110 protein-coding genes and 1 other annotated feature (2 of these 111 running past the window's edge) are annotated in these 115,343 nt (G+C 42.9%); of the genes, 87 read left to right on the top strand and 23 right to left on the bottom strand.

Annotated features, from left to right (window positions below; translation table 11 throughout):
* Positions 1-1,881: the 5' portion of an accessory Sec system translocase SecA2 gene (secA2, locus tag ACR65F_RS02015; protein WP_440503016.1), read on the bottom strand. 498 nt of this gene lie to the left of the window's left edge; 1,881 of the gene's 2,379 nt are visible here — the first part of the coding sequence; it begins with the start codon at positions 1,879-1,881; its stop codon lies beyond the left edge, outside the window.
* Between the two features lie 249 nt (positions 1,882-2,130).
* Here secA2 and ACR65F_RS02010 point away from each other — a divergent pair, with 249 nt between their 5' ends.
* On the top strand, positions 2,131-3,174 hold the full coding sequence (locus tag ACR65F_RS02010; RefSeq protein ID WP_440503014.1) for a glycosyltransferase family 4 protein: 1,044 nt from the start codon (positions 2,131-2,133) through the stop codon (positions 3,172-3,174).
* A gap of 108 nt (positions 3,175-3,282) precedes the next feature.
* On the opposite strand, the gene ACR65F_RS02005 is transcribed toward ACR65F_RS02010, so the two are convergent.
* On the bottom strand, positions 3,283-4,362 hold the full coding sequence (locus tag ACR65F_RS02005) for an LCP family protein (RefSeq protein WP_440503013.1): 1,080 nt from the start codon (positions 4,360-4,362) through the stop codon (positions 3,283-3,285).
* Between the two features lie 164 nt (positions 4,363-4,526).
* Complete coding sequence (locus ACR65F_RS02000) at positions 4,527-5,159, bottom strand: YigZ family protein (RefSeq protein WP_440503011.1); 633 nt, start codon at positions 5,157-5,159, stop codon at positions 4,527-4,529.
* 147 nt (positions 5,160-5,306) lie between these two features.
* On the opposite strand from ACR65F_RS02000, the gene ACR65F_RS01995 reads away from it, so the two are divergent.
* The 4 genes from ACR65F_RS01995 (at position 5,307) to ACR65F_RS01980 (ending at position 8,309) form a co-directional block, all read left to right on the top strand.
* Positions 5,307-6,464, top strand: a complete 1,158-nt coding sequence (locus tag ACR65F_RS01995) for a sensor histidine kinase (protein ID WP_039042159.1) — start codon at positions 5,307-5,309, stop codon at positions 6,462-6,464.
* A 20-nt stretch (positions 6,465-6,484) separates the two neighbouring features.
* Positions 6,485-7,159 (top strand): response regulator, encoded by a 675-nt coding sequence (locus ACR65F_RS01990; protein WP_039042158.1) that lies wholly within the window; start codon positions 6,485-6,487, stop codon positions 7,157-7,159.
* Positions 7,160-7,220: 61 nt separating this feature from the next.
* Positions 7,221-7,817: a Cif family virulence factor gene (locus ACR65F_RS01985; protein ID WP_440503009.1), complete on the top strand. Its 597-nt coding sequence runs from the start codon at positions 7,221-7,223 to the stop codon at positions 7,815-7,817.
* A gap of 132 nt (positions 7,818-7,949) precedes the next feature.
* Positions 7,950-8,309, top strand: coding sequence for a YhjD family protein (locus ACR65F_RS01980; RefSeq protein ID WP_440503007.1), 360 nt, complete (start codon positions 7,950-7,952; stop codon positions 8,307-8,309).
* Here ACR65F_RS01980 and ACR65F_RS01975 read toward each other — a convergent pair.
* The 3 genes from ACR65F_RS01975 to ACR65F_RS01965 form a co-directional block, all read right to left on the bottom strand.
* Positions 8,278-8,826, bottom strand: coding sequence for a competence protein ComK (locus tag ACR65F_RS01975; RefSeq protein WP_440503006.1), 549 nt, complete (start codon positions 8,824-8,826; stop codon positions 8,278-8,280). The two genes, ACR65F_RS01980 and ACR65F_RS01975, sit on opposite strands and share 32 nt — an antisense overlap.
* A 178-nt stretch (positions 8,827-9,004) precedes the next feature.
* Entirely contained in the window at positions 9,005-10,168 is a 1,164-nt protein-coding gene (locus ACR65F_RS01970) for a M20 metallopeptidase family protein (RefSeq protein ID WP_440503005.1), read from the bottom strand.
* A 105-nt stretch (positions 10,169-10,273) separates the two neighbouring features.
* Positions 10,274-10,795: an antibiotic biosynthesis monooxygenase family protein gene (locus ACR65F_RS01965; RefSeq protein WP_440503004.1), complete on the bottom strand. Its 522-nt coding sequence runs from the start codon at positions 10,793-10,795 to the stop codon at positions 10,274-10,276.
* Between the two features lie 232 nt (positions 10,796-11,027).
* Here ACR65F_RS01965 and hemE point away from each other — a divergent pair, with 232 nt between their 5' ends.
* Genes hemE through hemY form a run of 3 tightly spaced genes read left to right on the top strand, consistent with a single transcriptional unit; the run spans position 11,028 to position 14,470 of the window.
* Positions 11,028-12,077: a uroporphyrinogen decarboxylase gene (gene hemE, locus ACR65F_RS01960; RefSeq protein WP_039042153.1), complete on the top strand. Its 1,050-nt coding sequence runs from the start codon at positions 11,028-11,030 to the stop codon at positions 12,075-12,077.
* 16 nt (positions 12,078-12,093) lie between these two features.
* On the top strand, positions 12,094-13,023 hold the full coding sequence (gene hemH / locus ACR65F_RS01955; RefSeq protein WP_440503003.1) for a ferrochelatase: 930 nt from the start codon (positions 12,094-12,096) through the stop codon (positions 13,021-13,023).
* Between the two features lie 25 nt (positions 13,024-13,048).
* Positions 13,049-14,470, top strand: coding sequence for a protoporphyrinogen oxidase (gene hemY / locus ACR65F_RS01950; protein WP_440503002.1), 1,422 nt, complete (start codon positions 13,049-13,051; stop codon positions 14,468-14,470).
* 578 nt (positions 14,471-15,048) lie between these two features.
* Here the strand turns inward: hemY and yhfH are convergent.
* Positions 15,049-15,171, bottom strand: a complete 123-nt coding sequence (gene yhfH, locus ACR65F_RS01945) for a protein YhfH (RefSeq protein WP_082003300.1) — start codon at positions 15,169-15,171, stop codon at positions 15,049-15,051.
* Between the two features lie 306 nt (positions 15,172-15,477).
* Here yhfH and lplA point away from each other — a divergent pair, with 306 nt between their 5' ends.
* The 8 genes from lplA (at position 15,478) to ACR65F_RS01905 (ending at position 27,032) form a co-directional block, all read left to right on the top strand.
* Positions 15,478-16,470, top strand: a complete 993-nt coding sequence (gene lplA, locus ACR65F_RS01940; protein WP_125103528.1) for a lipoate--protein ligase — start codon at positions 15,478-15,480, stop codon at positions 16,468-16,470.
* A 120-nt stretch (positions 16,471-16,590) separates the two neighbouring features.
* The gene (locus ACR65F_RS01935; RefSeq protein ID WP_440503000.1) at positions 16,591-17,295 is read left to right on the top strand and encodes a response regulator transcription factor; all 705 of its coding nucleotides are present in this window, start codon (positions 16,591-16,593) and stop codon (positions 17,293-17,295) included.
* The gene (locus ACR65F_RS01930) at positions 17,292-18,338 is read left to right on the top strand and encodes a sensor histidine kinase (protein WP_440502998.1); all 1,047 of its coding nucleotides are present in this window, start codon (positions 17,292-17,294) and stop codon (positions 18,336-18,338) included. Before ACR65F_RS01935 ends, ACR65F_RS01930 begins: the two co-directional genes overlap by 4 nt.
* Entirely contained in the window at positions 18,292-19,071 is a 780-nt protein-coding gene (locus tag ACR65F_RS01925; protein WP_039042147.1) for an ABC transporter ATP-binding protein, read from the top strand. Before ACR65F_RS01930 ends, ACR65F_RS01925 begins: the two co-directional genes overlap by 47 nt.
* Positions 19,043-20,977: an FtsX-like permease family protein gene (locus tag ACR65F_RS01920; RefSeq protein WP_440502996.1), complete on the top strand. Its 1,935-nt coding sequence runs from the start codon at positions 19,043-19,045 to the stop codon at positions 20,975-20,977. Before ACR65F_RS01925 ends, ACR65F_RS01920 begins: the two co-directional genes overlap by 29 nt.
* A gap of 147 nt (positions 20,978-21,124) precedes the next feature.
* Positions 21,125-22,678 (top strand): fatty acid--CoA ligase family protein, encoded by a 1,554-nt coding sequence (locus ACR65F_RS01915; protein ID WP_440502995.1) that lies wholly within the window; start codon positions 21,125-21,127, stop codon positions 22,676-22,678.
* A gap of 369 nt (positions 22,679-23,047) precedes the next feature.
* Positions 23,048-24,757: a methyl-accepting chemotaxis protein gene (locus ACR65F_RS01910; protein WP_440502993.1), complete on the top strand. Its 1,710-nt coding sequence runs from the start codon at positions 23,048-23,050 to the stop codon at positions 24,755-24,757.
* A 295-nt stretch (positions 24,758-25,052) separates the two neighbouring features.
* The gene (locus ACR65F_RS01905) at positions 25,053-27,032 is read left to right on the top strand and encodes a S9 family peptidase (RefSeq protein ID WP_440502992.1); all 1,980 of its coding nucleotides are present in this window, start codon (positions 25,053-25,055) and stop codon (positions 27,030-27,032) included.
* A 61-nt stretch (positions 27,033-27,093) separates the two neighbouring features.
* Here the strand turns inward: ACR65F_RS01905 and ACR65F_RS01900 are convergent, their stop codons facing one another.
* Positions 27,094-27,435, bottom strand: coding sequence for an alpha-helical endospore appendage domain-containing protein (locus tag ACR65F_RS01900; protein ID WP_039042143.1), 342 nt, complete (start codon positions 27,433-27,435; stop codon positions 27,094-27,096).
* Between the two features lie 591 nt (positions 27,436-28,026).
* Between ACR65F_RS01900 and ACR65F_RS01895 the strand changes: the two genes are divergently transcribed.
* Complete coding sequence (locus ACR65F_RS01895) at positions 28,027-28,335, top strand: late competence development ComFB family protein (protein ID WP_440502990.1); 309 nt, start codon at positions 28,027-28,029, stop codon at positions 28,333-28,335.
* Positions 28,336-28,559: 224 nt separating this feature from the next.
* Here the strand turns inward: ACR65F_RS01895 and ACR65F_RS01890 are convergent, their stop codons facing one another.
* Positions 28,560-29,369: a flagellin gene (locus ACR65F_RS01890; protein WP_440502989.1), complete on the bottom strand. Its 810-nt coding sequence runs from the start codon at positions 29,367-29,369 to the stop codon at positions 28,560-28,562.
* Positions 29,370-29,478: 109 nt separating this feature from the next.
* Between ACR65F_RS01890 and ACR65F_RS01885 the strand changes: the two genes are divergently transcribed.
* Both ACR65F_RS01885 and ACR65F_RS01880 read left to right on the top strand, forming a co-directional pair.
* The gene (locus ACR65F_RS01885) at positions 29,479-29,865 is read left to right on the top strand and encodes a flagellar protein FliS (RefSeq protein WP_440502988.1); all 387 of its coding nucleotides are present in this window, start codon (positions 29,479-29,481) and stop codon (positions 29,863-29,865) included.
* A 39-nt stretch (positions 29,866-29,904) separates the two neighbouring features.
* Positions 29,905-30,066 (top strand): hypothetical protein, encoded by a 162-nt coding sequence (locus ACR65F_RS01880; protein WP_440502987.1) that lies wholly within the window; start codon positions 29,905-29,907, stop codon positions 30,064-30,066.
* 24 nt (positions 30,067-30,090) lie between these two features.
* Here the strand turns inward: ACR65F_RS01880 and ACR65F_RS01875 are convergent, their stop codons facing one another.
* Positions 30,091-30,867, bottom strand: coding sequence for an enoyl-CoA hydratase-related protein (locus ACR65F_RS01875; protein WP_440502986.1), 777 nt, complete (start codon positions 30,865-30,867; stop codon positions 30,091-30,093).
* Positions 30,868-31,022: 155 nt separating this feature from the next.
* Here ACR65F_RS01875 and ACR65F_RS01870 point away from each other — a divergent pair, with 155 nt between their 5' ends.
* From ACR65F_RS01870 to ACR65F_RS01810, 13 genes are all read left to right on the top strand, one after another.
* Positions 31,023-32,255, top strand: coding sequence for an EAL and HDOD domain-containing protein (locus tag ACR65F_RS01870; RefSeq protein ID WP_440502985.1), 1,233 nt, complete (start codon positions 31,023-31,025; stop codon positions 32,253-32,255).
* A 77-nt stretch (positions 32,256-32,332) separates the two neighbouring features.
* On the top strand, positions 32,333-33,187 hold the full coding sequence (locus tag ACR65F_RS01865; protein ID WP_440502984.1) for a DegV family protein: 855 nt from the start codon (positions 32,333-32,335) through the stop codon (positions 33,185-33,187).
* A gap of 18 nt (positions 33,188-33,205) precedes the next feature.
* Positions 33,206-34,591 carry an ATP-dependent helicase ComFA gene (locus ACR65F_RS01860; RefSeq protein ID WP_440502983.1) on the top strand — a complete coding sequence of 462 codons (1,386 nt, stop codon included), beginning with the start codon at positions 33,206-33,208 and terminating at the stop codon, positions 34,589-34,591.
* Positions 34,588-35,199, top strand: coding sequence for a ComF family protein (locus ACR65F_RS01855; RefSeq protein ID WP_440502981.1), 612 nt, complete (start codon positions 34,588-34,590; stop codon positions 35,197-35,199). The genes ACR65F_RS01860 and ACR65F_RS01855 overlap by 4 nt, the downstream gene beginning before the upstream one ends.
* A gap of 18 nt (positions 35,200-35,217) precedes the next feature.
* A complete protein-coding gene (locus ACR65F_RS01850) occupies positions 35,218-35,631 on the top strand; it encodes a TIGR03826 family flagellar region protein (protein ID WP_440502979.1) in 414 nt (137 codons plus the stop codon).
* Between the two features lie 425 nt (positions 35,632-36,056).
* On the top strand, positions 36,057-36,326 hold the full coding sequence (flgM, locus tag ACR65F_RS01845; RefSeq protein ID WP_440502977.1) for a flagellar biosynthesis anti-sigma factor FlgM: 270 nt from the start codon (positions 36,057-36,059) through the stop codon (positions 36,324-36,326).
* 39 nt (positions 36,327-36,365) lie between these two features.
* Positions 36,366-36,872, top strand: a complete 507-nt coding sequence (locus ACR65F_RS01840) for a flagellar protein FlgN (protein WP_440502975.1) — start codon at positions 36,366-36,368, stop codon at positions 36,870-36,872.
* Between the two features lie 13 nt (positions 36,873-36,885).
* Positions 36,886-38,373: a flagellar hook-associated protein FlgK gene (flgK, locus tag ACR65F_RS01835; RefSeq protein ID WP_440502973.1), complete on the top strand. Its 1,488-nt coding sequence runs from the start codon at positions 36,886-36,888 to the stop codon at positions 38,371-38,373.
* Between the two features lie 18 nt (positions 38,374-38,391).
* Positions 38,392-39,255 carry a flagellar hook-associated protein FlgL gene (flgL, locus tag ACR65F_RS01830; protein ID WP_440502971.1) on the top strand — a complete coding sequence of 288 codons (864 nt, stop codon included), beginning with the start codon at positions 38,392-38,394 and terminating at the stop codon, positions 39,253-39,255.
* 71 nt (positions 39,256-39,326) lie between these two features.
* Positions 39,327-39,881: a DUF6470 family protein gene (locus ACR65F_RS01825; protein WP_440502969.1), complete on the top strand. Its 555-nt coding sequence runs from the start codon at positions 39,327-39,329 to the stop codon at positions 39,879-39,881.
* 20 nt (positions 39,882-39,901) lie between these two features.
* Complete coding sequence (gene fliW, locus ACR65F_RS01820) at positions 39,902-40,345, top strand: flagellar assembly protein FliW (protein WP_440502968.1); 444 nt, start codon at positions 39,902-39,904, stop codon at positions 40,343-40,345.
* Between the two features lies 1 nt (position 40,346).
* Positions 40,347-40,574 carry a carbon storage regulator CsrA gene (gene csrA / locus ACR65F_RS01815; protein WP_440502966.1) on the top strand — a complete coding sequence of 76 codons (228 nt, stop codon included), beginning with the start codon at positions 40,347-40,349 and terminating at the stop codon, positions 40,572-40,574.
* A gap of 216 nt (positions 40,575-40,790) precedes the next feature.
* On the top strand, positions 40,791-41,603 hold the full coding sequence (locus ACR65F_RS01810) for a flagellin N-terminal helical domain-containing protein (RefSeq protein ID WP_440502965.1): 813 nt from the start codon (positions 40,791-40,793) through the stop codon (positions 41,601-41,603).
* Positions 41,604-41,642: 39 nt separating this feature from the next.
* Here the strand turns inward: ACR65F_RS01810 and ACR65F_RS01805 are convergent, their stop codons facing one another.
* Entirely contained in the window at positions 41,643-42,902 is a 1,260-nt protein-coding gene (locus ACR65F_RS01805) for a motility associated factor glycosyltransferase family protein (protein ID WP_440502964.1), read from the bottom strand.
* 127 nt (positions 42,903-43,029) lie between these two features.
* Here ACR65F_RS01805 and ACR65F_RS01800 point away from each other — a divergent pair, with 127 nt between their 5' ends.
* From ACR65F_RS01800 to ACR65F_RS01740, 13 genes are all read left to right on the top strand, one after another.
* Entirely contained in the window at positions 43,030-43,632 is a 603-nt protein-coding gene (locus ACR65F_RS01800) for a DUF8042 domain-containing protein (RefSeq protein ID WP_440502963.1), read from the top strand.
* A complete protein-coding gene (locus ACR65F_RS01795; RefSeq protein ID WP_440502961.1) occupies positions 43,619-45,493 on the top strand; it encodes a motility associated factor glycosyltransferase family protein in 1,875 nt (624 codons plus the stop codon). The genes ACR65F_RS01800 and ACR65F_RS01795 overlap by 14 nt, the downstream gene beginning before the upstream one ends.
* Entirely contained in the window at positions 45,486-46,493 is a 1,008-nt protein-coding gene (locus ACR65F_RS01790; RefSeq protein WP_440502960.1) for an NAD-dependent 4,6-dehydratase LegB, read from the top strand. The genes ACR65F_RS01795 and ACR65F_RS01790 overlap by 8 nt, the downstream gene beginning before the upstream one ends.
* Complete coding sequence (locus tag ACR65F_RS01785; protein WP_440502958.1) at positions 46,490-47,635, top strand: LegC family aminotransferase; 1,146 nt, start codon at positions 46,490-46,492, stop codon at positions 47,633-47,635. The genes ACR65F_RS01790 and ACR65F_RS01785 overlap by 4 nt, the downstream gene beginning before the upstream one ends.
* A gap of 14 nt (positions 47,636-47,649) precedes the next feature.
* A complete protein-coding gene (gene neuC, locus ACR65F_RS01780; RefSeq protein WP_440502957.1) occupies positions 47,650-48,780 on the top strand; it encodes a UDP-N-acetylglucosamine 2-epimerase in 1,131 nt (376 codons plus the stop codon).
* Positions 48,777-49,856, top strand: coding sequence for an N-acetylneuraminate synthase (neuB, locus tag ACR65F_RS01775; RefSeq protein ID WP_440502956.1), 1,080 nt, complete (start codon positions 48,777-48,779; stop codon positions 49,854-49,856). Before neuC ends, neuB begins: the two co-directional genes overlap by 4 nt.
* A complete protein-coding gene (locus ACR65F_RS01770; protein ID WP_440502954.1) occupies positions 49,849-50,472 on the top strand; it encodes an acetyltransferase in 624 nt (207 codons plus the stop codon). Before neuB ends, ACR65F_RS01770 begins: the two co-directional genes overlap by 8 nt.
* Positions 50,473-50,475: 3 nt before the next feature.
* On the top strand, positions 50,476-51,546 hold the full coding sequence (locus tag ACR65F_RS01765) for a nucleotidyltransferase family protein (RefSeq protein WP_440502953.1): 1,071 nt from the start codon (positions 50,476-50,478) through the stop codon (positions 51,544-51,546).
* On the top strand, positions 51,536-52,459 hold the full coding sequence (locus tag ACR65F_RS01760) for a Gfo/Idh/MocA family protein (protein ID WP_440502951.1): 924 nt from the start codon (positions 51,536-51,538) through the stop codon (positions 52,457-52,459). Before ACR65F_RS01765 ends, ACR65F_RS01760 begins: the two co-directional genes overlap by 11 nt.
* Positions 52,452-53,159 carry an acylneuraminate cytidylyltransferase family protein gene (locus ACR65F_RS01755; protein ID WP_440502950.1) on the top strand — a complete coding sequence of 236 codons (708 nt, stop codon included), beginning with the start codon at positions 52,452-52,454 and terminating at the stop codon, positions 53,157-53,159. The genes ACR65F_RS01760 and ACR65F_RS01755 overlap by 8 nt, the downstream gene beginning before the upstream one ends.
* On the top strand, positions 53,156-53,980 hold the full coding sequence (locus tag ACR65F_RS01750) for an SDR family oxidoreductase (protein WP_440502949.1): 825 nt from the start codon (positions 53,156-53,158) through the stop codon (positions 53,978-53,980). The genes ACR65F_RS01755 and ACR65F_RS01750 overlap by 4 nt, the downstream gene beginning before the upstream one ends.
* Positions 53,970-54,515 carry an acyltransferase gene (locus tag ACR65F_RS01745; protein WP_440502947.1) on the top strand — a complete coding sequence of 182 codons (546 nt, stop codon included), beginning with the start codon at positions 53,970-53,972 and terminating at the stop codon, positions 54,513-54,515. Before ACR65F_RS01750 ends, ACR65F_RS01745 begins: the two co-directional genes overlap by 11 nt.
* 533 nt (positions 54,516-55,048) lie before the next feature.
* The gene (locus ACR65F_RS01740) at positions 55,049-55,753 is read left to right on the top strand and encodes a gamma-glutamyl-gamma-aminobutyrate hydrolase family protein (protein WP_440502946.1); all 705 of its coding nucleotides are present in this window, start codon (positions 55,049-55,051) and stop codon (positions 55,751-55,753) included.
* Positions 55,754-55,807: 54 nt separating this feature from the next.
* Here the strand turns inward: ACR65F_RS01740 and ACR65F_RS01735 are convergent, their stop codons facing one another.
* The gene (locus ACR65F_RS01735; RefSeq protein WP_440502945.1) at positions 55,808-57,790 is read right to left on the bottom strand and encodes a methyl-accepting chemotaxis protein; all 1,983 of its coding nucleotides are present in this window, start codon (positions 57,788-57,790) and stop codon (positions 55,808-55,810) included.
* Between the two features lie 226 nt (positions 57,791-58,016).
* Positions 58,017-59,996, bottom strand: coding sequence for a methyl-accepting chemotaxis protein (locus tag ACR65F_RS01730; protein ID WP_440502943.1), 1,980 nt, complete (start codon positions 59,994-59,996; stop codon positions 58,017-58,019).
* Between the two features lie 226 nt (positions 59,997-60,222).
* On the opposite strand from ACR65F_RS01730, the gene flaG reads away from it, so the two are divergent.
* The 19 genes from flaG to ACR65F_RS01635 all read left to right on the top strand — a co-directional run bounded on the left by flaG (position 60,223) and on the right by ACR65F_RS01635 (position 79,059).
* Entirely contained in the window at positions 60,223-60,585 is a 363-nt protein-coding gene (gene flaG / locus ACR65F_RS01725; RefSeq protein ID WP_440502941.1) for a flagellar protein FlaG, read from the top strand.
* A gap of 13 nt (positions 60,586-60,598) precedes the next feature.
* On the top strand, positions 60,599-62,038 hold the full coding sequence (locus tag ACR65F_RS01720) for a flagellar hook-associated protein 2 (protein ID WP_440502939.1): 1,440 nt from the start codon (positions 60,599-60,601) through the stop codon (positions 62,036-62,038).
* A gap of 34 nt (positions 62,039-62,072) precedes the next feature.
* The gene (gene fliS, locus ACR65F_RS01715) at positions 62,073-62,474 is read left to right on the top strand and encodes a flagellar export chaperone FliS (RefSeq protein WP_440502938.1); all 402 of its coding nucleotides are present in this window, start codon (positions 62,073-62,075) and stop codon (positions 62,472-62,474) included.
* The gene (gene fliT / locus ACR65F_RS01710; RefSeq protein WP_440502937.1) at positions 62,471-62,824 is read left to right on the top strand and encodes a flagellar protein FliT; all 354 of its coding nucleotides are present in this window, start codon (positions 62,471-62,473) and stop codon (positions 62,822-62,824) included. Before fliS ends, fliT begins: the two co-directional genes overlap by 4 nt.
* 127 nt (positions 62,825-62,951) lie before the next feature.
* Positions 62,952-64,424 (top strand): methyl-accepting chemotaxis protein, encoded by a 1,473-nt coding sequence (locus tag ACR65F_RS01705; protein WP_440502935.1) that lies wholly within the window; start codon positions 62,952-62,954, stop codon positions 64,422-64,424.
* Positions 64,425-64,653: 229 nt separating this feature from the next.
* A complete protein-coding gene (locus ACR65F_RS01700) occupies positions 64,654-65,016 on the top strand; it encodes a PilZ domain-containing protein (RefSeq protein ID WP_440502934.1) in 363 nt (120 codons plus the stop codon).
* A 122-nt stretch (positions 65,017-65,138) separates the two neighbouring features.
* A complete protein-coding gene (gene hpf, locus ACR65F_RS01695; RefSeq protein ID WP_039042114.1) occupies positions 65,139-65,711 on the top strand; it encodes a ribosome hibernation-promoting factor, HPF/YfiA family in 573 nt (190 codons plus the stop codon).
* 559 nt (positions 65,712-66,270) lie between these two features.
* Positions 66,271-68,778, top strand: a complete 2,508-nt coding sequence (gene secA, locus ACR65F_RS01690; RefSeq protein WP_440502932.1) for a preprotein translocase subunit SecA — start codon at positions 66,271-66,273, stop codon at positions 68,776-68,778.
* 39 nt (positions 68,779-68,817) lie between these two features.
* Positions 68,818-69,919, top strand: a protein-coding gene (gene prfB, locus ACR65F_RS01685) for a peptide chain release factor 2 (RefSeq protein ID WP_440503208.1) whose coding sequence is annotated in 2 segments (ribosomal slippage) — positions 68,818-68,889 and positions 68,891-69,919 — 1,101 coding nt in all. Because the reading frame shifts where the segments join, the coding sequence is not laid out codon by codon here.
* Positions 69,920-70,057: 138 nt separating this feature from the next.
* Positions 70,058-70,501, top strand: a complete 444-nt coding sequence (locus ACR65F_RS01680; protein ID WP_440502930.1) for a hypothetical protein — start codon at positions 70,058-70,060, stop codon at positions 70,499-70,501.
* A gap of 315 nt (positions 70,502-70,816) precedes the next feature.
* The gene (gene cccB, locus ACR65F_RS01675) at positions 70,817-71,149 is read left to right on the top strand and encodes a cytochrome c551 (RefSeq protein WP_369795188.1); all 333 of its coding nucleotides are present in this window, start codon (positions 70,817-70,819) and stop codon (positions 71,147-71,149) included.
* Positions 71,150-71,421: 272 nt separating this feature from the next.
* Entirely contained in the window at positions 71,422-72,108 is a 687-nt protein-coding gene (gene ftsE / locus ACR65F_RS01670) for a cell division ATP-binding protein FtsE (RefSeq protein ID WP_039042110.1), read from the top strand.
* Positions 72,098-72,982 carry a permease-like cell division protein FtsX gene (gene ftsX, locus ACR65F_RS01665; protein WP_440502928.1) on the top strand — a complete coding sequence of 295 codons (885 nt, stop codon included), beginning with the start codon at positions 72,098-72,100 and terminating at the stop codon, positions 72,980-72,982. The genes ftsE and ftsX overlap by 11 nt, the downstream gene beginning before the upstream one ends.
* Before the next feature lie 33 nt (positions 72,983-73,015).
* Positions 73,016-74,359, top strand: a complete 1,344-nt coding sequence (locus tag ACR65F_RS01660; RefSeq protein ID WP_440502927.1) for a murein hydrolase activator EnvC family protein — start codon at positions 73,016-73,018, stop codon at positions 74,357-74,359.
* 189 nt (positions 74,360-74,548) lie between these two features.
* Positions 74,549-75,199, top strand: a complete 651-nt coding sequence (locus tag ACR65F_RS01655) for a hypothetical protein (protein ID WP_440502925.1) — start codon at positions 74,549-74,551, stop codon at positions 75,197-75,199.
* Complete coding sequence (locus tag ACR65F_RS01650; protein WP_440502924.1) at positions 75,196-75,768, top strand: peroxiredoxin family protein; 573 nt, start codon at positions 75,196-75,198, stop codon at positions 75,766-75,768. The genes ACR65F_RS01655 and ACR65F_RS01650 overlap by 4 nt, the downstream gene beginning before the upstream one ends.
* Positions 75,769-76,057: 289 nt before the next feature.
* Positions 76,058-77,497 (top strand): S41 family peptidase, encoded by a 1,440-nt coding sequence (locus tag ACR65F_RS01645; RefSeq protein ID WP_440502922.1) that lies wholly within the window; start codon positions 76,058-76,060, stop codon positions 77,495-77,497.
* Positions 77,498-77,604: 107 nt separating this feature from the next.
* Positions 77,605-78,774, top strand: a complete 1,170-nt coding sequence (locus tag ACR65F_RS01640; RefSeq protein WP_440502920.1) for a PDZ domain-containing protein — start codon at positions 77,605-77,607, stop codon at positions 78,772-78,774.
* A 24-nt stretch (positions 78,775-78,798) separates the two neighbouring features.
* Positions 78,799-79,059: a CsbA family protein gene (locus ACR65F_RS01635; RefSeq protein WP_440502918.1), complete on the top strand. Its 261-nt coding sequence runs from the start codon at positions 78,799-78,801 to the stop codon at positions 79,057-79,059.
* A 94-nt stretch (positions 79,060-79,153) separates the two neighbouring features.
* Here ACR65F_RS01635 and ACR65F_RS01630 read toward each other — a convergent pair whose 3' ends face one another.
* Both ACR65F_RS01630 and ACR65F_RS01625 read right to left on the bottom strand, forming a co-directional pair.
* Positions 79,154-79,462, bottom strand: coding sequence for an AzlD domain-containing protein (locus tag ACR65F_RS01630; RefSeq protein WP_025786040.1), 309 nt, complete (start codon positions 79,460-79,462; stop codon positions 79,154-79,156).
* Positions 79,462-80,184, bottom strand: coding sequence for an AzlC family ABC transporter permease (locus tag ACR65F_RS01625; protein WP_440502915.1), 723 nt, complete (start codon positions 80,182-80,184; stop codon positions 79,462-79,464). The genes ACR65F_RS01630 and ACR65F_RS01625 overlap by 1 nt, the downstream gene beginning before the upstream one ends.
* Before the next feature lie 120 nt (positions 80,185-80,304).
* Between ACR65F_RS01625 and ACR65F_RS01620 the strand changes: the two genes are divergently transcribed.
* The 7 genes from ACR65F_RS01620 to ACR65F_RS01590 all read left to right on the top strand — a co-directional run bounded on the left by ACR65F_RS01620 (position 80,305) and on the right by ACR65F_RS01590 (position 93,139).
* A complete protein-coding gene (locus ACR65F_RS01620; RefSeq protein ID WP_039042102.1) occupies positions 80,305-80,931 on the top strand; it encodes a TVP38/TMEM64 family protein in 627 nt (208 codons plus the stop codon).
* Positions 80,932-81,472: 541 nt separating this feature from the next.
* On the top strand, positions 81,473-84,973 hold the full coding sequence (gene addB, locus ACR65F_RS01615; protein WP_440502914.1) for a helicase-exonuclease AddAB subunit AddB: 3,501 nt from the start codon (positions 81,473-81,475) through the stop codon (positions 84,971-84,973).
* Positions 84,948-88,658, top strand: a complete 3,711-nt coding sequence (addA, locus tag ACR65F_RS01610) for a helicase-exonuclease AddAB subunit AddA (RefSeq protein WP_440502912.1) — start codon at positions 84,948-84,950, stop codon at positions 88,656-88,658. The genes addB and addA overlap by 26 nt, the downstream gene beginning before the upstream one ends.
* Positions 88,655-89,851, top strand: coding sequence for a DUF418 domain-containing protein (locus ACR65F_RS01605; RefSeq protein ID WP_440502910.1), 1,197 nt, complete (start codon positions 88,655-88,657; stop codon positions 89,849-89,851). The genes addA and ACR65F_RS01605 overlap by 4 nt, the downstream gene beginning before the upstream one ends.
* A 43-nt stretch (positions 89,852-89,894) precedes the next feature.
* Positions 89,895-90,794: a fumarylacetoacetate hydrolase family protein gene (locus ACR65F_RS01600; protein ID WP_440502908.1), complete on the top strand. Its 900-nt coding sequence runs from the start codon at positions 89,895-89,897 to the stop codon at positions 90,792-90,794.
* 79 nt (positions 90,795-90,873) lie between these two features.
* Positions 90,874-91,248: a YisL family protein gene (locus ACR65F_RS01595; RefSeq protein WP_440502907.1), complete on the top strand. Its 375-nt coding sequence runs from the start codon at positions 90,874-90,876 to the stop codon at positions 91,246-91,248.
* 439 nt (positions 91,249-91,687) lie between these two features.
* Positions 91,688-93,139 (top strand): alpha-amylase family protein, encoded by a 1,452-nt coding sequence (locus tag ACR65F_RS01590; protein WP_440502906.1) that lies wholly within the window; start codon positions 91,688-91,690, stop codon positions 93,137-93,139.
* A gap of 130 nt (positions 93,140-93,269) precedes the next feature.
* On the opposite strand, the gene ACR65F_RS01585 is transcribed toward ACR65F_RS01590, so the two are convergent.
* Positions 93,270-94,118: a DegV family protein gene (locus ACR65F_RS01585; RefSeq protein ID WP_025786049.1), complete on the bottom strand. Its 849-nt coding sequence runs from the start codon at positions 94,116-94,118 to the stop codon at positions 93,270-93,272.
* 18 nt (positions 94,119-94,136) lie between these two features.
* Positions 94,137-94,952 carry a Cof-type HAD-IIB family hydrolase gene (locus ACR65F_RS01580; RefSeq protein ID WP_039042096.1) on the bottom strand — a complete coding sequence of 272 codons (816 nt, stop codon included), beginning with the start codon at positions 94,950-94,952 and terminating at the stop codon, positions 94,137-94,139.
* Positions 94,953-95,089: 137 nt separating this feature from the next.
* Here ACR65F_RS01580 and ACR65F_RS01575 point away from each other — a divergent pair, with 137 nt between their 5' ends.
* The 4 genes from ACR65F_RS01575 to ACR65F_RS01560 all read left to right on the top strand — a co-directional run bounded on the left by ACR65F_RS01575 (position 95,090) and on the right by ACR65F_RS01560 (position 98,999).
* Positions 95,090-95,860, top strand: coding sequence for a prolyl oligopeptidase family serine peptidase (locus tag ACR65F_RS01575; RefSeq protein ID WP_440502904.1), 771 nt, complete (start codon positions 95,090-95,092; stop codon positions 95,858-95,860).
* Between the two features lie 52 nt (positions 95,861-95,912).
* Positions 95,913-96,221, top strand: a complete 309-nt coding sequence (locus ACR65F_RS01570) for a metal-sulfur cluster assembly factor (protein WP_039042094.1) — start codon at positions 95,913-95,915, stop codon at positions 96,219-96,221.
* Between the two features lie 196 nt (positions 96,222-96,417).
* Positions 96,418-98,559: an ATP-dependent Clp protease ATP-binding subunit gene (locus tag ACR65F_RS01565; RefSeq protein ID WP_440502902.1), complete on the top strand. Its 2,142-nt coding sequence runs from the start codon at positions 96,418-96,420 to the stop codon at positions 98,557-98,559.
* A 254-nt stretch (positions 98,560-98,813) separates the two neighbouring features.
* Complete coding sequence (locus ACR65F_RS01560; protein WP_440502900.1) at positions 98,814-98,999, top strand: hypothetical protein; 186 nt, start codon at positions 98,814-98,816, stop codon at positions 98,997-98,999.
* A gap of 98 nt (positions 99,000-99,097) precedes the next feature.
* Here the strand turns inward: ACR65F_RS01560 and ACR65F_RS01555 are convergent, their stop codons facing one another.
* Positions 99,098-99,283 carry a DUF2929 family protein gene (locus ACR65F_RS01555; protein WP_440502899.1) on the bottom strand — a complete coding sequence of 62 codons (186 nt, stop codon included), beginning with the start codon at positions 99,281-99,283 and terminating at the stop codon, positions 99,098-99,100.
* A gap of 187 nt (positions 99,284-99,470) precedes the next feature.
* On the opposite strand from ACR65F_RS01555, the gene ACR65F_RS01550 reads away from it, so the two are divergent.
* The 3 genes from ACR65F_RS01550 to ACR65F_RS01540 all read left to right on the top strand — a co-directional run bounded on the left by ACR65F_RS01550 (position 99,471) and on the right by ACR65F_RS01540 (position 102,066).
* Positions 99,471-100,403, top strand: coding sequence for a beta-ketoacyl-ACP synthase III (locus tag ACR65F_RS01550; protein ID WP_440502898.1), 933 nt, complete (start codon positions 99,471-99,473; stop codon positions 100,401-100,403).
* Positions 100,404-100,482: 79 nt separating this feature from the next.
* Positions 100,483-101,721, top strand: coding sequence for a beta-ketoacyl-ACP synthase II (gene fabF / locus ACR65F_RS01545; protein ID WP_039042090.1), 1,239 nt, complete (start codon positions 100,483-100,485; stop codon positions 101,719-101,721).
* A gap of 126 nt (positions 101,722-101,847) precedes the next feature.
* Positions 101,848-102,066: a YuzI family membrane protein gene (locus ACR65F_RS01540; protein ID WP_490723204.1), complete on the top strand. Its 219-nt coding sequence runs from the start codon at positions 101,848-101,850 to the stop codon at positions 102,064-102,066.
* Here ACR65F_RS01540 and trpS read toward each other — a convergent pair.
* Positions 102,023-103,009, bottom strand: a complete 987-nt coding sequence (trpS, locus tag ACR65F_RS01535) for a tryptophan--tRNA ligase (RefSeq protein ID WP_440502897.1) — start codon at positions 103,007-103,009, stop codon at positions 102,023-102,025. The two genes, ACR65F_RS01540 and trpS, sit on opposite strands and share 44 nt — an antisense overlap.
* 54 nt (positions 103,010-103,063) lie before the next feature.
* Positions 103,064-103,283: a binding site (T-box leader), on the bottom strand.
* 439 nt (positions 103,284-103,722) lie between these two features.
* Between trpS and spxA the strand changes: the two genes are divergently transcribed.
* From spxA to pepF, 4 genes are all read left to right on the top strand, one after another.
* The gene (gene spxA / locus ACR65F_RS01530; protein ID WP_025786060.1) at positions 103,723-104,121 is read left to right on the top strand and encodes a transcriptional regulator SpxA; all 399 of its coding nucleotides are present in this window, start codon (positions 103,723-103,725) and stop codon (positions 104,119-104,121) included.
* 280 nt (positions 104,122-104,401) lie between these two features.
* Complete coding sequence (mecA, locus tag ACR65F_RS01525) at positions 104,402-105,064, top strand: adaptor protein MecA (RefSeq protein WP_039042088.1); 663 nt, start codon at positions 104,402-104,404, stop codon at positions 105,062-105,064.
* 159 nt (positions 105,065-105,223) lie between these two features.
* Entirely contained in the window at positions 105,224-106,390 is a 1,167-nt protein-coding gene (locus ACR65F_RS01520; protein WP_440502895.1) for a competence protein CoiA, read from the top strand.
* A gap of 53 nt (positions 106,391-106,443) precedes the next feature.
* Entirely contained in the window at positions 106,444-108,252 is a 1,809-nt protein-coding gene (pepF, locus tag ACR65F_RS01515) for an oligoendopeptidase F (protein WP_440502894.1), read from the top strand.
* Positions 108,253-109,043: 791 nt separating this feature from the next.
* On the opposite strand, the gene ACR65F_RS01510 is transcribed toward pepF, so the two are convergent.
* The 3 genes from ACR65F_RS01510 to ACR65F_RS01500 all read right to left on the bottom strand — a co-directional run bounded on the left by ACR65F_RS01510 (position 109,044) and on the right by ACR65F_RS01500 (position 111,077).
* On the bottom strand, positions 109,044-109,856 hold the full coding sequence (locus ACR65F_RS01510; RefSeq protein WP_440502892.1) for a DsbA family protein: 813 nt from the start codon (positions 109,854-109,856) through the stop codon (positions 109,044-109,046).
* Positions 109,853-110,245: a globin domain-containing protein gene (locus ACR65F_RS01505; protein WP_025786079.1), complete on the bottom strand. Its 393-nt coding sequence runs from the start codon at positions 110,243-110,245 to the stop codon at positions 109,853-109,855. Before ACR65F_RS01505 ends, ACR65F_RS01510 begins: the two co-directional genes overlap by 4 nt.
* Before the next feature lie 94 nt (positions 110,246-110,339).
* Entirely contained in the window at positions 110,340-111,077 is a 738-nt protein-coding gene (locus tag ACR65F_RS01500) for a lytic transglycosylase domain-containing protein (protein WP_440503207.1), read from the bottom strand.
* 127 nt (positions 111,078-111,204) lie between these two features.
* Here ACR65F_RS01500 and ACR65F_RS01495 point away from each other — a divergent pair, with 127 nt between their 5' ends.
* The 4 genes from ACR65F_RS01495 to ACR65F_RS01480 are packed head-to-tail and all read left to right on the top strand — an operon-like array spanning position 111,205 to position 114,042.
* Positions 111,205-111,597 (top strand): UPF0738 family protein, encoded by a 393-nt coding sequence (locus ACR65F_RS01495; RefSeq protein ID WP_440502891.1) that lies wholly within the window; start codon positions 111,205-111,207, stop codon positions 111,595-111,597.
* A 27-nt stretch (positions 111,598-111,624) separates the two neighbouring features.
* Positions 111,625-112,299 carry a GTP diphosphokinase gene (gene yjbM / locus ACR65F_RS01490; RefSeq protein WP_025786076.1) on the top strand — a complete coding sequence of 225 codons (675 nt, stop codon included), beginning with the start codon at positions 111,625-111,627 and terminating at the stop codon, positions 112,297-112,299.
* Positions 112,299-113,105 carry an NAD kinase gene (locus tag ACR65F_RS01485; protein WP_039042252.1) on the top strand — a complete coding sequence of 269 codons (807 nt, stop codon included), beginning with the start codon at positions 112,299-112,301 and terminating at the stop codon, positions 113,103-113,105. Before yjbM ends, ACR65F_RS01485 begins: the two co-directional genes overlap by 1 nt.
* Entirely contained in the window at positions 113,080-114,042 is a 963-nt protein-coding gene (locus ACR65F_RS01480; RefSeq protein WP_440502888.1) for an RluA family pseudouridine synthase, read from the top strand. The genes ACR65F_RS01485 and ACR65F_RS01480 overlap by 26 nt, the downstream gene beginning before the upstream one ends.
* On the opposite strand, the gene prpE is transcribed toward ACR65F_RS01480, so the two are convergent.
* Positions 114,009-114,749 (bottom strand): bis(5'-nucleosyl)-tetraphosphatase PrpE, encoded by a 741-nt coding sequence (gene prpE, locus ACR65F_RS01475; protein ID WP_440502886.1) that lies wholly within the window; start codon positions 114,747-114,749, stop codon positions 114,009-114,011. The genes ACR65F_RS01480 and prpE overlap by 34 nt on opposite strands.
* 65 nt (positions 114,750-114,814) lie before the next feature.
* Here prpE and mgtE point away from each other — a divergent pair, with 65 nt between their 5' ends.
* Positions 114,815-115,343, top strand: the 5' portion of a protein-coding gene (gene mgtE / locus ACR65F_RS01470) for a magnesium transporter (protein ID WP_369795185.1). The gene runs 872 nt beyond the window's last position; 529 of the gene's 1,401 nt are visible here — the first part of the coding sequence; the start codon lies at positions 114,815-114,817; its stop codon lies off the right edge, out of view.

The following is a 115,343-nucleotide window of genomic DNA, read 5'->3' as shown; positions in this document are numbered from 1 at the left end:
TAAGAGTCCATTCACGTCATTACGTTTCAAGACATTATCTCGCAATCCGTACAACACGTTGCGCTGATCGTTGATGACGTCATCCAACTTCAAGTTATACTCACGCATCGAGTAGTGAGCGCCTTCCACAATACGTTGTGTACGCTCTGTCAGCTCGTTCACGTCTTTGTTGAGTACTAAGCCGTTTTCATCAGTATCGACTTTCTTTTCAAATTTTTCGAGGTCATCTTTTGCAAAACGCTTAAACATATCATCTTCAAGGGATAGGAAGAATCGGGATTCTCCTTTGTCGCCTTGACGACCTGAACGGCCGCGCAACTGGTTATCGACGCGTCGACTTTCGTGTTTTTCAGTACCAAGTACGAACAATCCGCCGAGATTTTCCACCCCATCACCAAGTACGATGTCAGTCCCGCGTCCCGCCATATTTGTAGCAACCGTAATATGTCCTTTTTGACCCGCATTCGAGATGAGTTCGACTTCCTGCTCAACACTTTTCGCGTTCAACAAGTTGTAATCGAGTTTGTGTTCATCTAAATACTCGACAACTTTTTCCGATTGCAAAATTGAAGTCGTTCCGACAAGTACGGGTTGTCCGACTTTGTGACGTGCAGCTACTTCTTTTGCCATTGCCTTGTATTTTTGGTCGACTGTTTTAAAGACAAAGTCGTCTTGGTCGACACGTTGACGAGGACGGTTTGTCGGAATTTGGATGACTTGCATGTTGTAGACTTCCCGGAATTCTCTTTCCTGCGTTTTCGCAGTACCTGTCATACCGCAAAGTCTTGGGTACATGCGGAAATAGTTTTGAATCGTAATCTGTGCTTGTGCTTTGTTTTCATCAGTGATTGGAAGACCTTCTTTTGCTTCAATTGCCTGGTGAAGACCATCAGACAACGTTCGTCCTTCCATTATCCGTCCGGTAAACATATCAACTAATTCTACCTTTTCGTCACGTACGATATAGTCAACGTCACGTTTGAAAATGACATAGGCACGTACCGCTTGAATCATATAATGGTAGAGTGTCTGGTGCTCAAGATCGTATAAGTTATCTACACCAAACGCCTTTTCCACCTTCTCAATACCTGTTTCAGTTAACGATGTGGACTTGGTTTCATCATCAAAATCGAAGTCGAGACCTTGTTTAAAACGTTTTGCTAGACGAGCTGCAATCATATGGAGATCCGCGTCTGCTTGCATCTTACCCGCTACAATTAACGGTGTTTTCGCTTCGTCAATCAGCACGCTGTCGACCTCGTCAATTATTGCGTAATGGTAAGGTCGTTGTACTTTTTGGCTGATGTGCTGCGCCATGTTGTCTCGTAAGTAGTCAAAGCCGAATTCAGTACCAACTCCATAAGTTATGTCCGCGTCATACGCTTCTTTCTTTTCGAGACCTTGCATCATCGGTACGTTCAGTCCGACAGTAAGACCTAGAAAACGATGGATTTGTCCCATCTGTTCGAAATCACGGCGAGCAAGATAGTCATTCACTGTTATAATGTGAACTCCTTTACCTTCGAGAGCACGTACATAAGAGGGGAGAGACGCGACAAGTGTTTTTCCTTCTCCAGTAGGCATTTCTGCAATATTTCCTTCAGTCAACACCATGCCGCCAATGAGCTGTACGTCAAAATGACGCATGTTGAGTACACGTTTTGAAGCTTCTCTTACAACAGAGAACGCTTCAGGAATAATCGATTGAATGGTATCCCCATTTGCAAGGCGTTCTTTAAATTCAAGTGTTTTTTCAGCAAGTTGCTCATCTGACAAGTCGACAAAATTCGCTTCTAATTTATTTATATGGTCAACGATTTTTCGATATTTCTTAAGCTGTCGATCACTGGTTTGGTTTGATCGTCTAAAAATGGATAGCATATAGTTAACGCTCCTTTATATTGTCCATTCAACGGACACGACTCTATTTTATCAAACAAGCATGGAAAAGACTAGAAGTGCGTCAAAAGACATTGTAATTTTGTTGTATAAATTGTTCCAATAAAGGACAAGGAAAATTATTTCAATTTATTCTCATAGAAAAGTTGTTTCACAGAGTGCTTTCTGTCGATGGGCATGTTATAATACGGTAGGCTTTAACTAAAATTGAGTACTACAGGGAGGAAGGACATGTTATTCCTTGCAATGGCAGCTGCGTTTGTCGGTGCCATCATACTAACTCCACTTGTCATAAAATTCGCGTTCCGTATTGGAGCGGTTGATAGACCGAATTACCGCAAAGTCCATGCTGCGGTCATGCCCCGTATTGGTGGCCTCGCGATATTTGGAGCATTTTTAATTGGTTATGCAATATTGTTACCTAAAGATGAACATGCAGCAGGAATTTTGATTGGTGCTGTGATCATCATCGCTATCGGATTCTTTGATGATATGCTGGAGATTACAGCGAAAGCAAAAGCATTAGGACAGTTGGTTGCCGCGATTGTGGTAATGACTGTTGGAAATCTGCAAATCGATTTTATTAACTTACCTTTTCTCGGACAAATCGACTTTGGATACTTAAGCATTCCAATTACGATTCTTTGGATTGTCGGGGTAACAAATGCCATTAACTTGATCGACGGATTGGACGGACTCGCTGCGGGCGTTTCGACTATTGCCCTCATCTCCATTTCGGTCATGGCGCTCATCATGGAAAATAACTTCGTACTTGTTACCGCAGCAATCCTTGCAGCAAGTTCACTTGGATTTTTGCTGTTCAACTTCCACCCCGCAAAAATCTTTATGGGGGATACAGGGTCACTTTTCTTAGGCTTCATGATCTCTGTATTGGCACTTCTCGGATTCAAAAACGTTGCAGTTGTGTCACTTGTCATCCCGATTATTATGCTAGGTGTTCCGATTTCTGATACATTCTTTGCGATTGTTCGACGTATCAGGATGAAACAATCGATTACGGCGCCGGATAAATCACACTTGCACCATTGCTTGTTGCGCGCAGGGTTTTCACATCGACAAACTGTGCTCGTCATTTACGGCATTGCCATTCTTTTCGGAATCGCGGCAGTATTGTTCTCACAAGCGACTGTATGGGGAGCGATCTTGTTACTTTTCGTCATCCTGCTCGCTATTGAATTGTTCGTGGAAATCATCGGTCTCGCCGGTACAAATTACCGTCCAATATTAAACTTAGTCCGCATGATTGGAAAATAATTATAAAAGGCTGTCCCAGGGATTCAACCGGGGACAGCCTTTTTTGATGATGGAATCAACTTGAAACGCGAAAGGAATAATTTCCTTTCACGTTTGCTTTATCATTCATTATTTAACATCTGTGTCTTCAGAAGGGGAAATAACGACACTTTTCGTACTTCCTACAATGTCTGATGAAGCTTCGTCATCTATATCTGGTGCTAAAGAAGAAATCAGCCCTAAGTGTGATTGAAGGATTAACCGCTTCTGTTGAAGATCTTCATCATTCAACTTCCAATAATAGACACCTGTTGACCAATCATCATCACCCTCTAGAGTTAACGTATCGACGGATGGGATTCCTCCTTTAGCATACTCTAAGAAGGATAACATTTCATTGTACTTCATATCCGTTTTAATGTTGTCTCCAAGTGCATCGATCACATCGCCGAATTTAGTAATAGCGGCAGGTGATTTCGCTTGGTCCATCATCGCTTCAATAATCATTTGTTGACGTTTACCACGTTCGATATCGTTGTCGAGTTTTCGTGTTCTAGCAAGCGCAAGCGCATGACGACCATCTAATACTTGGAGACCAGGCATCAAGTGGATTGTTCCTGTGTCTGTTTCATCTTTTTCAATTCGTTCATAAGGAACTTCTACCTCAACGCCACCAAGTGCGTCCACTACATCGATGAATGCATTAAAGTTTGTTTTTAAATAGTAGTCAATCGGTATGTCAAGCATTTCTTCGACAGTCTCGATTGTAGCTTTTGTTCCACCATAAGCATTAGCATGGGTGATTTTATCCTTATAGTCCACCTCAGGAATGTAAACATAAGAATCACGAGGGATACTTAGCAGTTTGACCGTTTTTTGTTTCGGATTCAAGGTAGCTACGAGCAAAGCATCCGCTCGACTGTTGCTGTCCCCTTGTTTTCGATCTTCACTGTCATCAACGCCAATTAATAACACAGAAACATTGTCTTTCGCAGGTTGGATATTGTCCTCTTTTGCAGTCGAACGGCTCGTGCGGTCTTTAATCGGCTCGTACGCTCTATCTGCAGCGAGTTCTGCCTTTTTGTGAAGTGTGACCCCATAAGCGGCAACTGTCAAAAAAACTGCAATCGCCAACACAAGTCCTATCTTCAAAATAAGTCTCGTTTTTGAAGATTTTTTCTTGGCCTTTTTATAATCGTTTCGTTTCATGTTCAATCTATCCTCCGTTAATCTGTCCTTTTGTCGAACTCCATCATAGTAGAGTAGATGCTGTCAAATGATAGCAATGGCTATATCTGTCGAACGGGCATTTTGCCTGCAAGTTTTTGCAATTATCAACAGTATACTATTTTTACGGAAGCGCGTACACCTTTTCAGACAGAAAACTCCAAGAACTTCTGTTCACCCTCAGTAATCTTGCCTTGTCCGTTCGTTAAATCTGCAACCCAAGTATGGAATGTGTCTACGCTCAAGATCGGTACCAATATAAATAACGTTACCTGTTCGCCGTACTCGATATGCTCAAGCGGCCACTCTGATTGACGCACTTCATTTTCCACTTTCCCAAGTGCGGTGTAGTCGACTGTTACGCTCATTGTACTATGAAGTACACGCTCAACCGTGCCGGCTGTTGCAACTCCTTCTGAAGTCGAACGTCCATATGCACGTATGAGGCCACCACCGCCGAGTTTGATGCCGCCAAAATAACGAGTGACAACGACAGTGGTATCTTTTAAACATTGCTTTTTTAGTACTTCTAGCATTGGGAAACCTGCTGTGCCTGAAGGCTCTCCGTCATCATTCGCTTTTTGAATATGATCGTGCTCACCTATTAAATAAGCAGAACAATTATGGTTAGCTGATGGATGTGCTTGTTTTATTTCCTGGATGAAGTCGAGAGCCTCTTGTTCAGTTTCGGTTCGTTTTACGGAAGTGATGAATCGAGATTTATTGATAATGATTTCCGATTCACTTTGTTGTTTTACGGTCTTATAGTCCATTCTCATTGCAAGACCTCCTCAATCTGTAATACAATTTTAATATGTTATGGGCATTAAGATGCTATACTGAATAAAGTGTATAGTGAATCCAATGTAATCGCAATAGCCTATGGATTCTACAATGAGGTTTTAGCATTGGTGGGAGTGTGAACAATGGATAAGGCGGCAATTGATATTCAAAAGCTTGAAGGTATCTTCGATAGCATGGTGAATGTAATGGATCAGTCCAAGAACGACATCTTCATGATCAGTGAGCAAAGCCGTCGAAGTTTTGAATCCATGCAGCGTGAGCTCATTATTGTTAAGGAAGATATTTCCCGGGTAATAACCGAAGGAGATCACCTTGAAGAAATGACACGTCACTCACGCAGAAGGCTTGCTGATGTCTCGAAGAACTTTGTGAATTACTCGGAACAAGAAGTGCGAAAGGCGTACGAGGTTGCAAACGACCTTCTCGTTAGACTGTCCGTAAACAGAATGGAAGAAAAGCAATTGCGTATTCAACGCGATGACTTGGATCGTCGTCTGGCGGAACTGTTGGAGACGATTGAACGGGCCGATCAGCTCGTCAACCAAGTATCCACTGTTGTCACTTACTTAACTTCAGATTTGAAGAATGTGGGTGAAGCACTTGAAACAGCCAGACATAAGCAGGACTTTGCGATTCGGATCATTCAAGCACAAGAAGAGGAACGTAAACGAGTTTCAAGAGAAATCCACGATGGACCTGCTCAAATGATGGCCAGCGTGCTCATTCGTTCTGGGCTCATCGAAAAAGTGTATGAGCAAAAAGGTCCTAAACAAGCACTTGAAGAGTTTAAGGATTTAAAAGAAATGGTACGAAGTTCATTATATGAAGTACGACGAATCATTTATGATCTTCGCCCAATGGCAATTGATGATCTTGGTGTGGTGCCAACATTGAAAAAGTACTTATCCACTCTTATGGAATATGAACCTGATGTTCGTATTCACTTTCAGAGTATCGGAGAAGACCGACGTTTCGAGTCGAGTTTTGAAATTGCGGTGTTCCGCTTAGTTCAAGAATCCGTAACTAATGCCATTAAGCACGGAAATAGTCGTGATATATGGGTGAAAGTTGAATGGTTGCGTGAGACGATGAATGCAATTGTAAAAGATAATGGAGCAGGATTCGATCAAAATGAAGTAAAAGACAAATCATTCGGGATTATAGGGATGAAAGAACGCATCGACTTGTTAAAAGGCGATTTTAAAATCACTTCAGAAGTTGGAAAAGGGACAAGCGTGTTCTTTAAAATTCCGATTAATCCTGATAGTATAGGCAAATAGAGGCTTTGGAGGGAACGAACATGACAAAAATCTTAATAGTAGATGATCATCAATTATTCCGCGAAGGAGTCAAGCGTATTTTACAGTTTGAAGATACGTTCGAAATTGTAGCAGAAGGCGATGACGGTAGCGAAGTATTCACTTTGTACGAAGAGCATAATCCGGATGTAGTTCTTATGGATATTAATATGCCACGGATGAACGGGATTGAAGCAACTGAACAACTTATGACTAAATATCCTGATGCGAAAGTCATCGTATTGTCCATTCATGATGATGAGTCATACGTTTCCCAGGCGTTAAAAACGGGTGCACTCGGATACATGTTGAAAGAAATGGATGCAGATGCAATAGTTCAGGCTATTAAAGTAGTAGCAGCTGGCGGATCTTATTTACATCCAAAAGTAACGCATAATTTAGTGACAGAATATCGCAGATTGAGTGAACGGGAACATAAAGGCTCATTCCATCAACACGAAATCCGCCGACCATTGCATTTGTTGACGAAGCGGGAATGCGAAGTACTGCAATTGTTGACGGATGGTCAAAGTAATCGGGCAATTGGAGAAACATTGTTCATCTCAGAGAAAACTGTGAAAAACCATGTTTCAAGTATTCTACAAAAGATGAGCGTTAACGACCGGACACAAGCTGTTGTCACAGCGATTAAAAATGGTTGGGTTGAAGTGAAGTAAAGCAGAATTTATAAAAGGACCTCCAATCGGATGGTCCTTTTGCTATGAGAGGAGAAGGGGTATGAAGAAAGTTAAAGGACTCGTCGGAATGGCAACGCTAGCTCTTATGCTAAGCGCTTGCAGTGGAGACGATGACAACGCTCAAAAGACTTCAGGTTCGATTGACGATGGTGAGCAGACTAACGAAAATGGTTCGATTGACCATGGAGTTAAGGATAAAGGTGAGTTGGATGGCGAGGATGACGGTTATAGCATAAATGGAGTTCCTATCGAGGAAGCGGTAAACGTACCTTCCGGGGAAAAAGAAGCTATTTTAGAGACGTTTGACCGCTATATCGAAACGCTGAATGCCGGGGAAGTAGATGCTTATCTTGAAACGCTATCAGCAGATGGTTATGACATTGAGGAGGAACGAGAAGCTACAGAAAGCATGCTAGCAACAACCGAGCTCACACGAACGCCAGATGATATTACCATTGTGAAGTATACGGAAAATGAGGCGCAAGTGTTTGCAACGATGAAGGTAGAAGTGAAAGATAAAGATAGTGAAGAAGCAGAAATAACTTTAGGACGTCAAGTAACGGTTCTAACGCAAAAAGATGGTGATTGGAAAGTGAATTCCATTAATGCGATAGCTGATCCGGTACCTAGTGAATGAATCATATAACACCTTAAAGAAAGTGAGCCTCAGTCCGGTGCTGAGGCTCACTTTCTTTTTTTGTTGCAATTTTGAAGTAAGTATCTTATGATTAAGAATAAGAACACTTGTTCGTTTGAGAGGAGTGAGGAAATGTCTGCTCTAAAAACAGAAGTTATCCCTTATTTAGAAAATATGATTTACTTACCGATGATTTTAACCATTTTAGAGAGGGATCGATTGCTAATACAGCAAGGGGATTACAAATTGAAAAAACCGTACTTGGGGCTCATGGATGATGTAGCTAAGCGCGTACACAAAGAGCTTGGAAATACGGCCTCATATTTACGTAGGAATCATTTATCGGTGGTGAGGGGGAAAATGGATGATATTTTTACAGAATATATCTTTGTCCACGACCACCAACAGGACTGTCGAAGATACTTGAATGTACGTTTACGTAATCGAACGGAGGAGCTGCTCACTCAGTATCTTCGACAACCGGGTATCTAAATGAGCCTTCTTGTGCAAGAGACGTTCTAGGTCTGTGCAGCAAAAATTGTTTTTTTGCAAAGTCCCGTTCAAGTAAAGCAGCAAAAGCGAACTGGCGCCACATAGTCGGAGTAGATACGTTTACCTTTACTTTATAGCCATTCTCCAGCAGAACAGAGCATCCGACATTCTCTTCCTGAAAGTCGACAATGGACTGGTAGGAAATCCAAATGTTCTCTTCTGAATTCGGTGACATGGTCGGCAAAAAGATATAAGGGGTGTCAAACGCATGTGCAACAACAATAGGTGTTTTATGGCGATTGCCTAGAGCGTGGCGCGCAGTCAACGTACGTGTTTTTAACGAAGCTCCATAAAGTTCGCACGTTTTTTTGACAATTTGAATCGGTTTTTTAGGAAGATCAAATTCGGCATTACGCTCAATTACACGAGTCGATAATTTAAAGTCCTCTCGAATCGGTTGTAACACAAACGTATCAGAATTGATGAGGTAATTCTCAGCGTTTTTTCGTGAATGCATCCAAGTCACTCCTACTCAATAAGTAATAACTCCTATTATATAGGATAAATATTGGAAAGCAATCAGTTAAAATGAAATAATCAGAAATAAATAAAAAAACTCTGAACTTGCCACTTCTTGATGATCTGTGTTGAAAAGGGCATCAAGGCATGGAGCAAAGTTACAGAGTAGATGGTTATTAATTTTGATAAGCAAGAGCGGCTGCACCGAGTGTTTTGGCAGCAGTTAGCATTGCGGATTCGTCAAAGTCGAATCGAGGGTGATGATGTGGGAACGCATTTTCAGGTTGCGCACCAGTGAAAAAGAACGTTCCAGGAACTTGTTCCAAGTAGTAAGCGAAATCTTCTCCGCCCATTTGAGGGATTGTTTGAACTACCTCTTTTACTCCTGGGACTTCTTTGGCAACATCATGCAAAAATGCTGTCTCTCTTTCGTGATTTACGACAGCTGGGTAGCCACGTGTATATGTAACGTTGATTTCACAGTTGTTCATATGCGCGGTTCCTTCAGCGATTCTTTGGATCTCAGATTCCATAAGATCGCGAATTTTAGGAGAAAACGTTCGCACGGTTCCTTTGAGCTCGGCTTGATCGGCAATAATGTTGAACGCATTGTCAGATACGAAAGAACCAATTGATAGCACAGCGGACTCAATCGGATCGACACGACGAGAGACAAGCTGTTGGAAGTTGTTTACAAGTTGGGAAGCAATCACGATTGCATCTTTTGTTTGGTGCGGAGAAGCACCATGACCACCAGCGCCCTGAACTGTAATTTCGATACGGTCTGCGGCTGCCATAATTGGACCGCTCACGTACTGAATCGTGTTCGGTTCCATCATTGACCATAAGTGAGTACCGAAAATAACATCGACACCGTCCAGGCAACCGTCTTCAATCATAGAAATAGCACCACCAGGAGCATATTCTTCAGCGTGTTGGTGAATGAAGACGTATGTACCGGCAAGTTCACCTTTTAGCTCATTGATTGCTTTAGCAAGGTGGAGCAATGTGGAAGTGTGGCCATCATGCCCGCATGCGTGCATGACACCAGGAACGGTTGATTTGTAAGGTACATCTTTTTGATCTTGGATCGGCAGTGCGTCAAAATCAGCTCGTAGTGCAACTGTTTTACCAGGTTTTCCACCTTTAATACGAGCAACGACACCGTTTCCACCAACGTTGCTCCTAAACTCCACCCCTAACTTCGTATAGAAATCTTGGATGTATTGTGCTGTATTGGTTTCATGAAATGACACTTCTGGATGCTGGTGCAAATAGCGACGAACGCTAACCATGTCATCAAAAGAGTTGTCGAGTAGTGTATAAAGTTTTTCGTTCATTAAAGACATCTCCTTTTTTGAATATGGTATCCAGTATATCAGTGTGTTTTCAAACTCGCAATTGTTTGACAACAAAAAAAGAGGCACATGGCCCCTCTGGAAATATCATTCGGAATCATGAGTTTGAAGTGAACTAAATAATGTAATATAAGGTGCACTTGAGAAGATATGAACGGAAGGACCAGCGACGATATCACTTTTTGTAGTATCATATGCAGCTGAAAAGGCAGGTGTGTTCTTATGCAAATCGAATGACTGGCTATCTTCCCACTCTGTTAAAATGATATACGTATCTGAATCGAGTGATCGTAGTAATCGAAAAGCGATAAAACCTGAAGTGTCCTTCATAGCTAAATGGTCTCTTTTGAAACGTTCTTCAAAAATGGGTTTCCCTTCGTCGGAAATGGATATGTTGTTTAGTGCAAAAAATCCATGTTCCTGGAGCTGTCCCATTTCCTCTATGACTTCATATCGCTGCGGTGTCTGGAAAACCGTTTTTCCTGCTGTTTCGTGTAGCAGCTGAGAAGACCCACTACCGTGCATTAGAATCATATTTTCTCCGGGGTATTTCTCTTTAACCTTCTCCATGAATTCTGGAGTGCCTCGTGTAATGTATAAATTTTTCATTATTGATACCCTCCTTGGCTAGTCTAAACAAATTAACCTCTTCTTTAGTTATTTCCCCGAATCCTGCTCCTAAAACAAACCATGTCAAAACAATGACGGAATGTGGCACAAATTTATGACAATGGGTGTATATTGCTATACATCCCAACAGTTTACGTCTATATTGAAAACGATAAGCTACTCGTGAAATGCATAATTCAGTTCGGTAAAAAGAGAATGGGGGAATTTGTTCATGACTATAGTAAATGATACGCTTCTTAGAGCTGCTCGTGGAGAACATATTGATCACACACCGGTTTGGTATATGCGACAGGCAGGAAGATCGCAGCCTGAATATCGGAAAATCAAGGAAAAGTACTCACTTGAAGAGATTACGCACCAACCTGAATTGTGTGCCTATGTTACAAAGTTACCTGTCGACCAATATGGTGTCGATGCTGCAATTTTATATAAAGATATTGTTACACCACTTCCGGGAATGGGCGTCGACGTTCAGATTAAAGCTGGAGTAGGACCTGTTATTTCGAATCCGATTAAATCAGTCGCGGATATCGAAAAACTGACAGCGATGCATCCGGAAGATGATATTCCATTTGTTCTTGAAACGATTCGAATACTAACAAAAGAACAATTGGATGTACCTCTCATCGGTTTTGCAGGAGCACCCTTCACACTTGCGAGTTACATGATTGAAGGCGGTCCATCTAGAAACTATGCACGCACAAAAGCACTTATGGTATCTGAGCCTCAAGCTTGGTTCGCACTTATGGACAAACTTGCGGACACAATGATTGCCTATGTCACTGCACAAGTCAAAGCAGGTGCGTCTGCGATTCAACTGTTCGATTCTTGGGTTGGTGCACTGAATGTATCCGACTACCGTATTTTCATCAAGCCTGTAATGGAACGTATTTTCACAGAACTACGCAAATTGAATGTTCCTTTAATCACGTTTGGAGTAGGTGCAAGTCACCTAGCAAACGAATGGCATGACCTTCCTGTTGATGTCGTAGGTTTAGATTGGAGACTCTCAATAGAAGAAGCGGGCCAACGTGGACTAACAAAGCCGCTACAAGGGAATCTTGACCCTACATTATTGTTGGCGGATTGGTCCGTCATTGAAGAACGTGCAAAAGTGATTATTGAACAAGGGGTTGCACACGGCAGCCACATCTTCAACTTAGGTCATGGAGTATTCCCAGAAATCGAACCTGCCAAGCTGAAGAAACTAACTGAACTGATTCACACATATAGTGCAGAACTACGCGCAAATAAAAACTAATCTTGAGGTGAATGACATGGGAAAACGCACAATGGGACTTTTAGTAATGGCTTACGGTACACCTTACAAGGAAGAGGATATCGAGCCGTATTACACACATATCCGCCGCGGGCGTAAACCTGCACCGGAGCAACTTGAAGATTTGAAAAATCGTTATGAAGCAATCGGTGGAATTTCTCCACTTGCTCACATCACAGAAGGTCAAGCACAAGCACTTTGTGATACGTTGAATCAAGCACAAGATGAGATTGAGTTCAAACTATATATTGGTCTAAAGCACATTACGCCATTCATTGAAGAAGCAGTGGCACAGATGGATAAAGACGGAATTAAAGAAACGGTAACTGTTGTCCTTGCTCCTCACTATTCAACATTCTCTGTGAAATCGTACAATACACGTGCGAAAGAAGAAGCGGACAAATACGGAATTTCCATCACATCCGTTGAAAGTTGGTACAAACAGCCGAAATTCCTAAAATATTGGGAAGAGAAAATTCGCGAAACCTTCGACAGCATGAGCGATGCAGAACGCGAAAAGTCAGTTCTTGTTGTATCTGCACACTCACTTCCACAAAAAATCCGTGAAGCTGGCGATCCATATCCCGATCAGCTGGAAGAAACGGCTAAACTCCTTGCAGAAGCTGCTGACGTGAAAGAATACGCTGTCGGCTGGCAAAGTGAAGGGCAAACAGGCGAACCTTGGCTTGGACCGGATGTACAGGACTTGACTCGTGAATTAAACGAGAAAAAAGGGTATACGTCATTTGTCTATACACCAGTAGGTTTTGTTTCAGATCACCTCGAAGTGCTATTCGACAATGACTACGAATGTAAAGTGGTTTGCGACGAAATCGGTGCAACATATCACCGACCAGCTATGCCGAATACTGATCCACTCTTTATCGGAGCAGTTGCGGACGCAGTAATTGAAAAAGTAAACAAGTAAGTTTTGAAAAGGACGTGTGAAGGCAATGGACGAACAGCGTAAAAAAGTTGTCATTGCGGGGGGCGGCATCACGGGTCTATCTGCGGCATTCTACATGCAGCAACAAATCCGGGAGCAGAATCTTCCCATCGATATTATTCTTGTCGAAGCAACCAACCGACTTGGTGGTAAGATCCAGACTGTCAGACGCAACGGCTATATTATAGAACGCGGTCCAGATTCCTTTTTGATACGAAAAAAAAGTATGGACCGTCTTGCGCAAGAGCTCGGCATCGCTGATCAGCTCGTGAAAAATGCAACGGGACAATCGTATGTATTACTGAACGATGAATTGCATCCGATTCCGGGTGGTTCGATTATGGGCGTTCCGACAGAAATCGGCCCTTTTCTCAAAAGTAACCTGTTTTCGTTAACGGGTAAACTGCGTGCAGCAGGGGATATTTTCTTACCCCGCTCCGATATTAAAGGTGATCAGTCATTAGGTGCCTTTTTCCGCCGTCGTTTCGGAAATGAAGTCGTGAATAACCTGATTGAACCGTTACTCTCTGGAGTCTATGCAGGTGACATTGACCACATGAGCATGGAGTCGACGTTCCCGCAATTTGTCAGTGTGGAAGAAAAACACAGGAGTCTCATCCTAGGCATGAAGAAAACGCAACCGAAGCCGGAACAGCTGCCAAACAAAGGACATGCTGCGAAGAAAGAGGGAGCATTCCATACGTTCCGAAATGGGCTCGAGACAATTGTTGAAGCCTTAGAAGAACAGTTACCTGAGGTGAATTTCATCAAGGGAGTTAGACTGGAGAAAATCGAACAAGAGGATGAGCGGACATTTGTCACGCTCAACGAAGGTTCTGTTATCGAAGCGGATGCAGTCGTCCTCACTACGGGACATGCAGTCGCTCGTCAATTATTCGAGCCGCATGGCATTATGCAGAAGCTAGGAGAGATTAAAACGTCATCCGTTGCAACGATAACTCTTGCATTCCCGGAAAGTGCTGTTGTCCAAGATAAGGAAGGAACAGGCTTCCTAGTATCACGCAGCGGCGACTATTCCATTACCGCCTGCACCTGGTTGAACCGTAAATGGCCGACAACGACACCTGATGGAAAAGTATTATTGCGCGCATTTGTTGGACGAATCGGTAAAGAAGCCATCGTTGATTTACCAGACGATGAAATTGAACAAATCGTTCTAGCGGATTTGCGGAAAATCTTCGAAATTAATGAAGACCCTGAGTTCTCCATCGTCACACGTTGGAAGGATGACCGCCCTCAATACCGGGTCGGTCACAAAAAACTCATCGCAGACGCCAAAGAACAATTACGCACCGCATTTCCAAATGTAGAACTAGCAGGAGCATCGTACGAAGGCGTCGGCTTACCAGATTGTATCGATCAAGGGAAAGCAGCCGCGGACCGTGTTGTGCAGCGATTGACTCGCTAAAATTGATTAAATTGAAAACCTCACACAGCCGACTTTCGGCATGCGTGAGGTCTTTTTTGTTTGCTGGTTAGATTAAAATAGAGGTTTTGATCGTTGTCAGACACTCAGCATAGTTTCTCGATCACTCATGGGGATTTCTTGATCAAACTTATGGATTACTCCGACACCTCGTGTAGTTTCTCCGACACATCTCGCAATTTCTCGATAACGGGACACAATTCACCGACTTTAAGGGATTAATTGGTAGCGCTTCGATTGTTTTGGTGGGGAGATAGAGGGAGTATCCTCATGTACTTATTATGACAATGGGAACAACTAAATTTAACAATGATACGTTGATTTCAGCGTAGGATGGCGACTCCGGAGGGATCAGCGAAGATTGAAGACCCTGGACTGAGCAAAGCGAAGGAAGCGGCTGAAATCAAGCCCCTCGGAAAGCGTCCATCCGAAGCAGAAATCAACACCGTCTAATCTTTACTACAACAACTCCTACTTTCCCACAAAAAAAAATGCCACAGAAGCCAGTGTATACTGACGTTCTGTAGCAGCCAATTAATCTAACCTATAACAGCAGCTCGTTATTCTGAGCACGATGGGCATTTTGTTTGATAGCACTCATGTTGTTCCTCAATCTGTTCACCGCAAGTAACACACTGTTTCGGAGGCAAATTCTTAAAAAATTCCACAACGTTTTCAATCATTTCTCATCCGCTCCATTCATTTTGTAGTAGTACTACCTTGTCCAGTGACGAGTGTTTTGCAACAGAGGCGACAAAAAAATTTGTGCTCTTCAGCTCCTTTGTACTAGCACTTTGACTTGTTACTCATAGTGTATTATAACAGATGACTATCTGTCAACAGTTTTTGGACAATTTAGAAAAATGGTTCAATCTTCACATGTGAAACTTAGTCTATTTATTCACGAACAGATGTAGACTACACTTGTCCTTCACAATAAGAGTTATGTTAGAATGGCACTATCAGCTTCATATAAAGGGGAGACTAGCATGCGTTTTGTAGATAACCAAGGCATTACGGATCCACGTATTAACTTAGCGATCGAGGAATATGTACTCAATACAATGGATACCGATGAAGATTCCTACCTTCTGTTCTATATCAATGAACCCTCCATCATTATCGGGAAGAACCAAAACACGATTGAAGAAATTGATACAGAGTACGTCGATGCAAATGGCATCCATGTTGTACGCAGACTTTCTGGTGGCGGCGCAGTGTACCATGACAAAGGGAACTTGAACTTCAGCTTCATCACAAAAGATGATGGACAATCTTTCCGTAACTTTAAAAAGTTCACGGAGCCTGTTGTGGAAGCACTTGCTAAAATGGGTGTGAAAGCAGAGTTACTTGGACGCAACGACTTACTCGTCGACGGTAAAAAAGTTTCAGGAAATGCACAGTTTGCAACCCAAGGCCGTATGTTCAGCCATGGAACGCTCATGTTTGACACGGAAATTGAAGAGGTCGTCAATGCATTACGTGTGAAGAAAGATAAGATCGAGTCAAAGGGGATTAAATCAATTCGCAGTCGCGTCACAAATATTTCTGAGCACATGGACAAGCCGATGACCATCGAACAATTCCGGATGGAAATCTTAAATTCGATCTTTGGCGGGGAAGAAAAAATTCAGTTCAAAGAATTAACTGAGGAAGACTGGAAGAACATTCACCAATTGTCCAAAGAACGATATGGCAACTGGGATTGGAACTATGGTCGCTCACCGAAGTGTAACGTGCAACACTCCCATCGCTTCCCGGTAGGTAGCATCGATGTTCGACTACAAGTTGAAAAAGGGACAATCCATGAAGTACACATTTTTGGTGACTTCTTCGGAATCGGCAGTGTCACAGAGATTGAAAATCGTCTCGTGAATTGTCAGTATGACCGCGAGTCGATTACAGCTGCAGTTAGCAACCTCGATATTCCGAAGTTACTCGGTGGCATTACACAAGATGAATTCGTGAATTTGATTTACTGACATTCAAACAGGTTCCTTCTGCCTAATCGGCGAGAGGAGCCTGTTTTTTACATGTGTGAGAAAGGCGAGTGGAGACGATTTACGGTATACTGAAACTACTTGTAAAGGGGGCGCGGATCTATGGAGAAACATCGTATTTTTATCGTGGAGGATGATCGTAAAATCGCGGAACTGCTTGCAGACACACTGCGGAAATACCAGTATGAAGTAGCCGTTGCGGAGGATTTCGATCAAATCGCGGATGAGTGTCTGTCGTTCGATCCGCATCTGATTTTACTCGACATCAATTTGCCTACATACGACGGCTATTATTGGTGCCGTCAGTTGAGGACTCAAACGACATGTCCGATTCTTTTTATTTCAGCACGTTCGGGTGATATGGACCAAGTGTTTGCGCTTGAAAATGGCGGTGACGATTTCATCACTAAACCATTCCATTATGATGTCGTATTAGCGAAAATCAGAAGCCATCTACGTCGTTCGTTTGGCGAATATGCTCCTGCGCAGTCGGAACGGATTGTGAAAACAGGGACGTTGACGCTATTTGCAGAGAGAATGGAACTCCAATCGGGAGACACCATTGTTCCTCTTCAGAAAAAGGAGTGCATTATTCTGGAGTTGTTGATGGAGGCAGCGCCAAAAGTGGTATCCCGTGAGACTTTACTCGAAGAACTCTGGGACGATCAGTCGTTTGTAGATGAAAACACATTGAATGTCAACATTGCTCGTGTTCGTAAAAAACTGGCGGATTTTGATATTCTTTCAACAATCGATACAGTTCGCGGAGCTGGTTATCGATTTGTACTAGCGACTGAAGAAGTATGAATAAGTACAAGTTATTTATAAAAGAACATGCCTCATTTTTATTGTTCCAGCTTGTAATGTTGCTATTTATCGTCCTCCTTTTTTGGCTTGATGGCGCGCGCGACTGGAGCACAGCCGTCTACGCAATATTGATGGGGATCATGTTGACGTTTGGCTACTTACTCGCGAAATTCATTACTCGGCGATCTTTTTATGAAGTGTTTGAGCGAGAACCAGGACGCATGGAAGATGCGTTAATCGGTCGACCACAAACGCCGGAACATCGGATGACGGCACAATATATGCGGAAATTGTATCGACTCTATCATAGTGATGTTCAAAAACTTGATGCTGCGCAGCAACGGCAATTGCATTTCATTAACCAATGGGTCCATCAAATGAAAACACCGATTTCAGTTCTGGGCTTGCTCTTGCAAGAAGAGGAAATCGACCGGAAAAGTTTCCATGAAGAGCTCGACAGATTACAGGATGGGCTAGATGCGGTGCTCGTCAATGCAAGGCTCGAGACATTTGAAGATGATATGAGAATTGAGCGGATTGTATTGGAGGACCTCGTTCGACAAGTGGTGACAGAGCATAAGCGGTTGTTCATTACAAATGGAGTGTTTCCTGAAATTCGTGTGGATACGGAATTTGTCGTCGCCACCGACCCGAAATGGATGAAAATCATACTTGGACAATTTATAACAAATTCAGTAAAGTATACGTTTGAAAAAGGGAAAAAAGTGTACGTGACCGCTGATAGAACGGATCAAGGCATCCAGTTGACCGTAAAGGATGAAGGAATTGGTATACCTGAAACGGATGTGAAGCGAGTGACTCGTGCGTTTTTCACTGGAGAAAACGGTCGTAAAACCGGAGAATCGACAGGGATGGGATTGTATATCGCATCTGAAGTATGTGGACGACTTGGACATGCGTTGACAATTGAGTCGAAAGTGGGCGAAGGGACAGCTGTGTCTGTGTTGTTCTCAAATGGAGAGGCGGTAGAAAACGATGGCACGGAAAATCGTCGAGTTATCGGAAGTGACGAAAATCTATGAAGGCAAAGTGATGCATCGGGCGTTGAATCGTCTCGATTTTGAAGCGGAAGAAGGCGAGTTCATCGCGATAATGGGGCCATCTGGAAGTGGTAAGACGACATTGCTCAATCTTATTTCAACAATTGACTTGCCAACGTATGGCAGGATTGCAGTGAATGGAATTGAACCCGAGACGCTTAATCAGAACGACCTCGCGTTATTCAGAAGGCGGCACTTAGGATTTGTCTTTCAGACGATTAATTTGCTACAAATGTTGACAGTTGAGGAAAACTTGGTACTCCCGCTAACGCTCGATCGCGTGCCAGTGCCGGAGATGAAACGCAGAATTGCAGCTCTTGCTGACAAACTGGCGTTAAATGAGATTTTATCCAGAAGGCCTGACGAATTATCCGGTGGGCAAGCGCAACGCACAGCAGTTGGACGTGCACTTATCCATGAGCCAGAACTCATTCTGGCGGACGAACCGACAGGGAATCTGGACTCGAAATCAGCGCGGGATGTATTGGAACTACTATCGAAAATCAATCAGACCGCAGGCACCACGATTATTATGGTGACACATGATCCACTTGCTGCAAGTTATTGTGATCGTGTGTTGTTCATCAAAGATGGTGAGTTTTTCAACGAATTGTACAAAGATGAACAGCGCCGTACATTTTTCCAACAGATTTTAAACGTGCTGTCGTTGCTCGGAGGGAACGTCAATGACCTTTCGTCAGTTCGCATACCGTAACGTCGTCCGGAATCGGCGCATTTATGCAGCCTTCTTCATGGCGAGTGCGTTTTCGGTCATGGTGTTCTTCCTGTACTCCATGCTGTTGTTCCATCCTGCGATGAACGAGGGCTTTGTCCAAGAGGTAGCGACGAGTGGCATGATTACTGCGGAATTTGTGTTGTTCATCTTCACACTATTTTTCTTGTTCTATTCGATGCGCGCGTTTTTACAAGCTCGGACGAAAGAGTTCGGCATTTTGCTATTGCTCGGGATGGCAAGGAGGCAGCTCCAACGACTCATCTTCCTTGAAACGATGTTGATAGGTGGTGTTGCAATCGTTGTCGGAACGTTTCTTGGATTTGTTTTCTCGAAATTTTTCTTGATGATTGTGAAAGAACTCATCCAAGTTCCGACGCTACCCCTTTATTTCACATGGCATCCTTTTGTGTTGACAGTAGGCAGTTTCGCGAGTGTATTCATCATTATTTCACTGCTTGCTCCGATGTTCATCCGCACGGGGGAAGTGTATGACTTGCTGCAAGGAGAAGCAGCGGAGCAAGATGCATATTCGTCGTCAAAATGGCGTGCATTCGCTGGAATCGCAATGCTTCTATTGACGTATGTCATGGCAGTCTACGCAACGCATACGTATGTTATCCGTGTCATTTTTATGTTACCGGCAGCGGCTGTAATTGGAACGTACTTATTCTTTAGCGACTCTTTACCGTATCTGATTCAGCTATTCCGAACAAGAAAACGCATTTATTGGCGGCCGTTTTGGCTATTGTCGCTCTCAGAGGGCGTTGTGAGATTGAAAGAAAATGCGCGCATGTTTTTCATCGTTACGATGGTATCGACTCTTGCGTTCATGTCTGTCGGATTGCTCGCATCCCTTACTTCTTTTGCCAATCAATACCGGGAAATAAACCCTCTAGGGCTCGTCTACAAGAGCTACCCAGGAAACGTGCTGGAACAGATTCATGTCCGGCAGCTCACGGACGAGTTGAATGAGAAGGAAATCGACTATAGTCTTGTTGAATTTCGGGTGCTTGAACAAAAGTCGTCCTTCACTGATATGAGCGTGTCGATTATTCGACTGTCGAGTATCAACGCACTCGGATACACGTTTGGCTTTCCGGCTGTTGACGTAAAGGATGGGAAAGCACTCTTTTTGCCACAGTCCGAATCATCCTACCAACAATTGAAAGATCGCACAGTCAACACTTCACTAGAAAAAAGTGGTCTTGATATGGAGATTGTTGGAGCATATCCGCATCAGCTATTTCCACCGAACGCAATTGGAGCCAATGCAATCATTTTGACGGATACAGACTTTGAACGGGTACTAATGGGTGAGGACGGTGCGGATTCATCGTTATTCCGTTATTACGCGTTCAATATAGCTGACTGGCAAGAGACGAAAGACGTTGGTCGTGCGCTACATGAAGACGAATTGCAGTCTATTTTACTTGGTGGCGAATCTGGAACGCTGTTTTCGTTCGGCAATCCAGGACTGAATTATTCTATCATCCGCACAACATTTTCTTTATTGCTGTTCATGGGATTAATGCTCGCAGCTGTATTATTCCTTGCAGCAGGAAGTTTCGTTTATTTCCGTTTGTATACAACCTTGGACCGTGACCGCAGACAGTTTGACGTGTTGCGCCGTATGGGCATTACAGATAAAGAGTTGAAGAAGATTGTGAATCGACAGCTGTTGCCACAGTTCTTCATCCCCTGGGGAGTGGCATTTGTGCATAGTGCGTTCGCATTTTTGGCGCTTCAAGTCATTTGGGATGCACTCGCAGAAATTTCAATTGTAAAAGAGCTGACTCTTGTATTGGGGGGATTTGCGGTCTTACAAATCTCTTATTTCTACCTGATTCGATGGAGGTACTTATCTCACATTCGGACACCGGAGTAATTTCCGGTGTCTTTTATATTACGAGAAATTAGTTTGAAGATAAAATATCTAAAAATAAAGGCTGTTGAATTATTTAAATTTTTCTTATATACTAATAGTTGATGGTAATGAATGACTATTCATTCAACTACGAAGGGTGGTACTACGATGAATTTAGTAGAAAGAGTCCGGGCAACCGCAAAATCACAGCCTGGAAAAACAGCTTATCACTTTACAGGTAAGGATACATCGTACGCAGAATTTGACCAATCAGTCGCACTATTCGCATCCGCTTTACAAGACTTAGGAGTAAACAAAGGTGATCATGTCGCTTTGTTACTCGGCAATACACCACATTTTCTTATATCGCTATATGCAACCATGCGATTAGGTGCAACTGCGATTCCAGTGAATCCAATCTATTCACCAGATGAAATCTCGTACATTCTGCAAGATAGCGATGCAAAAGTAGTCGTTGCGCTCGAACAACTACTTCCACTCGTTGAAGCAGCATCTGTTCAGCTTCCTGTCATTGAACACTATATTGTGTGTGAGACAACGGGGGAGACAAGTGAAAAAGTAGAGGCATTGTCCGAACAGGCGAAAGCAAAAACGCATTTGTTCACCCAAGTGCTCAGAAGTGGAAAGTCTGACATGGAGCCAGTTGCTGTCGATGAAAATGAAACCGCTATCATTTTGTATACTTCCGGTACGACTGGTCGTCCAAAAGGCGCTATGTTGACGCATCGAAACTTGTATTCAAATGCTAGTGACGTTGGAGAGTACCTCGGATTTTCTTCTGAAGACCGCGTCATCGCAACATTGCCAGTGTTCCATGTGTTCGCACTGACTGTTGTTGTCAACGCACCTCTCGTCAAAGGAGCGACGATTGTCCTGATGCCAAGATTCAGCCCGGTTGAAGTGTTCAAAGCTGTGAAAGAGCAGCAAGCGACAATCTTTGCGGGTGTGCCGACGATGTACAACTTCATGGTGCAATATCCGGAAGCAACACGAGAAGACTTTTCGTCGATTCGACTCGCAATTTCAGGCGGGGCGTCCCTACCAGTTGCACTCCTTGAAAACTTCGAAGAGAAGTTCCAAGTAAAAGTGTCGGAAGGATACGGTTTGTCGGAAGCGTCGCCAGTGACATGTTTTAATCCACTAGATCGTGAACGCGTTCCGGGTTCAATCGGAACGTCGATCTTGAATGTGAAGAACAAAGTAGTCGATGAGCTTGGAGATGAAGTGCCTGTTGGACAGGTCGGAGAACTCATCGTCCAAGGCGACAATGTCATGAAAGGCTACTATAAAATGCCCGAAGAATCAGCAGCTGCCCTTCGTGACGGCTGGTTGTACACAGGCGACCTCGCACGGAAAGACGAAAATGGCTACTTCTACATAGTCGATCGCAAGAAAGATCTGATCATTGTTGGAGGGTATAATGTCTATCCGCGAGAAGTGGAAGAAGTATTGTTCACGCATCGCGACCTCGTAGAAGCAGCAGTTCTCGGCGTACCGGATCCGAATTTCGGTGAAGAAGTCCTTGCTTATGTGGTCGCAAAAGATGGGGCAGATGTGACTGAAGAGCAGCTGATCGCATTTTGCGAGAAGCGTCTTGCGAAGTACAAAGTGCCCAAGCATATCGAATTTTTGGATGAACTACCGAAGAACACGACCGGTAAAATCTTGCGACGTTCTTTGAAGGATTTCGTGAAAGTTTGAGGGCTAGTGGGTTAAGTGCAGGGGGCGCGAATTTGCGTCCTCTTTTTTGTGTTCAGAAAGACTAGGGCTACCCGCCCGTTTCGACGAAGAACCCGCCCGTTCTCGAGGTGAACCCGCTCGTTTCGGCGAAGAACCCGCCCGTTCTCGAGGTGAACCCGCTCGTTTCGGCGAGAAACCCGCACGTTCATCGAGGTGAGCCCGCCCTATTACGCAGTCTAAGCGCTCCATTCCACAAGGCACCCGTTCAACTCTACCACCCCACCTCACCACACCTTGCAAATATATTAAAAATTCACACGTATGTCGAAAGTCTACAAGTTTTGGTCGATATATACGCTATATACTAAAAGTATAAAAAGGGGGTGCCTTATGAAAAAGTCGGTTAGAGGAAAATTGAATGCTGTGTTTGGAACCATTTTGGTCTTGATTCTCGTGCTTGGAAGTATTGGTGTGGTTAGTTCGTACAGGTTGAATGAGAACACAAAGGCCATGAATGAAGGGGTTCTGCCGAAGATTCAGTACAACAACGAACTTGAGCAAACGGTGCAACAGATGTTAAGTACTACGCAGCGACATCTCGTGTCGAAAGATCGTCCGTTTGAAGAGAAATATGAGGAAGAAATTGCATTAAACCAAGAACAATTGCAAGCGACAGAAACCGCTTATAAGAAAGCGCTACCATCAAACGAACAACAAGCATTCGACGCGGTTCAAGTTCAATTAGATATCTACGACAGTCAAATCAAGGAATTATTGCAAACAAGCAAAGCTGGTAATAAACAGGAAGCTATTCAGAACTCTTATGAAACTGGCGTAACCATCGATACCCTTAGAAGTGACTTACTCGCGCTTGAACAGGCACATAAAAATGAACTAACAGCAATCGAAGAAGAAGGACATGCCTTATACTTAAGTGTTCTCATCACAATGATTGTCGGTGCGATCCTAGGCATCGTCATTGCAGGATTTGGCATTCGCTACCTGCAAAGCAAAATACAAAAACCGATCACCATCATCACGAATCGGATGAATGCAATGGCGGAAGGCAAATTGACGCCGGAACCTCTTGAAGTAGGAGATCCAGACGAAATTGGACAATTAACACGAGATGCCAACACGCTATCCGACAACTTATATCGAATCATTGCAGAGCTACAGACAACAATTGCTACAATTGCTTCGACATCTAGTGAACTAACAGCAAGTGCAGATGAAACTGCGCAAGCTTCGACACAAATTACGGAAGAGATTGTCGGCATATCGGAAGGTTCATCCGAACAATTGGAATACACACACTCAACGACAACAATCGTTTCTGAAATTACTCAAGGTATGGATCAAACCGCAACGGCTATTCATACAGTGTCAGACCTTGCAATTTCCACAACGGAAGAAACGCAAAATGGCACAGCGGTCATGCAGCAAACCGTTCAAAAAATTGAGCAAATCCAAGCATCCACGGTTCATACAGCTAATGTGGTGCATGAACTCTCCAAGAGATCTGAGAAGATTGGGAGTATCGTTGAGCTCATTACAAAGATTGCGGGGCAGACGAATTTGCTAGCGTTGAATGCTTCAATCGAAGCGGCGCGTGCAGGAGAACATGGGAAAGGGTTCGCTGTTGTTGCGGGGGAAGTCGGAAATTTGGCGTCGGAGTCTGCGAAAGCGGCGAGTGAAATCAACCGTTTGATTGGAGAAATCCAAATGGAAGTGAAGAGTGTGCAACAGGCGACTACGGTGACGAAGTCGAATGTCGAAGAAGGCTTGTCAATGGCGAAACGTTCAGGCGAGCGTTTCCATGAGATTGCGAAGATGATTGGTGAGGTGTCGGCCCAGACGGAGGAAGTGTCTGCGATTAGTGAGGAGATCAATGCAAGTACGCATTCGATGAAATCGCTTGTCGGGCAGGTGGAGGAGTTGTCGGAGCGGTCCGAGGGCAGCGCGCAAAATATTGTGGCGGCGGCTGAGGAGCAGAATGCGACGATGGAGGAGATTTCGGCTAGTGCGCATGTGCTGAGTGATATGGCGGAGTCGCTGAAGGTAATGATTGATGTGTTTGAGTTGGAAACTGGGAAATAGGTTAGTAGAGGGTGTTGATTTGCACTTCAGACGGACGCTTTCCGCGGGCTTGATCTCAGCCGCTTCCTTCGCTTTGCTCAGTCCAGGGTCTTCGATCTTCGCTGATCCGCAGGAGTCGCCGTCTTACGTTTCAATCAACAGGTATTGTTGGACATAGGTTTCCTACTCAAACAGGTGGGGAGGAAAGAAAAGAAAACCTAAAACCCTCAAACCCAAAAAACCTCAGAAAAAGTTTTTAGATTAGGAGGGAAAGTCTTACGGGTGTCGAAATAGATGGCATTAGGGAGGAATGAAGATGACAGGTAAACAGATGGTTCGGCAAGAGGATTTATTTGAATTGAAGTCGGTGACGAATCCGGTGTTGTCTCCGGATGCTTCTGAAGCGGTGTTTATTGTGACGCAGATAGATAAGGAAGAGAATGCGTATCATGCGCATTTGCATCACCTTGATGTGGAGTCGGGAAGTTCAGCGCAATGGACGTATGGGAAAGAGCGTGTTTCTCAGCCTCAATGGTCGCCGGATGGAAGTCGAGTTGCGTTTTTATCGACACGTGATGAGAAGAACCAGCTGTTTGTTATGCAAGTTGCTGGAGGAGAAGCCCGCCGTTTGACTGACTATGAGACGGGTGTGAATAGCTTCTTGTGGGCGCCATGCGGAAAGGAAATTTGGCTAACAAGTACACTGGAAGACGGAAAAACGTTTACAGATAAAGAAGGGAAAGACGAAAAGAAACAACCTGAAGCGCTTCGCGTTACGACGATGAAATATAAGGCGGATGGGGCAGGGTTTGTGAAAGAAGACCGTCATTCGCAAATTGGTTGTTTAAATCTGGAAAGTGGAGAAATCACAGCATTCACAGAAGATCCTTTCCATCATTCCTTGCAAGCAGTGTCGCATTGCGGAAAGAAGCTCGTTGTCGGCGCGAATCGCGCTGAAAACAAAGATTTCGACTTCCGTCAACCGTTGGTGCTTGTTGATGTTGAAACGAAAGAAGAAACGGTTCTTGTCGATGAACAAGGTTATTTTGGTGGCGCAACGTTTTCAGAAGACGATCGCTATATTGCATATGGCGGATCGGATCGGACGTTTGAGAACGCGACTCACTCTGACCTGTACGTCTATGACTGTGAAAACAAGACGACGCTTAATCTGACGGAAGCACTCGATGCGCCTCTTGGGGATGCGGTAGTCGCGGATCATCAGCAAGGACCGAATCCACCTGAAGCGGTTTGGACGAAAGGCAATTACTTGTACTTCCAAGTCACGACGATGGGGGATGTCCGACTGTATTTCGCAGATTTGGAAGGTAGCTTGTATCCTGCTTCTTCTGAGTCGGAGCATGTCTACGATTATGATGTAGCGAAAAACGGACAGTTCGCACTCGCAGCTGTTAGTAATCCGGTAAACCCTGGCGAATTGTATCGTCTAGACATTTTAACGGGGGAACGAAAAGCATTGACATCGTTCAATGAAAACTATGTAGCGGACACACTATTAGTACAGCCAGAAACGATCCAATTAGAAGGCGCTGGAGGCTTTGACGTTCATGGTTGGCTGATGAAACCGGCTAACTATGAAGAGGGCAACACGTATCCGCTTGTCGTGAACATTCATGGTGGTCCGCACGCGATGTACGGCAATTCGTTCTTCCACGAAATGCAAGTATTGGCGTCAAAAGGATGGGGTGTTCTCTACATCAATCCACGTGGCAGTCACGGCTATAGCCAGGCATTCGTAGACGCAGTACGCGGCGATTATGGTGGCGGAGATTACCAAGATATTATGGATGCACTGGATGATGTTTTAAAAAATCATAGCTGGATTGACAAAGACCGGCTCGGCGTTACAGGCGGAAGCTATGGCGGATTCATGACGAACTGGATTGTCGGCCATACGGATCGCTTCAAAGCCGCTGTTACACAACGTTCCATTTCCAATTGGATCAGTTTCTTCGGAGTTTCAGACATTGGATATTACTTCAGTGACTGGCAGATTAAAGCGGATATGACGGATGTCGACACATTGTGGAAGCATTCGCCGCTGAAATACGCAGAAAATGTGAAAACACCTCTGCTCATTCTTCATTCAGAAAATGACTTACGCTGTCCGATTGAACAAGCCGAGCAGCTGTACATCACGTTGAAAAGCATGAAAAAGGAAACCGAATTCGTTCGGTTCCCCGAGTCTGACCATAACTTGTCCCGAACAGGAAAACCAAACTTGCGTATTACGCGCTTGAACGAGTTAACGGACTGGTTTGAAAAGAGCTTATGACATGAGGAAAACGCCTGTCCCGGGGGAAGGAACAGGCGTTTTTTGATGAGGTAGGAAGGGGTTAGCGTGTGCAGCATTCTCCTACATAAGGGGGATTTACTGAATCGTCGGCTGCATCGATTGCGATGCCTGCTCTAATTTTCTTAACAACTGCGTCTTCGATACAACAAACGCCTTTTAACACATCAGCTAGAGCTTTGTCGAACTCGATTTTTTCGCAAGGTGTCGTATTATTTTCGTTGAACTCGCGGAATTTTTCTACTTCTTCGAACAAAATTAGTGTGACTGCGAATTCTGTCAGCAAAGCAGAAACGATAGTGATCTCACCCAACGTGATACGAGGATTGTTGAGAGATTCTGCTGCTACTGATTGAAGTTGATTAAGCATTTTAGCGTGGTCCATGGTCATTCACCTCCTTTAAATGTGGTGCGTCCGGACATTTTAGTATATGCGGCTCGTTTTACAAGAGTTGGACAACCGTCCGTGGGACAATCTACTCAAAGTGTTGTGGATGTGTTTTTGATCGACATGTCGAGGAAGGAAGGTTTTACTAGTCCGTACATTAATAGTGTATGATGTGAATTCTGCACGAGTTGGACAAGCGTCCGAGGGAAATTGTCTTGTGGATGTGCTTTGAACTAGGCGTCGTTTAAGGTAGGATTTATTCGTCCGAACACTACTAGTATATGCAGCTTGTTTACTGACAATTGGACAACCGTCCGGGGCCAACTGTCTTGTCGAGTCAAAGTGCTGATGTGAGTACATTTCAAGCATGTTTCATCCGAACACTTCTACTATATTCTGATGCGGAAATGGTGAAGGGACAGACGTATGGGGACAAACTTCTTATGGGGACTAGGAATTTCAGCAAAACAAAAGCGATTGCAACTATTTAGGAAATATTGTAGGATGAACGTATTAGTAAAACTGTCCAGACTTTTCCAGATTCCCTGAAGGCTTGGATAGCTACATAGAGTCGTGAAGGGAATTCGAATGGAGGAGAACGAAGTGGGAGTCCACAATGTAATGGAAGATGTCGTTCGTGATACCTTGTTGTCATATAAAAATAATATGAATCTTGCCTGTGACTGCGAGCAGTGCTTGAATGACATTTCGGCACTCGCCCTCAATGAGTTGCCACCCCGGTACATCTCTAACTCAAAGTATAGTCCGTATGTCCGTGCTACTCATGAAGCGGATCATCAAGGAATCACCAATATTATAGCTATCATCGCTAAATCAGCAGCTCTTGTTTCTCAGAGTCCGCGCTGTGAGACGTTTGCGTTGAAACAAGGGCAGTAAAAAACACCGAAGCGCATGTGGCTTCGGTGTTTTTTTTCACTAATATAAAGCAAACAGTGTTGATATTCGCTCCAGATGGACGCTTTCCGCGGGGCGAGGTGGCAAGCCGCTTCAGTCGCTACGCTCCTTCCAGGGTCTTTCCATCTCGCTAATCCCGCAGGAGTCGCCATCTTCTGCTACTATCAACGGTGCTGTTTAATAGATTATGTCGTAACTAAAAACTTTTATTTCAACAATCCAAGTGACTCCTGCAACGTGCTATTGACATGTTTAATCAGTAACTCGTCACCTTTTTTACGGATGTCGGATCCGACAAAGTCCATCATCTCTCTCGCCATATCGGCGTCTTCTAATAGCGATAACGACTTATTCAAGTTCACTTCAAAAACGCCAGCGTTCGTTAAATGATGCTCAAGCGATTCCATTTGCGAACCGATTTTTGTGAGGTATCCTGTCACTGTCCCTAACGCTTTATCAATCGTGCTGATCAGCTTGTCTGCGTCCTCCTGCGTCGCTAGCGATGCGCCTCCAAGCCCAATGGCGTCTGTGTGGACATCAAACAAGCTAATCTTCATATGCTGCGAGGCGTTTCCACCTACTTGAAGTGTTAGCTCGCTATCTTCTCCAAGGATCTTCATCGTATTGAACTCGAGCTTGTCCGCTGTATCATTGATGGCGGCAAAAATCTGTTCGAGTTCCAATCCGCTTGCTACTCGGTCTGAATCCGTAAACGTTCCATTCGCGGACTGAACCGCCAATTCACGTGCCCGTTGCAACAAGCCGTTGACGTTGTTCATCCCTTCGTTGGAAGATTCGAGAACAGATAATCCGTCTTGCATATTGCGCTGGGCTTGCGAAATCCCACGGATCTGTGCACGCATCGTTTCAGAAATCGCAGAGCCAGCTGCATTATCGGCACTCGTTGCAATTTTTAATCCGCTTCCTAGATGACGTAATGACTTCTCAATCTGCTTGTCGTTCCGTACTCCGCGATTCGCTGCCATTTGAATTTGTTCGTTGCTATTTATACGCACGTGGCTCACCTCATTTATGTAAATAATGGCTTCTCACATTATATCGACCGAAAGTCATGAAATTGAATGCTAACTTGCCGATATAGAAAGAAGAACGGAGGCGGAGTGGATGATCACTATCAAACAAGCGGTTACAGCCTATCGCAAAATGAATGCCAAATCGCTACCGCCACTTACCGCGGTATGTCAAGCACTAACAGCAATCGACCAACAACTGGATGCTTCACTTCACCAACTCGAACAAAACGACAAACACTGGCGGGACGGACTCTTACAATCCCAACAATTGGTCTTCGAATTAATGGCAATGACCGACGCTACCTCTGTAGAAGGTGAGCGACTACTGACCCTCTATATCTATGCCAATCAAACCCTAGTGACTGCATCACTCAAAGCAGACGTGGATGCTATTTTGGAAGCCCAGGCGATTGTGAGGAGCCTGCATACTGATTGGCACCATGCAAAGAAGAAACAAGTGCATACAACGTATATATAAAAAGCTGCCCGCGGTGGCAGCTTTTTTGGATGGAGAGTGATGGTAGCGGTCGGGAGAATGGGCGGGTACGGAGAGGAAACGAGCGGGTACGGAGAAGAAACGATCGGGTGCGGAGAGGAAACGAGCAGGTACAGCACAGAAACGGGCGTGTTCAGCGAATCTCTTCCTCCCTCCCCACAAAAAATCACGAATCCACCATAAAGCAGATCCGTGTGTCCCTCCCTCTTATCTTCCTTTAAACTCCGGCTTCCTCTTTTCAGCAAACGCATTCAACGCTTCAATTCGATCCTCTGTCGGAATCGTAATTTCATACGCTTTTCGTTCAATCGTAAGTCCCGTCGCAAGATCCGCCTTCATTCCTTGTTTTATCGCAAATTTCGCTTGTTGCACTCCAATTGGCCCGTTTGCGAGAATTTTGTCGGCAAATGCCTGTGTCTTTTCTTTCAATACAGCATCTTCGACAGTACGTGTCACGAGTCCGCACAATGCGGCATCAGATGCGCTCAATCGCTGTGCGGTCAAAATGAGCTCAAGCGCTTTTGCTTCTCCTACGAGACGCGGCAAACGCTGGGTTCCTCCAGCACCTGGAATGATCGCAAGACCCGTTTCCGTCAGTCCCATAACAGCGGACATCGCAGCGAATCGGAAATCACAGGCGAGTGCGAGCTCCATCCCTCCACCAAACGCGAAGCCGTTAATCATCGCAATTGTAGGCTGAGGCAGCTGATCAATCATCGTGAAAACGTCTCCGATTTTGTTCAAATTGCGTTTCACGTCAACGTCCGTTAACGTCTTTCGTTCTTTTAAATCTGCCCCCACACTAAGCGCGCGATCCCCGGAACCTGTCAGTACAACAACACGTACTTCAGGGTCAATGCGAAGTTGCTCGACCGTTTCTCCAAGCTCGCGAATCATGTCGTAATTGAACGCATTCATCGAATCAGGTCGATTCAACGTCACCCAAGCGAGTCCATTTTTCTTTTCCAATAAAATTGTTTTCATCCCATACACCCCCAAAAATCATTGAATACTCTTAAAACATATCATTTCAAAGAAGTTGAATCCAGAAGAAGGATACTATTGTAAAATAGCGAACTTGCAATATAGTGCTTATTTGCTACAATATAGGAAAATGGACTAAGTTAGGTGGAATCCCAGTGGACGCAAGTGTATTTGTAGGCAGGCAGCCGATTTTAGATCGTAATGGAAACCTTTTCGGCTACGAACTTTTATATCGCAACAGTGAAGTGAACCGGTTTCCAAACGTCAATCCAGAAAAAGCGACAATCGGTGTATTAGTCAATACATTTCTCACGATCGGTGTCGATCGCGTTTCAGGAGCATACCCGTCCTTCATCAACTTTACCGGTGAGTTGTTGGCACAAGATCTGTACGACCATCTCAATCCAGCGAGAGTCATCATCGAAGTGTTGGAAGATGTCGAAATTACGCCGACACTTCTCACTAAACTACGGAAATTAAAAAACCAAGGCTTTCGAATCGCACTAGATGATTTTGTCCTGACGAAGCAATATGAAGTCGTGAAAGGATTGTATGAAATTATCGATTTCATCAAAGTCGATTTCATCCAATCAGATCGACAAGAACGCGAACGGATTCAACATTTCATACGTGTCTATCCGAATGTCCAATTGCTAGCTGAGAAAATTGAAACAGAAGTCGATTTTCAGGAAGCGAAAGATGCGGGGTACACGCTCTTTCAAGGGTATTTCTTCGCAACACCAGAAATAGTAAAGGGCGCTGAAGTGCCTGTGATTGATGAGCACAATTTCCGGATTATGGACCGACTGAATACCGAGTTGCCGAGTGTGCAGGAAGTGGCGGGACTCATTACGCAAGACATGTCACTCACTTACAAACTACTCCGCTTCATCAACACCTATGCGTTTGGCATCCCAAGAAAAATTACATCCATCCAACAAGCGATCGTCCTTATTGGACTGCAAGAAACAAAAAAATGGCTTTACATCATCACAATCCATCAAATGGGTGTCGGTCAAGGGAAAGGGAGAACGAAAGTACTTGTCGATTATTCCCTTGTACGCGCGAAATTGTGTGAGTTGCTAGCAAAACGAAATGGACACCAAAACTCGGACGAATTTTTCTTAGTAGGCATGTTTTCGATGTTGGACGCGATATTACATCGTGATTGGCACGAAATTGAACACGATATTCCCCTTTCGGATGAAGTAATGCAAACACTAATGGGGGAAACGACAATGATGACCCCTTTCCTTCAAATCGCGATTGCTGTCGAACGTCTCGACTTGCCGCGTATGAAAGTGCTATGCAAGGAACTTGACATCCCGTTAAACGATTTGTGTGTTTATTCCCAAGAAGCGATCCGCTGGGGACGTCAGCTTGACTAAAAAACTTTTACTTTTCATCACATTGCATTTCCCAATTCTAGCGCAATTCGTTAGAATGAGGAAAGGAGTTGATGAGAGTGAAAATTGCAGTTGTTACAGACAGTACGGCCTACTTACCCGAAGACTTGCGCAAGCGGCTACAGATCCATATCGTTCCGCTCGCAGTAACAATAGATGGACAAGATTATGACGAAGAAATCGATTTAACCTGTAAAGAATTTTACGAAAAAGTGCGTGGAGATGGACCTCTACCGAAAACTTCGCAACCGTCCGTCGGCCAATTTGCAGAGAAGTTCAACGAATTGAATGACGCAGGTGCAGAGGGAATCGTTTCTATTCACTTGTCGAGTGGCATCAGCGGTACATACACGGGCGCCGTCCAAGCGGGCGAACTGGCTGATACCTTGGACGTTCGTGTTTTCGATTCGGAAATTTCCTGTTACTTGCAAGGGTTCTATGCGATTCGCGCAGCGGAATTTGCACAAGCAGGTGCTTCGATGGATGATATCATGGGTGAACTCGTGGAAATGAAACAAACGATGCGTGCGTATTTCATGGTCGATGATTTGTCTCACTTGCAACGTGGTGGCAGACTATCCAGTGCACAAGCATTAATTGGCGGCCTACTACAAGTGAAACCTATTCTACATTTTGTCGATAAAGTCATTGTGCCTTTCGAGAAAATCCGGACACGAAAAAAAGCGATGAAGCGGATTGCAGACATGCTTGCAGAAGACGCAGCGAAAATGCCTCTTGAAGCCTCAATCATTCATGGAAATCAGCCCGAAGAGGCGGAACTATGGCTAGCAGAATTGAGTGAACGTCTCCCAGACGTCAAATTCACCATCAGCCATTTCGGTCCCGTTATCGGTACTCATCTCGGCGAAGGTGCCATGGGACTAGGTTGGGTCAAGCGAAAAACGAACAACTAAACAGTAGGGGGTGTGCGGATGAACAAACCATTCGATCCGGCCGTCAGAGACTTTCTGGACGGTCGCATTTGGTTGCGTCAGCATACGCCTTTTTCTATGGAAATCATTAATGAACATATTGAGAGCGGAATGATTGAAACGACTCCTGGAGTCACGATGAAAAAAGGATTGTTCGGGCAAATTAGCTGTAAATGTATTCGATGCGAAAACGAAGACGAAGACCCTCACCTATTCACCTCGTTCGATTGTCTGCAATGCGAAGGTCCATGTGCATATTGCCGTAACTGCCTGCAAATGGGAAGAGTCTCCGTTTGTACGGAGCTTATCGTCTGGAAAGGTCCACCTACCTCGTATCCGACAGAGCACGCACTTGCCTGGGAAGGTACATTGACGAAACACCAGAGACGAGCGTCAGAAGAGTTATATGAAAGTACCTTGAAAGCACGTCCACATCTCATTCACGCAGTTTGTGGGTCTGGTAAGACCGAAATATTGTTTGAACCGATACATAAGCTACTAGTAGCAGGCAAACGCATATGCATCGCAGCACCTCGCGTCGATGTCATATTAGAACTTGAACCACGACTACGCGCAGCATTTCCATCGACAAAACTGGAAGCGTTGTATGGAGGCGCTGATGTCAAAGCATTCGACGCCCAACTGATCCTAGCAACGACCCATCAGCTTTACCGATTCCGTCATGCATTCGACGCGATTGTTGTCGACGAAGCCGATGCTTTTCCATATACTGCAGTGAAAACTCTTCAGCACGCCGTCCGAAAAGCTGCAAAATCAGCTGCACCAATCCACTTCGTAACCGCAACACCATCAGACAATTTACTGACAGACATCAAGAAAACAGGGGCAGTCTCGACCATCTATCGTCGCTATCACGGTCATCCACTCCCTGGTCCACGATATGAACCACTCTGGAACTACTCCAAACAGCTATCCAAAGGGAAAATACCGAAAGCACTTGAAAACTGGATTAAACAACGGCTCAATCTGAACGAACCATTCCTAGTATTCTTTCATGAAATTGAACTAATGATGAAAGCGGAGCAAGCTATCCGGCATCTCGACGACCGAATCCGAGCCGTCCATTCCGCTCATCCTGACCGTAAACAGCACGTCCAAGACTTGCGTGTTGATAAGATACCAGGCTTGCTGACGACAACCATTCTGGAACGGGGGATTACGATTAAAAACATCCAAGTGGCAGTCGTCGGTGCAGAACAATCCATATTTAACACGGGTGCACTTGTTCAAATTGGCGGTCGCGTGGGTCGAAATGTGAACCATCCATCCGGCGATTTCGTGTTGTTTCATAATGGAATCAGTTACGCGATGGACCACGCCCGCAGGGAAATAAAACGGCTGAATGCAGGAGGGGATCAACCATGAACCTATGCTTACTGTGTATGAAACCAATCTCTGATGTCGCCTCTTGGCAATCATTCTTCGCTTTAGAAAAGAAAAAGACACTTTGTGACGATTGTTCAAAACGTTTCGTTCGTGCCGACATAAAGGAAGAAGGAGATGTATTAGATGCCGTTCATTCTCTGTACGAGTACGACGAAGCGATGCGGGATTGGCTTCATCAATACAAGTTCCTGCAAGATGTAGCACTTGCACAAGTGTTCTCAAACGAACTGCGACGTGCATTTTCAAGCACGGATACAATCGTTCCCATACCGATGCATCCAGAACGCGCGCGGAGCCGGACGTTTGCTCACGTGGAAACGTTATTGGGTGGTGCAAAACGACCCTATGTGCAGTTACTGACTAAGACCAATACAAGTGTCATGGGAGAAAAGTCCAGACATGAGCGATTGAACATGGAACAGTTATTTGAACTCGTACCAGGTGCAGCTGTACAGCCGATCACGTATCGATTGGTGGACGATATTTATACGACGGGAACGACGCTACGACAGGCGGCAAACGTCTTGAAACAAGCAGGCGCCGCAAGGGTAGAAGCGGTGACCCTTATTCGATCAATCCAGAAATGAGTACAGGAGGAACTACAAATGGCAGAACTAAGACATTGCCCATCATGTGGCGATTTTTTCAACTATACAGGTGTGCGTGAAGTGTGCGGGAAATGTGGGATGAATGAAGAACGCGTCTATGAAGAGGTGTACCGCTTCTTACGAAAGCGAGAAAATCGTGCAGCGACAATCGAACGCATTGTAGAAATGACAGAAGCGACTGAGGCAATGCTTCACAAATGGGTACGAAAAGGACGCTTACAGCCTGCAATGTTTCCGAATTTAGGCTATCCATGCGATACTTGTGGGAAGCTGACTTCTAAAGGGAAACTGTGTGACGAGTGTACAGCAGACCTAAAACAAGATTTAAAAAAGTTTGAAGCGGCTACAGAGTTCCGAGAAGCGATTCAACAGAAAGAACAAAGGACGTATCTTTCAGAACGTAAAAAGTGATCAAATGGCAGTTCCAGTGGTTATACAATGACTGATTGGGATTGCTATTAACTTTTCTGGCATTTTATATTAGCGACGCAAAAAAGCGTCCATTAGAATCCTTTGATTGAAGTGAAAGACGACGACTCCGGAGGGAACAGCGAAGATTGAAGACCCTGGACTAAGCGGAGCGAAGGAAGCTGCTGGAATCGAGCCCCTCGGAAAGTGTCCGTCTGCAACGTAATCCAAGAACGTCTAATATCCATCTAATGAATTAGTTTTGTAACCTTAAGAACGGGTACGTGTAAAGCGCTACCAATCCAGTAGGTAATGAGATGTGGATATCCGGAAAACTGTAATTTCGTACGAAAGACCCTTCAACTACTCGGAATTCAGCCGAAATAGTTACTAACAGCCAATAATTTTCGAAAGGAGCGAGAACAGACATGAAAATTACAAACAATAACATTCCTCCGGTGAACCCTTATCGGACGAACCAAGTGAAAAACGAACAAACAAAGAACGAAACTGCTGTTCAGAAAGATCGTCTAGAAATTTCAAAAGAGGCCAAGCAACTTTCCGAACCGAGCCCGATTACGTCACAACGTAACGAGAAAGTCAGCGCATTGAAAGCACAAATCCAAGCTGGCACGTATAAGGTCGACGCGGAACAGCTCGCTTCAGATCTGATCGGCTATTACCAACCGAAACAGTAAGCGGGCGCACTTCATTTGAGAAAGCAGGGGACCCTTACCATGAAAAATCAAACAATCGAATCGATTCTAGGTCAGCTCGACCAATTGGAGAAGCTTCATCGAAGCCTGCTGCGCATCGCAAACGAAAAAACAATACGTATTAAGAAAAACGACATCAGTGGACTCGATCAGCTACTCAAAGATGAGCAAGCTCATATCGCTGCAATCTTGCAGACAGACAAAGCCCGTGAAACAGCAGTCGTTGCTTTTTTCACCGAACAAGGACGTTCGGTACCGCTACAACCTACAATCACTGATGTACTCAGCATCATCCAAGAGCCTGAACAGACTCAGCTCAAGGAGGCGAAGGACCGTCTCCTGCACGCGATTCATGAATTGAAATGGCAGAACGACTTAAACCAGAAGCTTACTTACCAATCGCTTCAATTTGTGAATCTGTCGCTGGACATGGTCCGTCCACGGACCGAATCCGTGAACTACTCAAAAAACGAAATACAAGGCAAACAAACAGCTGAGAAAATCGCATCATTCGATTCACAAGCTTGAGGAGGAAATCATCATGGGCTCTACATTTATGGGATTAGAAACAAGCAAACGCGGCCTGCAAACCCACCAGTCCGCTCTTTATACGACGGGGCATAACATTAGCAACGCCAACACGCTAGGATACTCACGCCAGCGTGTCAATATGGAAGCAACAAGTGGATTCCCAGGTGTGGGTATGAATGCCGGGACAATGCCGGGCTTTTTAGGGACGGGGGTTCAAGCAGGTTCAATTCAGCGAATTCGAGATAGCTTTGTTGATCAGCAATTTCGTGGGGAATTTAACAAACTTGGATACTGGGACTCGCGTTCACAAGCGATTGGTCAAATTGAAGATGTAATGAATGAGCCGTCTGAATATGGTTTACAGAAATCACTCAGCCAATTTTGGAGTAGTTTAGAAGACTTAGCGGTGCACCCGGAAAACGGGGGAGCACGTAAAGTAGTCATCGAGCGCGGGAAAGCGGTGGCGGATGCGTTTAACTATATGAATAAGTCTTTAGAAGAATTGAAGACGAATGCGGGGCAAGAGCTTGATATCGCAGCAAAGGATATTAACTCGATTTTGAGTCAGATAGCAGGACTGAATGAGCAAATCAGCAGTATCGAACCAAACGGATACTTACCTAATGATTTGTATGATGCACGTGATGTGTTAATCGATCAGCTATCAGGCTATTTGCCAATCGAAGTGAGTTATTCAAAATCAGGTGGAAATGCTTCTGCAGTTGCAGAAGGATCCGTGACGATTAAGTTGAAGTCGAATGGCGGTCCTGAAGTAAACTTGGTAGCAGGGAAAGATGCTGCTACAATGAATGTTAACAAGACGGATGGAACGGACGGCAAGGTTTCTAGCATTGACTTTGCAACGAAAGATGGAGATGTTTCAGTCACTACAGATCAGATGCTAAATACAGGAAACATTAAATCACTAGTCAACACATATGGCGATCAGAACGGCAATGGACTATTACCTGATATGTTCACAAAACTAGACAAAATGGCAAACGCATTTAAGGATGCATTTAATACACAACATAGACTTGGAATGGGTCTTAATGATGCCGGCGGGAATGATTTCTTTGAGGGTACAGGTGCAGGTGGCATAAAAGTACGTCAAGAAATTATTGATGATCCTTCGTTGATTGCGGCATCAGATGCCGCAGGAGAAGAAGGAAATGGTAATAATGCCAAGCTACTCGGAAAAATACAATTTGACAAAAATGCTGATCTTGACGGTGCTACTATCCAAACCTACTTCCAAGGAATTATTGGACAACTTGGTGTTGACGGAGAACAAGCAGCAAAAATGAAGTTCAACTCAGAAACTCTCATGATTTCAGTGTCAAATCGTCGGGATTCAATCAGTGCCGTATCACTTGACGAAGAAATGACTAACATGATCCAATTCCAGCAAGCGTACAACGCTTCAGCGCGAATGGTGACGGTCGTCGATGAAACACTCGACAAAATCATTAATGGCATGGGTGTCGTTGGTAGATAATAAGGAGGAATCTTACAGATGCGTGTTACACAATCAATGCTTTCCAGCAATATGCTCCGTAACTTAACGACAAGCTATAGTAAAATGGGCAAACTAAATGAACAACTGACTACTGGGAAAAAAGTGAATCGTCCTTCCGATGATCCCGTAGTTGCCATGCGCGGGCTTGGTTACCGTATGCAAGTAGACAAGGTCGCACAATATCAGAGAAATATCGGTGAAGTGAACAACTGGCTCGATAGTACTGATGATGCGCTTGATAAGGTCGGACAAGCGTTGCATCGTACGAAAGAACTTGTCACGAATGCTGCTAACACAGGGACTATGACTGATGCGGACCGCGATAAGATCAAATCTGAGTTAGACCAACTTCGTCAACAGATTCAAGATACAGCGAATACAAAAGTTGGGGACAAATATATCTTCAGTGGTACTAAAACTGAAACACCCCTGTATACAAAAGGTACTGGATACGGTAATGACCCAGCATTTGAGCAAGATATCACCATCAATGTATTTGATGGTGTGGACTTAAACGTGAATTCGAAATCAGTTGCAATGTTTAAAGATATTGATGACATGTTCCAGCAGATTGAAGATGGGACGATAAGTTTTGATGAGGCCATTGGTGCTGTTGATGGTATGATGGATGATCTCTTGACGGAACGCGCTGATGTTGGGGCTCGCCAAAATAGAGCTGAACTGATGGACGATCGTCTTCAAACGCAAGAAGGAATTTCTAAGAAACAAATGTCATTGAACGAAGACATCGATTTCGAGAAGGTCATTACTGAAATGATTTCTCAGGAATCAGTCCATCGCGCAGCACTTTCGGTAGGTTCACGGATTATTCAACCGTCTCTCGTAGACTTTCTTAGATAAATAAGATATGCACGAGACGTGCCAGGTACTCTTGTGCCTGGTATTTGTTTTTTTATATGGAGGTGTTAATCGTGAATTTTCCGCAATTACAAATTCAAACAACGCCGGGGATTTTGACAATGAATACAGTTAAGGGAGTTCAAGAGATTGAACAGCCTAGAGCTATAATGGAACAGGAGCAACCGGCTGCGATATTGGAGATTTCAACCACACGTCCCCGATTATCAGTGGACACAACAGCAGTTCGTGAAGACATTGATATGAAGAGTGTGTTCAGACGGACAGAAGAGTATGCACAGTTAGGACGCCAATCGGCACTTGAAGGTGTGGGACGAAGGGCGTCTGAAGGACAGCAATTATTGAAGATTGAAAATGGTGGGAACGCTATTGCAGATCTTGCGAAACAAAATGGAAACCCAGCACCTGCACAATTAGGAATCCGATTTGTTGCAAACCGATCTAAAATTCAGATGTCAATTACACCGGGCACAACGACAATTAAGGCAACACCTCAAAAACCGATTTTAAATGTTCAAGTAAACAAACCTATCCACACCTATACTCCCGGTACAGTGAGTGGAACTATGGAGCAATATCCTTCCATCCAAATTGACTGGAAAGGTTGATAACTAAAGGAGTGTCTGAAATGATGATACAAACAAAGTTTCATGGGGAACTCAGTATTGATTCTATTCAGCAGTGGGAATTTCCCCACGGCCTGCCAGGACTCGAAGAAGAAAAACAATTTGTTTTATTACCTATCGAAGGCAATGATAGTTTTCAGGTCATGCAATCGATTACGAATACTCCTATTGCGTTGATTGTCTCCAATCCATATGCGCTTGTTGAAAACTATTCAATTTCAATAGATGAACCAACACTAGATTTATTGAACATTAAGAAGCAAGAAGAGGTAATGATCTTGACAGTTATGTCACTAAAACAACCATTCGAATCTTCAACAATGAACTTACAAGCACCACTTATTTTTAACAGTACTAACCAAAAAGCAAAACAGATGATATTGAACGATTCCCAATTTAGCTTACGTCAGCCAATAGGTAAACCAGCTGAAAAGGGGGCATATTAAGATGCTAGTTCTTTCCCGTAAACCAAATGAAACCATAAAAATAGGTGATCAAATTGAAGTACGAATTATTGAAGTAAAAGGAGATGCAATTCGTATTGGAATTGAAGCTCCCAAATCAGTAGAGATACTACGAGGAGAACTGGTGCAATCTATTTCAGAGAATAATGCCGAAGCTATTACAGTAGACTTGGATGTATTTAACCTATTGACCAATAGCACTGAGAGTTAAGACGGATCTTGCTTTTTTGCTGTATTACAGTTTAACGTTAATTACAGAAAAAACTTTTTAAAAACTTATCAAAATGACTAAACACTTGATAGACCTATCCGATATTATCTATGTAAGCAAGAGAAGGATGTTTCGGCCGGCACCCTGACTCAAGCAAACAATAAAATGATCAGGTTCACAAGGATGTGAACCTCAAAACTCAAGGAGGAAAACACAATGATTATTAATCACAACTTAGCAGCAATGAACACTCACCGTCAATTAGGAACGAACAACACAAACGCATCTAAAAACCTAGAGAAACTATCTTCAGGTCTTAAAATCAACCGTGCTGGAGACGACGCAGCTGGTCTTGCAATCTCTGAAAAAATGCGCGGTCAAATCCGTGGTTTGGATATGGCTTCTAAAAACGCACAAGATGGTATTTCTTTGATCCAAACAGCTGAAGGTGCTTTGAACGAAACACAAGCAATCCTTCAACGTATGCGTGAACTAGCTGTTCAATCTTCTAACGATACAAATACTACAAGTGACCGTAAAGAACTTCAAAAAGAAGTTGCAGAGCTTACAACTGAAATTACTCGTATTGCTACTGATACAGAGTTCAACACTCAAACACTTATGAGTGGTGGATTCACTGGGAAAACATTCCACATCGGAGCTAATGAAGGACAGTCAATCACACTAAACATTGGTAGTATGACAGCTAGCGGCCTCGGAGTGAGCGGCATTAATATTAGTGGACAAGCTTCAGCAGATAAAGCTATCACTACTATTCAAACTGCTATCGATAAAGTATCAGCTGAGCGTTCTAAACTTGGTGCAAACCAAAACCGTCTAGAGCACACAATCAACAACCTTGGAACTTCATCTGAGAACTTGACTGCAGCTGAATCACGTATCCGTGACGTTGATATGGCTAAAGAAATGATGTCGTTCACTAAGAACAATATCTTGACTCAAGCGGCTCAAGCGATGCTTTCACAAGCTAACCAGCAGCCACAAGGCGTACTTCAATTACTTCGTTAATAGTGTGAAAAGCGCAATCCTTAAATGGATTGCGCTTTTTTACTTGAACTTTTTATAATACTCGAGAAGGCTTATATGCTCCCAATTTTGGATATATGCACCGCCTTCTGTACAATTCATTAAATTATGTTCTCCATGATTTTCTGCATAATCTTCAAACCACATTCTATAAAGAGTTAAATTATTGGAAGTCATTACAGTTCCGTTACGATAATAATTCAGGACTTGATTTTTGCCAAACTGTTCAATAACATCCAAAGATGAATGAGTTCCAGAAGCGTGAGTTTTACCTCCAGTGAATGCCAAATCCTGTCCTACTAAGGCAATGGGTCCTCCACCCAAGTACACCATAATATCTAATAATATAGTGGCGACAGAGCCTCCAGTTTCCATGGTAGGATCATTGAATTGTTTCGCCATTAATTCAGCTTCTTCATATCCGCGTTGCCAAATTACTCTACGGGGGCCTTTATGAAGTAATATGGTATTAGTCGAGGCAGTACTTAGATAGAACAGTGTTGTATTTGGTAAATCAATTTGATCAAGTTGCTTTTCTGTCGCCTGTGCATCGATGATCGCATAAAAATCGGGAGTAATACCGTATGAGATTAAAGGTGATAATGAAGTTCCTACAGCACCTAAAATAAAATTCCCACTGTTTTGAATCGTTTTTAAAAGAGGTAATTGTTTATTAAGTGAAGGACCAGCTGAAATAAGTATCATTGGTTTTCCAAGATATTTTTCTTTCATATTGTGAATTCCATCATCATTTAGAGTGACATTCCGGTTAAAGTTCTCCTTCATGAAACCTATTTGAGTGGAAAGTGATTTATTCTGCAAAATAATTTTTCTCAAAATAGCAACTACTGAAGAAAAGTGTACAGGTATAATATTAAAGTATTGCTCAAGACTGCAAATGTTTGTTGAACTGATAGAGGTGAAAAGAGAGTTTCTTTGATATTCACTTAATTCGCTAAACTTTTTTAAAGACACATTTTTACACTTTTCAAGTGCACCTTTGAATAGAGATGTGGCAAACCAATCGTAATATTGGTCATTGAACTCAACAACAATTATCGATGTATTAGGCAACAGTTTTGATAAAGCTACAATGTGATAGCCCGCGCATAAACCAAAAACAATAACTTCTTCTTCGGGTTTTATAAGAATGAGAGTATTCTCTGCCCATTTTTGTGATGCGTGTAATGGATCGTATTTACTGTGGAAAACTAATGTTTGATTATTCAATTCTACTTTCACTGTAGGAACCGTTTTAGTGTTTAGGCAAGATATTTTCATAATACAGTCTCCAATCACTTCCGTTTAGTAAATATGATAATTTAATAATGATATTTAGGTTGAAAAAACTTGAAAAGTACCGATATAATAACTATTAACAAAGTTATTTAGATGCGGAGGAGAACCAATGGATCTCATATTTAACAACCAAACTTATAGTTACGATTATACACCAACTAATCTACAAATAATTGAAAGATCTAAAGAATTGCTAGAAGACAAATATTACTTTGAATACTTTGTCTTAGATAGAACCGAAAAGATTGAAAGTCCAAAAGAGTTGTTGTCAAGAAAGTTAAAAGATGAAATGGTAATAGAATTAATTGCGACAGAAGCAGTCAAGTTTGTGAGAAATCTTCTGGAATCTACGTATAGTTACATTGACAATGCAAATCCTAATATTGAGGATCTCGTAGAAAAATTCTATAGTCATCCATCACCAAATGCGTGGGCAGATCTTAGTAACTTATTTGAAGCAATAGATTGGATTCTTTCAATGGTCAATGTTGTCGAGAATAGTAAATTCCGTCCATCAAATTGGAGCGAAGTGGTAAAGGATATCTCTAATTTTGAAGGTGAGCTAAATAATTTAGAAGAAGCCTTGGAAAATACAGACTCAGTATTAATTGCGGATATATTGAAGTATGAGGCATTGCCTGTGTTTCAATCCATTAAAGAGCAAGTAGAACTAGCAATTAAAAACTATGGTGACGCTGATGATCTCAATTGAAAATCGTGAAGTACTTAGGCGGAAAAATAGAGAGTTATTAAAGTTGTTAGATAATGAGAAGAATAATGTATGTAATTCCAAAGGAACTGTTGAACAAGCAAAGTCAGGTGCTAAAACATTAAAAGTGCAATTCTTAGAAACAACAAAGTACATTCATAGCAAATACGACCCTGAGAAAGAAGCAGAACGCTTTATAAAAAATCTAGATATGTCAGTGGCAAAACATGTGTTATTTATTGGCTCAGGATTAGGATATCATATTAGTAAATTTAGTTCACAATATCCGGATATAACGTTTTCAATTTATGAGCCTGATTTAGCTGTTCTTAATATCTTTTTAGAGTGCTGTGATTTAAGTTCCTCTGAAATGAGAGGCTTACAACATATTTTTACTGGAACAGAGGCCACCGAAATAACTACTGATATGGAAAAAGTGTTACGTCTTTCTAATGGAAGTATAATTTTGGCTATCTTACCTGTATATGAACAGCAATACAGTATGCAAGTAAAAAATATTTCAGAAACAATCATTCACTCTTTGAAAAATAAAAAAATGTATTTAGCAGTAAATTTGATTAACCAAAAAAGATGGACGATCAATTCTATCAAAAACTTTCCACTTGTGACGATGACTCCGAATATCATGTGCGATTTTCCTATTAGAGATTTTCGTGATAAACCAGCAATCATTGTTGCAGCGGGACCATCTCTAACAGAAGAACTTGAAAACTTGAGAAAAATCCGTGAGAGTGAATCTGCATATATCTTTTCTGTTGGTTCTGCAATCAATTCACTAATTGAAGCAGGAATTTATCCACATGCTACTTGTGCATATGACCCATCAGCTGAACAATGGAAAGTATTACAGAAAGTGAAGGATAAAGAGATTAATAACATCCCTCTCATTTTCGGCAGTTCAATTGGTTTTGAAGCATTAGAAGATTATAGTGGTCCTAAAATTCACATGATTACTAGTCCGGATACAGTATCACCACAATTACTGGATACAACTAAATCGATTGATATTGTGTTAGATTCGCCTACGATAGCGGCAATTACTTTTCAGTTACTTAGCAAATTAGAATGTAATCCGATTATATTAGTCGGACAAAATTTAGCATATAAAGATAAAAATCGCTATGCTGCTGGCATTTCTTACGATTTCATAAATAATGAACTAAGCGAAAATGAAATAGAAGATTCTATAACTATAACAGACGTCCAGGGTAATTCTATTCAGACGAGTGAGAGTTTTAATATTATGAGAAAACAGTTAGAATATTTCATACAAAAAAGTCCGGAAATAGAAGTCATAAATACGACGAAATCAGGAGCCTTCATTGAAGGCACAACATTTACGAATTTAAGTACAATTATTGAAAAACGTCTCAATTCAAATGAAGTAAACACTGAGTGGTGGAATGAGAAAAATTCTTACAATACAAAATTCACACTCAAACGGTTAGAAATCCTGTCGGCTGAATCAAGAAGAATAACAAAACAACTCCTAAACATTAATTCTGAACTTGAAAAAATAGATAGGAACTTAAAGAGTAAGATCGCAACAAAGATGGAACAAAATTTTGTTGAATTCGATAAGCAGTTTTCTAAGCTGAAACGAAATCCTTTTTACGTCGGGTTTGTTGAACCTATGCTCATTGTTCAAAATACTCGCTTGTCTGAAGAGAGTGCAACTATTCGTTTTGAGACAGATGTATTAAAGAAAGCAGAAGTGATTATTAATATCTTTAGTCATTTTATTAAAGAAGTAGAACTACATAATGAATTTGTGAAACCTTATTTTGAAGAAATGAAAGAACGTCTACTAAACATAGATGAAGAGGGTGTCATTAATGAATGAACGTAAGAAAGTATTAGTAACAGGGGCCGATGGATTCATTGGCTCTCACCTAACAGAAGAACTTATACGAAGAGGCTACGAAGTAAGAGCTTTCGTTTACTATAATTCGTTCAATTCTTGGGGATGGCTCGATACTCTACCTACTGAGATTAAGAGTCATCTTGATGTATTTACAGGAGATATTCGGGATCCATATGGAGTCAAAGAGGCAATGAAAGGCTGTACTCATGTTCTCAATCTTGCTGCATTGATTGCGATTCCTTACTCATATCATTCTCCAAGTATGTATGTAGACACGAATATTACTGGAACATTGAACGTTGTACAAGCAGCAAGGGAGTTAGGTATTCAAAAAGTAGTTCATACTTCTACAAGTGAGGTCTATGGTACTGCCCAATATGTCCCGATAGATGAAAGTCATCCATTGCAAGGGCAATCTCCATACTCCGCAACAAAAATTGCAGCAGATCAATTGGCATTATCTTTTTATCGTTCCTTTGAGACTCCAGTGGCAATTATTCGACCATTCAATACGTATGGACCGCGCCAATCAGCAAGAGCCGTTATTCCTACTATAATCGGTCAGCTCGCCAATGGACAAAAGTCTATTCAACTTGGAGCGATTAGTCCGACGCGTGATTTTAATTACGTGAAGGATACAGTGGACGGGTTTATATCTGTTTTGGATCATGATCAGTCACTTGGAGAAGTCATTAACATAGGCTCTAACTATGAGGTCTCTATTGGTGAGACGGCACAAATGATTGCAAATATTATGAATGTCGATTTGGAAATTGTTACAGATGAACAAAGACTGCGTCCAGATAAAAGTGAAGTAGAGCGTTTGTGGGCAGATAATCAAAAAGCGAAGAAGCTTCTTGGATGGGAGCCTTCATATGGAGGAAAAGAAGGATTTAAACGTGGATTAACAGAAACAATCGATTGGTTCTCGAATCCACAGAACTTATCATCATACAAGACGGATGTGTATAACATATGAATGGTGAGTGGTTACACTTTGCTAAGAAAATAAAGAAGATGTATGGAAAAGATTTTGTTCCACTACATGAGCCCACCTTTGATAACTCGGAAATTCGTTACGTAACGGACTGCATAGAAACAGGATGGGTTTCTTCTGTAGGAAAGTATGTAGATCAGTTTGAAAGAGATCTAGCAGAGTATACAGGTGTGAAACGAGCAGTCGCGGTTGTTAACGGTACTGCAGCCCTTCAAATCGCACTCAAAATAGCTGGCGTTCAGACTAATGATGAAGTGTTTATGCCTGCACTAACTTTTATAGCAACTGCAAACGCTGCGACCTATCTCGGAGCCATTCCTCACTTTGTTGACGTAAGTACAGAAACGCTTGGTCTCGATCCTATTAAGTTGGACAAGCACATTCAAACAATTGGGGTGATGAAAGATAACCAGTTGGTGAATAAGTCAACAGGAAGAATTATTCGTGCAGTAGTACCAATGCATACATTCGGTCATCCAGTTGACCTAGACCCGTTACTAGATGTTTGTCAACGATACAACATAATATTAGTTGAAGATGCCGCTGAGTCTTTAGGATCCTATTACAAAGGGAAACATACGGGGGGATTTGGCCGAACTGCTGCACTTAGTTTTAATGGAAATAAAATCATTACGACTGGTGGTGGTGGAGCTATTCTAACAAATGATGACGCTTTAGCCGATTATGCTAAGCATATCACCACTACTGCAAAAGTGCCTCATTCCTGGGAATTTAACCATGACGAAATTGGATACAATTACCGGATGCCTAACATTAATGCAGCGCTCGGTTGTGCACAGTTGCAAAAGTTAAATGGGTTCTTAGCATCGAAACGTACTCTTACTCAAAAATATGAGAATTTATTAATGAATAACAAGGCTGCAAAACTATTTGTAGAAAATCATAATTCAAAGAGCAACTACTGGCTTCAGACTCTTCTGCTTGAGTCCGGTACTAATCGTGATACAGTATTGCAAATTCTGAACAATAATGGTGTAATGGCTAGGCCAATTTGGACTCCATTAAACGAGTTGGAGATTTATAAAAATTGCCCTCGAAGCACTTTAACCACGATGAATGAATTGAAAAATAGTGTGATAAATGTTCCTTCCAATCCAATGTAAAGGAGCTAACAGCAATGAAGAAACATAAAGTTTGTATAGTCACTGGAACCCGTGCTGAATATGGGCTCCTTTATTGGTTATTGAAAGAACTAGAGCAGGATTATGACTTCGACTTACAATTAGTAGTAACAGGTATGCACCTGTCTCCTGAGTTCGGGTCTACGTACAAACAGATTGAGCTTGATGGATTTGTAATAAATGAAAAAGTGGAGATATTATTATCTTCGGACCATTCTACTGGTATTGCTAAAGCAATTGGGCTTGGAACAATCAATTTTGCTCAGACATTTGACCGATTACAACCTGATTTAGTACTCATCTTAGGAGATCGTTTTGAGCTGTTAGCTGTAGCCCAAACCGCATTAGTAATGAACATTCCTATTGCACATATTCACGGTGGAGAACTCACATTTGGTGCATATGACGATTCCATAAGACATGCGATTACAAAAATGGCAACGTGGCATTTTGCTAGCACGGAATTACATAGAAATCGAATTATTCAGTTAGGTGAATCTCCAGAACGGGTATGGAATGTAGGGGCGCTTGGGATTGAAAATATAATGAAGCTACCGCTATTGACGCAAACGGATTTATATCAATCTTTAAAGATTGATAGTAAGCAACCTTTCTTTTTAATTACCTACCACCCAGAAACAAATGGAGCAACTAAAGGGATTATAAGTCTACTAGAAGCCCTAGAACATTATCCTAATGTGAATTTGATATTTACTAAGGCGAATGCTGACAATGGGGGTAGAACTATAAATACTAGAATTGAACAGTTCGTTTCAAACAATGACAATGCTTATTTGTTTGATTCCCTAGGTCAGTTAAACTACTTGAGTGCAGTAAAGAATGCGAGAGTAGTTATTGGAAACTCATCCAGTGGATTAATAGAAGTACCTTATTTAGAAACGCCTACTGTAGATTGTGGAAACCGACAGGCAGGTAGGCAGTGTCCCACCTCTGTTATTCATGCTAATTTGCAGGCAGATGACATATATAGTTCGATTGAAGAAGCACTTGCATTTAAAGGGCAGTATCAACGAATTTTTGGAGATGGTGTGGTAGCTTCAAAAATTGTTTCCTATCTAAAAAAAATCGATACTTTTACTATTCAAAAGGAGTTTTATGACCTATGAGTAATTCTACATACATTATTGCAGAAGCTGGAGTAAATCATAATGGATCCCTTGAACTTGCTAAAAAACTTGTCGATGTTGCCAAAATATCAGGAGTAGATGCAGTAAAATTTCAAACATACAAAACGGAGAATTTAGTTACACAATCCGCCCATCAAGCTTCTTATCAAGTAAAGAACTTGGGAGAAGAAACGACGCAGTTTGAAATGTTGAAAAAACTCGAGCTTTCATACCAGCAATTTAAAGAACTGAAAGAATATTGTAATCATAAAGATATTGAATTTTTGTCGACGCCTTTTGATTTTGAAAGTGTCGACTTTTTAGTTCATGATCTCCAACTTAAGACTATAAAAATACCATCAGGCGAACTAACGAATAGCCCATTTGTACACTATTTGGCTACAAAGCAAGTTCCTATTATTTTATCGACAGGCATGGCAACAATAGAAGAAATACATGAATCACTTTCATTTATCGCATTCGGGTTAGAGTTTCCAGGTGAGGATGTAGACTTAGAAAAGGTTGAGACTTTCTATAATACACATCGTGCAAAAGAAGTGTTAGAAGCATACGTAAAAGTTCTCCACTGCACAACAGAATATCCAGCTCCGTATAAAACGATAAACTTGCATGCTATGAAAGGATTAAGCGACGAGTTGAAATTACCTATTGGCTATTCAGATCACTCAGAAGGAATTACAGTTCCGATTGCAGCAGTCGCTTTAGGAGCGAGAGTCATTGAAAAACATTTTACGATTGACAAATCATTACCAGGACCAGACCATATGGCGTCATTGAATCCAATGGAACTAGGTAGTATGGTGAACGGGATTCGTGCTGTGGAACAATCATTAGGTAGTGTTATTAAAGAGCCTACTCAAATTGAAATTAAAAATCGGGAGGCTGCTAGAAAAAGTATTGTTGCAAAAGAACGTATTGTAAAAGGACAACCAATTGCTAGGGAAAGTCTAACATTTAAACGGCCTGGCAATGGAATGGACCCTTCAAGATTCTGGTCTTTGATAGGTAAAAGTGCCACCCGCAACTATGAAGAGGACGATTTGTTGAATGAATAAGCCGGTAATAATTATAGGGAACGGTGGACATGCCTCGGTTTTAGTAGAGATATTACAAGGTACCCATATTGAAATAATTGGATATACAGCTCCGGAGGAAGGCTCTGAATTCTACAACCTACCATACTTAGGAAATGATAATGTTATATTAGAATATCACGTGAACGAAGTTGAACTTGTACTAGGGATTGGTACGATAAATGTAACTAATCTAAGGAAAAAAAAATATGCGGCATTTAAATCAAAAGGATACACCTTTGCCACAATCATTCATCCCTCAGCCATAATATCTCCGACTGTTGCAATAGGAGAAGGTACACAAATAATGGCAGGTGCTATTATTCAAACTCAATCTGTACTGGGGGAAAATTTAATTATCAATACAGGCTCTCAAATTGATCATAATAGTGTAATTCAGCACCATTCGCATATTGCTCCTGGCGTAGTTCTTTCAGGAAGCGTTTCGGTTGGGGAAAACTGTCACATCGGTGCTGGTACTACGATTATACAAAATATAACAATTGGGAACCGTGTACTAATAGGTGCGGGATCTCTAGTTTTAAAAAATGTCGAAGATGATATAACTGCTTATGGTGTACCTGCACAGGAGGTGTAAGTGATGGGGAAATGGCAAGAGGTCTTGGTAGAGTCTTCTACATCAATTTTAGAAGTAATGAGATTGATAGACAAAACGACAATGCAGTTTGCAGCAGTTGTAGATAACGACTATATTCTTTTGGGGTCTGTTACAGATGGCGATATTAGAAGAGGTATTTTAAAAGGAGTCCCTTTAGATCGACCAATAGCAGAAGTTATGAATCGTACTCCTATATATCTTAGGACAGGGAAAAGTCATGTTTATTATAGAAGACAGATGGACCGATTAAAGGTAAAGCAACTCCCAATCATTTCAGAGGAATGTAAATTGGTTGAAATTTTATTTGCAGAAGAACCAGGGCAGCGCTTAAGCAAAGAAAATTTAGTCGTGTTGATGGCTGGTGGACTGGGTACTAGACTTCGTCCCCTAACAGAAAGTATACCGAAGCCAATGTTGAATGTTGGAAGTAAACCAATCCTAGAAACGATTATCGAAAGTTTTAGAAGTCATGGTTTTACGAAATTCATACTTTCCGTGAACTATAAAAAAGAAGTGATAAAGGATTATTTTCAAGATGGTTCGCACTTAGGTGTATCCATAGAATATATTGAAGAGACAAAAAGACTGGGAACGGCGGGAGCATTGTCATTGCTTCCAGAGTATCCTAAAGCTCCCTTTTTTGTAATGAATGGTGATTTGTTAACTACAATTAATTTTGAGCAACTTTTGAACTTTCATATGGAAACCAACTCTGTAGCGACAATGTGTGTACGAGAGTACGAGTATGAAATTCCGTATGGTGTTGTAGAAACCGAAAAAGATCAGTTGTTATCAATTCAAGAAAAGCCTATAAAAAGTTGTTTTGTGAATACAGGTGTTTATGCAATGAATCCTGAAATTTTGGATTATATACCCTCCAATACTTTTTTAGATATGCCGGATTTGTTTGAATCAGTTATGTCAAATAAAGAAAAAACATCTGCCTTCCCGTTGAGGGAGTACTGGCTAGACATTGGTCAAATGGCTGACTATGAAAAAGCGAATGGAGATTATCAACGCAATTTCGGGAAGGAAGAAATGAATGTTAACTGAAAAAAACTGCCTTGTAATCGGATATGGTTCAATTGGACGAAGACATGAGAATATACTGAATGACCTTGGTCATCGTGTATCAGTTGTCTCCCGTAGGGCAATAGAATATCCTCTCAGTTATGCAAGTATTGAAGAAGCTATCCGGTGTGAGAATCCAGAGTATATAATTGTAGCAAACGAAACGAGTGAACACGAAAAGACTTTAGCAAAGCTGGTTCATCTAGGTTATAAAGATAAAATTCTCGTAGAAAAACCACTATATGCAAATGTTAGTGATATTGAGGAATCTCCTGTTTCTACTTTTGTGGGGTATAATCTTCGGTTTCATCCAATCGTTCAAAGGCTAGTAGAAGAACTATCTCAAAAACAGGTCATATCTGTACAATCATATGTAGGTCAATACTTACCTACCTGGAGACCAGGTACCGATTATCGTGAATCCTACTCGGCGAGCAAAGCTAGAGGAGGGGGGGTTCTTCGTGATTTAAGTCATGAGCTAGACTATTTACAAATGTTGTTTGGAGAATGGAAAGAAATGAGTGCAAAAGGTGGGAATTATAGTAATCTCGAACTTGATTCTGATGACCATTTTACTCTCATGTATCGAACAGAAGGAGTTCCAACTATCACTGTGCATATGAATTACCTTGACCACATAACACAGCGTTTTATTGTCATTAACACGAATTCAACTACATATCGTGCTGATTTTATAAGTAATACACTCCAAATTAACGATGAAGTTATTCAGTTCATTGTTGGGCGAGATGATACGTATAAAAATCAACATTTGGCTGTGTTAAATGATGAGTTAGCAAGTCTCTGTACGTTTAATGAAGGATATAACCTCCTGAAAATGATAAAGGGAGCAGAATTAGCATCCAAAGAAAAGGTGTGGGTATCTAATGAATAGAATTTGTACAATTTGTGCTAGAGGTGGCTCCAAAGGTGTGGAGAATAAGAATATCAAATTACTTGCTGGCAAACCACTAATTGCTCATTCAATCCTTCAAGCTAAAGAGAGTGGATTATTTGATAGTATTGCTGTTAGTAGTGACAGTTCTGAGATTTTAGAGGTTGCAAAAATATATGGAGCCGATATCCTAGTGAACCGCCCAACGGAATTGGCAACAGATCAAGCTGCAAAACTACCTGTTATTCAACATTGTTTAACTGTAGCTGAAGAACAGCTGGGAAAACAATTCGATGTAATTGTCGACCTGGATGCTACATCCCCTCTTAGAAGTATTAAAGATATCCAAACTGCTATATCTACCTATGAACAAGACATAGAAGCAGATAACCTAATTACTGGGGCACCTTCAAGAAGAAGCCCATACTTTAATTTGGTAGAGGTAGATAGAGAAGGAAATGCTACGTTATCAAAAATGCTCGATACTCAAGTTATTCGAAGACAAGATGCACCAAAGTGTTATGATATGAATGCATCAATATACATATGGCGAAGAGAGACTCTTTTAAACTCATCAACTGTTTTCTTGAAGCGTACAGTACTGTACGAAATGCCAGAAGAAAGATCAATCGATATCGATTCGCCCCTCGATTTTGAGTTTGTCTCATTTTTGGCGGAGAGAAGAGGTTTACTATTATGAAACATTCATATATAGATAAATTCAGATTAGAAGACAAAACAGCGATTGTCACAGGTGGCGGTGGCATATTAGGTCAACATTTTTGTATAGGGCTTGCGAGCGCCGGGGCTGATGTAGCTGTTGTGGACATTGACTTAGAAGCCGCAGAGAAAACAATGACACTCATAAATGATGAATTTGGTACTAAAGCAAAAGCTTTCCAATGTGACGTAACATCTGAAGAATCGGTAGTGCAGATGGTTAAAGATGTAGTAAGCCACTTTGGTCAAATAAATATTTTACATAATAATGCAGCGGGGAAATCTAAGGATTTGGATGCGTTTTTTGCAAACTTTGAGGACTATGAATTAGATCAATGGAAAGAAATTATGAGCACAAATTTAGATGGAATGTTCCTTGTAGCAAAGCATGTTGGTAAAGTCTTTATTGAACAGGGAAATGGGGGGGCTATTATACAAACCGCATCGATATACGGCGTAATAGGGCCAGACCAACGTATATATGAAGGTTCCTATTATTTAGATAGACAAATTAATTCCCCAGCGATTTATTCTGCTTCAAAAGCGGGTGTGATTGGGCTTACTAAATATTTGGCTACCTACTGGGCAGGTAAGGGAATTCGGGTAAATGCAATAACACCTGGTGGAGTAGAGAGCGGTCAAAATGATACTTTCAAACGAAACTACAGCAACCGTATTCCAATGAATCGCATGGCTAAGCCAGAAGAAATGGTTGGGGCTCTTATTTACTTAGCTTCTGAAGCGTCGAGTTATGTCACGGGTCACAATATTATCGTGGATGGTGGCTTGAATGCTTGGTGAATTGAAAGAGTTGCATCAGAGGTGGCGGTGGTCGAGAAAAACGGATCGATTAGGACCAGATATGCTAGGTACTTACTTTCACTTTTTCTTGCCGTCACTGCAACGAAAAATTTGTAAAGAAAAGTTTTTGTTTTTTGGTGAGAATGCAGAGTTTAGAATAGGAGCATACGCCGTTCAATGTTCAAATATAAAAATAGGTAATAACGTAGTGATTCGTCCTAATTGTGTTCTTATGGCGTCACAAGATAGTGTAATTGATATTGAGAATGATGTACTCGTAGGTTCAGGTGTACATATTTATGTATCAAATCATAGATTTGACGATGTTTCACTTCCAATTTATCATCAAGGTCACTCCCCATCGAAGGCAGTGAAGATAAAGGAAGGCAGTTGGATAGGAGCTGGAGCAATTATTTTGCCTGGAGTTACAATTGGAAAAAACTCTGTAGTTGGAGCCGGAAGTATTGTTACTAAAAATGTAGAGGATTTTACAGTTGTGGCTGGAAATCCTGCTAAGTTGATAAAAAGAATTTGAATGTCAAACGCACTAATTCAAATACTTTATTGTTATTTTAAAAATATAAAGAATCACAGAATTTACAAGTTGTATTTCGGTACAAAAATTAATGATTCTGATTGCGGCTTAATGGCAAGTTAATTACTACCCGAGCGATTTTTAATGCGATATAATTCAAAACGAAAATTCGTTCGTTTACGCGTCCGATGTAGCATATTATTTAAAGGGTAGCATCCCTTAAAAATGGTATAAATGCTATTAAACAGATGTTCGAAGCAAAAAATCCTCTTAGAAACTTTTTAATCTGAGTTATTTCCTGAAATCGCATTTCTTATATTATTCAGGGAAGCAGTCAAAAGGTGGATAGGAGTCGGACGATTTTTTTACTTTTCCAGATAAGAGAATTTGTTTAGACTGCTTCAAGAGAATCCCTTGTTCGAATCTTCTTTCTGATTGAATTTCCGTTCTTCTGGGAATAGAAGTAAGAAAAACTTAAACCAACCACTTTTCTACTCTGGTTGGTTTCACTTATTCAAGAGGAGGACTACGTCATGAAACCACTAATAGGCATCACATCAGACTTAGACGAAAACGGAGAGACGTTCCTAAAAGCAGACTACAGCAGGGCAATTTTACGAGCAGGAGGATTACCCGTAGTACTTCCGGCGGGACTTGAAGATATCGATGAAATCTGCGACCGAATTGATGGCTTACTATTGACTGGTGGGGAAGACGTGAATCCGCTTCTATTTGGAGAAGAGCCCAAACACCAGCTTGGCAAAATTGCCCCTGAGCGCGATGACATGGAGATGGCACTTGCGAAGTGCGCGGTTGGTAAGGACATGCCAGTTCTCGGAATTTGCCGAGGTCACCAGATTTTGAATGTTGCTCTCGGAGGTACGATTTATCAGCACATTTATACCGACTTGGAAGGACCGCTCTTGCAACACAAGCAGCAAGCGGATCGTAATTATCCGACACATACTGTGGTGGTCGAGAAAGGAAGTCGACTATCCAATTATGTAGAGGGCAAAGAAGTGCTAGTAAATTCTCTACATCACCAAGCTGTACACGATGTTCCGAAGCCGTTAGTAGTAACTGGAAAAGCAAAAGATGGAATTATTGAAGCACTTGAAAGTACTGAGCACAAATTTGTAATGAGTGTACAATGGCATCCAGAGGCTCTCTCCAATCTGGGGGATAAAACTTCATTAAGATTGTTTGGAGGTTTAGTAGAGGCAAGTAGGAAACAATAGTCAACAAACAAAGAGGGACTGCCTAATTAAATGGCAGTCCCTCTCTTTTATCTCTTAAACTTTAAACCGATCAATCGCATGACTCAACTCTTCACTCAAGTTCGTCAATGTCTCTGCTGCATCCGTTACCGACTGGATGGCACGAAGTTGCTCTTCCGTTGATGCACTCACTTCTTCACAAGCAGCTGCTGTCTCTTGAGACGTTGCCGCCATCGTTTGAATCGTCATCGCTACATTATCTTTATGCTGTGAAACGGTTTGAATCTCAATGGAAATTGCATCAATGGAAGCTTGCATGTCAGCCATTAACGCAGACAGTTCACCAAACGTCGATTCGGTTTCTTGGACGACGACTCCTTGGTCACGGAACGTGGTAATCGTTTCTTCCATTTGTTCGGTCACTAGGTGCGATTCTTGCTGGAGCTGTTGGATGGTCGTTTGAACTTCTTCAGTTGCGCGTGCGGATTGTTCTGCGAGTTTCCTTACTTCCTCCGCTACCACTGCGAATCCTTTTCCGTGCTCACCTGCGCGTGCTGCCTCAATACTAGCGTTCAATGCAAGTAAATTCGTTTGGGATGAAATATCCGTAATTGTATCCATCACACCTCCAATCGCTTTCACTTTCTCAGCAAGCGTCGTGATCGCTGTGTTCATCGACTGCAGGTTCGCACCGGACGATTTAAATGTGTCTTGCAACTGTGCCATTTGTGTTTGTCCGTTGGCATTCATGTTGCCAGTCCGCTCCGCAATTTCGGTCATCGATACAGCCCGTTCTGAAATGTCGTTTATCTGACGACCGAGTTCATCCGACCGATCTGTGACCGTTTCAGCGTCTTGCGCAGACTTAGATGCGCCTTCCGCAATCTCATTCACCGCATACGCGACTTCCGCACTCGACGCACTAGTTTCTTCTGCCACAGCACTTAAACTTTCGGAGTTCGTCCGTACGTTATCGGCAGATTGATTGACGACAGAAATGATGCTGTGCATGTTTGTGAGCATCTGGTTGAAGTTATCGCTAAGCTGCCCGATTTCATCTTTCGATTGAATGTCCGATTGAACAGTCAAATCACCTTCAGCTACTGCATCCATGGAATGGCGTAAACGAGCAATCGGTTTCAACAATTTTCCGATGATGAAGTACAAACCGACACCAATAATCGCTAACGTGATGAGTGAAATAATGAGAATGGATACTTGCAATTGTTTGGCCATGCCCATTAAGTTGTCCTTTTCATACACCGTTCCAATTTTCCAACCATATTCGGGAAGTGTCTTAAAGACGTTGATATGTTCAATCCCTTTTTCGTCTTTATAAAGTAAGCTTCCTTGTTCTTTAGCAAACAAATCTTTCACGTAAGAAACGTCCATCAAGTTCTTTCCACCCTTTTGAGGATGGGAAATGGCAGTCCCTTCGCTATCATACAATACTGGAAATCCATCATAAGCAATTTTAGTGGCCTTCAATGCAGCGGTCATCGAAGAGAGTTGGATGTCTACACCTGCGACACCAGCAAGTGCTCCATTTTTCTGAATGGCTTTTGAAGCCGTAATTACGAATTCTCCTGTGGCTTCATCCACATATGGTTTGGACCATTGGACTTCATCGGGATTCGATGCTGCATTTTGGTACCATTCTCGTTCTGTCGGATCGAAACCTGTTAAGTCCACCACAGGAAAGATTCCTGTATATTTCGTGGGGAGGGCGTAATAAGAAGATGAGGCATCCGGATAAATTTCAAGAAATTCCTCCAACTCTTTTAGAAGTTCTTTTTCAGTAATTTCTCCGCCTTCAGGACCTGTAAAGTTTACGAGTTTATCTGAAATCGTGACGAGGTTAATCCCTTTGCCGTACTGGTCGAGAAACGTCTCCACAGAATAGCCCATCTGATCAGCTAAACCTTCGCTTGAATCAATTACTCGCTCTAAAGAACGTTTTTTGACTTGATCGTTCAGCATGTATGCCATTAGGGCCATCCCTGCTAAAAAGAGTACGATTGTTGCCAGAATAATTTTGGATTTCAGTGACTTTGCCATACTCATTACCTTCTCCCATTGTATTATATGTATATATACTAGTTATTTCGACATTTTTCATGGGAAGTTGAGTGGGAATTAATTGAAAATTCCTTCGTCTCAAGGGGGAGAGGATTTAATCAATGAAACAATCGATGGTAGGTAAATGGTTTAAAAGAGAAAAATACCTCATTCTCAAGAAAAAAGAGACTGCCTAATGCTATGGCAGCCCCTTGTTATGCTTATTTTACACGTTAAACCGAGCAATTGCCTGACTCAATTCTTCACTTAGGTTCGTCAATGTCTCTGCTGCATCCGTCACCGATTGAATGGCGCGTTGCTGTTCTTCCGTTGAGGCGCTCACTTCTTCACACGCGGCAGCGGTTTCTTGTGACGTTGCCGCCATAGTTTGAATAGTGGAAGCCACGTCGTCTTTGTGCTGTGAAACCGTCTGGATTTCAGATGAAATCGAATTGATCGATGTTTGCATATCCTCCATCAAAGTGGATAATTGTCCAAACGTCGTTTCCGTTTCCTTAACAACCGTACCTTGGTCGCGGAATGTCATAATCGTCTCTTCCATTTGCTCCGTCACGAGACGCGACTCGTCCTGCAGTTGCTGGACAGTCGTTTGGACATCTTTGGTCGCTTGTGCTGATTGCTCTGCAAGCTTGCGTACTTCTTCTGCCACAACTGCGAACCCTTTCCCATGCTCGCCTGCACGTGCCGCTTCAATACTTGCATTCAGTGCCAACAAATTCGTTTGCGATGAAATATCGGTAATTGTATCCATCACACCGCCGATTTCTTTCACTTTCACACTGAGTGTGGAAATCGCTTCATTCATAGACTCCAAATTTATACCGGATGTCTGGAATGTCTCTTGCAATTGAGCCATTTGAGTTTGTCCATTTGTGTTCATGGTTCCTGTGCGTTCAGCGATTTCTGTCATGGATTCGGCACGTTCTGTAATACCGTTAATTTGACGACCGAGTTCGTCCGAACGTTCTGTCACCGTTTCAGCATCTTCTGCAGATTTTGACGCACCTAGTGCAATTTCGTTCACAGCGTGCGCAACTTCCGAGCTCGATGCATTCGTTTCTTCAGCGACTGCACTCAAGCTTTCAGAGTTAGACCGTACATGTTCCGCAGATTGGTTCACAACTGAAATGATACCATGCATATTAGTGATCATCTGATTGAAGTTCGTGCTTAACTGGCCAATTTCGTCTTTTGTCTGAATATCGGATTGAACGGTGAGATCACCCTCCGCCACTTCATCCATGAGTGCGCGAAGTCGGGCAATTGGCTTAAGCATCCTTCCGATTAGGAAATACAGCACGACAGCAACAAACACTAAAACGATTGCAGAGATAATTAGAATGGAGGTTCTCATCTGTTTCGCCATCCCCATCAAGTTATCTTCTTTGTAAACTGTTCCGACCTTCCAACCGAATTCGGGTAGTGTGTTGAAAATACTAACCATATCTTTCCCGTTTTCCTTATAAGCAAGATCGCCTTGTTCATAATCATACATATCTTTCACATAGGACAGATTCATAAGGTTCTCACCGATTTTTGAGGGATGAGAAAGGGCAGTCCCTTCTTTATCAAAGAGAATCGGTTGTCCGTCATAAGGAATGTCTGTTTCATTCAGCATCTTAGAAATTGCAGTGAGTTCAAGATCGACGGCCGCAACTCCAGCTATCGTTCCGTTCGTTTCAACTGCGAGTGAAGCGGTGGTCATCAGATTGCCGGTTGCTTCGTCCGAGTAAGGTGGGCTCCATTGGATAATTCCAGGAGCCACCACAGCGCTCTGATACCATGGACGTTCAGTCGGGTCGAAAGAAGTCATATCTTTTTTAGGGAATTGAACGGTGTGTTTGGTCGGCGTCCAAAAATATACGGCAACCGCATCGTCATAAACCCCTAAGAAATTCTCCAGCTCTTTCTGTAGCAGGGCTTCAGCAGAAGTGTTGTCGGTACCCTGTGCGAATCCGTTAATCTCCTCTGACTTCCCAAGTATTTCTAATCCTTTGCTATATTGCGTCAAGAAGTTTTCTACAGCATATGACATTTGATCAGTCGTCCCTTCACTGGAACTGATAACCCTTTCAACGGACCGGATTTTGATCATACCATTCAGCATGTAAGCCATCAGTAAAATTCCGACTAAAAATAGTAAGAGTGTTACTGAGATGATTTTGGTTTTAAGAGACTTTGTCATGGTTTTCCTTCTTTCTTCTATATATGTTTACTAAACCTATTTCGGTAGATTGAACTAAAAGTTTAGAGATAATTTAATTATCTTGAAATAGTAATCAAAAAAAGAGCCGATGATTGTTTTCTATCCCATTAAGAAGTCCAACTTTCATTCCAAAATCCTGTAAACTTCTCTCAATCTTTGCCGATATAACAATTAGTATAGTGTGACTTTTGAGGAGGACGGAGAAATGGTCAGTCAAATAGGGGGAAGTCCAGACCGCCAACATGCGGCAGGGCCGACGGATGCAACGTCATCCGGAATTGTGACAAAAGTTGAAGCCATTAACGACCAAGCACAACAGCAAGCATATAGAGAACAGGATTTACCCATCAAGAAAGCCAAAGAATTAACGGCGGGATTGAATAAGTTCCTAGAAAGCGTAGATACGCAGTTGAGGTTTAAGATGCACGACGAATTGCACGAATACTATGTGACGATTGTAGATTCCAAAACCGACGAAGTAATCCGGGAAATCCCATCCAAAAAACTGATGGACATGCACGCAGAAATGAAGAAATTCCTAGGACTGCTCATCGACCGTAAAATTTAAGGAGTGATTGGATATGAGAATTGGTGGACTAGCCAGTGGAATCGATACTGAAACGATTATTAAGGACTTAATGAAAGCTCAACGTATACCGTTGGATAAAGTAACACAGAAGAAGCAGTATTTTGAATGGCAATTGAATGATTACCGTAGTGCAAATCGAGATTTGAAAGATTTTAGTACGAATCTATTTAATAATGTGTTTTTGGAGAAAAATTATAATCAGAAGAATGTTAGTATTTCAGCACCTGATGATATTTCAATTAATGCAAAAGGGAATACAGAGAATTTTTCTGGGACGATAAGGGTGGAGCAACTTGCGACGAATGCAACCTTTGAAGGAGGGAATGTTGGAAATAAAACTTTTACATTAAGTGAAGATTCTACTATTTCCATTGAAGCTCCGGGTGGAAGAGGTGCAGTAGAAGTAAGTTTGACTAAAGGCGATACAACGAAAGATATTATTAAGAAAATAAATGAACAATCAGATGTACGAGCTTTTCTTGATGAAGAAACAGGTAATATTGGATTTTCGGCTAAAAATAGTGGTGAAGGAACTATTAAGATATTAGATGGCTCAACAGGAATTAAACTAGCAACAGAACTTGGAATTGTGGGAGTTTCTAAGAAAGAAAATGAAGGTAAAAATGCTATTTTTAATTACAATGGAATGACTGTTATAAGATCCTCTAATTCATTCGAATTGGATGGAATGGAAATCACACTAAAAGCTGCTAACAATAAAGAAATCACATTCACTGCGACGACCGACACTGATAAAGTCTTTGAAACAGTTAAAGGTTTCGTCGACAGTTACAACAAACTTATCGAAGATTTGAATAAAAAAATCCGTGAACCAAAATATCGCAACTTCCAACCACTATCTGCAGAAGAAAAAGCAGATATGAAAGAAAAGGAAATTGAGCTATGGGAAGAAAAGGCGAAAAGTGGAACACTCCGTAACGATCCGGAACTCTCAAATCTTTTATCCACAATGAGAACTGCACTTACAGGCACTGTTGAAATAGATGGAAAAAAGCTCAACTTAAGCTCTTTGGGAATCACTACTTCGAGTAACTATCTCGATCATGGTAAATTAGAAATTAATGAAACTAAGTTGAAAGAAGCAATTTCTAAGGATCCTGGAGAAGTAAAAATGTTATTTTCAAATGATAGTGTCGGTAAAGAGCAAGGTTTAGCTCGTAGACTGCGTGATGCTGTCGATGCAACGCAAAAATCAATTCAGAACAGTGCCGGCAAAGTAGGCGACAGTAATAAGGCATTTAGTCTTGGGCGTACGCTTGACAGCATGAACAAGCAAATCGAGCGCTTTGAAGACCGTATGCAAATGGTTGAATCCCGCTACTGGAAACAGTTTACCGCCATGGAAAATGCAATCCAACGTGCGAACGCACAATCGGCTAGTTTAATGAGCGCACTTGGTGGCGGTGCTTAATTGATACACGTAATACAAAAGGAGAGTCTTTAAAATGGTTATGCATAATCCGTACGCTACGTACCAAAATAATTCTGTCACAACGTCGACGCCTGGTGAATTGACTTTGATGCTGTATAACGGTTGTTTGAAGTTCATTGAACAGGCGAAACGTGCCGCGGACTTGGGTCAGATTGAACAGAAGAATACGGCTGTGCAGAAAGCGCAAGCGATTATCTCTGAACTGATGATTACATTGGATGCTTCGTTCCCTGTTGCGAAGGACATGCTCGTGTTGTACGAATTCGCAAACAGCCGCCTTGTTGATGGCAACATTAAGAATGATTCCAAAATGTTTGAGGAAGCTTCGGAAATCATTACCGAGTTCCGCGATACGTGGAAGCAAGTCATTCAATTGAACCGCCAAAAGCAATACGGAAACGTGAGTGAGATATGATTCGAGCGGAGCTTATTCAATGGAAAGAGGCAACGGATCGGTTGCTTGCACTTCCCATCGTAAATGATGACGACCAACGCGACGCGATGATTGCTTCCGTCGAAAAGATTTTAGATGAACGGGAGCAATTGCAGCCTCGCATCCAGCCACCTTTTTCTGTTGAAGAAGAAACATTTGGGAAAGAGTTGGTTGCTCAGGAGCCAAAAGTCGCTGTGAAGTTGGAAAGTTATCTAACTGCCATTCGTAAAGTTCTCTCCGCGTCTCAAACGAAAAAAGATGGTGTGCGGAGTTATGTCAATCCTTATAGCAAAGTTGCCCGTGATGGCACGTTTTACGATACGAAACAATAAGAACGCAGACCGACGAATTAATATTTCGTCGGTTTTTATGTGTCTTTAAGTCTATTACTAGTAGTTCTTAAATGAGGTATAATAGTAATAAGGAATTGGAAAAACCATCAAATTTAGGAGTGATGCTATGACGATCGAGCAGTTGAAACATGCTGACTGGCTTAGGAAAAATCACATTCTGTACATTGGTTTTGCGATTGGTGGGGGACTTGGGCTCATCGCACAGTTTATTTTACAATCTAATATACAAACAATTCTTTCCGTAGCCATCCCGTTACTAATTGGATCTGCGTTTTATGTTGCATTTCGATTTACGAAAACTAAATGGCTGACACTAAGTTTGCCGTACATATTATTAGCATCCACATTTGCTGTATCACTTGGAGTTATTTTATTGTCAGAGGCTAATTTGGGCTCTATTGGTATTATCTTTTTCTTATTAGTATTTGGCGGAATCCATGGACGCGTACTTATTATGTCAGTCGCTTATGTATTAAGTTTAGGAGCACTTGTCCTGAATAATATGGTGTTTGTGACCCCCGAATTAGTTGAGGGAAGTGGTGCGAATTTAATCTTATTGCACTTTTTGAGTGGATTGATTTTAATGCTTGTCGTCCGTCAAAATGCGAAGAACTTCTCGGAGATTGAACGTTTTACTGAACAAACGGAAGCGCTTAGAAGAGAAGAAGAGGAACTTGCTAAACGGTTGGATTTAACAGTTGAGAAAATCACAAGTAACTTAAGTAAACTTCGCAATTCGTCCGAAACTTCATTAGGCTCTCAACGTGAAATGCTGACAGCCATTCATGAAGTAAGTGGAGCTAGCCAACATCAAGCAGATCACATTTCAGATATTGCTGAACGCTCTGAACAGACGTATGAAGCGGTTGAGGAAATTTCTAAAGGTCTTTCGTTGCTTGTCCAAAAAGCAAATGACGCAGGAGAACGAGCAGGAGAAGGAAGTACCGAGATTGCCGGATTGAAGAGTGGGATTGATGCATTTGCGGATTTCTTTGATGAGCTAAATAGTACGTTTTTGGTGTTATCCGAAAAGATTGCGGAAACAAATGCGTTTGCAGGTTCCATTAAAGAGATTACGGATCAGACTAATTTGCTTGCGTTGAATGCTTCCATTGAAGCAGCGAGAGCGGGTGATCATGGGAAAGGTTTCGCTGTAGTTGCGGATGAAATCCGTAAGCTTGCGGGAATGACGGATCAAACATTATCTAAAATCGATACGAACCTCTCTGAAGTGAATACGTTCAATGAACTCGCAGTATCCAAGCTAGCTACTGGGAAAGAACAGATTTTTAAGCAAACGGAAGTAGTGGATTCTTCGAACACAACATTTACTGCATTGCATGAAGGGATGCGCGACTTGCAGAAAGAAATGCAATCGTTTATCCAGGCATTCAAAGAAATCACAGTGAACACTGATAATGTCAGGGGGCGGACGATGGAATTCGCTTCGGTTATCGAAGAAAGCACTGCCGCCATTGAAGAGCTGGATGCGACACTTACACATCTTGTTGACGAACAAAGTGAAATCGACTCATATTTACAAGAAACGTATAATGAAGCAGTTAGCCTACGTGGTTAACAATGGCTCGCTCATCTGTTGCTGGGTGGGCGTTTTTTATACATGAGACCAAGTTCCGAATCATATTGTTAACGACGCCAACATTTAGAGAAAGAGGTTTCGTATCGCGTCTGTTTGGTAATAGTAGAGGACGGAGCACCTAATCAGGTATTCGGTGAAATGAAGGACGCGGAACTGGTAACTATTTGATATACTGAGGGGACTAGAGAAGTGGATGGAGTGTGAAGATATGCACTATAAACGTGACGAAGCTTTTAGATTTCCCTTTAATGAACCTATCCCCGCAGAATTCAGTATTTATCTCAAAAACAGTGATCGTCCTGGAACCGGAACGGGTGACTCTAAGTTGCTGGATATTAGTCCAGGCGGAACCCGTATGGAAACGTCTTATAATATTCCAGTAAAGAGAGAAGAAGTAGCTATTCGATTGCGCTTCAACCTTTATCAACAACCAATTGAAACAGACGGAGTCATTATCTGGAAGGAAGCGGTTGGAAACGGTTGGATGTACGGCATAGACTTTGACGAGAACGAGTCAGTAGCTCAAACAATCGTCAATGATCTAAAGCTTCGCAGACAAGCTGAGCGTTAATCAGCTAGAAAAGCACTTCGGCAATATCCGACAAAATTCTTTTTAAATTTCACAATGAAAAGAAGGGTTTTGTCCGTCAATGTAGAAGATAGAGTTAGTGTCAAATTAAAGGAGGAGTTTATATGTTAGACTTCAACATTCGTGGCGAAAACGTCGAGGTTACTCCAGCAATTCGAGAGTACGTTGAAAAGAAAGTCAGTAAACTTGAAAGGTACTTCACTGAGGGTGTGAAAGCAACATCTCACGTGAACTTGAAAGTATACAGCGATAAGCAAACTAAAGTTGAAATTACAATTCCAATGAAAAATTTGACACTCAGAGCAGAAGAACGTCATAACGATTTATACGCAGCGATCGATTTAATCGTCGATAAGCTTGAGCGTCAAATCCGTAAATATAAAACACGTGTGAATCGCAAGTTCCGTGAGCGCGAAGGCGTTGGCGCATTCTTGCAGGCAACAATGGAAAACGAATCGAAAGAGCAAGATTATGCTGATGACGAAAACGAGTTCAACGTAGTTCGTACAAAGCAACTCGATTTGAAGCCAATGGATCAAGAAGAAGCCATCCTTCAAATGAACATGCTCGGACATGATTTCTTCATCTTCACTGATGGTGAGTCTGATTCTACAAACATCGTCTACAAACGTCGTGACGGCAAGTACGGCTTGATCGAAACTGGAGCTAATTTATAATTGGAAACCGCCCGTAACTTAGGGCGGTTTTTTTGTGGGCAATTTTGTGTTCTGCAAACAAACAAGCACAATCCGCTCGATCCCGCGACAAACTACCTTTTTCAATGTGTATCAAAGCTCGCGACCAATCTATCTTACCTCAATTTAAAACCAATCCTAATTGGTGTGCTCCGCTAAGCTGCGCATTCAAAGATGATAATAGAAAGGATAGGCTTACCTCTCCATACCCACTCGTTTTTAGCGTCAATTTCTCCAGCACGTCACCTAGACGCTTAAGCGAAACTGCATGTGATCAAGCAAGTAGCGAATCTGCTCAAGCGAGGTGAAAAGTAATCAAGCAAGTAGCAGATCCGCTCAAGCGACCCAAAAAGTGATCAAGCAAGTAACAAATCCGCTCCAGCACGCCAAAAAAGTGATCAAGCCATCACCAGATCCGCTCAAGCAACCCCCATTCCTCCACCCATAATCCAAAAGTCGGAAATTTCGTTGCATTGCATTTGCGCCTGCCCATTCACAATGTTAAAATGAAGGGTGAACTTTGTGAGGATGTGACCAAATTATGCTAAGCGTATTGAATAAAATGTTTGATCCGAATAAACGTGATTTGAAACGACTAGACAAGATTGCTGATCAGACCGAAGCACTTGCTACACAAATGGAGCAGCTATCGGATTCTGATCTCACTGCAAAAACAGTGGAATTTCAGGAGCGTGTAGCTAAAGGTGAAACTCTCGACGAGATCCAGCCTGAAGCGTTTGCGGTTGTCCGTGAAGCTGCGCGCCGTGTTCTCGGCTTGTATCCATTCCGTGTTCAAATCGTGGGTGCAGCAGCACTACACGAAGGCAACATCGCGGAGATGAAAACCGGTGAAGGTAAGACATTAACGTCGACCCTTGCGGTGTACTTGAATGCCCTAGACGGAAAAGGCGTACACGTCGTGACAGTCAACGAATATCTGGCTTCCCGTGACGCTCAGGAAATGGGACAGTTGTATGAGTTCCTTGGATTGACTGTTGGCTTGAACTTGAACAGTTTAGGTAAAGATGAAAAGCGTGAAGCGTATCTTGCTGACGTGACGTATACGACGAACAATGAGCTCGGCTTTGACTATTTGCGCGATAACATGGTGTTGTACAGTGAGCACAAAGTACAGCGTCCACTTCATTATGCAGTCATTGACGAAGTTGACTCAATCTTGATTGACGAAGCACGAACTCCGCTCATCATTTCGGGGCAAGCTGCGAAATCAGCAGAATTGTACCGTTTGGCGAACCGTTTCGTGACGACGTTGGAAAAAGAGGAAGACTTCGCATTTGATGAAACTACTAAAGGCGTAACAATGACGGAGACTGGTATTGAGAAAGCGGAGCAAGCATTCGGAATTGATAACTTGTTCGACTTGCAACACGTGACTCTCAACCACACGATTAATCAGTCGTTAAAAGCGCATGTAAGTATGCATGTTGACGTAGACTACGTTGTACAGGAAGGCGAAGTTGTCATCGTCGATTCATTTACAGGTCGACTTATGAAAGGTCGTCGCTACAGTGATGGTCTTCATCAAGCGATTGAAGCAAAAGAAGGCTTGGAAGTTCAAAATGAGTCAATGACGCTTGCGACGATTACATTCCAGAACTATTTCCGGATGTATGATAAGTTGTCAGGAATGACGGGTACTGCGAAGACGGAAGAAGAGGAATTCCGCAACATTTACAACATGAACGTTGTGGCGATCCCGACGAACCGTCCGATTGCTCGTGATGACCGTCCTGATTTGATTTTCTCTTCTACTGAAGGAAAGTACAAAGCAGTTGCGGATGACATTAAAGAGCGTCACAAAAACGGCCAGCCAGTTCTTGTTGGTACGGTTGCGATTGAAACGTCTGAGATCATTTCGAGCTTCTTGAAGAAGTACGGCGTGCCTCATAACGTCTTGAACGCAAAAAACCACGGTCGAGAAGCTGAAATTATCGAACAAGCAGGTCAGCCGGGTGCGGTTACGATCGCAACGAACATGGCAGGTCGTGGTACTGACATTAAGCTTGGCCAAGGCGTACAAGAAGTTGGCGGACTCGCTGTTGTTGGTACAGAGCGTCACGAATCTCGTCGTATTGATAACCAGTTACGTGGACGTTCTGGTCGTCAAGGGGACGCGGGGATTACCCAGTTTTACTTGTCTCTTGAAGATGAACTGATGCGCCGTTTCGGTTCAGAGCAAATGAAAGGCATGATGACGAAACTCGGTATGGATGATGAAACACCAATTCAATCGAAAATGGTCTCACGCTCTGTTGAATCTGCTCAGAAACGCGTAGAAGGTAATAACTTCGACTCCCGTAAGCGATTGCTTCAATATGATGATGTATTGCGTCAACAGCGTGAAATCATCTATAAAGAACGTAATGACGTACTCGAATCAGACAACGTACGCCCAGTTCTAGAAGCGATGATTGAACGTGTCATCGAAAATGCGGTAGCGATTCATACGACTGAAGAGAAACAAGAAGACTGGGCACTTAAAGCTCTTGTTGATTACTTAGGCGCAAACTTCCTACCTGAAGACCATTTAAAGGTTTCAGATTTAGAAGGGAAATCGGCACAGGAACTCACTGATTTCATCAAAACAGAAGTTATGAAACGTTACGATGAAAAAGAAGAGGAAATGTCTGAAGAGAAAATGCGCGAGTTTGAAAAAGTTGTCCTACTTCGTGCAATTGATACGAAATGGATGGACCATATCGATGCGATGGAACAGCTCCGTCACGGGATCCACTTGCGTGCGTATGGACAAAACGATCCTCTTCGTGAGTATCAATCTGAAGGATTCGGCATGTTTGAAGAAATGGTCAATGCCATTGAAACAGATGCTTCGAAGTACGTCATGAAAGCGGAAATTCGCAATAACCTGGAGCGTGAAGAAGTCGCGAAAGGGCAAGCGGTGAATCCGAAAGAGGACGGCGAGAAACCAGCGAAAAAACCGGTTCGTCGCTCCGTCAATATCGGTCGTAATGACCCATGTCCATGTGGCAGTGGGAAGAAATATAAGAATTGTCACGGTCAAGAGTAATTTGGTCGTGAACCTGAATTTTTGGAGGAACAATATATGATGGAATTATCAGATGTACGCAATGAGCTCGACAAAACAGCTAAGAAATTAGTGGACTTTAGGGGGTCTCTTTGACTTAGAAAACAAAGAGGCACGTATGCAGGAACTCGATGAAATGATGATGGACCCTACGTTTTGGGATAACCAAGATGCAGCGCAAGTGGTCATTTCTGAATCGAACGCACTCAAAGACAGCGTCGGTGAGTTCCATGCGATGAATGAAGAGCAAGAGAACCTTGAAATGACAGTTGAACTGTTAAAAGAAGAGCCTGATGTAGAACTTCAAGAAGAACTCGGAAGCGAGTTGAAAACATTCTTGAAGCGTATGGAAGACTTCGACTTGCAGATGCTTTTAAGTGAAGAATATGATAGCAGCAATGCCGTCCTTGAAATTCACTCAGGTGCTGGTGGTACGGAATCCCAAGACTGGGCTTCGATGATTTTACGGATGTATACACGATGGGCAGAGCAGCATGGATACAAAGTGGAAACACTGGACTACCAAGCAGGCGACGAAGCGGGTGTGAAATCTGTAACACTTTCCATTAAAGGTCACAATGCGTATGGCTACTTGAAAGCTGAAAAAGGCGTTCACCGTCTTGTTCGCATTTCACCGTTCGACTCGTCAGGCCGTCGTCACACGTCATTCTCTTCTGTTGAAGTGATGCCTGAATTCTCAGGTGACGTAGACATCGATTTGAAGATGGAAGACGTAAAAATCGATACGTACCGCTCTAGTGGTGCGGGTGGACAGCACGTTAACACGACAGATTCAGCTGTTCGTATGACTCACCTTCCAACAGGTGCAATCGTAACGTGTCAGACAGAACGTTCACAGATCAAAAACCGTGAACGTGCGATCAACTTGTTGAAAGCCAAAATTTATCAGATCCGTGTCGAAGAAGAAGAAGCACGCCTTCTCGAAATTCGCGGAGACCAAAAAGAAATCGGATGGGGCAGTCAGATCCGCTCTTACGTGTTCCACCCGTATTCCATGGTCAAAGATCATCGTACCAATGAAGAAACGGGTAACGTCGGTGCTGTCATGGATGGAGAAATCGATTCGTTCATTAATGCCTTCTTGCGTTCACGTATTTCTTAAAACTGAATCATTTGGATAGCGAGGCTGCCCTGGAACGTCGCCAAAACGGCATTCCGGGTCAGCCCCTTTTTTCACTGTTATTTGATTGAAAATTCGGTAGACTTATACATAGAATATTCCATTGTTGGAGGTGAGAACTTGTTCTTTAAAAAGAAAGAAAAACCGATTCGAGTACTTTATAACGTTTTAGTCTATTCAAGCGATTCGACGGATGAAGACACGTTACAAGCGTGGACGGACCAGTTAATGGACGCCGCTGAGAATGTCGGGACGGCTGAATGGATCATTGCAGAGAAATACGACAACAGGGAACTTGAGATTCTTAAGGAACGGTTTCCTGCAGTAGATCAGCAACAACCCTTTTTCCAAATCAATGAAATTGATTACACGGAGATTCGAAATGAAGAGGCAAAAATGGAAAGCACTCAGAAATGGCGGAAGTTTTTCAACCTAATCCCGTTAGTCGATTATCTGGAAATCGAAGACCGGATTGTTTCAGATGCATCGAGAGCGCTCTTATGTACAAATGATTTGGATGAAGCCGAACTTTTTTTAGTCAAACAGGCGAAGATCGATAATTGAGTATGAATAAATAACTGCCAATTGGTCAGCCTAAAGAGGTAGATGGCTTTTGGAAGAGGCAGTCGCAGGGGACATATGGATGAATGTTGAAAAATCATCATGTGAATAGCTGTCGAAAACAGTTTTATGCTCATTTCAAAACGAATACTTTATCAAAACAGGTTTGATTTCTGTGGAAAAGAGAATACTAAATAGAAGGAGACCGCTTTAAGTAAGGTATTCGTCCTGATTTTGTCACACGGTATAGAGCGGGATTGGTCTTTTTTTGCTATACTAGAAAAGCACGTAATTCATTTATCTTAAGGAGGAAATTTCATGAAAATGAAAAACAAATTCTTAGCAACAATCTTCGGAGCAGCGCTTGTATTAGGTGCTTGTGGCGGCGGCGGAGATGACAAAGCTGGAGACAAAGATTCAGCTGCTGGCGGCGTAGACGCGGACAAAGTATACCAAGCGAACTGTGCAACTTGTCACGGTGGGAAATTGGAAGGTATGAACGGTCCTGCACTAGCAAACATCGGTGGAGAGCTTTCTGAAGACGAAATCCACGACATCATCGAAAACGGTAAATCCGGCGGAATGCCTGGAGGTCTCATTAAAGGTGAAGAGCTTGACGCAGTTGCTAAATGGCTTGCTGACAAGAAATAAGCTGCTGTAACACAAATGACCTACTATCCACATAACGAACAGAGGTATGCTTCGGCTACCTCTGTTTTTTTGTTGTTTGTACATACCAAAATACATTTCCACTCTTCGACATAAACTCACTCAGACTACCAAAAACGAGTTCCACATTACAGAATTGTTGAAAAGCTGTGAACGTTTTAGGGAAAATGAAATATTCCTGTAATATTGTGTAGGTTTATATCTGTTATACTTAAAAAGCTGAAGAAAAGTTTTGAATCAGGTGGTTACAAAAAATGATTAAAATGAAAAACGTGTACAAAAAGTATTCCAACGGTGTCGTTGCCGCAAACGGTATTAATATCGACATTAATAACGGTGAATTTGTTTACGTCGTGGGTCCAAGTGGTGCAGGTAAATCGACATTCATCAAAATGATGTATCGTGAGGAATCTCCGACAAGCGGACAAATTTTCATCGACGGAACAGACCTTAGTTCGTTAAAAAACAAAGAAATCCCATACTTGCGAAGACAGATAGGGGTCGTGTTTCAGGACTTCAAATTGCTTCCAAGACTGAATGTTTATGAGAATGTGGCATTTGCGCTTGAGGTAATTGAAGAAACACCAACAGAAATACGTAAAAAGGTAACAGATGTTTTAGCGCTGGTCGGATTGTCCCAAAAAGCGAGAATGTTTCCTAACGAGTTATCAGGCGGAGAACAGCAGCGAGTGTCGATTGCACGTTCGATTGTGAATGAACCTAAATTGGTCATTGCAGATGAACCAACAGGAAACCTTGATCCGGATACGTCGTTAGGCATCATGAACATCTTTGAAAAAATCAACAACCGTGGGACGACCATTATTATGGCGACACACAACAAAGACATTGTGAACAGTATCCGCCATCGCGTTTTGTTAGTAGAAGGCGGAATGATTACAAGAGATGAATACGAAGGAGAATACAGTTATGAAGGGTAGAACGCTAAGCCGACACTTCCGGGAGAGTTTCAAAAGCCTCGGACGAAATGGCTGGATGACGTTCGCCTCCATCAGCGCCGTTGCGGTTACTCTCCTACTTGTAGGTAGTTTCATTGTCATGATGATGAACTTGAACAAGATGGCAGATAACATCGAGAACGACGTAGAGATTAAAGTGGTTGCGGACCCCGGAGCAAGTAGTGAGGCCGTGAAAGAATTACAGAATAAAGTAAAAGAGATTGATGGTGTCGCAAGCGTCAAATATGCGACCAGAGAAGATGAACTTGATAAGATTATCAAGTCCTATGGTAAAGAACTTTCACTCTACAAACAAAGCAATCCGTTGGGAGATGCTCTGTATGTGAAAGCGGCAAATCCACACGATACGGCTGCAATTGCAAAAAAGATCGATACATACGAGTACACAGCAGATGTTGTCTATGGAGCAGGAAAAGTCGAGAAATTGTTTGATGTCGTAGAAATCAGTCGGAACGTTGGTCTGATTTTAATACTGGCGCTACTATTTACGGCAATGTTCCTCATCTCCAACACAATTCGTTTGACGATTATTGCACGTGGTCGAGAAATTGAAATTATGAAACTTGTAGGGGCGACCAATAATTTTGTTCGCATACCGTTTATATTAGAAGGCGTTTGGCTAGGAATCTTCGGATCCATTCTTCCGATGGCTGCCATCGCTATTGCGTATCAACAAATCTATGCCTACTGGCAACCTAAATTGGTCAATGAAATGTTCCAATTGCTAGATCCAATACCCTTCATTATTCAGGTAGATGGTCTGTTGTTGTTCATGGGAGTGTTTATCGGCGTGTGGGGCAGTTTGATGTCCGTACGTAAATTCTTGAAAGTCTAAATAGCCGATCGAATTGAAAGGGGAACTGGGACTGTGAGAAAGAATAAGGGAATGCTACTATCTACAATGGGTGTGTTGTTGCTCTCAACTACATTATCCGGAACAGTTGCATCAGCGAGCTCGTTAAAGGATATGCAAGATGAACAAAAGGTGCTTCAACAAAAACAACAAGAGTTGAATAAAGGCATCCAAAACAAATCCAACGAGATTAATAAAAAGCAAACAAAGAAACAATCGTTTTTGGAGCAAATTACAAAGTTGAATGGTGAAATCGAAACCAACAACGAAAAAATTCGTGACGTAAAAGAAAAAATCACTCAAACGACTAAAGAAATCACTGAACTTCGTGCTTCTATCAAGACGTTGGAAAAGCGGATTAAAGAGCGCGATGAGGTGTTAAGAGAAAGAGTTCGTACGATGCAGGTCAAAGGCGGAGACGTCAGCTATCTGGACGTACTTCTTGGCGCGAACAGTTTTTCAGATTTCATCGACCGTTTCTCAGCGGTATCTACTTTGATGGATGCTGACCGTAAAATCATGCAACAGCAAGAAGATGACATGAACCAGCTTGAAGAAGAAAAGCAAATGGTCGAGACTAAACTTGCGCAACAAGAAGAACGTAAAGAAAAACTAACAGATTTGAAGAAAAAGCTTGAAGGTCAAAAAGTTGAGAAGGACAAGCTTGTTGATCAGTTAGAAACTGAACAAGCGAAACTCTCTACTGAAAAAGCAGACTTAGAGAGCGAATATGACGAAACACACGAACTTTCCGCAGATCTTGTGAATCAAATTAGTGCTGAACAAAGTCGTTTGGCAGAAGTTGCTCGTCAAGCAGAAATCAAGCGTAAAAGTGAAGCAGAAGCTGCAGCGAAGCGCCGTGCACAACAAGCAGCGAATTCATCAAGTTCTTCGTCATCAAATAACCATGATTATAACCAACCATCTGCACCTCCTGTTTCAAGTGGCACATGGACTCGTCCAGCAAGTGGTCCACTTACATCATCATTCGGTTGGAGAATGCACCCGATCTTCCATACACAAAAGCAGCACCGTGGACAAGATATCGGAATTCCAGTTGGTACAACAGTCGTTTCTGCTGCTGAAGGTGTAGTGTCCCATGCAGGACCGATGGGTGGATTCGGTAATGCGATTATGGTTACACACTCCATAAATGGGCAAATCTTTACATCCGTTTATGCACACTTGTCCAATATTGGTGTGAGTACAGGACAGCACGTTGGAAAAGGACAATTCATCGGGAAATCAGGGAATACCGGAAATTCAACAGGGCCACACTTGCACTTTGAAATTCACGTAGGTAACTTCTCTGCATCCGGTCCAAGTGCCGTGAATCCGTTACGTTATGTATCATTCTAAGAAACACTTCTATAAGTTCTATTTCCGGTTTTTCCTTAAAACAAACATTTTGGAATAAGGGAGCACCGAATACATGGAAAGGCTCGCATACGTGCGGGCCTTTTTCTTTTGTAAACATAAGTGGATTTTGTGGTTTTGATGGGCACTTTACGATACCATGAGAGGTATACTGGACTAAAGGAGATTCCAATGCCTGTCACCGACTATTTTCTACTATGGAAGGTCACTGTACCTTCTTCCTGGATTGCAGCCATCTTTGGATTTATTCTCGCATGGCTTGCTGTTAAAATGAAATTTGGTAAACCAGTCGCGGACATTGTTGTGGATGCGATCTTTACCACTATTATTGTATGGAAACTGTCCGTGATTGTAACGGACTTTGAAACGGTACGTCGTGCACCCATGGCCATCCTTTATTTTAATGGAGGCATGTTTGGATTCCTTGCTGGGATTCTGATTGCGGCTTTGTTCATTCTTTTTTCACGCAAGCCCAAGCCGCCAAAAGTTAGCCAAGGAATCATGCTAGGGATTATCAGTGCACAAGCAGGCTATCAAGTGATGATGGCGCTGTTGAATGATGGAACGCTTGTAACAAAGGTGACTACAATCATCTTGTTCGCAGTGATTGCAGCGCTAGCCTTTATTCATGCAGAAGATGAAAGCGTACCCGTTATCTATACTGCAGGATTGTTCGTAGCTGCCCACGCGTTCATCGCTGCACTGCAGCCTGCTGGGTTTACGGGTATTCCATTCGCTGCAACAGTTGTCTCGAGCATCTTAGTAGTAATAATTGCGTGGCGTTTTACACAAGTTAAGGTAACAGATGGAGGGATACGATGAATAAAAAGTGGATTGGATACGCAATCGCAATTCTTTTAATCGGTTCGATGATTGTCGTAATGGTGAAGTCAAATTTAGATAAACCCGAAGTCATCGATACGGCTTCAACTAAAACGATGTCCAAAAGCACAGCTGGACTTGAACAAGGAGATACACCGCCAGACTTTGAACTCGAGACATTAGCTGGAGATAAAGTTCGTCTTTCCGAGTTGAAAGGTAAGAAAGTCATTCTGAACTTCTGGGCAACGTGGTGCCCACCATGTAAAGCAGAGATGCCCCATATGGAAAACTACTATAAAAACCTGAAGCCTGAAGACAATGTAGAACTGATTTCAGTCAACTTGACGACTGCAGAAAACCGCGGGGTCAAAGCGGTCGAAGAGTTTGTGGATGCCTATGAGCTAACGTTTCCAATCTTGCTCGACACAGAAGAACTCGGCATGACAGACTACAAAGTGTTCTCGATTCCAACGACATACATCCTCGGAACCGACGGCACCATCGATAACCAAATCGTAGGCCCCATGGACGAAGAAATGATGGAACAGCTAGTGAAGGATGTTGAGTAAACGGTCTTGAACTTTTTCTTTTTTCATTTACCTTTTTTATTTAGAGGAACTAAATTATCCTACGAGATACTGTTGAGTGAAGCGTAAGACGGCGACTCCTAGGGGATCAGCGAAGATTGAAGACCCTGGACTGAGCGGAGCGAAGGAAGCGGCTGAAATCGAGCCCCCTGGAAAGCGTCCGTCTGAAGCGTAATTCAACCCCGTCTACACCGAAAATTATTTCTCGGTTCATGCTTGTCGTAACCTTCTCCCTTCTTTCATATAGTGGAAAGAGGAGGGGATGGTGACGATGCGCAGGAGCCGTTTTTTTGCGTTTGTTATTTTAGCCGCAGTTGCGGTTTGTCTAGTACTGGTGTTGGATGGCTGTGGAAAAAGTGATGAAAAGACCCACAACTCAAGTGGGAAATTTGGAGTCCTCGACGAAGCATACGAGGTCATCACAGGTAACGCCGTGTATAAACTGAAAGACGATGAGTTAATCGAAGGCGCCTTACGAGGCATGGCGGACGTGATCGGTGATCCGTATTCAACGTATCTGACAAAAGAAGAAGCGGCGTCTCACAAAGAATCGCTCGCTGGAGAACGGGTAGGTATTGGAGCTGAGATTACCCGTACCAATGGCAAGTTTGTAATTGTATCACCTGTCAAAGGATCGCCTTCAGAAAAAGCCGGATTGCTTCCTTATGACGAACTCGTGCAAATTGATGGGGAGCGAGTGGATGGACTGACACTTAAAGAAGTCGTCAAAAAAATACGAGGGAAACAAGGGACAGCTGTGAAAATGGTTGTCTATCGCCCAGAATCCGGGAAGCATGTAGAATTCACGATTGAACGAGATGTGATTCCTGTTCACACGGTATCATCGGAAATTTTGGAAGAACGCGGCAAGAAAATTGGCTACATAGGGTTGACGATGTTTGGGGAAGACAGTGCGAAAGAGTGGCAAGCGGCGACAGAGTTACTCGTTAAGGAAGGTGCAGAAGCACTACTCATTGATGTTCGTGGAAATCCTGGAGGTTACTTACATGCGGTTGGAAATATTGCAGGGAGTATGCTTCCGGAAGATACAGTGTTTGCGTATATGGAAGACGTGAAGGGCCAATTGACACCACTTGTAACTGAGCCAGCTAAAGAGTTGGAGTATAATCCGAAGTTGCAGAGCATTCCAGTAGTCTTGTTGCAGGACAAAGGAAGTGCTTCTGCGAGTGAAGTATTGAGTGGTGCACTCCAGGATCTTGACCGAGGATTCATTGTAGGGACAACAAGCTTCGGAAAAGGGACAGTACAAGAAACGATGAAATTATCGAATGGCGGCGAAGTGAAGTTGTCTACACATAAGTGGTTAACACCTAAAGAGCGATGGATCCACTCGGAAGGGATCGCTTCGGATTTAGAGGTGAAGCAGAACAGCTTGTTTTCTGAGCATTTGAGAGTAATTGCAGACGTCTACAAAGAACAGCAATTCAACGAAGATATCGCATATGCGCAGCGATTACTCAAGGCGCTCGGGCATGATCCGGGTCGAGTGGATGGCTTCTTTGATGAAACGACGGGTCAGACAGTAGCGGACTTCATGAAAGCTGAAAAGGTGGAGTCGACGGGGGAAATGGACGGCAAATTCTTCCAAACATTGAAGACGAGTGCTGAGGCATATCGCAACGATCGTGCGAACGATGAACAGCTGTCGATGGCAGTCGGTTATTTGCATCACAAACTGTCTGAAAAATGATCGATTCGCCCTACTCATAAATAACAGTCTGTCGCGACTATCCATTCCATTCCAATCTTTGTTACAATAGAAGAAAACAGCGGGATTGGATTGGAGTGTGATAGAACGTGTCAGAGAATTGGTTGTTCGATGTCTTACAAGCAGTGGCAGTATTCTTCTTGAATCCACTATTTCTGCTAATTCTCCTCGTTGCGGTTGCGCTCGGGTATATGAGAGTGAAGCGGGAGCGAAAAGACTTCAACATTAGGAAGTTGCCGGGGCTCACGGAATTGAGACGGCTCGTTGCGGACTCATGGCTGCATGCACTCATTTTGTCCGTCCTGCTAAGCGGAATCGGATTTGTGGTGGATGCAGGATGGATCGTGATGTTTTCTGCGATCATGCTTGTCGTTTTAGTGAGTTTTTATTACCAATGGGGATCTCCGATTTACACAACTGCGATTGCGTTTTTCGGATTGTACGCATGGCAAGAAATTGGCGGTGCGTTTACGTATCATGGATGGTCGCTACAGGACGTGGATCTGTTTGGACAATTGTCCGTAACGATACCGGTCATTGCAGGGCTCTTCCTCATTGCAGAAGGAGTGCTCATTCGGACGTCTTCAGTGCGCTATGCGTCGCCACATCTTGAGAAGACGAGCAGAGGACTTCGTGCAGCGGTCTTCAAAGTGAAGAAGATTTGGTTATTACCCGTGATCTTACTTGTGCCGGGTGACATGATTTCAGCATATGTACCATATTGGCCACAGTTTACACTCGGTGCAGCATCGTTCAGTTTCGTTCCAGTGCCAGTGTTGATTGGCTTTAGCCAAATTGCACGCAAGCATTTTCCGGATCAAATCTTTCCGAAGCTCGGGGTGTCGGTTATTTGGACAGGGGTCGCTGTTGCGGCGCTCGGTTTAGGTGCACTCTATGAGCCTATGATTGGATGGGGAGCACTGGTTCTAGGTGTTCTCATACGAACGGTGTTAACCATTAGCGTTGCTGTACAAGAACGTAATGGCGGTTATGCAGCATCGCCGAGTGCGAAAGGTGTTGTCATTGCGGGAGTTCTTCCTGGATCACCTGCAGAAAAGCTAGGGTTGCAACCGGGTGAAGTGATTCGTGCTGTGAACGGGATACAAGTTGCGAACGATAAGGAATTGTATGATGCGATTCAAGTGAACGCAGCGCATTGCCGCTTACAAGTTGCAGATCGGAACGGAGAAGTTCGTCTCATGCAGCAAGTGCTATACCGGCATGATCATTACCAACTCGGACTGTTGCTCGTTCGATGAGGGATAGAAAGGAGGCGGTGTGAAGTGGAGAGTCTAGCGACTAAATTAGTGATGGCGTTGTTCATCCCAGGAATTCTAGTCGTGTTTTTCACGCGGGTTACGTTCCATCAACTGGTCGGATTGGTGCTGACGATTGCGCTAATCGCCGCCTCCGTCTATGCAGGATATACGCATAACTGGTTGCTGTACGCGGCAGATGCGTTGTCGTTGACGGTTGGATTTTGGATTGCGAATCGAATGGTCGCAAATTCTCATCGTCAGTCCAATGAAAATCTGCATGAATAACGAAAAAGCCTTGCACATGGTGTAAGGCTTTTTCATTTCTTCTATTCTACAAGTATGAGAAACGGATTTTTTGGGTATGATAGGTTCAAAGGGGTTACATGAACAGACTGTAGACTGCGAGTACACCGATTGTCCCGAGGACTACAGTCATCAGTCCGAAACCAAAGATCGCAATGAGAAATGCGGTCGCAGCCCCGATCAACCCGAAAAGAAAGTTGCCTTCTTGTACATAGAACACTGCTGGGAAAATGAGTGCACCGAGCACAGCAAATGGGATGTTACTTAAAATTCCTGTCACGAGTGGCGGTAACTTTCTCCCATCGAGGACCGTGAGTGGAATCATACGTGGAATGTACGTCACAAGCGCCATTCCGAACAGCATCCACCAATAAGTTGGACCCATCAGCTCTCCTCCTTTTCAACAGCTGGAATTGGGGCTCGTCCGTACTTAGCATAGACCAGTTCGATTATGATCGATGATAGTAATGTAGACGCAAGAATTGCCCACCCTGTGGATAATAATTCGGTATAATAAAAGAAGCAATGTAGGAGTGCAGCAAGACTGGCGAGTAAAACGACTTTCCGGTTGCCTTTCATCGAAGGGACAAGTAATGCGATAAAGAGGGCATAGAGCGCAATGGACATGGCGGCTTGAAGAAATAGCGGTAAATTGGCGCCAATGACATGCCCTAAAGCGGTGAAAACCACCCAGCTTCCATAAGCAATGGTGATGACACCAAACGCATTGCCGCTTGATACTTTGTCTTGTTTACTCGTCGCGATGACGGAAAAGGTTTCATCTGTCACCCCGAATGCGTATGCAGCTTTAATGGCTTTTGGTGCAGGTTGCATCTTTTCATTCAGCGAAGCCGTCATAAGGAAGTGACGGATGTTGACGATGAATGTATTCATGACAATTAATAATGGATCGACGCCAGCGGTTATCAAGCTGAGCGATATGTATTGCGCTGCGCCTGCAAAGACGAAAATGCTCATCGCGGTCGCCTCGAACAGTGAAAGACCGGTCGTTTTGGCGAGTAACCCAAATGTAAGCGCGACTGGGAAATACCCGATGGCAATGCTGAGACCGGCGCGAAGTCCGTTGTTAAATTCACTGCGTTCCATTTCACATCCCAGCTTTCTTATGAATTTCAATACTAGTGATTATACTACAACTACTAAAGACAACAAGACTGAATTTTTGAATGGTTTTAAAAAAGGGAGAAAAGGTAGGGGTGACTCAAAATGCAAGAGTGGTTAAGTGTGGATAAAGTTACTGAACTTGCACAACATTATAAGGCATTCGGTCCGTTCATAGGCTTCTTGTTGCCGTTCATCGAGTCGTTTCTGCCTTTTTTACCGTTATTTGTGTTTGTTATCGCAAATATAACTGCGTACGGATTGTGGTTAGGGTTCATTCTATCCTGGGGTGGAACAGTCGTCGGCTCCTATGTCGTATTTTTAATCGTCCGGAAATATGGTCAAAGTCGCATGTTAAACTTCCTAACCAAGCATAAAAAAGTGAAAAAGCTCATTTTGTGGGTGGAGAGCAATGGATTTGGTCCGTTGTTCTTGTTCATCTGTTTCCCATTTACGCCATCTGCTCTCGTGAATCTCGTTGCGGGGCTGTCGAATATGAAGAAGACGTATTACTTAATGATTTTGATAGCAGGGAAGTTTGTCATGGTCTTCATGATCAGTTTTGTCGGCTACGATCTGAAAGCGTTGTTTACACAACCGATTCGCTCCGCCATTGTCGGTGTGGTGATATTGCTAATGTGGTTAGCAGGCAAATATTTCGAGCGACGTTTGAATAAAAAAGTGGAACGCCATGCGAGAGAATGGAATGGACAAAAACATTGGGACAAGTAAGTAGTACCAGTTGATAAGGATGTGCGCTTCGCCTTTGCGAAGCGTTTTTATTTTGATTAAAAGCAAATAGAATTTTGGGTACGTGCTTGGAATTTGGGTGGGGGCTCGTAAAAGTGTGAAAGTGATCCTAACTGGTGGAAAGTGCTCATAAAAGAGGAAATGTGATCATAACAAGTGGAAAGTGCTCATAAAAGTGAGAAAGTGATCATAACTCGTGGAAAGTGCTCATAAACCTGTGAAAGTGATCATAACTCGTGGAAAGTGCTCATAAACCTGTGAAAGTGATCATAACTCATGGAAAGTGCTCATAAAAGTGAGAAAGTGATCATAACTCCTGAAAAGTGCTCATAAAACTTAGAAACTGATCATAAATCTCAATGAACGCTCATAAAATGCTGCACAATTTTTCATCGAACAACCTTCAAATTGTACCATTTTCAAAACTACGAACATTCATTCGTAAAAACACCTCTCAAACTTTGATTCTTCTTGCGAAAACAATTACAATGAGGAGACTAGTAGGACAGAGAGGGGCTATCTGATGACGCTGCGATTTATAACGGGACGTTCCGGGACTGGGAAAACGTACACTATTGAGCATGAAATTGTGGAAGCACTTCAACAAGATCCTCTTGGCGCACCGATTGTGTTAATCGTGCCGGACCAAATGTCGTATTCGTTGGAGCATAGTTTAGCAGCTCAATTCGGATTGAACGGAATGGTGCGTACACAAGTGCTGACATTTAAGCGATTGGCTTGGCGAGTGCTTCAAGAAACAGGAGGCATCACACGACGCGAAGTGGACGGATTCGGATACCGGATGCTCATTCGCAGTGTGCTGGAAGAAAATCGAGAGGACTTCAAGTTGTTCCGACAGGCAGCTGATAAGCGCGGATTTACGGAGCAAGTAGAAGGGGTGTTAAAAGAGTTCAGCCGATACTGCTTGGACCACACGACACTGGCACAGCTCCATGCCGAGTTAACTGTAGCTTCTGCACCGCGTTCACTGGTAGACAAAGCAGGAGACTTATCGCTCCTATTGGAGAAAGTGGAAGAGCGTCTTGGCACTTCCTATGTCGATAGTGAAGGACATTTATCGATGCTTTCCGGGCAAGTTCAATTCTCTTCATATATCAAAGAAGCGGACATTTACATAGACGGTTTTGAGCTACTGACAAACCGTGAGCACGAGATAATTAGGGAGTTATTGAAATACGCAAAACGAGTGACAGTGGCGCTCCCAACAGACGACGAAGGGGAAGCAACTGCTGACCATGAGTTGTTTTTCAGTCCAATGCGAACAAAACAAATCATTACGGATCTAGCACGTGATGTATCAGTGGAAGTAGAGCCCGAGTTGAGATTGACGAAAACTCACCGATTCCGGAATTCTGATTTGTTACATTTGGAAGCCCAATTCGATAAGTATCCAGCGACACCAAAAGCGAGTAGTGGAGATGTCAAAATTTTAGAAGCGACCGATCGCCGTGCTGAATTGCATGCAGTAGCGCGTTCGATTCGCACTCTTGTCAGGTCGGGAAAACGGTATAACGAGATCGCTATATTGTATCGGCAACCGGAAGTGTACGATGAATTGATGGAGACGATTTTTCCGCAATACGACATTCCGGTGTTCATTAGTCAGAAAAAGCCGATGCTACACCATCCCCTCATTGAATTCACACGATCGGTACTAGAAGCGGTTACTGGAAATTGGTCATATGAAGCCATTTTTCGCGCAGTGAAGACGGACTTGTTTTTCCCACATGGAGAAGACCGTCAACTATGGCGAGAACGTGCGGATCGCTTGGAGAACTATGTGTTAGCGCATGGAATCCATGGACACCGGTGGTTTGACGATGTTCGGTGGCGGGTGAAAAAGTATCTTGGTCTCGAATTGCATACTGAAGTTCAAACGGATGAAGAACTTGCAATGCAGCAAGAGTTGCATAGTGTACGTGACTTGGTTCGCGGACCACTTGAGACGTTCGGAAAGCAGTTGAAAACTGCAAAAGACGGTAGGCAAGCTGCGGAAGCGTTGTTTGCGTTCATGGAAGAACTCCATGTGTACGATAAAATCATCGACCTTCGCGCAGAAGAAGAACGCGCAGGACGATTGCTCGGCGCATCAGAGCATGAACAGGCATGGAACGGATGGATCAATATCCTCGATCAGTTTGTGCTTATGTTCGGAGATGTCAAAATGGCACCGAAAGACGCGGTACGAGTGCTTGATGAAGGATTCGATACGCTCGAATTTTCAAGGATTCCGCCATCACTTGACCAAGTGACGGTGATGACAATCGACCTTGCGACTTTTTTAAGTATAGATGAAATATTTGTTATTGGGACAAACGATGGTGTGTTGCCACAACGAATTGACAATGAAGGGCTCATATCGGATGCCGATAGACAGTGGTTTGAAACGGTCGGATTTGAACTTGCCCCTTCTGCTAAATCACGTTTAATGGATGAAACGTACAAAGCGTACCGTGCGTTTACTGCAGCCTCAGAAGGATTGACGATATCCTATCCGATAGCAGACGAAGCAGGAAAAGCGCTCATACCTTCACTATATATTCCTAGAATCGGTCAACTACTTGATGGAATAACTACGGAAATCGTCGTTGCCGATCCATTAGATTTACTGGAAGGTGCAGATGAATTCTCGTACATTAGCCATCCGAGAGCTGTGTTGCCGTATGCGTCCGCTCAACTTCGTCTAGCGGAAACTGGAGGATCCTTACCACCATTATGGCAGGCGGTTGTTGCGTATTATGAGGACGATCCACTCTGGGCTTCGATACTTAGTAGTATTCAAGGAAAGCGGAAGCATGGGACAGATACCGAGCGATTGACGCCAGATTTAACTTCAGGCTTATATGGTGAAACGATGTCGTCGAGTGTCTCGCGTGTCGAATCGTATTACAGTTGTCCGTTTCAACATTATGCGACATACGGTCTCGGGTTACGTGAACGATCTGAATTCACATTGGAAGCACCTGCAATCGGGGATTTATTCCACGCAGCCCTAAAATGGGTATCGGATGACATCATGCGGACCGGAGCAACATGGGCAGGGTTATCGAAAGAGGATTGCTTCCGATTGGCGCGCGAGGCGGTAGACGGTATTGCACCGTATTTCTTCCATCGAATTTTGTTGTCGACGAGCCGTCATGTTTACATTAAACGCAAATTGACACGCATTATCCAACGGACGCTGTTTGCGCTGCGCAGCCAAGCGACGGCTTCTAGTTTTGAGCCGATTGCAGTTGAAGTTGGATTTGGACAAGGTGAGCAAATGCCACCACTGTCAATTCCTTTAAAACAGGGTGGACACATGAACTTGCGCGGACGAATTGACCGTGTCGATGCATCGAAAGTGAATGAAAAAACGTACATTCGCATTGTGGACTACAAATCTTCTGCCAAAGCGCTAGATTTGACGGAAGTGTATTATGGATTGTCGCTGCAAATGCTGACGTATCTAGACGTTGCACTTGAGCATGCAGACGAATGGCTACACGTGCAGGCAGATCCTGCCGGCATGTTGTATGTCCACGTTCACAATCCAATGGTGCGCAGCATTCAGGAGTTGACGGAAGAAGCGGTTGAAGAAGAGATGCTGAAGTCGTTTTCTATGAAAGGTTATGTGCTTGAGGATTTATCTGTCGTCAAAGAAATGGACAGTGACATTGAACAATCGTCCAAAATCATTCCTGCTCGTGTGAAGAAAGATGGTTCGTTCTATGCGACTTCTAAAGTGCTGGCCCCCGATGATATGCAACTACTGCGTGGAGCCGTTCGTTCTCGCCACCGTCAAGCGGGTGACGCTATGCTTGCAGGTGATGCACGGGTATATCCGTATCGATTGAAAGAGCGGATGCCATGTAACTACTGTCCGTATCAAGGGGTCTGTCAGTTCGACACAACGGACCCGGAAGCAAAGTACCGAAATTATGCGGAACTCTCAGCAAATGAATCTCTTGAGAAAATGAGGAAGGAGGTTGAAGGCGATGCACATACCACCGAAACCGAGTGACGTGACGTTTACAGACGACCAATGGAAAGCAATTTACGCTTCAGGGCACGACATCCTCGTCTCGGCAGCAGCAGGATCAGGGAAAACGAAAGTGTTGATCACACGTCTAATTCAAAAGGTTTTAGATGATAAAAACCCGATTAACGTGGATGAATTGCTCGTCGTGACATTCACGAATGCGGCGGCTGCTGAAATGCGCCATCGTATGGGGACTGCGCTGGAAGAGGCGATCGTCTTGCATCCTGAATCCCCGCATTTGCGAAAACAGCTCAGTTTATTGAACAAAGCTCAAATTTCTTCGATGCACTCATTTTGTCTGAATGTCGTTCGGCAATATGCGTATCTGCTAGATATTGACCCAGGATTTAGAATTGCGGATCCGACAGAAGCGGCGTTACTGCGCGACGATACGATTGCAGATGTGTTGGAAGATGCCTATAGCGCAGAAGATCCTGAAGCGGTTTATCGATTGGCGGACAGTTTCACGTCTGATCGAAATGACCAGTCGTTGGAATTATTAATAGATCGGCTGTACGACTATTCCCGTGTGCATCCGGATCCTGAATCGTGGTTGCTGCAAATTCCGCAACAATATGAAATTGGCGATGTAATCACGATCGATGGCTTGGAATTTATCGGACCTTTGAAATCTGCCATTCAGCAAAAGCTTGAAGAAGCGGCTGCACTCGCAACAGATATGCACCGTATTGCAGATTTACCTGACGGGCCAACGCCACTTATAAAAACGGCAGAAGCGGACTTGGTTTGGATCAACGAAGCCATTCGTTCAATTTCAACAAGTACTTGGGACCAAACTCATGCGTTATTCCAACAGCTAGTCTGGGTGAAGGCGGGAGCAGTGAAAAAAGATTCATGTGATGAAGAACTTGCAAAGCGCGCGAAATCATTAAGAGATTCCGTGAAAAAGCTTGTCACCGGGATCAAGGATGCCTATTTCGTCCGAACGCCTGCGCGTTTGCTTACGGAAATCCGTTTAATGGCACCGATGATGCATACGCTCATTGAGCTGGTCATAGAATTTGGTCATCGCTATCGCACAGTCAAATCGGAGAAAGGAATTGTCGACTTTTCCGATCTTGAGCATTTCGCGCTGGATATCTTAACTAATCGTGAAGGTGACGTTCTTGTCCCATCTGATATTGCCATGGACTATCGGTCGAAATTCAAAGAAGTACTAGTCGATGAATACCAAGATACGAATTTATTGCAAGAAGCGATTGTCCAGTTCGTGAAAAGTGGAACGGAATCAGACGGTAACTTGTTCATGGTAGGGGATGTAAAGCAATCCATCTATCGTTTCCGTCTTGCAGAGCCGGGGTTGTTCTTAGGGAAATACGGTCGTTTTACTGAAGAAACCATAGATAAAGGTTTGAAAATCGATTTGAACGCGAATTTCCGGAGTCGTAAGGAAGTGTTGGATGCGACGAACTTCATCTTCTCACAAATTATGGGAGAGCGTGTGGGAGAAATAGAATACGATGAGGCTGCCGCGTTGAAGTACGGTGCGCGTTATCCTGAGATGGAAACGGCTGCGCATTTGACTGTCCTTTATTCTGAAGAGGAAGAGTTTGAAGATGAAACGGCGGAGGACTTGGAAAATCTGAAGAGTTCTCAGGCGGAAGCACGTTATATGGTTAAGAAAATTAAACAGTGGATGTTGGACGGACATGAAGTGTGCGATGCATTCAGTGGGGAGAAACGTCCGATCCGATACAGTGACATTGTAGTTCTCTTGCGTTCGATGACGTGGTCCGCTGAAATTGCAGAGGAATTCAAGCGCGCGGAAATGCCTGTTTATGTTGAACTATCCCGTGGCTATTTCGATGCACTTGAAGTGACGATTATGCTGAATACATTACGTGTGATCGACAATCCGTATCAAGACATTCCCCTCGCTTCTGTGCTACGTGCGCCGTTCATCGGTATGACGGAAAATGAGTTAGCAGAAGTGCGTCTCGCTGCGAAGAATGTACCGTTTTATGAAGCGTTGAAGACGTTCATCGCAACTAAAGGATCTGGAATGGCGCCTGAAACACAGCAAAAACTGCAACGTTTCATGCTAGCCTTTGAAGAGTGGCGGAATCTAGCTCGTCGTGGATCGTTATCCGAGCTTATTTGGCAAGTGTATAGGGATACGAACTACTATGAAATGGTCGGAAGTATGTCGAATGGTAAACAACGGCAAGCGAATTTGCGTGCGCTGCATGACCGAGCAATCGAATATGAGAAGACTTCATTCCGTGGTCTATTCCGCTTTTTGCGATTTGTCGATAGGATGCAACGGCGTGGAGATGATCTAGGAGCTGCACGGTATTTGAGTGAAAAGGAAGACGTTGTGCGCATTATGACGATTCACTCGTCAAAAGGGCTGGAGTTTCCGAATGTGTTTGTTGCAGGTGTAGGCAGACAGTTTAACAAAATGGATTTCAATGAGCCCTATTTGTTTGACCAGCACTTCGGTTTAGCGGTTAAAGCGATAGATCCGGATAAACGGATTATGTATACGTCATTGCCATTTCTCGCGATGAAAGAACAGAAAGAGTTGGAGATGCGTTCTGAAGAAATGCGTATTCTGTATGTGGCGATGACTCGTGCAAAAGAACAGTTGGAACTGGTTGCGACGGTGAAGGATATCGAAAAGTCGATAACGAAATGGCAAGATGCACAACTCGTGGATCCGGGAGATCGATTACCGGATTACATGCGCTCCCGTGCAAATGGGTACTTAGATTGGATTGGTCCAGCGGTAGCGCGTCATGCGGATTTCATGAAGTTCGGTACGACGCAAGGTGCACTGGTGAAAGAACACCCTTCTAAGTGGGCTATCAATGCATTGCCGGTATCTTACTTCAGCGAGTCTTTGTCTGAGTCGGAATTCATGGAGGATATATCCGAAACGGAAGAATTGCCGATTCCTGTTGTAGATGAATCTATTCTTGCAGAAGTGACGAAGCGCTTTGACTATCAGTATCCATACGATGCATCTGTCAAAAAGCGATCGAAAGTCTCGGTGACGGAATTGAAACGGATTGCACAACTGGAAGCAGAATCCACTTTCAATGATCCATTTGCAAGTCGAAATGGGGAAGTGAGCAAAGCGTACTTGCACGCACGACCTGCGTTTTTACAACAGCGATCAATCAGCGCAGCTGAAGTCGGAACGGCGATGCACACTGTGATGCAACATATCGACTTAGCGAAGACGAAAGATCTGGCAAGTGTAGATGTCTTGTTAGAGGATTTGTTGCAGCGTCAGTTGTTGACGGCAGCTGAAGTGAATTCCCTTGATAGGGCTGCCATTGTACAATTTACAAACTCACCGGTTTCTGAGCGGATGCAACAGGCAACACGTGTGTTGAAAGAATTGCCTTTCACGTTTGCGGTTGAAGGAGAAGACGGAGATTCGCAGATTTTACAAGGAATCGCGGACTGTTTGTTTGAAGAGCCGGATGGATGGGTGTTATTGGATTACAAAACGGATCGATTGAAAGGCCGTTTTGCATCACGGGAAGCGATCGATGATGAGATGCGTTCGCGTTATCACGTGCAACTGAGCTTATACAAAACCGCGATTGAAGCGATTACACATGTGACGATAAAAGAAATGCTGTTGTACTTGTTTGATGAAGGTCGAGCATTGACAGTTCAGGAGGAGACAGTTTGACTAAACTACCAACCGGAGAAACCGGACGTATTGAGTCGTTAGATATGCTAAGAGGATTTTCATTGCTCGGTATTTTTATTGCCAACATGCTCGTATTTCATTCACCGTACATGTACATGGATCCATATAGTTGGTTTGAAAGCAACGGTGAAGGTTTTCCGTTTATGTGGCTAGATATTTTCATAGAAGCTAGTTTTTATCCGATATTTGCAATGCTTTTCGGGTATGGACTGAGTATGCAGTATGAAAAGTCGTTGCTGCAAAAGTCGCCATTTGGACCGGTAGCGGTTCGTCGCATGGTGATACTGCTTTTGTTTGGTCTGATTCATGCGTTTTTCATCTGGTCTGGGGATATTTTATTCACATATGCCATGATGGGCTTTCTTATGATAGCGCTCGTCCGAATTCCTCCGAAGTGGTTGTTTTTCGGAGCACTGGCACTCTACATCGTGCCGAACGGTCTAATAACAGGCCTGACGTACGTAGTAGAACGCTTGGAAGTAGGTGGCACATTTTCGGAGTTTGCGGATATTCAGCAAATTCAGGAGTCCATTGAAGTGTATGGACACGGAAGCTATTTGGCGGCACTCGCATTTCGTGCAAAAGAATGGTTGTTTATAAGTGGTGCAAATCTATTCTTGACACCGTTTATGATTTTACCACTTATGATGATCGGGGCGGCATTTGCGAAATGGAGACTTTTTGAACGAGCGAAAGAGCTGAAAGGACGACTACTTGTAGTTGGAGGTAGCCTCCTCATTATTGGGTTAATACTAAAGGCATTACCGTTTTTGATAGCCCCAGGCTTTTCAATGCAACTTGTTCAAACTTATTTTGGCGGTCCACTCGTTGCTTTAGGATATGGAGCACTAGTGTTGCTGCTATGCACAACGCCATGGTTTTCGAAAGTGTTCCGTCCAGTTGCAAAGGCCGGTCGTATGTCACTCACGACGTATATCAGTCAATCCGTCATTGCGACACTCATTTTTTATAATTATGGGTTCGGGATGTACGGCAAAGTGGGTATTATCACGGGAACTCTCATCGCGATCGGAATCTTTGTTGTTCAGGCGTTACTAGCTGACTTGTGGCTATCCCGTTACAAAATGGGGCCAATTGAATGGATTTGGCGTGTTGGCACATATGGTACATTTTTATCGAATAAAAAGGAGAAACGACAAGACTTGTCGTAACAGTACGTAATGCAAACCAATGATGGAAGGGATGGGCTAGTCAATGAAATTACTTTCGTTCAAGTATGATGGGAAAACGTTATTCGGACCTAAAGTGAAAAAGGAAGAAGCGGTGTGGGATGTACAGAAAATTGCAGAGGCAGTCGGGGAGCAGAACTTTCCTGCTTCAATCGCAGAAGGCGTTGCATCTGGAATGGATTTTGTAGAAAAAATCCGTAACTTGTGCGAAAAAGCCCACTCTCATGAAGACATGGATACCTTTAAGTACTCGTTCGAAGCAATTGAATGGTTATCTCCAATTCCACGAACACCTAAAAATGTACTAGGTGTTGGTAAAAACTACGCTGATCACGCATCCGAAATGGGGGGCGAAGGTGTACCCGCCAAGATGATGATTTTCACAAAATCTCCGACTGCGATTGCAGGGGATGAGCAGACATTGCCAATCCATGAAGCCCTGACAAGTCAGCTGGATTATGAAGGCGAACTTGCGGTGGTCATAGGAAAAGGCGGTCGTAACATTCCAAAACAGCTCGCATACGACACGATTTTCGGATATACCATCGCGAACGATCTGACTGCGCGTGATTTACAGGCAGAGCGCAAACAGTTCTTCCTCGGAAAAACGTTGGATGGCAGTTGCCCGCTCGGACCGTATATCGTTACGAAAGATGAGATTCCAAATCCACATAACTTGTCGATTGTCACTAAAGTGAATGATGAAGTTCGCCAAAATGGGAATACCAAATCTATGATTATTCCAATCGATGAAATTATTGAGGAACTGTCTAAGTTTGTCACACTGGAACCCGGAGATGTCATCTTAACAGGGACTCCAGCAGGTGTTGGAAAAGCGATGAATCCTCCAACTTACTTGAAGGCGGGCGATACTGTGAAAATATCTGTTGAAGGAATCGGAACACTCGTCAACTACTTCGAGTAAAGGTCCCTCTATTTTCCCTAGCTTATGATGTATGGTAAGATAAGGGATGCACATATGAAACTTAAACGAGGTGACTAACTTGGATTTTTTATCGAACTCGACACATTTACACATTTTTTCGTGGGTAGTCGGCATTATCATGTTCTTGATTGCAGCGACACAACCCCTCGACTCTAAAGGCCGTAAAATTACGAAGATGGTGCTACGTGTATTTTACATTCTGATTATTATTACTGGAGTTGCGTTGTTCATCCGATACATGAACATGAATGCTGCCTTATACGGCGTGAAATTTGTATTCGGTATCGTAACAATCGGTATGATGGAAATGGTATTGGCACGTCAATCTAAAAGCAAACCCACACAACTATTTTGGATTTTGTTCGTAGTTTCCTTACTAATTACAATGTTCCTTGGCTTCAAATTGCCAATCGGACTTGACTTCTTCGCTTAATTATTTTGTAATGAACCACTAAGGAGGGTGTTTGAATGGTAGGCTGGACGCTATTGCTAGGTGTTTTCGGCATCATGCTGCTATTCGCACTCTCTGTAGTTGTAACATCGCGGAGAATGCAAACGAATGATGATCATGATGAGTTGGAATGAAAACAAGTAACCCGCTGATTTAATCATCAGCGGGTTTTGCTTTGCAGTTTTCACAAGTTTGCCTTATTTCTGTTACATGGTTTTAGTTTTCTTCAGAAACCATGGCGATGGCTGGTGCGGTTTGGTAGTATGAAGTGATGAGTTATGATCGGAAAGCGTGAGTTATGAGCATAATTTGAGAGTTATGATCGGAAAGCGTGAGTTATGAGCATAATTTGAGTTTTATGAGCACATTAAAGAATTTATGAGCAAATTTCATGGGTGAATTGTAGAAGGAGGCTTTTTGGGTGAACGTCAAACGACTACTTAGTGTAATGGTGATGGTTTTTTTACTGGTAACGACAGCACTTCCAAGCTTAGCTTCAGCTGAGACTGAACGGTCCTTGAAAGACGAAAGTATATATGATTTACTAGTTGACCGTTTTAATAACGGGGATGGACGAAATGATATAGATACAGATGCACAGGACTTGTACGCATTCAACGGTGGCGATTTCTCAGGGATTTCCCTCCGTTTACAACATATTTTAGATATGGGCTTCACAGCTGTTTCCATCGGGCCTGTTTTCCAGACAGCAACCTATGATGGCAAAGAAGTGCTCGATTACACAAAATTCGAGAAACATTTTGGTACAGAAGAAGATTTTAAGTCGATGCTCGATGAACTGCACGACAAGGATGTCCGTGTTATTGCTGATTTCCCGTTAGCTGGAGTTAGCAAAGATCATGTATGGGCAAGCAAACTCCCGTTTACACAAGGTGAAGGAAATACCATTGATTGGAAACCAGACGATGTCGATGTGCAACGTAATCTGGAAGAGACCATGGTCAACTTTGTGAAAACCTATGAGTTGGACGGGATTCGGTTGACGAAAACTGAAGGCTATTCGAAAGATGTGCTCGATCAATTTATAGCTTCGTTGAAAGAAGCATCACCTGATTTGTATGTATTGTCTGAAGAAGAAACTGACGCTGCTGTTGACTCCCAGCCAAACAATTCGTCCATGGAGGCCCTACGTGAATCGTTTGTTAGAGTGGATCCTAATTCATCTCAAATGAGCCAATTCGAAACAAGTGAACCGAATGATTTGATCCAGTTTGATCAGTTAACAGGTCCACGTTTCACTTACGACATCGTGGAGCAGCGAATGTTTCCACCGACACGTTGGAAAACAGCCGTAACTGCGCTATTTACGTTACCAGGAATTCCGGTCATGCCTTATGGTACCGAGATTGCGGTAAACGGAAAAGATGCGCCTGAGAGTCACCCGCTATTCAACTTTAAGACCGATATGGAACTGAAAGAGCTTATTGGAAATTTAAATGCATTAAGAAACCAATCGAAGACGCTTCGTAACGGTAATTTCAAAATGCTGCACAATAAAGATGGATACATGGTGTACAAAATTTACGATGAAGACGAATCGTGGATTGTCGCCATCAACAACACATCTGAAACACAAAGTTATGCATTAGATCCAGATGAGATTGGCAGTAAGAAGCGTCTACGTGGATTACTGGATAGTGACCAAATTGTGGAAACCGAAGATGACAAATATCACGTCGTTTTGGACCGTGAAATGGCAGAAATCTATTTGGTGAAAGAAGACAAAGGATTCAATATCCCTTATCTGATTGCATCGATTATGGTATATGTCCTATTCTTAAGCTTCCTATGGGCAGTTTGGAGAAAAGGTAGAAAAGCACGACAAGAACGGAAAGCGGAAGCCAAGAAGTAAGGCTGAAAGAGAGCGCATAGGTGCTCTCTTTTTGTTTGGAGAAAAACAGTAATGCGACACGAGAAAAAACACGCAAAAAAAGCAGCTCAGACGTCAATGGATATGAACGACGGAGTTGCTTATACTTAACTTACTGTTTGTTTAAGAAAAATACGGCGAGAGTTCCTGGTCCTGCATGAGAGCCAATGACAGAGCCGATCATGTGGACTTGAATTTCTTTAGGATGGAACTTTTCCTCGATCAAGTCCCGTAACTCAAGAGCCCCTTCTTCGTCATCGCCATGACTAATCGCAATCACTTGTTCGGAAACATGATCCCCGCGTTCTTCCATGAGCTCTAGAATACGCCGGAACACTTTTTTTCTTCCGCGATGCTTTTCAATCGGCACCAATCGACCGCTCTCTACGTGAAGTAGCGGTTTGATGTTCAACAGTCCGCCGAAAAATGCGCTTGCTTTCGAGACACGACCGCCTTTAGCGAGGTAATCGAGATCTTCTACTGTGAACAAATGCTCCATGTTACTTGCCATTTTACGAATTTTGCGCTCGATGGTCCGGACATCTTCTCCTGCATCTCGTAAACGAACAGCTTCCTGAACGACTAATCCACAGCCAAGGGAAGCGCAGCGTGTATCGACAACGATTAAGTTCATGCGCGGATTGCCTTCTTTCACCTGATCCCGCATCATGACAGATGTCTGATATGTACCCGACAATTCGGAAGAGAATGAGATGTAAATTCCATCTTCTCCAGTCTCGGCAAATTCTTTCCAGAGAGCAAGCACTCGATCTGGAGAGACTTGAGATGTTTTCGGTTGTTTGCCAGCTCGAATGGCTTGGAATACTTCTTTTGCGTCAATATCCACGATATCTTGATATTCTTTTCCATCAAGTAACACTGTCAAAGGAAGCAATGTGACATCATTTTCATCTAAATACGATTTTTGCAAGTCACAACCACTATCTACGAAAATTTTCATGAGAATCCTCCAATCTCTTTATGAAGATTTTAAATTAAGTCGTTCTTGTAACATTATGGCAATACCGTCTTCGTTATTCGTCAAAGTTACTTCATTCGCAATCGATTTCAGCTGATCAATCCCGTTGCCCATTGCAACACCGATACCCGCGTAATCGAGCATTTCCAAATCGTTGTCTTCATCCCCAAATGCAATAATTCGTTCTTGTGGTATACCAATCCACTCGGAAACTTTAGAAATTCCAACCGCTTTGTTTAGCCCATGACGAATGACTTCAACAATTTCCCAAGGAGCTCCCCAGCGTCTATGCTCAATGACTTCTGCATGAACTTCTTCCAAGTGCTTACGAATCGGATCGGCCATGCCTTCGCCACCTTGAATGAGAAGACTCGTCGGGTTCACTTGTAGATATTGGCGAATATCACCTTCTTGAATTTTTGAACTCCCGGTACTGAAGATATCGAGCAATTTCTCATCGTGGTAATGTAAATAGACGTCATCCATGACTTCCGCGACAATGTTTTTTAAGTTAAAGTCTTGCATGGCATCGATAACTTCTTTAGCGACAGATAAATCAATAGTTTCATGGACGGTTTTCCAAGTACGATCAGTTGGGTGATGTACGAACGCTCCATTAAAGTTAACAATCGGTGTTTTTAGTCCTAGCTGACGGTAATAGACTTCACTGGAGCGATAGGGGCGTCCAGTTGCAATCATGATTTGATGCCCTTCTGATTCCGCCTGTTTGAGTGTAGCTAGCGTTTTCTCAGAGATTACTTTTTTATCATTTAATAACGTTCCGTCTAAATCGAGTGCAATTAAATGTGGTTTCATGGCAAAACGCCTCCTTCCTTATTCAAGTGTAGCCTTTTGGAAGTGTACAAGTCAAAAAAGTAATTACCCATGCGCAACTTTTGTTTTTCTAGAAAAATATTGGTATGCTCAACAAAACTGTAAACGAGGTGTCAAGGATGATTATCAAAGAAGAACAATGGGGAACAGTCCCTCTATTGCATATTGTAGATGAGCAGCAGGAATCATCTGAAATGCCTGTCGTCATCTTTTTCCACGGCTTTACGAGTGCGAAAGAACATAACTTGCATTACGCTTTCAATCTGGCGAAGAAGGGAATCCGTGTATTATTGCCTGAAGCGCATCTTCATGGTGTTCGCTCCGAAGCACTCGACGAAGTTCAACTCAGTTTGCGATTCTGGGAGATCATACTGACTTCCATAGAAGAAGCAGGATTTTTACACCAACAATTGAAAGAAAAAGGGTTGTTGAATTCTGATCAAATCGCATTTTCAGGAACGTCCATGGGGGGTATTACGACTCTTGGTTGCTTATCAGCGTATCCATGGATCAAAAGCGCAGCGGTTATGATGGGTACTCCTGGATATGTAAAACTCGCAAAAGGTCAAATGAAGCAATTTGAGAATAAAGGATTCAAGCTTCCGATGAAAGACGAAGATGTCCACAAGCTACTGAGTACGCTCGCTGAGTTTGATTTGACTCAACATCCAGAACGTTTGAATGGCCGTCCTGTCTTTTTCTGGCACGGCATGAACGATACAATGGTACCGTTTGAACCGACACGCCATTTCTACAATGCTGTAAAAGTGAAATACAATGAGCATCCAGAAGACTTTGAGTTCATGGTGGACGAGCATGCAGGTCACGCAGTTTCAAGGCCAGGCATGTTGCGTGCAGTGGACTTTCTTGCAGACCATTTGAACGATTGAGTTCGTTTTGCTATGATGAGTACAACGAATTGAAATAGAAAGGGGAATTCCAATGGCTGATGAAATGAAAGAAAGCATGATGGGCGCACTTGAAAATGTTATTGACCCTGAGCTAGGTGTAGATATCGTAAATCTTGGACTCGTCTATGACGCAGAATTACTTGAAGGTGGCATCGGTAAAGTCACGATGACACTTACATCAATCGGTTGTCCGATGGGACCACAAATTGTTGCCAATGTGAAGCAAGAACTGATGGAGCTTCCAGAAGTGAAAGAAGTCGAAGTCGACATCGTCTGGAATCCACCTTGGTCACGTGAAAACATGTCACGCTATGCAAAAATGGCACTAGGCGTGCGATAAATAAGCAGAATTAGATCCGACTTGTGAGTTTTTCACTGGTCGGATTTTTTGTCGTTTTAATATAATCTTCGCGGGAAATACTAGTTAATGAGACCTAAGCATCTGACTTTACACACGATGAAAAGCGAGGTATACTATTATTAGTCAAAGATAGTCAAAGTCAAACTAACTAAAAATTATAATGAGGTGATGGTTCATGAGAATGGACGGCGTACAAGAAGATCAGCGTTCCCCATTAGAACAATTTGGACGCAACCTAGTTGAAGATGTGAAAAACGGAAAAATGGATCCTGTTATTGGCCGAGATGAAGAAATTCGAAATGTGATCCGAATTTTATCGAGAAAAACGAAAAACAATCCAGTATTGATCGGAGAACCTGGTGTTGGTAAGACAGCCATCGTTGAAGGACTTGCTCAACGTATTGTGAAAGGTGACGTGCCAGAAGGACTGAAAGACCGTCAAATTCACGAACTCGATATGAGTTCTTTAATTGCAGGCGCAAAATATCGTGGTGAATTTGAAGAGCGCCTAAAAGCGGTGTTAAAACAAGTAAAAGATAGTAACGGTGAAATTATTCTGTTCATCGACGAAATCCATACAATTGTCGGCGCAGGGAAGACGGAAGGCGCGATGGATGCTGGTAACATGTTGAAACCGATGCTTGCGCGGGGCGAATTATACTGTATCGGTGCCACAACGTTGGACGAATATCGGATGTATATCGAAAAAGATCCAGCTCTAGAGAGACGTTTCCAGCAAGTGATGGTGCGCGAACCATCTGTGGAAGATACGATTTCGATTTTACGTGGTTTGAAAGAACGATTTGAATTGCACCATGGTGTACGCATCCATGACCGGGCCCTTGTTGCATCCGCAACGTTGTCTGATCGTTATTTGACAGAGCGCTTCATGCCGGACAAGGCGATTGACCTGATGGATGAAGCGAGTGCCATGATTCGTACAGAAATTGACTCGATGCCGCAAGAGCTGGACCAAGTGACACGTCGTATTTTGCAGCTTGAAATTGAAGAACAGGCGTTGACGAAAGAAAAGGACCCCATTAGTCAAAATCGACTCGCAGCATTGCGTGATGAACTTAAAGAGCTGAAAGATTCTTCGTCAGGTATGCGCGAGCAATGGGATAACGAAAAGAAAAAACTACAAGAAGTGCAAGACGTGCGCGAGAAGTTAGATCGCTTTCGTCGTGAATTGGAAGACGCAGAAAACAAATTCGATTTGAACAAAGCCGCAGAATTACGTCACGGTAAAATCCCTATGCTGGAACAACAACTGCATGAATTAGAAGAGCAGTTTAAAGGTGGAGCAGAAAACCGTTTGATTCGCGAAGAAGTAACTGAAGATGAAATCGCGATGATCGTGGCGCGATGGACAGGTATCCCAGTGACGAAGCTGATGGAAGGTGAACGTGAGAAGTTGTTACGATTGGCTGATACGTTGAAAGAGCGTGTCATTGGTCAAGACAATGCCGTTCAACTTGTGACGGAAGCGGTCTGGCGTGCTCGTTCAGGCATTAAAGACCCTGATAAACCAATTGGATCGTTCCTATTCCTTGGTCCGACGGGTGTCGGTAAAACAGAGCTTGCGAAAACACTTGCAGGTACATTATTCGACTCTGTGGATCATTTCATCCGTATCGACATGTCAGAGTATATGGAGAAACACAGCGTGTCCCGACTTGTTGGGGCGCCTCCAGGATATATCGGTTACGAAGAGGGGGGACAATTGACGGAAGCGGTCCGTCGCAATCCGTACTCAGTTGTCTTGTTGGATGAAATCGAGAAGGCTCATCCGGATGTCTCGAATATTTTATTGCAAATCTTAGATGATGGTCGCATTACGGATAGCCAAGGTCGTCTCGTGAGCTTTAGGAATACTGTGGTCATCATGACGTCCAACATTGGTTCGCAGTACTTAATGAGCGGTCAGTTCGAGTCTGATGAACACGCTGCAGAAGACTTGGTGATGGCGGAATTGCGCAATCACTTTAAGCCAGAGTTGCTGAATCGGATGGATGACATTATCATTTTCCATTCACTATCGGGCAATGCATTTGTTGAAATCGCACGGAAGATGTTGGACGATTTAATACGTAGATTGGAAGGTCAGGATATCCCGTTGACGTATGAGGAACCTGTCCTCGATTGGGTCGTTGAAGAAGGGACAGATGCCGATTTCGGAGCGCGTCCATTGAAACGGTTCATCCAACGGTATGTGGAAACAGCAGTTGCGAAGGAAGTCATCAAAGGCGATCTAGCGGAAGATCAACGCTTGCATCTTCGGATGGAAGACGGGTCGTTGGTTGTGGATATACTATAAAAAATTGGGGCCACTTTTCGTGTTGTGCGAAAAGTGGCTTTTTTTTGCGAGAATGAATGCCGGCATGGGGAGCAGTTCTTGATCAGAACTCTGTAGTTGTCCGACACTAAGAGAGTTATCTTTCACTCTAAAGTAAGCTTCTCCATCACCGCTGACAATTTCTCCGACACATGGAGAAGTTTCTCGATAACGGGACACAATTCAACGACGTTAAGGGATTAATTGGTTGCAATGAGCTTGTTTAGGGGTGGGATATGCCATGGAATATCGGAATCGGAAAAATAAACAGAGAAATCGGCAATAGGAGAGGGAGTATCGGAAGTATCGAGGGAAGAATCGGCAAAATGGAGAGCACAATCGGCAATACCAATGAATTAATCGGCATCGAGACACAATTCAACGATATGAAGGGATTAATTGGGGGCGCATCACTTGTTTAAGGAGATGTGACGCTATACCACACCTCTCCATTCAGAATATGCGATTTTCTCCACAAAAAAACAGCAAAAGGGAACAAACCCTTTCGCTGCGATATGGATCAATGCTCTGCAACTGGCTCGTCCGGAATAATCGATGTAATTGCGAATACCATCACAGACAAAACGAGTGAGACAATGATTCCAGTTGTAAATTCAAACGTTGGTACGTTCGCAATGGAACCTGCTACATAGTTGAGCATAGAAACCAATAGGAATGACCAAACAAATGTCATGATGAACTTCATAGAAATCACCTCTAGAATACTTTTTCACCTTTCATCATATCATAGCGACGCTCGTTTCGAAACTTAATTTACATCCTCAATAAAAGAGTTTGACGGTTTCGTGTCTCCATTGTTGAAAAATATCACGATATCCACTATGATTGATACCAGGTACTAACAATAGATAACAAGGAACGGGGTATGAGCAATGGGTGTAGGACTTCTAAGTATTGGCAAGTATGTCCCTGAACACGTGCTGACAAACGCAGATCTTGAAAAAAGAATGGATACATCAGACGAATGGATTCGTACACGCACAGGAATTGAAGAACGCCGTATTGCTGATAATAGTACAGATACATCAGATATGGCTTACGCAGCTGCAAAAGAAGCGATAGAAAAAGCAGGCATCCAACCTGAACAAATCGGAATGATTTTAGTGGCAACTGTAACACCGGATCGGCCATTTCCATCTGTAGCAACGATGCTTCAAGCTCGTCTTGGGGCAAAGAATGCTGCTGCAATGGATGTTTCTGCAGCTTGTGCAGGATTCATGTACGGCGTTGTCACTGCCAAGCATTTCGTAGAAGCTGGGACACACGATTATGTCCTTGTGGTAGGTGTTGAAAAACTATCCAAGATTACAGATTGGAAAGATCGCAATACAGCTGTCTTATTCGGAGACGGTGCTGGCGCGGGAATCGTTGGAAATGTAAGTGGGGATCGTGGTATTCTTGCATTCGAATTGGGTGCAGATGGCACAGGTGGTGAGCATCTTTATCAGGACCGTTACTTGCATATGAACGGACGAGAAGTGTTTAAGTTTGCAGTTCGACAAATGGGAGAGTCCGCAGTAAATGTCATCGAAAAAGCCGGGCTGACAAAAGAGGATGTGGACTTCCTCATTCCACACCAAGCGAATATCCGAATCATGGAAGCATCTCGTGAACGTCTAGGACTTCCACCCGAAAAGATGTCCAAATCCGTACACAAATATGGCAACACATCCGCAGCATCGATTCCGATTTCGTTACATGACGATATCGAAGAGGGTCGTGTGAAAGACGACGACATTCTCGTACTTGTTGGTTTCGGCGGCGGCCTCACTTGGGGCGGTATCTGCATGCGCTGGGGCAAGTAAGTTTACAAGACAATTATGACACTAACCCATACAGATGGAAGCAACTATGCTATCTATGAGACGAAGGAGAGTTCAAATAATGGAAAAACGACGCGTAGTCATTACCGGAATCGGGGCCGTTTCCCCGGTAGGAAATACGGCGGAGGAATCATGGCAGTCCGTTCTTGACCGCAAGTCAGGTATCGGACCGTTGACGAGACTCGATACTGAGTTATTCCCGGTGAAAGTAGCAGCGGAAGTAAAAGATTTCGACATCGAAGAGTACTTGCCAAAAAAAGAAGCTCGTAAAATGGACCGTTTCACTCACTATGCAATGGCGGCTTCCATCATGGCAATGAAAGATGCTGGCCTTGCAGAATTGGATGAAGCAACGGGGCTACGCACAGGCGTCTGGATCGGTTCTGGAATCGGTGGAATGGAAACACACGAAAAGCAGTTCCTTACATTCCAGGAAAAAGGCTATCGACGTGTCAGCCCGTTCTTCGTTCCCATGATGATTCCTGACATGGCTTCTGGTCAAGTATCGATTCACTTTGGTGCCAAAGGTATTAACTCTTGTACCGTGACAGCATGTGCTTCAGGTACAAACTCGATTGGAGATGCATTCGAAGTCATTCTTCGAGGCGATGCAGATGTCATGATCACAGGGGGAGCAGAGGCCCCAATCACAACAATGTCTGTCGCAGGATTCTGTGCAAATACAGCATTATCACTTAATCCAGATCCAAACACAGCTTCACGTCCGTTCGATAAAGAGCGCGATGGTTTTGTCATTGGTGAAGGTGCAGGAATTCTCATCTTGGAAGAATATGAGCACGCAGTAAAACGCGGAGCTAAAATCTATGCAGAAGTAATTGGCTATGGATCTACAGGTGACGCACACCACATTACAGCTCCTGCTCCTGAAGGTGAAGGTGCAGTGCGTGCAATGCAACAAGCGATTCAGCAAGCAGGAATTACACCTGATGAAATCGGCTACATTAACGCACACGGAACAAGTACTGCTTATAACGACTTGTTTGAAACGATGGCAGCGAAAACCGTATTTGGCGAACATGCGTACAAACTCGCTATTAGTTCAACAAAGTCGATGACAGGGCATTTGCTTGGAGCTGCAGGTGGACTAGAAGCAATCTTTACTGCAAAAGCGTTGCAAGAAGGCATCTTGCCTCCAACAACCAATTTTGAAAACCCAGATCCAGAGTGTGACCTCGACTACATTACAGACGGACCTCGTAAAGCGGACGTCACGTATGCAATGAGCAACTCACTTGGATTCGGTGGTCATAACGCATCACTTATTTTCAAGAAAATCTAATTCATTCCACTCAAAAAGAGCTATTCGGATAATCCGAAGTAGCTCTTTTTTTCATGCGTAGTGTGTCAGTCTTAAAAAGTGGATAGCTTTCATATAGTAGGACAAAACTAAAAAAGGATCGATGTCATGACGCGACTGTTCTTATTCCTACTTAGCTATGGACTCATTGTCACCACATGTACAACAATGATCACGTACTTGAACTACACATCGATGGGCTTCGATATGCGGACTGTTGGGCTTTTTATCCTGAAATCCGCGGACTTTGCGCTATTTATAGGGGCAATTATTTTACTATTGCTTACCGTTTACGTCCGAGTCCCATCGCGGCTTCCATTTTCGTAAGTGTATCTGATGCAATTGCGTTCGCTTTAACGGCGCCTTCATCCAGAATCGTATCCAATTTGTCTGACTCCATCAATTCATGATAAGTCTTTTGAATGGGCGCTAGGTGATTAATGACGCTTTCGGCAACACCCGCTTTAAAAGCACCATACCCCTGACCATCATACTTAGCAACTAAGTTCTCTACAGAAACACCCGTCAGTGCAGATTCGATGATCAATAAATTCGAGACACCTGGCTTATTCTCGACGTCAAAACGGACAACTCCTTCAGAATCTGTCACGGCACTTTTAATTTTCTTCTCGATTTGTTTCGGCGTATCCATTAAGAAAATCGTTGCTTTCTGATTCGGATCCGATTTACTCATCTTTTTCAACGGATCTTGCAGCGACTTAATGCGCGCGCCGACTTTTGGTATGCGCACTTCTGGCATCGTCAGCACATCTGCATAACGGCGATTGAATCGTTCCGCTAAGTCACGTGTTAATTCTAAATGCTGTTTCTGGTCTTCTCCAACGGGGACAACGTCTGTGTTGTAAAGGAGAATATCAGCTGCCATTAGTGGTGGATAAGTTAGCAAGCCAGCAGAAACTCCATCTTGCCCATCCGACTTATCTTTGAACTGTGTCATGCGCTCGAGCTCGCCGATGGATGACGTACATTGCATAATCCATCCTGCTTGTGCATGAGCAGGGACCTCCGATTGGATGAAGAGTACAGACTCCTCAGGATCTATCCCACTTGCAATATAGGTTGCAGCTAGCGAACGGATCGCTTGTTTCAACTCATCAGGATCTTGTTGAACGGTAATCGCATGCTGATCAACGATACAGAAAATGCAATCTGCCTCATGCTGAAGCTCGATGAATTGTCTGAATGCCCCAATGTAATTTCCTAACGTAATAATACCTGTCGGTTGAACACCTGAAAAAATAGTTGTCATTGTTGTTTCCTCCTTAAATTTAAACACAAAAAAACACCGACACATCCCTATAAAAATAGGGACGGTCGATGTGTAGGAACCGCGGTGCCACCCGAATTGCCCGAAGGCCACTCAAACCCCTTAACGCGGGGGAACGCAGTGGAATAGTAGTGGTGTTCTACACATTCAACCGAGCTCGGGAGCCCATTCCTTTTAACCGCTTCACCTGTTCACACCACCCACAGGCTCTCTTAAGAAGCTTCATTAAAAGTACTTGTTCCGTCTAAGCCGTTCTTATAATTGGAGTAATTATAATATGCTCACACATGGAATGCAAGTACAATCGGTTTCAAAATGGATTCTTCGGGAATACTCAAAATAATCAACGAAACTTCTTCAAAATTGGAACCTTTTGACGTTTGAAACGTACTAGTAGACAAGAACACATTTTCACTTCGGTTTTGTAATTGATAATACGATTTGAAAAAATTTGATGTTTAATTTCTTTCTGATATGGGAATAACAGTAGAGATTACATAAATACGGTGTTGAGAAGTGACGATTATTGCGGAATTGTTACAAACTTGAAGAGTGCCAGAAATAATTTTTTAAAAGTGTATTCATTGAGAACAAATGTGTGTATAATAGTCAATATGAACATTAATTTAAAATAATTCTAATGTAAAAAAGGTAGTCACCATTATATGAAGCCGATTGAAAGGGAGTGTCAGCAAATGGGCGTTACATTATTTACATCACCAAGCTGTACATCATGTCGAAAAGCGAAAGCATGGTTGGAGGAACATGAAATTCCTTACGAGGAGCGTAATATTTTCTCTGAACCTCTAAATATTGATGAAATCAAACAAATTCTTCGAATGACTGAAGATGGAACAGATGAAATCATCTCTACTCGCTCTAAGATCTTCCAAAAACTAAATGTTGACGTTGAGAGCTTGCCACTTCAACGATTATATGAACTGATCCAAGAACATCCTGGTCTATTAAGAAGACCAATCATTCTAGATGAAAAACGTCTTCAAGTAGGGTATAATGAAGATGAAATACGCCGCTTCTTACCAAGAAAGGTTAGAGCCTATCAGTTACTAGAAGCACGTCGCATGGTTAACTAACGAATACTTATAAATAAGCTGATAGGGGATGTCATGGTGAATGCCGTAAACCTATCAGCTTTTTCCATTCTCCTAGTTTCCGTGCACGGTGCAGTGGATAGATTCTACTTAGTAAATTAGCGTAGGGAATGGCTTTTTTTCACTAAAAAAAATTTGTCTGCAACCTTCGAGGCAAAACCCTTTCGTTACTGAAGAATTGAACATATAGTAGAAGAAGCATCGCGGGAACGAAAAAGAAGTTGGACGGTACGTCTACTTCAGGGGAAAGGAGAGAGAAATCATGGAAATCGAGAGAATCAATGAGAATACGGTCAAATTTTACTTGTCCTACATGGATATCGAAGAGCGGGGCTTTACTCGTGAGGAAGTGTGGTATAACCGCGATAAGAGTGAGGAATTGTTTTGGGATATGATGGAAGAAATCGATTCGGAGTCTGATATTGAGTTTGAAATAGAAGGTCCTTTATGGATTCAAGTCCATGCAATGAGTGGTGGAATTGAAGTTCTCGTTACGCGAGCTCAGTTACCAGAAGAAGGGGAATCGACGGAATATCCTTATGGCATTGACGATCCTCGTAAACTCTTCCAGCCTGAACTTGAAGGAACGGATGACTCTTCTGAGTCGACAAATGAGCCTATTTCAGATAACAAAAAGACGACAGCACGAGAGTTGTTCGTGTTCAAAGAGTTTGATGATTTAATCCCTTTGGCTTCTCAACTTTCTAATTTTGATGAAACAACTTCATTGTATTCATTCGAAGGCAAGTATTACTTGTATATTGACTATAGTTCTTCAGATAAAGAAGTTTCAGATAAAATCGATGTGGAAAGTGTAATCCTTGAGTATGGAACACCTACCAACTTGACAATCCATCGCTTGAGAGAGTATGGAACAGAAGTAATGGGTTCAAATGTGTTCCAAACCATCGAATCTTATTTCTAAATGATTCACAGCCACCTTTCGAGGTGGTTTTTTTATGTCCAAAAACAAACTTAATGTTGTGCAACGACTAAACTGAGCGTTTCTTCGTAATTTATTGTAAGGATAAACCGGTGATGAGGTTAAATTTGCTATTTCACATTTAAATTCGTAAACTATTCAGTGAAAGGAGTGTTTTATATACTAACTGCAAATTTAAACGATGGAACGCCCGTTGTTCTCGACGATACTGTTAAACGAGAGCACCTGAGAACGTGGCGAACCGAGCAACAATTCCGTTGTCCCCAATGTGGTGATCGAGTTTTATTGAAAGTTGGCTCCATACGAATTCCTCATTTTGCTCATGAAGTGGACTCACCATGTACAGGCAGCTTTTCCGAAGGTGAGTCAATTCCACATCTTCAAGGAAAACAGCTCCTGCACTCGTTCTTTCAGCGCTTAGAAAAAACTTCTGTTTTAGAACCACTTATACCCGAAATTGCACAGCGTCCTGACCTCCTTGTGCAACATGAGGGAAGTGCAATCCCGATTGAATTCCAATGTAGCCGCTTGCCGGAAGAAGTTAAATCCAGTCGCACAGAAGGGTACCGAACCTTAGGAATGGAGCCTATTTGGATATTACAAACTCCTGAAAAATATAAAGGGCGCCCTGAAGGAATGGGACTGTTCAGTTTTTCAGCCTTCCATCAATTGTTCTTTACAACGAGCGTATCCCCAGAACATACACTGCTCACATTATCCCCAGAGACAAAGCAATTCCATTATTTTAGTCATCTTCTCCCCATTGACGGAAATCGTTTCATCGCAATCCATCGGAAGTTACCGGCTCATTTACAAACCTTTCCGTTCGCACGTCCGAAACTCCCTGATCAGCATTTGCTCCTTCACTACTACAAGTCTTACAAAATACACCGAACGACGTACTTACAGCGTTCCATTTTTTTGAATCGACGTGGCGTCCAGGATCCTTTTTTACGTCATTGTTATGAACTGAAATTACGTCCGGCAGAACTCCCTCTGTGGATAGGTGTCCCAGTGAAAGGGAATCGTGCATTCGCTGTTCATGATTGCGAATGGCAGCTTGGCTTAATTTACTTGCTTAGACGTTTCGAGCTTTCTCCAACCGGTGTTCCAGTCCAGCGATTGCGCCGATTTGTACATGCCTATACGGGTCGCAGCACGCAACAAATTGAAGCCTGTATGGATTATTTACAGTTCCTTCAAAGAATTGACTGGGAAAAGAAGGAGACCATCCCGAATGAGCGAATAGAGAAAGAGATTGTTCACATACTTCTAGAGCGATTCCTTGCAATGCAGATAGAAAATTGAGAAAATGGAAAAAGATTCGATTCTCGAATTATCGGGATCAAGGAGGAATTACATTGGCAGAGAAATTACTTACGCGTGATGAAGTCAAAGTTGAAGAAACATGGAACTTAGAAAACATTTTTGAAAGCGATGCGGCATGGACTGCAGAGTATGAGGAAATTGAAAAACTTTCAACACAAGCAGAATCATACCAAGGAACTTTGAATGATGGACCTGAAGCCCTTTTGAACGCACTTACTTATCGTGACGAACTCTCACAACGGTTAGGGATGCTATACACATATTCACATTTAAAGACCGATCAAGATACAACAAATAGCACATACCAGGCGATGGATAGCCGTGCCAAGTCACTGGCTGTAAAAGTTTCCACGAAGCTCTCGTTTTTCTTACCAGAGTTGCTTTCCATAGAGGAAGCAAAGCTCGATCAAATGGTAGAACAAAATGAAGGACTCTCCCTATACAAGCAAGAAGTGAAAGAATTGAACAGCATGCGTCCTCACGTGCTTCCTGCAGAGCAAGAATCACTGATTGCACAAATGTCTGAAGTTGCCCAAGGTTCATCCAAAACTTTCAGCATGTTGAATAACGCAGACTTGACGTTTCCGACTGTGAAAAATGAAAAAGGGGAAGAAGTTGAGCTATCTCAAGGTCGCTTCATCAACTTCCTAGAAAGCCCGGATCGTTCTGTTCGTGAAGAAGCATTCAAAGCGATGTATGCGACATATGGTTCGTTCAAAAACACATTTGCATCTACTCTATCAGGAAATGTGAAGACGAATAACGTTAATGCTGCTATCCGTAATTATGAATCCGCTCGTGATGCTGCGTTGTCAAACAACCATATTCCGGAGCAAGTGTATGAGAACCTTGTGAACACAATCTCGGATAACGTTGGGTTGTTGCACCGCTATATCGCGCTTCGGAAGAAAGTATTTGAATTGGACGATCTTCACATGTGGGATCTTTACGCACCACTCGTGAAAGATTTAGATATGAAAATTACGTATGAGGATGCAGCAAAAACAATGCTAGAAAGCTTTGAGCCGATGGGTGAAGAGTACCGTTCAATCATCAAAAAAGGACTCGAAAGCCGTTGGGTAGATGTCCGTGAGAACAAAGGAAAACGATCTGGTGCTTATTCTTCAGGTTCATATGGCACAAACCCATACATTTTAATGAACTGGCAGGACAATGTAAATAACATGTTCACGCTTGCTCATGAATTTGGTCACAGTGCTCACAGTTACTACTCGCGTTCAAACCAACCATACATCTATAGCGGCTATTCAATCTTTGTAGCTGAAGTGGCTTCAACTGTAAATGAGGCGTTGCTCAACGATTACTTGTTGAAGACTACAGATGATGATCAGAAACGCATTTACTTGTTGAATCATTGGTTGGATGGATTCCGTGGAACTGTATTCCGTCAGACGATGTTTGCTGAGTTTGAGCATAGGATTTATCAGTTGGATCAGCAGGGTGAGGCATTGACGGCTGAGAAGCTTACGGAAGAGTATTATGCTTTGAATGAAAAGTATTTTGGTGGCGCAATGACAGTCGATGAGGAAATTGGGTTAGAGTGGTCACGGATTCCTCACTTCTACATGAATTATTACGTGTACCAATATGCAACTGGATACAGTGCTGCGGTTGCGTTGAGCCATCAGATCCTAACTGAAGGCGAGCCTGCTGTAGAGCGCTATGTGACAAACTTCTTGAAAGCTGGATCGTCGGATTATCCAATTGAAGTGTTGAAGAAAGCAGGAGTCGATATGACAACGACTGCGCCAATTGAAGAAGCATGCCGAGTATTCGAAGAGCGTTTGAATGAGTTAGAACAATTGCTCGCGAAACAATAAGTGTGAAATTTAGTATACCGAAATAGTGTTTAAACAGACATTCATGTGCAGTTTGCATGAATGTCTGTTTTTATGTCTGGAAAAAAGTCCTTTAAGTAAGCGTTTTCAAAGAGATCATATGTGACAAATCCATGAAATCGCTTGTGAATTGTTGATGTAACAATTATTTTGTGATAGATTTAACTTGTGAATGAAACTCACAAACCAAACATACACCCCTTTTGTTTGAACGTGAACATTTTTCCCATTCCCTTTATATGAACACCGCTTCCCCCCAGGAGCGGTGTTCTTTTTATTTTTGGAGGAATATCGAAGGTTGCATGATGGTGAGTGTGTGGTTGGAGAGTGGGAAGTGATCATAAACTAGGGGATGTGCTCATAAAGTGTGGGAAGTGATCATAAACCATGGAAAGTGCTCATAACCCAGGGAAAGTGCTCATAAAGCGTGGGGAGTGATCATAAAGCAGGGAAAGTGCTCATAAAGCGTGGAGAGTGATCATAAAGCAGGGAAAGTGCTCATAAAGCGTGGAAAGTGATCATAAGCCATGGAAAATGCTCATAAAGCGCGAAAAGTGATCATAAGCCATGGAAAATGCTCATAAAGCGTGAAAAATGATCATAAACCAGGAAATGTGCTCATAAATCACGAAAAGTGATCATAAACCCCCCCAAAAAAAGCTCAAAACCTAGACACAGCCACCCAATCCTCTCCATTGCAACCACCCAAATCTCACCTCAGAACAAAAAACAGATGGAGAAAAACTCTCCATCTGTTTGCTATATCAATTATTTTAGCGTTTGCGCCATAAGACTCTATCATCAATGAAAATGCGTTCTACTTCTTGTTTCAGTAAAAGTTTCTTGAGTTCACGTTCGCTCTCTTTTTCAGGGACACCGTAAATGGCTGCAATTTCAGCGGTTGCAAGCATTTCGAACCGGCTGAATAACTCTTCCAATGAAGGTGCGCGGTCCCGTATGATAGGAGATCCCGTGAGCTCTTCTAAAATTTGTTCATAGATTTCATAGCTGTATGAACCGTCCACCATGAGGCCTTCGTCTTCAATGTTTTCGTTGAAAAATACGAAGGTAGGGGATTTCACAACTTCCATCTCTTTTGCTAAATGTAAATCGACTTGCAAGGATTGCAGTACGTTTCTGGAGAAGAAATCGCTTATGAATTCCTGTTTGTCCAATTTCAGTTTCTCGGCAATTTCAACGAGTACTGCAAATGATTTGACGTTACGTGATTTTAGAAATGAATACTCGAATAATTTTGTGAGAAATCTAAAGCCCGCACGTTTTCCTTGGAACTCCGCTGCCTTGATCGCAATGCTTGGGAACGCAGGATGTGCTTTTTCAAATCCGCTCATCTCTTCACATTCGTCGTCTACTAAAGGAAGTGCTTTGTAATTCATCTTCGGTAGGGACGTAAGCAGACCGATTCGCAACGTGAAATAGCGTTCGTATTCCACTTGTAATCTTCTGAGGATGGGTTGCAGTGCCCAGCAATCTTGGCATAACGGATCTAGAAATACGTATAATTCAATTGGCCGATGATGTGCAATCGGCTGCTGTTCAACTTCTGCAAAAGTTCTTCGATTCACTGATCTCCCTCCTCGCTCCGGTTCACCATGTGATTGGCTGTTAAGACGAGGCGTTGGTAATAAATTTCACGAAGTGGTCCATCAAGACCAACCTCATCCATCGCTTCAGCCATACAGGCTAGCCAGGCTTTGGCTCGTGTGGGTGTGATTGCGAATGGCATATGTCTAGCTTTCATCATCGGATGTCCGTGTTCTTCTGTATATATATTAGGTCCGCCCAGATATTGTGTCTGGAATTGCTTTTGTTTACGGGCAGTTTCTGTTAGGTCTGATGGGAAAATGGGAATTAAGTCCGGATGAACAGCCACTTTGGCGTAAAACCGGTCGATAAGATCCGACAAGCGTGCTTCACCGATCTCCTCAAAGGGTATCAAAGGCTTTCGTGTCATGGATGTCATTCTCCTTTGTTGTAACTCTGTACTTCTATTTTAGCAACCACATAAAACATTCACAAATAAATAGCTTTCGTTCGTCAGGTTCAACTTACGCATTAAAGGTATTATAGTTGTTCATAACTTTGGTGACGTAATTTTGTGTCTCGCGGAATGGAGGGATTCCTCCGTATTTACGGACGTTTCCTGGACCTGCGTTATAAGCAGCAAGCGATAATTTCAAATCGCCTCCGAACTGGTCGAGCATTTGTCGTAAATATTTAGCACCACCCATAATATTTTGTTCGGGGTCGGATGCGTTCGAAACACCAAGAAACTTTGCCGTGCCGGGCATGAGTTGCATAAGTCCTGTTGCACCAGCGTGGCTAACTACATCTTTATTGAAATTTGATTCTTGCTTGATGACAGCGGCAATCAGACTAGGTGGAACGTCATATTTTTTTGCAGCTTTGCTGATTAATGGCGCATAAGCTGTGCTGACGCTACCTCCGTTATACGAGAGCGGTGGTCTGCTCGCTGAAACTTGGTCAATGTATTGAGTTGCATCAGTAGGCGAATGGACAGATGGAGGTGAGTAGAACGCAAACGAATTCATCCCTTGTGGAGATTGAATACTACCAAGTGTTGTCGCTGAGAAGCTTGAAAGCGAATCAGAAATGGAGCTCTCACTCGTCATTTCGTTTAATAACGATTGAAAGAAATCCGTGCCTCCTGTATTCGTTTCGGTTGCAGAGTGAACAGCCCCTAGAGCCTGTAGTGAATTCAATTCGAACAGTGTACGAATCATTTTCGTGTCCATACTAATCGATCCTTTCTGATACTTAATCATCCGTGGCAATTCTAGTTCTTCTTTCAGTATATCAATTTCATGGCTGAAAGCACAAACCTGACTGCAACAGTGACGACTCTATGGTAAACTATTCATACTGACTGATTGGGGAAGGGAAGAGGGAAAAGTGCGTATAGAACATCGAATTACTGAAGGACAATTAAAAGAAGGAACCGTTTGTTTCACTTATGATGGGACGACAAAAATGCTTGGAGATTCCCCCTCAGGGAAGATGATTACTGATTCAGATGCACTTAGTTTTGTGTATCTATTTGAAGATGGAGAAGAATATCAGTACCTGCATTTTACGCAAGAAGTATGGGCACTCATGGAACAACTTATTGAAATGGATAATGGGGATCCTTTAATAGAGTGTGAAGATGGATCTGTTCAACTAATTGGATTTACAGAAGAATTGATGATGTTGATTTTTAATATAGAAGGTAATGGAAATTACGGAGAAGAGTTCATGTTCGCTGTGGAGCAAGCATTCAAACAGACACTACAACAAACTAGCTAACGTGAACGAACGGGAGGAGGCATTTGTATGAGAATGTGGAATGATTTTCTTGCTCCCTATAAGCAAGCGGTTGTGGAGCTTAAGGTGAAGTTAAAAGGCTTGCGGCACCAATACAAGTTGGAAGACTTGCATGCGCCAGTTGAGTTTGTGACAGGACGCGTTAAACCGCTTGCAAGCATTTATGACAAAACTCTCGAAAAAAACATTCCATTCGAGCCATCTCCAGAACTTGCTGCTGAAGTACCTGACATTGCAGGGCTTCGGATAATGTGTCAGTTTGTCGATGATATCGGCAGTGTAGTTGGCATGCTTAGACAGCGGAATGACTTAAAGATTGTCGAAGAGAGAGACTACATATCGAACAAAAAGCAGAGCGGTTACCGCTCGTTCCATATTATTATTGAATATCCTGTCGAGACGATTCATGGTGAAAAGACGATTCTTGCTGAAATTCAAATAAGGACACTTGCGATGAATTTTTGGGCCTCAATTGAGCATTCTTTAAATTATAAGTACCAAGGCGAGCTCCCGGATGTGATTCGACAAAGACTTGAAGGAGCTGCTGAAGCCGCTTTTCGATTAGATGAAGAAATGTCATTAATCCGAGATGAAATTCATGAAGCACAATCGTACTTCAGTTCGTTTAAAGAAACGGAAAAACGAGATATTCAAGATACCTCATGGAAGGGGGAACCAGAATGATGAAGTTTGTGATCCAATCACGCGGTGATGAGTTATCTAACCGTTTGATGGCGGAGGCAAAAGAATATTTGGTGGAGTTTGGTTTGGAATATGACGAGGTTGAGCCAGATATCGTCCTTTCAATCGGTGGAGATGGAACGTTATTGCATGGTTTTCATAAGTATGTGCATCGACTGAACGAAACTGCATTTGTCGGAATCCACACAGGCCATCTTGGGTTTTATGCAGATTGGAAGCCTGAAGAAATCGAGAAATTAGTCATTATGATTGCACGAAAAGACTATCATGTCGTGCAATATCCACTCCTAGAAGTGGAAATTTCATATACGCATTCCGAAGAAAAATCTACGTATCTTGCCTTGAACGAATCGACGATTAAATCACCGGAAGTCACTCTTGTTATGGATGTGGAACTGAACGGAGAACATTTTGAGCGATTCCGAGGAGATGGTTTATGCATGTCCACACCATCCGGTTCAACTGCATATAGTAAGTCATTGAATGGTGCGATTTTGCATCCTTCTTTGTCATGCATGCAACTGACTGAGATGGCGTCCATAAATAACCGGGTATTCCGGACTGTAGGCTCACCGTTAGTCCTTCCATCACATCATTCATGTCTATTAAAACCAGTAAAGGGACCTGATTTCATGGTAACTGTTGACCACCTGCAGTTGCTTCAAAAAGATGTGAAGTCCATCGAATACAAAGTATCGAAGGAACGAATTTCGTTCGCTCGTTTTAGACCTTTCCCATTTTGGAAACGGGTGTCCGAGTCGTTTGTTGCTAGCGATGAAGAAAAGTAACGTTTCGACGCTGTTACTAAAATTTATCACAGAAGAGCGGATCCTTCTAAGAGACTTTCTTAAGAAGAAAGGTATATCCAAAAGAGCATTGACTGCCGTTAAATTTGACGGCGGTCAGATTTTAGTGAACGGAGAAGAACGAACTGTCCGGTGGATGCTTGAACTGGGGGATCACGTAATTATTGAATTTCCTCCTGAAGAGATAGGTAATGGGTTGAAGCCAGAGCATGGAGAACTTTCTATTTTAGACGAAGACGATTCGATTCTAATTGTGGAAAAACCTGCTGGGCAAGGAACTATTCCATCAAGGAATCATCCAAATGGAACTCTCGCAAATACAATTTATGGGAAATACTCAGTTGAACACCATCCTGCGACAGTTCACGTAGTAACCCGCTTGGACACAGACACATCCGGTGTTGTCTGTATCGCAAAAAATCGTCATATCCATCACCTCATGAGCACGCAAATGCAGCAAACAGGGTTTGGTAGACGGTATATTGCGTTCGTAAGTGGTTGGGTAATTGAAGAAGCGTTTACGATAGAATCGCCGATTGGTAGAAAAGACGGAAGCATTATTGAGCGAATGGTTCGTCCAGATGGGCAATATGCACGTACCGATGTACGTGTTACGGGTCGTTTTGAAATGTGCAACAGTCGATATACGGCTGTTGAGCTCCAACTGCATACAGGGAGAACCCATCAAATCCGTGTACATATGGCGCATGTCGGACATCCTTTGCTTGGGGATGACTTGTATGGAGGTCCATGTGACTTAATCACACGGCAAGCTCTTCATTGTGCATCGATATGGTTTAAGCATCCTTCTACAAACGAAAACGTTACATATGCGAGTGAACTTCCAGGTGATCTGTTAAGGCTTATGCCGGTGGAACCGAAATCTCAAGAAGAATACACGGTAAACTTCTCAGGTTGAAACGGTTGTTTTGAAGCTACCGAAACGGTTTCAAGTTCTGGCCACCGGAGCGCTGTCAGTTTACCTCCAAACACACATCCTGTATCAATATTTACCGTGTGATGTTTAAAACGGGGCTCTTCAACTGGGGTATGTCCATAAACAATCCATGGGGTTCCATGATAAGACTTCGCCCAATCACGGCGTTCAGGGCGTCCGTCTGATAATGTTTTTCCTGAGATATCTCCATAGAGGACAAATGTGCGTACGGTTCTTGACGGAGGAGCGCCTATCAATTGCTCAGGTAGCCCAGCATGTGCGATGATAAGTTTTTCGCTGTCTAACTGGTGATAAAGAGGCAGCTCTTCGTAGAACTGTCGATATCGTTTTAGCGTTTGCGCTCGTTTTTCTTTGGGCAAAGAGTCAAGCTCTGCAACCGTAGTCTCTAGCCCGTGCGTTTGCTGCACATCATTGCCCTTAGCAAAACGATATAATTTGTTACAATGATTTCCCGGGGAATAAATGAGTTGACCTTTGTCTTGCATCGCAAACAAAAGTTGCATCACTTGTAAGGACGAAGGTCCCCGATCCATGCCATCTCCGACAAATGCAATCTCTCTGCCAGAGGGGTGGATTGGAATTCCGGACTTTAGGGAATAGCCTAGAGTGTCTAGTAAATCAAGCAGTTCATCATAACAACCATGTATGTCACCGATAATATCGAACATATAAATACACTCCCTTTTACGAAGTATTTGTAAAGTACACAAGTAGTATACAGGAGTAGTGCCAAATGGCGAAAAGAAAGGAAGGTGTAGCCATGGAAACAACAGAGGACCGCAATGAAGAAGTGGATTTTAACGAAGAGAAGCTACGAGAAGATTTAGAACGGCAAGATATCAAAGCGTTCCGTGATGAGTATTTGCTACTACATCCTTATGATCGCGCAATCTTCTATGAAGAGGCTGGAGCTGAACTTCGGAAAACGATGTACTACTTCTTATCTCCTAAAGAAATGGCGGAGATTTTTGAAACAAGTGAAATTGATGAAGACGAATACGAAGAGTTCCTTCAGGAGATGGAGGCGACGTATGCCGCAGAGATGATTTCTTACATGTTTGTGGATAACGCGGTCGATGTCCTGAAAGAACTCGATAAGTCCCAAAGTGTCAGCTATTTGACACTCATGGACAAAGAAGCAGCTGCTCAAATCAAGGAGCTATTGCACTACGAAGAACACACAGCTGGATCGATCATGACGACTGAGTATGTCACAGTTCCCGAGAATTCCACTGTTCGATCTGCCATGAATATCCTTCGCA

Source organism: Sporosarcina sp. SAFN-010, from assembly GCF_059415065.1.
The sequence above is the reverse complement of the archived record's forward strand: the minus strand, read 5'-3'. Positions and strand labels throughout refer to the sequence as shown.

Coding starts and splice junctions, on each gene's coding strand:
- ACR65F_RS01570 (WP_039042094.1), top strand. CDS start 95,913: ATGGCTGATGAAATGAAAGAAAGCATGATGGGCGCACTTGAAAATGTT.
- ACR65F_RS01985 (WP_440503009.1), top strand. CDS start 7,221: ATGAAGAAAGTTAAAGGACTCGTCGGAATGGCAACGCTAGCTCTTATG.
- ACR65F_RS01505 (WP_025786079.1), bottom strand. CDS start 110,245: ATGACACGAAAGCCTTTGATACCCTTTGAGGAGATCGGTGAAGCACGC.
- neuC (WP_440502957.1), top strand. CDS start 47,650: ATGAAGAAACATAAAGTTTGTATAGTCACTGGAACCCGTGCTGAATAT.
- ACR65F_RS01550 (WP_440502898.1), top strand. CDS start 99,471: ATGGGTGTAGGACTTCTAAGTATTGGCAAGTATGTCCCTGAACACGTG.
- ACR65F_RS02005 (WP_440503013.1), bottom strand. CDS start 4,362: ATGAAACGAAACGATTATAAAAAGGCCAAGAAAAAATCTTCAAAAACG.
- ACR65F_RS01630 (WP_025786040.1), bottom strand. CDS start 79,462: ATGGGTCCAACTTATTGGTGGATGCTGTTCGGAATGGCGCTTGTGACG.
- neuB (WP_440502956.1), top strand. CDS start 48,777: ATGAGTAATTCTACATACATTATTGCAGAAGCTGGAGTAAATCATAAT.
- cccB (WP_369795188.1), top strand. CDS start 70,817: ATGAAAATGAAAAACAAATTCTTAGCAACAATCTTCGGAGCAGCGCTT.
- ACR65F_RS01745 (WP_440502947.1), top strand. CDS start 53,970: ATGCTTGGTGAATTGAAAGAGTTGCATCAGAGGTGGCGGTGGTCGAGA.
- ACR65F_RS01740 (WP_440502946.1), top strand. CDS start 55,049: ATGAAACCACTAATAGGCATCACATCAGACTTAGACGAAAACGGAGAG.
- ACR65F_RS01930 (WP_440502998.1), top strand. CDS start 17,292: ATGAATAAGTACAAGTTATTTATAAAAGAACATGCCTCATTTTTATTG.
- addB (WP_440502914.1), top strand. CDS start 81,473: ATGACGCTGCGATTTATAACGGGACGTTCCGGGACTGGGAAAACGTAC.
- ACR65F_RS01750 (WP_440502949.1), top strand. CDS start 53,156: ATGAAACATTCATATATAGATAAATTCAGATTAGAAGACAAAACAGCG.
- ACR65F_RS01650 (WP_440502924.1), top strand. CDS start 75,196: ATGAATAAAAAGTGGATTGGATACGCAATCGCAATTCTTTTAATCGGT.
- ACR65F_RS01875 (WP_440502986.1), bottom strand. CDS start 30,867: ATGAAAACAATTTTATTGGAAAAGAAAAATGGACTCGCTTGGGTGACG.
- ACR65F_RS01565 (WP_440502902.1), top strand. CDS start 96,418: ATGAGAATGGACGGCGTACAAGAAGATCAGCGTTCCCCATTAGAACAA.
- ACR65F_RS01840 (WP_440502975.1), top strand. CDS start 36,366: ATGAAAAATCAAACAATCGAATCGATTCTAGGTCAGCTCGACCAATTG.
- lplA (WP_125103528.1), top strand. CDS start 15,478: ATGCGTTTTGTAGATAACCAAGGCATTACGGATCCACGTATTAACTTA.
- hemH (WP_440503003.1), top strand. CDS start 12,094: ATGGGAAAACGCACAATGGGACTTTTAGTAATGGCTTACGGTACACCT.
- flgK (WP_440502973.1), top strand. CDS start 36,886: ATGGGCTCTACATTTATGGGATTAGAAACAAGCAAACGCGGCCTGCAA.
- ACR65F_RS01625 (WP_440502915.1), bottom strand. CDS start 80,184: ATGGAACGCAGTGAATTTAACAACGGACTTCGCGCCGGTCTCAGCATT.
- ACR65F_RS01705 (WP_440502935.1), top strand. CDS start 62,952: ATGACGATCGAGCAGTTGAAACATGCTGACTGGCTTAGGAAAAATCAC.
- flgL (WP_440502971.1), top strand. CDS start 38,392: ATGCGTGTTACACAATCAATGCTTTCCAGCAATATGCTCCGTAACTTA.
- ACR65F_RS01910 (WP_440502993.1), top strand. CDS start 23,048: ATGAAAAAGTCGGTTAGAGGAAAATTGAATGCTGTGTTTGGAACCATT.
- yhfH (WP_082003300.1), bottom strand. CDS start 15,171: ATGATTGAAAACGTTGTGGAATTTTTTAAGAATTTGCCTCCGAAACAG.
- ACR65F_RS01935 (WP_440503000.1), top strand. CDS start 16,591: ATGGAGAAACATCGTATTTTTATCGTGGAGGATGATCGTAAAATCGCG.
- ACR65F_RS01990 (WP_039042158.1), top strand. CDS start 6,485: ATGACAAAAATCTTAATAGTAGATGATCATCAATTATTCCGCGAAGGA.
- ACR65F_RS01905 (WP_440502992.1), top strand. CDS start 25,053: ATGACAGGTAAACAGATGGTTCGGCAAGAGGATTTATTTGAATTGAAG.
- ACR65F_RS01800 (WP_440502963.1), top strand. CDS start 43,030: ATGGATCTCATATTTAACAACCAAACTTATAGTTACGATTATACACCA.
- hemY (WP_440503002.1), top strand. CDS start 13,049: ATGGACGAACAGCGTAAAAAAGTTGTCATTGCGGGGGGCGGCATCACG.
- ACR65F_RS01540 (WP_490723204.1), top strand. CDS start 101,848: ATGACGCGACTGTTCTTATTCCTACTTAGCTATGGACTCATTGTCACC.
- ACR65F_RS01810 (WP_440502965.1), top strand. CDS start 40,791: ATGATTATTAATCACAACTTAGCAGCAATGAACACTCACCGTCAATTA.
- ACR65F_RS01645 (WP_440502922.1), top strand. CDS start 76,058: ATGCGCAGGAGCCGTTTTTTTGCGTTTGTTATTTTAGCCGCAGTTGCG.
- trpS (WP_440502897.1), bottom strand. CDS start 103,009: ATGACAACTATTTTTTCAGGTGTTCAACCGACAGGTATTATTACGTTA.
- ACR65F_RS01765 (WP_440502953.1), top strand. CDS start 50,476: ATGGGGAAATGGCAAGAGGTCTTGGTAGAGTCTTCTACATCAATTTTA.
- ACR65F_RS01975 (WP_440503006.1), bottom strand. CDS start 8,826: ATGCATTCACGAAAAAACGCTGAGAATTACCTCATCAATTCTGATACG.
- ACR65F_RS01585 (WP_025786049.1), bottom strand. CDS start 94,118: ATGAAAATTTTCGTAGATAGTGGTTGTGACTTGCAAAAATCGTATTTA.
- ACR65F_RS01995 (WP_039042159.1), top strand. CDS start 5,307: ATGGATAAGGCGGCAATTGATATTCAAAAGCTTGAAGGTATCTTCGAT.
- ACR65F_RS01575 (WP_440502904.1), top strand. CDS start 95,090: ATGATTATCAAAGAAGAACAATGGGGAACAGTCCCTCTATTGCATATT.
- ACR65F_RS01730 (WP_440502943.1), bottom strand. CDS start 59,996: ATGACAAAGTCTCTTAAAACCAAAATCATCTCAGTAACACTCTTACTA.
- ACR65F_RS01785 (WP_440502958.1), top strand. CDS start 46,490: ATGAATGGTGAGTGGTTACACTTTGCTAAGAAAATAAAGAAGATGTAT.
- ACR65F_RS01805 (WP_440502964.1), bottom strand. CDS start 42,902: ATGAAAATATCTTGCCTAAACACTAAAACGGTTCCTACAGTGAAAGTA.
- ACR65F_RS01760 (WP_440502951.1), top strand. CDS start 51,536: ATGTTAACTGAAAAAAACTGCCTTGTAATCGGATATGGTTCAATTGGA.
- ACR65F_RS01900 (WP_039042143.1), bottom strand. CDS start 27,435: ATGGACCACGCTAAAATGCTTAATCAACTTCAATCAGTAGCAGCAGAA.
- ACR65F_RS01970 (WP_440503005.1), bottom strand. CDS start 10,168: ATGAACGAAAAACTTTATACACTACTCGACAACTCTTTTGATGACATG.
- ACR65F_RS01860 (WP_440502983.1), top strand. CDS start 33,206: ATGAACAAACCATTCGATCCGGCCGTCAGAGACTTTCTGGACGGTCGC.
- ACR65F_RS01560 (WP_440502900.1), top strand. CDS start 98,814: ATGCCATGGAATATCGGAATCGGAAAAATAAACAGAGAAATCGGCAAT.
- csrA (WP_440502966.1), top strand. CDS start 40,347: ATGCTAGTTCTTTCCCGTAAACCAAATGAAACCATAAAAATAGGTGAT.
- yjbM (WP_025786076.1), top strand. CDS start 111,625: ATGAGAATGTGGAATGATTTTCTTGCTCCCTATAAGCAAGCGGTTGTG.
- ACR65F_RS01555 (WP_440502899.1), bottom strand. CDS start 99,283: ATGAAGTTCATCATGACATTTGTTTGGTCATTCCTATTGGTTTCTATG.
- ACR65F_RS01755 (WP_440502950.1), top strand. CDS start 52,452: ATGAATAGAATTTGTACAATTTGTGCTAGAGGTGGCTCCAAAGGTGTG.
- ACR65F_RS01790 (WP_440502960.1), top strand. CDS start 45,486: ATGAATGAACGTAAGAAAGTATTAGTAACAGGGGCCGATGGATTCATT.
- ACR65F_RS01700 (WP_440502934.1), top strand. CDS start 64,654: ATGCACTATAAACGTGACGAAGCTTTTAGATTTCCCTTTAATGAACCT.
- ACR65F_RS01925 (WP_039042147.1), top strand. CDS start 18,292: ATGGCACGGAAAATCGTCGAGTTATCGGAAGTGACGAAAATCTATGAA.
- ACR65F_RS02010 (WP_440503014.1), top strand. CDS start 2,131: ATGTTATTCCTTGCAATGGCAGCTGCGTTTGTCGGTGCCATCATACTA.
- flgM (WP_440502977.1), top strand. CDS start 36,057: ATGAAAATTACAAACAATAACATTCCTCCGGTGAACCCTTATCGGACG.
- addA (WP_440502912.1), top strand. CDS start 84,948: ATGCACATACCACCGAAACCGAGTGACGTGACGTTTACAGACGACCAA.
- ACR65F_RS01850 (WP_440502979.1), top strand. CDS start 35,218: ATGGCAGAACTAAGACATTGCCCATCATGTGGCGATTTTTTCAACTAT.
- hemE (WP_039042153.1), top strand. CDS start 11,028: ATGACTATAGTAAATGATACGCTTCTTAGAGCTGCTCGTGGAGAACAT.
- ftsE (WP_039042110.1), top strand. CDS start 71,422: ATGATTAAAATGAAAAACGTGTACAAAAAGTATTCCAACGGTGTCGTT.
- fliS (WP_440502938.1), top strand. CDS start 62,073: ATGGTTATGCATAATCCGTACGCTACGTACCAAAATAATTCTGTCACA.
- mecA (WP_039042088.1), top strand. CDS start 104,402: ATGGAAATCGAGAGAATCAATGAGAATACGGTCAAATTTTACTTGTCC.
- ACR65F_RS01500 (WP_440503207.1), bottom strand. CDS start 111,077: ATGATTAAGTATCAGAAAGGATCGATTAGTATGGACACGAAAATGATT.
- ACR65F_RS02000 (WP_440503011.1), bottom strand. CDS start 5,159: ATGAGAATGGACTATAAGACCGTAAAACAACAAAGTGAATCGGAAATC.
- ACR65F_RS01580 (WP_039042096.1), bottom strand. CDS start 94,952: ATGAAACCACATTTAATTGCACTCGATTTAGACGGAACGTTATTAAAT.
- hpf (WP_039042114.1), top strand. CDS start 65,139: ATGTTAGACTTCAACATTCGTGGCGAAAACGTCGAGGTTACTCCAGCA.
- ACR65F_RS01795 (WP_440502961.1), top strand. CDS start 43,619: ATGATCTCAATTGAAAATCGTGAAGTACTTAGGCGGAAAAATAGAGAG.
- ACR65F_RS01770 (WP_440502954.1), top strand. CDS start 49,849: ATGAATAAGCCGGTAATAATTATAGGGAACGGTGGACATGCCTCGGTT.
- ACR65F_RS01600 (WP_440502908.1), top strand. CDS start 89,895: ATGAAATTACTTTCGTTCAAGTATGATGGGAAAACGTTATTCGGACCT.
- ACR65F_RS01485 (WP_039042252.1), top strand. CDS start 112,299: ATGAAGTTTGTGATCCAATCACGCGGTGATGAGTTATCTAACCGTTTG.
- fliT (WP_440502937.1), top strand. CDS start 62,471: ATGATTCGAGCGGAGCTTATTCAATGGAAAGAGGCAACGGATCGGTTG.
- ACR65F_RS01980 (WP_440503007.1), top strand. CDS start 7,950: ATGTCTGCTCTAAAAACAGAAGTTATCCCTTATTTAGAAAATATGATT.
- ACR65F_RS01915 (WP_440502995.1), top strand. CDS start 21,125: ATGAATTTAGTAGAAAGAGTCCGGGCAACCGCAAAATCACAGCCTGGA.
- fabF (WP_039042090.1), top strand. CDS start 100,483: ATGGAAAAACGACGCGTAGTCATTACCGGAATCGGGGCCGTTTCCCCG.
- ACR65F_RS01885 (WP_440502988.1), top strand. CDS start 29,479: ATGATCACTATCAAACAAGCGGTTACAGCCTATCGCAAAATGAATGCC.
- ACR65F_RS01880 (WP_440502987.1), top strand. CDS start 29,905: ATGGTAGCGGTCGGGAGAATGGGCGGGTACGGAGAGGAAACGAGCGGG.
- ACR65F_RS01655 (WP_440502925.1), top strand. CDS start 74,549: ATGCCTGTCACCGACTATTTTCTACTATGGAAGGTCACTGTACCTTCT.
- ACR65F_RS01720 (WP_440502939.1), top strand. CDS start 60,599: ATGAGAATTGGTGGACTAGCCAGTGGAATCGATACTGAAACGATTATT.
- ACR65F_RS01920 (WP_440502996.1), top strand. CDS start 19,043: ATGACCTTTCGTCAGTTCGCATACCGTAACGTCGTCCGGAATCGGCGC.
- ACR65F_RS01895 (WP_440502990.1), top strand. CDS start 28,027: ATGGAGGAGAACGAAGTGGGAGTCCACAATGTAATGGAAGATGTCGTT.
- ftsX (WP_440502928.1), top strand. CDS start 72,098: ATGAAGGGTAGAACGCTAAGCCGACACTTCCGGGAGAGTTTCAAAAGC.
- ACR65F_RS01735 (WP_440502945.1), bottom strand. CDS start 57,790: ATGGCAAAGTCACTGAAATCCAAAATTATTCTGGCAACAATCGTACTC.
- prpE (WP_440502886.1), bottom strand. CDS start 114,749: ATGTTCGATATTATCGGTGACATACATGGTTGTTATGATGAACTGCTT.
- ACR65F_RS01965 (WP_440503004.1), bottom strand. CDS start 10,795: ATGAAAAATTTATACATTACACGAGGCACTCCAGAATTCATGGAGAAG.
- secA (WP_440502932.1), top strand. CDS start 66,271: ATGCTAAGCGTATTGAATAAAATGTTTGATCCGAATAAACGTGATTTG.
- flaG (WP_440502941.1), top strand. CDS start 60,223: ATGGTCAGTCAAATAGGGGGAAGTCCAGACCGCCAACATGCGGCAGGG.
- ACR65F_RS01620 (WP_039042102.1), top strand. CDS start 80,305: ATGCAAGAGTGGTTAAGTGTGGATAAAGTTACTGAACTTGCACAACAT.
- ACR65F_RS01855 (WP_440502981.1), top strand. CDS start 34,588: ATGAACCTATGCTTACTGTGTATGAAACCAATCTCTGATGTCGCCTCT.
- fliW (WP_440502968.1), top strand. CDS start 39,902: ATGATGATACAAACAAAGTTTCATGGGGAACTCAGTATTGATTCTATT.
- spxA (WP_025786060.1), top strand. CDS start 103,723: ATGGGCGTTACATTATTTACATCACCAAGCTGTACATCATGTCGAAAA.